The sequence below is a fragment of the Streptomyces sp. Pv4-95 genome, assembly GCF_045782725.1.
Taxonomy (GTDB): Bacteria; Actinomycetota; Actinomycetes; order Streptomycetales; family Streptomycetaceae; genus Streptomyces.
Genome location: NZ_CP127172.1, coordinates 396,282 through 508,990 on the forward strand (window position 1 = coordinate 396,282; position 112,709 = coordinate 508,990).

A 112,709-nucleotide genomic window follows, 5' to 3' on the forward strand; every position below is an offset into this window, starting at 1 on the left:
AGTAGCAGTCGTCGACCGCGTTCTCGGCGACCATCAGCCGTGTGGCGATCATCAGGTGGTCGATGGTGGGTGCGTCCGGGTGGCAGGCGACCATGTAGCGGCCGACGGAGAAGCCGTCGAACTGGTCTTCCCACTCCGGCGGATACGCGTGGACCTCGTCCACCGCCCATGCCTTGATTCTGCGGCTGACCTCCTCCACCCGCGCCGCGTCCGGCTTCGGGATCGGGTGGTAGTAGAGACCGGGGATCGGTGTGCCCTCGGCCGGCGTCGCGAGTTCCGGAGAGACGGGAAGCTCGTCGGGCCGGGCCAGGTGCAGGCCCGTCGTGCCCAGACCGCTGGGGCCACGCAGGATCCGCTCCAGCACAGGGTTCGACTGCCTCACCGCGGCAGCGCTCTCCCCCACATGCTCAGCGACCAGGTCCCCACCTGGTCCTTCGTCGGGCACGGCTGCGTCTGTGGGAACGGTCTCCACGGCAGGCGCGGGAGCGGGAACGGCGGAGGGCGGGCCCGGAAAGGAAGGCAGGGCGGGCCGGGCGGCGACGTCAGCTTCGACTCCTTCGGCGCGGGGGGTATGGGCCCCGCGGGCCGCAGTGGAAGGCAGACTCGACTGCAGAGGGGAAGACCCAGGATCGGGCATCCGTAACTCCTTGGTGAGGTGGGTGGGCTGTCTCAGGTCCATCGCGGGCTCACCCGGGATCCGGGAAGGTCCGGGCCCGTCGTGGCCGTCGGACGGGTTCTCCGGTCGTGCCTGCGGACGATTCGCACGTTCTCCAGCACGCCGAACGCATCGGGGACGAAGAGGGAAAAGGGCGGCGAATCGGCAACTGCCGACCGGACTGAACTGATCGCCTGCTGTCCGATGCCCATGAAGCGCTCCCCCAGGGCTGATTCGTGCTCCTCCGACGGGCCGCTCGCCGGTTCGCATGCGAGGACCGAGCTGGTGCGCTCCTTGCGCTGATGGGGTCCTGTTCACAGGGCAGGACCGGAATCCCGCGCCCTGCCGGGCGCCTGGCCGCCCGCCGTGGTCGATGTGGCTCCCGTCCGGCCCGCGGGCGTTGAACTCAGGCCCGGTGGCCGCAGCCGCCGCCCTGGGAAGGACGAGGAAGAGTTCTGCGCCGTGTCGGCGGCGGAACAGCTCGTCTGGCCGGTCTGCAACCGGCGGGGCGGCAGGGGGCCAAATCCGCTGTATGGCGCCGGCGTTGCGACGAAAGGCGCCATCCCGGTTGCTGCTCAGCTCGTGCAACCTTGGTCGCGGTAGCGAGGTTGCAGCCGACAGCGGTGCTCGAACCGGGCTGCCGAGGCGGCTCCAGCTGCGCCTGCGGGCTGGTCTCAGCGGTCATCGAGCGAGCTCTCCTTCGCGAGGGTGCTTGGTCGGCGTACACGGCGCCAACCGATGAAAGAGGGAGCAGAAACAGGGCGAATCTCCGGGAATCCATTCAGATAACGGGAACAGTAACGGTCGAAACGACCTGATCGCCCCATCCTCCATTGGAGTTACTTCGATGCAGTGATCTTGCTCTGCGCGGTGTTTATCCGAACAACCGATGGCATTCGGACACGCTGCTCACGAGTACGTTTGCCGCGCGGCTCGATCACCCATCCCGGCCCCACCTCCGGTACCACCAATACGAGTTGACGTCTCAGCAAACTCATCAAACACAGGCACCATGCGGCCCACCCGTACCTGCCGCAGGGCCCCCCACGCCGCTCGGCGGGGATCCACGCCGCTCGGCAGGCATCGCGTCACACACGCGACGAAGACGCACAGCCATCAGCTGAGGGCGTGGCTCGTCGCTCAACGACTGCCTTCCCGCAGCCTCAATTGAGCCCGCAGCCCGCCAGCCGGCCGGAACTCAGGTGCGGACTGTCGATGCTGTGGTGTGTGATCCGGGGTATGGCGATTGCGTTGAGTGAGCCGGGAGTCGACGGGCTGAGCGAAGCATGGGGCGTGCTGCGGGAGTGGCAGTACGAGGAGGCGCCGATGCAACTGCATCCGGGGGACCTGGGCTGGTTCTGGCGGTGGGGCGCGGGAGCAACCGCCGCGGCGGTCAGGACGTGGCGGCGGGACGGACGAATTCTCGCCGTCGGACTGCTGGACGGTCCCGGTCTGTTGCGGCTGACCATCGCGCCGGACGCTCAGCGGGAAGAGGAGCTGGCGCAGCGGTTGGTCGAGGACGTGACCGAGCCGGATCGCGGCGTGCTGCCCGTGGGGAAGGCGAACATCGAGGCCCCGTCGGGTGCCCTGGTCCGGGAGCTGCTCTCCGAGGACGGCTGGAAATCCGACGAGCCGTGGACGCCGCTGCGCCGCGATCTCACGGAACCGGTGAAGGACCCAGGCGTGCGGATCAAGGTGGTCGGGCCGGAACGGGCACACGCCTTTACCGCCGTACAACGGGCAGCCTTCGACGGTTCGAGATTCACGGACGAGCGCTGGCACGCGATGGCGGCCGGATCGCCCTTCGCCGACGCCCGTTGTCTGGTCGCTTACGACGACCAGGGCAACGCGGTGGCAGCGGTGACGGTGTGGTCGGCCGGCCCGGATAAGCCCGGGTTGCTCGAACCGATGGGCGTGCACCGGGAACACCGCCGTCACGGCTACGGCGAGGCGATCACCCTCGCCGCTGCGACCGCACTCCAGGAGCTGGGCTCGTCGAGCGCGATCGTCTGCACCCCGAGCTCCAACGTCGGCGCCGTCGCCACCTACAAGTCAGCCGGCTTCCAGCAACTCCCCGAGGTCCGGGACCTGTACCGGGGCGCCTAGGGCCTGCCGGAAAGGCCAGTGACGAACCGGCCTGCCCAGCAGGCTGTGCCCGGTGATCGGTACCCAAGTGTGGGTGGTGGACCACGCGGCGTTCCCTATGGCCGACGACGCTCTCGTCGTCGGCCATAGGGAACGCGGGGGGCGGCACCGAGGCACTGGCGCAGTGGCAGCAGTGCCTCCTCCAGCACCCGGTGGAGCACGGCGGCGGACGCTCCCGGTGAGCGTCTTCTGTGGCGCTCTGAGGATCAGCTCTTCCTGGTCGGCGGCTTGATCAGGTAGAGCCGGCGGGCCAGATCCAGCGCGGTCAGCAGCACATGGGCCCCGTTCCACTCGTAGTCACGGCGCTGCTGCCACACCTCGCCATTGCCGGTCGGGTCGGCGGCGCGTGCGCGAAGGATGACCCCGGATCGCTGGTTCCAGCTCAAGATCTCGTCCTCGTGGGTCCCCACGGTCCAGGCCGTCCTGCCCCGGATCGCCTGGGCGATCTGCGCAGGAATCGCCTGGAACCGCGCCCCTTCGGCCAGTGCCACGGCCAGCGTCTGGACTCCGGCCTCCAGCGTGTGGGTGCTCGTGTTCGGGTCGTGATGGTAGATGGCGAGCACCGCCTCCCGCAGGCGGCTCCGGCTGACGGTGGTGGCGGGGAGATTCCGGTAGTTGACGCCCCAGCCGAAGTGCTCCCTGCGGACGCGCGGAAACAGGTTGCCCGGGACCATGTCCCGCGTGCGGCCGTCCACCTGCTCGGTGAACGTGTAGAGGACGCGGCTGGTCGCTTCCCTGTTCTCCACGTAGAACCCGAGCAGATAGTTGTCGGACCGGCGGAAGACTCCGCGGACCATGCGGCCCAGGATGAACTCGTCCTCGGTGAACCGTCCGAGGTTGATCGTCTGCATGACCTCGGGGTCGGGGTTCTGGATCAGGTGGCCGGCGCCGGGCCGTCGGACGCTCTGCTCTCCCAGCATCGCGCTGCGGACGTTCGCGACCGTACGGGTGTAGAGGTCGGCGAAATCCTCGTCGTCCGTCACCGCCCTCGGCTGCGCCTGGGGCTGGGCTCGGGCGCTCTGGTCGTGTCCGGGACGGGCCGGTGCGCCGTAGGTGACCGCCTCTCCCGCGCCCAGCGTGCCCGCCAGCACCGAAACCACTACCGCCGCGCTGACCAACCGCCGCTTTACCGGCCTGCGTTCGGACCGTTCAACCCCTCGCGTCATCTCTGCTGCGTCTCCCACGTCAGGCCCAGAACTTGAACTCGGCCCGCAGCTGGCCCTTGGTGACTCGGCCCCCGTCGCTGTAGTAAAGGGCCTTGTACTCCGCGCCCTTCGTCAGGTTCGCATCGATCAGCGTCGAGCCGTACGCGCCGCAGTTGGCGTTGCCGCAGGCCCAGTCCCACGTGACGCGCTTGCCGTTGCTGTCCTGGATCTCGATCCAGTCCCAGCCGTTGTACGGGTCTCGTCCCGAGGGCGCCACCCAGGTGACACTGACCCCCTTGACGTGGGACTGGTACCAGTAGCCCCTGAACTGTGCCGGCGATACCTCACTGATCAGGTAGTCGGTGTTGATCTCGCCCGGCTTCGGGTCCTCGGGGCCGGCGCTCCGGGCCGTCGGCGGCTGCCAGTGCTCACGCGTCGAGTCGGCCGCCGGAGCGCCCTGCGCAGCGGCCTTCGTCGGCTCCCCCGCACCCGGCGACGCCGCGGAAGCCGTCCCCAGCGCCACCACGGACACACTCGCGAGCAACCCGGCCATGACCGCGGTCCGCCGCCTGGGCACCTTCGCCCAGGCGTATAAGGAAGAGACCTTTCCCTTGCCTCGCGTGCGTAACAACATGCGTGCTTCACCTCGCCGTTGATCGAAGATCGATGCACGGAGAACGCTAGGGAGCCGCCATCAACGTTCCATTGACGGCTGCTCAACGCGAGGCTTCACGGTTGGCAGGCATACGGCCGAGGAGCCTTGGGCGTGGCCCCTCGGGCTCCGCGACGACTGTGGCTGTCCGGCGGGGCACGGCCGAAGCCAGAGGCCGACCGGACGTATGACACGGATGTGTTCGAGGACCGGGGTCAGCTCTGAGGCATCGCTCCGCCGGCCTGGTGTGATGACGAACGCGGGCACCGCCGGCCGCCTTCACCGGCCGGCTCCGTCAGGCTCGGCTGCTCGACGTGGTGGGGTACATGGACGGCCTCAGGCGTGCAGGGTGGGTCGGTAGATGAGCTCTTGGATGTGGCCGTCGAGTGTCCGGCGCTCGATCAGTTCGAGGTCGAAGTCGGCCGCACCCCGGAAGATCGGGTCCAGCCCGGTCTGGCCGGTGATCACCGGGAAGAGCGTCACCTGGACGCGGTCGACCAGACCGGCGGCCATCAGCGCCCGGTTCATCGACAGGCTGCCGTGCGAGCGCAACGGCACCTCGGACTCCTCCTTGAGCCGAGCGACGGCATCGACGGCATCGCCGCTCACGACGTTCCCATCCGGCCAGTCGAGGGGCCCTTCCAACGTGGTCGACACCACCGTTGTCGGCAGGCTCCTCATCCGCGTGACCCAGGGATCACGCACCTCGGACTCCTCGGTGCTCTCCGCCAGCATCCGCGCGAACAGCCGATACGTATTGGCCCCGAAGACCATCCGCTGCTCCTCGTCGTACAGGGCGAGGCGGTGGTCGAGAAGCTCGGGACCTTGCTTGCCCCAGTAGCCGGTCCAGTTGTCGCCGGCGGCGCCGAAGCCGTCGAGGCTGGAAAAGACATCGAACGTGTATGTGGCGGTCATGATGCTCTCCTCGAATGCGATTGATCGCTTGTTGGGGATACAGACGGGCAACCACGGCGAAACTCATCGGTCTTGGATTCCTGGAATCCGGCCGCGCCGGATGCGACCCCCGGCGCAAGACGACGGCCAAGGAGGTGGGAAGTCATCGTGATCGGCGTGGCGGGCGTTCCAGCACGGCAAGCCCAAGAACGCGGGCGGCAGGCACCAGTCGCCTCTCTCGCGGACACACCCTCAGTAGCTGAGCCCGGCGATCCAGTTGCCTCGGCCTGAGCGGGTGAGGTCGAGGAGGTGCCAGACCGGGCTGTACAGGTCGATGCCTCGCTGGTCGATGTCGTCGGACATCCGCGGGTGCACCGAGTAGAAGTGGCGCACCGACCCGCTGTCGTCACGGGTGAAGACAGACACCGTCGAGTCCTGATTGCCCTCGGCGTCCTCGCTGCCCAGGTCGTACTTGAAAGTGCTGGAACCGGCGCTGAGCAGACGCAGATTCGTCCACTTACGGTTCCTGGCGTGCGCGCGCAGCGAGGGCAGGTCGGCCGCCGCGACGACCGCGAGGGCGGCGTTCTGCGCGATGTGGTGCGCCACGCCGTTGAGCCCATCCAGCCACATGGTGCACATGGGGCACGGATCGGTGTTCTGCTTGCCATACATGAAGTGGTAGACGATCAGGTCACGCCCAGGCCGGGTGAAGAGTTCGCTCAGGCGCACCGTCCCCGTCGGCGCATCACCGGCCTGCAGATCAGCAGGGCCCTCCTGGAGCACGTAGTCATCGACGACAGGGCCCATCGGCAACCGACGGCGCAGATCGGCGACGCGTTCGCGGCGGTGCATCAGGTCGATCTCGGCTTGCCGCAGCTCCTCGCGGGCGCTGACGTATTCGGCCGACTCCCCGGTGAGATTGGTCTGACGCATCGCTTCCCCGGCCTAGCTGCTGTGGGTGGCCACCATCTGCTCTGGTCGAGCACCATATGCCTGCGCACATGGCTCGTCGGGCAGCGAAACGGAGAGGGCCTGGCAGTGCACTCGTACGGATCACCAGGATTCACCGAACACGCTGTCATGCGCTGTCAGGTGGTGTCGCGGGGCGACCGTCGGGTGGCCTGCCGGCAGGCAGCGGGGCAGGACAACGACGGCAGCCCGGCCTGAACTCCCTCGCGGTCCTGCTCTCGGGCGCTGGTCGGGACGCCAGGTCTCGATTCAGGTCGGCCTTCGTCAGCCGCGGGGACTGCTGATCCGGTCGGGCTGGATCACATAGATCACTCGGACCTGGTCCCGGCCGCCGAACCACGGGTAGGGCCCGCCGAGATACTTCTGCGCGAGCGTCTCGATGTGGTCGACCGCTCCCTCCTTGGTCACGCGCACCACACGGCCGCGGATCTGGACGTAGGAGGCCGGCTCCGAGGGGTCGGCGACCGCGACGGCCACCCGCGGGTCGCGCGCGATGTTTCGGGTCTTTTGATGCGCCTCAACGCTGTTGATCAGGACGTGCTCGCCGTCGGTGTCGACCCATGTCTGGGTGAGCTGGGGCGAGCCGTCGGGCATCGTCGTCGCGATGTAGCAGGTGCTGGGGCGGCGCAGCAGCGCCACTAGGTCCTCGCCGAGGGATACGGGCACAGGGGTTCTCCAGGGGTGGTTCGGTGGGGTGCTCGTGCCACCGTAGCCACGGCAGGGAGCCCGCCCCTCCCCCACCCCGGACACGGATCCACCTGTTCAGCCATACAACCAATCGAACACGGTCGGCGGAGTCGATCCACCTCACCTGAGTCAGCCGTCCAGGAACCGCCCTGCCACCAGGTCAGCCAAGACGCCAACGCAGACTGCGGTTCACCTCTCGGGCCTGTTCACGCGGATCAGCGTCTGCTGCCCATTGGCGACGAGCTCCCGCTTGCCGTCACTCTGCACGCCGAACACCTCCAGTCGGCACACGGTCAGAGTGCGTCCGGGCTTCAGGACCGTCCCGACCGCTTCGATGTGGTCACCGGCGGCCGGCGCAAGGAGGTTGATCTTGTACTCGACGGTGAGGACTTCGCTGTCCTCGGGGAACAGCGTGTAGGCGGCATAGCCGCCGGCGCTGTCCGCGATGGCACTGGTGGCGCCGGCGTGGAAATAGCCGTGCTGCTGGGTCACTTCGGTACGGGCCGGGAGCACGATGTGCACTCGGCCCGACGCGATGTGGGTTATCCGTGCGCCAAGGTGGGCCATCAACCCTTGGCGGTCGAAGCTCGCCAGGATGCGCTGTTGCACCTCGGGGCTTGCCGGTTCCGGCTGCGCCTGGGCTTCCACATGCTCTCCTTCGTACGGGTGAGGCGTATTCGTCAGGCGGCCAGGCGCTCGACAAGCAAGAACCCGCCGATGACGATCATCATGGCACCGGAGACCCGCGTGACCGCCCGGGCCGCGGCCGGCCGGGTCTTGAGCACGGTGCGGGCGAGCACCCCGACCGCGAGATAGACAAACGCGCAGGCGGTCATGTGGAACGCGCCGAGCAGCCCCGTCTGCGCGGCGACCGGCCAGCCACTCTCGGGGTCGATGAACTGCGGGAACAGCGAGAAGTACAGCAGCAGCGCCTTGGGGTTCAGACCGCTTATCCCGGCGCCCTTGAGCATGATCCGCCCGCGCGAGGAGGACATGGCCTCCGTGGACGCGCCCAGGGTCGCCGGCCGGCGCAGGACCCCGCAGCCCAGCCACATGAGGTAGACGGCACCGGCTGCGGTCAGCGCGGTGAGCACGGTGGCAGAACTCGCCACGATCACCACCAGACCGGCCACGGCGAGCAGTGTGTATCCCGCGTATCCGGCTATCAGCCCGGCGACGGCCGGGACGACCGACCGATCCCGCAGACCTGCCGAGATCGCGTAGGCCCAGTCCGCGCCCGGGGTGAAGACCAGCAGCAGATCCACTGCCAGGAAAGCCGCCACCGTCGTCGTATTCATCGATCGATCCCTCTCACGTTCCTTGCTTCGAGAGGGAAGATTAGGTGCGATCTTCCCGAAAGTGTTTCTATCTTTTCTCCAAGATCGCGCCTCTTGGGGGAGAATCTTTCTCATGGATGCCCTGGACCGGAAGATTCTTACCGAGCTGCAGCTGGACGGCCGCCTGACGGTGACCGAACTGGCGGCGCGGGTGCAGCTGAGCGTCTCGCCCTGCCACCGCCGCCTGCGCGATCTCGAACGGGAGGGGGCGATCCGCGGATATCGGGCCGTCGTCGACCCGGCCGCGATCGGTCTGAACTTCGAAGCTCTCGTCTTCGCCACCCTGCGCTGGGAGGACCGTGACACCGTCACCACCTTCGAAGAAGCCGTGACGGCCATTCCGCACGTCATCCAGGCCCAGCGCCTCTTCGGCGAACCCGACTACCTCTTGCGCGTCGCCACCACCGACCTGACCGCATACCAGCAGCTCTACGACCAGCAGCTGGCCAAGCTGCCGGGTGTCCAGCGCCTGACCTCCACTCTCGTCATGAAGAGCGTCATCGACGAGCGACCGCTGCCCGAGTAGCAGGCACCCCTGCATGCGCTACGTGCTCGGGGTCGGTGTGGTCGCTTCGTACTACGGGGGCGGCCGGCGGGCGGGTAGACCTGGATCGTCAACTCCCGACGAAGTGGCCTGCGAGTCGACTGAGGTAGCCCCCAGGGCAGGAGAAACTCGTGCGAGTGACTCATGTCCGGGACCGGGCATGAGTCACTCGCACGTGAGTGCGCGGGGCCAACGGGTCCCACAAGGCATCGGGCAATGTCTGGACGTGCCTCTGCCTCAGAGGCCGAGGACGTCCTCCATCACTCGCATGAGGACGGGCTGATCCGGCTGATCGGGCGCGTTGCTCGCCCCACCAGGCTGGAACTGCCCGTCGCCCGGATTTCCGGGAGTCATCCAGCCGCCGTTCTCGTTGTGCCCGGCGCCAGCCTTCCGTTGGCTGCTGAGCGCGGATTCGTCCGCGTCGTGCTGGGCGGGAGGCATCGGTTCTGCGGCGGACGCGGCTCCCGCAGAGAGGACGAGGGATGCGGCGGCGAGGGCCAGGACACGTACTGTGCTCTTGATCATGGCCTGGTAACGATCCGACCATCACCGGGTTTCACCACACCCGCCTCGATCACTCCACCCGGCCTAAAGGGATATAACGACCCATCACCTCGAAGAGGTGACGGTGCTTACCGCAATCGTCGCAACGTTCGAGTGGGGTTTGCCAATCCAGCGTGGGGATAGGCGCACCTACCTAGTTGTGGCATCTTTGCTGGCACACGTCGGTGGGTCGTCCGTACTCAACCAGGTGGAGCCCGGTTGCCGCGGTTCGACCCGTCCGACCTCCACATGAACAGCTACCCGCGGACACCCCGAACTGGAGACCTGTGATGTCGGAAACTCTCCCTGACCAGACCAACCTCAAGTCGCAGTACGCCTCCCAGGTCGCCGGCGACCTGGAGAGGAACGTCAAGGAGCAGGAACGTATCGCCTCCGAGGTGGAATCCCTTCAGCGTCAGCTACTGAAGCTGGAGGAGGACCGCGTGCTATTGGTAAGCATCGAGCAGGCGCTTGCGGCAGAGGCGGACGCCCCGAAGGCCGACGCCGGGCAGGCGCCTGCCGCCACGCCCCGTTCAGCGAAGACGGCCCGGCTGCCCCGATCTCGAAAGCCGAAGGACGCCGAGGAATCTGCCGCCGGGAAGGGGAAGCAGACAAAGGCGAAGCAGACAAAGCAGAGCAAGGGCCCTGCGAAAACGGCGCGTAAGGCGGGCGCGCCCACACTCCGGGAACTCGTCGCCCGGCGACTCTCCGAGCAACACGAAGCCCGCTCCGCCGCTGAGGTCACCTCGGACCTCGCGCAGGCACATGCGGACCGGGAGTTCTCCGTCACGGTGGTGCGCAATACCCTCGAAGGGCTCGTGGCCAAGGGGCAGGCCCTGCGGACGAAGCAGCGTCGGTCCGTCTTCTATTCGGAGCCCTCGGCGGGATCGACCGGTAGTGAGCAGCCGCAGGAGTTGGCCAAGGCCGAGGTCTGAGAGCAACGGCTGCCCGGGGGTTGTCGATCGTCCGATGACGCCCCGGTGATGCGGGTCGGTCAGAGGGTCGTGGGCGTCCTGCCCACCTGGGCGACCGCGACGCCAAATGCCCTTGTCCGCGCGGGTGGTGGCGACCTTGCCCCGGCCTCCGCCGTCGGCCCTTGCCCCGACTGAGGTCGGGGCAAGGTCCGGTTTCGAGCGCGGGGTGCTACAGCACCCGGTCGGCGCGAGGAAGGGAGCGGACGGCGTAGGCGACGGCCCAGCACAGCGGCAGGGCCACTGCGGCGACGAGGGCGAATTTGGCGGCCGCCGGGGCGTGCAGCCAGCGGAAGGCGAACCCGAGCCCCACGAGCACAGCCGCGTGAGTGAGGTAGACGGCGAAGGCGTGACGGGAGAGGAACCCGGCGGCGGGTCCCTGCCGGTTGAGACGCTCGCGGAAGAGGACGGTGAGACCGAGGACCATACCGATGGCGAACGTCGACTCCCATGCGGCAGAGACCAACGACTGCCAGGTGCCGTGCCCGTCGAGCGTGCTCTCCTTGGCGGTGATGACGACGGGTAGGTACACGAGCGTCGCCGCGGTGGCGACGGCGAAGCCCGCCCGGCCCGCGACGCGCGAGAGGGATTGTGCCCAGCCACGACGGTGGGCGAGCACGCCGAGAACGAAGAAGCTCGCGTACTGCGGCATGAAGCTGGGGGTGGGCAGGCCGAGGAAGGGGACGTAGGTGCTGGTGGGTACGACGAAGCGCCACAGGTAGGTGGCGAGCCCAAGGGCGATGGTGAAGAGGATGATGGCCGGCGGCCGCGGGGGGCGCATCGCCCGTACCATCTCACGGCTTGTCTGCGCCAAGCGGTCGGGATGACGACGTGCACGGCTGCGGCGGACGAGGGTGTAGACGACCGCGAAGACGAGAAGGACCTCGACGAACCACATAGGTCCCGCATCCCAACTCAGCACGTAGTAGAGCCAGTAGGGAAGGGACTCGCCGCGCTCGGCGAAGGTGGCCCGCAGGTCGGCGTACCCGCTGAAGCCCGTGAGAGGGCGTATCAGCAGGAGGAAGGCAAGCAGGGGTATGCCGAGCCGCTTGAGGCGGTCGCGGACGAACGGCCGTGCGCCCTTGCGGTCGTAGGAGGCCGGCGTGAAGTAGCCGGCAATCATGAAGAAGAAGCCCATGAAGAACGCCTGGTTGAACATGACGAAGACGTCCAGGAGCAGACCGGAGCCGTCCTTGGCGGGCTCGGTGTAGTACCAGGCGGGTATGTTGCCGTAGGTGACGGCGGTGTGATGCAGCACCACGAGCGCCGTCAGCGCAATACGCAGATTGTCGATGTAGAGCAGCCGGGCGCGCTGCGGCTGCTCCGCGGCAGGCTCGGGCGCGGCCCTCACGGCCGTGCGATCCAGATCGTCTGTCATGAATGTTCTCCCCCGTTGGATGCAGTTCAGTGGTGGCCGGTGCGCTCCGCGCGTGTGGCGCGCTCGAAGATGCCGGCGAGTTCGCGGGCGTGGGACCCGAGTTCGTGTTCGGGGTGGGCGCTCCAGTACGCGAACATGTTGTCGATGCCGGCCTGGAGGCTGACGGCCATGACGCGCACGTCGAATGTGCGGAACTCGCCCTCTTCCTGACCCTTCAGGAAGACCATTTCCAACGCGGTGTAGAGCGGTTCGCTGGAGGCGACGCCGTAGCGCGGGGCTCCGTCAGCGGTGCGGAAGTGGCTGAAGATCTCGCCGAGAGCAGCCAGCTGGGTCCGGTGGCCGTGCATGTACTCGGCGACGGACTCGATGTAGACGCGCAGCCACACGGCCGCCCCGGCCTGCTCCTCCAGCCGGGCCCCGACGAAGACGCTGATCTCCTCGTAGACCTGCTCGACGACCTGCTCGATCAACTCGTCCTTGCCGGAGAAGTGGTACGAGATCACGCCCTTGCTGATCCCCGCCCGCTCGGCGATCTGCGCCATCGACGCCTTCGCGAACCCCCGTACCGCGATGGCGTCGATGGCAGCGTCGATGATCTGGGCACGCCGCGCCTTCTCGATGAACGAGCGCTCCGGCTCCGGCGATTCTTGCTTACCGCTACCGGCGCGGGACTGGCCGCCCGGACCATTTTTTGACCGCATGGCCAAAATATTAGCCGAGTGGACAACTGCTGTCCAAATCAACCGTGTTGAGCTGCTCCCGACACCACGACGGTCGGTGCCTTCAGCACATCGGCGCAGTCAGGGTTCTCGGGCAAGCACCAACGGACGCGCCCTGGGGGCTGGCCGGCGGAGCATGTGACTGGCTCGCAGGTGGGTCCGGCATGGGCTGGGAGGTTCGACGAGTGGCCAGTGGGCCCAGCTGAGGCGCACGAACTCTCCGGCCGTCGCCACCAGATGCGACAAGAGGGCCTGCATCCTCCACGGCACCGTCACCGTCGCAGCCATCCGACCCTGGCTCCCGCCGTGATGCGCCGGAGAAGCTCTAAGCACGGAGGTCTTTACGGAAGACGGTAGAGCTGTGTCGGACCGTCATGCCCACCCGTAGATAGAGGTCCAGCGCGCCTGTGTCCGAGTGCGTCCACAGGGTGCAGGAGCGGCGCCCCGCCTGGTGGAAGGCGCGAAAAGTGTGGCGCAGCAGCAGCCGGCCGATGCCTCGACCTCGCTGGTCATGGCGCACGGCGACCTGCTCGATGTAGCCCTCGCCGGTACCCGGCACATCCAACGCCAGGGCGGCCCCCACCAGCTGACCACCGGCAAAGGCCAGCGTCGACCGGTTCGAGGCGAACGAGGGTCGCTCGATCGTGTGTGTGGCCCACTCCTCGTACGCTTCTCGCCGCTCCTGCCACTCGTCGAAGGCGTCCTGGACGAGGACGTGCGCGGCAGGCCCGTCGCCGACGCGAAAGGGCCGCACCGTCACATCCGTCGGCGGCTCGGGCACCGTGGGCTCGACCGGCATGGCGAACTCCAGAAGCCAGGCCGTCACCATCGGCTGGTACCCGCGCGAGCGCAGCAGTGCGGCGGCAGCGGGGTCCGCGTCGGGCACGGTCTGCACGACGCTGTCGCCGTCGACCTGTCGCGCCCGTGCCTGTGCCCAGTCGAGTAGTGCCGCACCCAGGCCCCGGCCTCGATGCTCTGGATGCACGTCGACCTCGGAGCGCCGGTTCACCCAGGCCCGGGCGGCCAGACGCCCCGACCGGTCGAGGACAAGCACGGTGTCCGACTCCGGCACCAGGCCCGGCCGCTGGAAGTCCGCGGCGACGGCCCCGGCATCGCTCTGCACCCTCCCGTACGCCTCCCGTTCGCATCGCGTGACCAGAGCGTGGATCGCCGGGATGTCGTCGGTGCTCGCGGGCCGCGCACGATAGCCGGGAGGCAGTAACGGAACGATCGAGGGCATCAGCGGACCCTAGCCGCTCGCCGATCCCCCGGTCATCACGGCCACCATGATTCCGCTCTACCGACTGGGGCCCTACCTCTGCTCCGCTGCCCCGAGCGCGTCGAGCTGGCGGTCGTGGGCACGGCTCAGCAGCAGCACCGAAACAGTCGCCCCGATCAGCGCGCAGAACATGTCCCACTGCGTGTCCCACACGTCGGACTGGGTAGCCAGGAAGTCATCGGCCGCATGTCCACCGATCAACGCAGCCGCCCACTCGAACATCTCGAAGACCGCGCTGAAGGCCAGGCACGCACAGACGGTGAGCGGCGCCAGCCAGCGACTGCCGCGCAGCGGCGAGGTCCGGCTGAGCAACTCGCGCACCAGGACAGCTGGTACGAAACCTTGCACGAGGTGCCCGAACCTGTCGTAGGGATTGCGGTCGAGTCCGAGCCAGTCCCGCACCCAGTCGCCCAACGGAACCTGCGCATATGTGTAGTGGCCGCCCACTGCGAGCACCAGCGCATGCGCCGCGAGCAGACCGTACAGAAGGTTCGTGAGCGGGAATCGCCGTCGGCTCAGGAGGACCAGTGGCAGACCGACCAGCACCCACACGGTCTCCAGCAGCCACGTCGTCGGGTCGCGCGGGTTCCAGGCGGAGAGCGCCATGGCACCGACGACGGCCACGAGGAGTGCAGTCGGCAGCGAACGCCGCGGTGCGCGTTTCGCGGACTCCGAGTGGTGGGAGGGCGAGGTGAGGATGGGTTCGGGCATGGGGAGGGCTCCTTGGTCCAGATGGCGCCATGGTGCTGGAGCCCGGCGCCGGGGAGCAATGAGTACCCCTACTCATGTCGACCCCGCCCGTGTCTTGGTGGCGCTCACTGAAACGGTCGCTCGGCCGACGCCTCGCGCTACCTATTCCTGGAGCTGGCGGAGTTCGGCGAACAGACCACCGCCGCTGACGGCTCGGCTTCCACCGCCCGGCCGCTAGGACGAGGCCGTCTTGCATCCTCCGGCTACGGCCTCGCCGGGTTCCCGGCGAGCGTGCCCCAGTGCGTTTCGTTTGGATCTTTGGTTCCCGCCCGTCAACACGCCGTCCGCTCGGACTGTCAGTGCCCGTCGCTACGGTTCCCCTTATGACCGACACCACTTTTTGGACCTGCCCGCCCGACCGAGAAGTCCGTGGGTATGGCGATGACTACACCCTCAGCCTCCTCCTTCCCCCCTTCCCCTCAGGCACGGTGAACTTTTCTCCCCACGACCCGGAAGAGGCCCGCCGCTTCGCCGAAAACTTCGACACCGTCGACGAGATCCTCGAAGAGCTGCCCCCCGGCTCCGCATGCGACTCGCCGGCTCTGGAGACGCGGGCGGACCTGGACATCATCAAGGTGGGCTGTTGGGGCAACGTCATCTCCATAACCGACCCGGCCCTGGCCGACAGCATCGGCGATTCGCCGCTGCTCGGGGCATCCCACACACTCCGCGAGCGCTACCCCGACGCCAGGATCGTCGGATCGGCCAACGTCCACTGCGGAGGAGACCACACCGAAGACATCATCCAGCTTCCCGGCGGCTTGATGCTGCACGCCGAAGGCTGGTCTGGCGTGGAACCGTTGGAAGTCACCGGCGACCCTCGGGCCGTAGTACGCGCCCTCGACATCAGCTCTGAAACCCTCGCCGAGGAAGCGATCGACCTGGACGAGGAGTCCGATGAAATCGACTGGCAGGCCCTGGGCCGGCTTGCGCTCGGGCCGTGCGACCCATGGGGCCGCGCGGACCTCCGGATGTCCGTCTTCCGCGTCCGCCACACCAGCAACTCCACGTTCCGGATGGAAGAGTCCTGGTTCTTTTAGGCGGTAACGATCCAGAAGCTCGCTCCAGATCGCCACGTGTCCTGATCAATTCGCATTCCCTGCAGTCTGCATCGCAGGCGAGGTGATCTCTGGGGCCAGTCGGTTTCGTTTAGATCACCTGGCAGACCGGAGGAAGATGCCGGCGACGTGCAGTCCGGCCAGGTAGATGGCCGCTGTCTTCTGGTAGCGGGTGGCGATCCCGCGCCGACCTGAGGCCAGCTCCGCCACCGCGGCCCGGTCCTGGACTCCGGCGGCATCGGCGACGAGTCGTGCGGCCTCCAGATCTAGGAGGTCGAACGCGGAGGGAAGCGACCCTGACTCCCGCCCGCACGGCCTGGGCAGCACGTCGGACAGGGCCTAAGCGGCCGAGCCACGTGCATGGCGGTCCATGGCGAGCCAGACGCGGTCCCGGGTGACGGGGAGTTCGGTGAAGCGAATGCCGGTCGCGTCGCGTAGCGCGTTGACGAAGGCCGGGGCGACGGGGTTGAAGGGGCTCTCGCTCATCGACTTGGCACCGAGCGGGCCGATGGCGTCGGTGGTCTCCATGAAGTGGACCTCCGTACGCGGCACGTCCGCATACTGCGGAAGCCGGTAGCGGCGGAACGCCGCGGTGGTCACCTCGCCGCGCTCGTCGACGCGTACGGTCTCGAAGAGGGTCGCGCCCAGCGCCTGGGCGACGCCGCCCTCGACCTGGCCCTGGCACTGCATCGGGTTCATGACCTTGCCCGCGTCGGCCGCGTGCACGCTGCGCAGGATGCGGATCTCGCCGGTGCCGGGATCGACGGCGATCCGGAACCACTGGGCGTTGAAGGCCACCGAGCGCGGTGATCCGCCCCAGTGGCCGTCCGCTGCCAGCTCCTCCGCCGCGCCCTTGGCATGGGCGGCCTCGTACACCTCTTTCAGTGTCACCGCCCGGCCCGCACAGTCGAAGGCTTCGGCACCGAGCGTGCACAGGTGCCGTGCCACGCCGGTGTGCCGGGCCACGAAGGTCTGGAGCCGCTCGGCCAGGGCGCCGGCCGCCAGCAGAACCGCCTTGCCTGCGACGACCGTGCCGGCGGAGCCGAAGGCGCCGGTGTCGTGGCGTACGACATCCGTGTCGGACTGGCGGATCGCGATCCGGTCCTCCGTGGTGTTGAGGGCACCTGCGGTGATCTGCTTGTGGACGGTGGTCGTGCCGTTGCCGAACTCCGCTGTGCCGACGGCGATGTCGTACGTCCCGTCGGCGAGGAGGGAGACACGGGCGTCCGCGTAGTGGCCGCCGGGCGGGCCGGTGGCGATCATCGCCATGCCGGTGCCCTGGCCCACCAGCCAGCCCTCGGGCGCCAGTTCGGCGCTGCTGTCCTCCGCGATGGCCCGGCGCACCACGGACAGGCACTGGTCGAGACCGTAGGACGCGATGTGGAGGTCCTCCTCCTCACCGATGGGGCTCAGCATGTGTTCGCCGGGGCCGATGATGTTCTTTTCCCGGAAGACGAGGGGGTCCATGCCGAGGCGACGTGCCAGTTCGTCCATCACCGACTCGACCGCGAAGGTGACCTGACCGAGGCCGTAGCCGCGGAAGGCGCCCGCCGGCACACAGTTGGTGTACACGGAGTAGGCGTCGACCTTCTTGTGCGGGGCCCGGTAGACGGCCATCGACTCGCCCACGCTGTGGAACATGACGGCCGGGCCGTGATTGCCGTAGGCGCCGGTGTTGGACACGACACGGAAGTGGAAGGCCGTCAGGGTGCCGTCGGCGCGGGTGCCCATGCGGATGGTGATTTCGAACGGGTGCCGGGTCGTGGCCCCGTAGAACTGCTCGGCCCGCGTGTACTCCAGCTTCACCGGGCGGCGCAGCTTCAGGGCCGCCAACGCCACGATGTCCTCGGTCAGCATCTCCTGCTTGCCGCCGAAGCCGCCGCCCACCCGGCCCGCCACCACGCGGACCTCGTCCTCGGGGAGGTCGTACAGCGCGCACAGGGCGCGACGGGTCAGGAACGGGGTCTGGGTGGAGGAGCGGACGGTCAGGCGCTCCCCGGTGCCGTCCTCCTTCGGCTCGAAGTAGGCGACGCAGCCATGGGTTTCGAGGCTCGCGTGCTGGACGCGCTGGGTGCGGAAGGTCTCTTCGTGGACGATGTCGGCCTCGGCGAAGCCCTCCTCGACGCTGCCGATCTCGCCGTGCACCTCACCAGCCACGTTGTTCTCGGCGCGGGCGATCCGGGATTTCGGTCCCTTGTCTCCGTGCAGCGCGGGCGCGCCCGGCAGCATCGCGGCCTCGGGGTCGACGACATGGGGAAGTTCGTCGTACGTGACCTCGATGCGCCGGCAGCCTTCCTCGGCGGCCTGCTCGGTGTCGGCGACGACGGCGGCGACGCGCTGACCGACGTAGCGGACGGTGCTGTCGAGGACGCGGGTGTCGTCCGGGTCCTCGGTGGGGTGCTCATGGCGCGCGCTGGAGTAGAGGCGCTCCGGCGCGTCCTCGTGGGTGAGGACGGCGTGCACGCCCGGCACTCTGAGCGCGTCGGAGGTGTCGATGGAGACGATCCGCGCGTGCGGGTGCGGGGAGCGCAGCAGCTTCATGTGCAGAAGTCCCGGGACCTCGATGTCGAAGGTGTAGCGGGCGGTGCCGGTGACGACCTTCGGTCCGGCCGGGGCGCCGACGCTCGTGCCGACCGCCTTGCCTGCGCATGGCCGCTCGGTGTGCTGGACGCCGCGCACCGCGTCCTCGATGGCGCGGTAGCCCGTACAGCGGCAGATGTTGCCCTTGAAGGCACGCGGCAGGTCGTCGAGTTTGCCGTCGTCGTGCTCGGTACCCTGCTCGGCTTCGAGGGCCGCCGTCGTCATCAGGAATCCGGCAGTGCAGAAGCCGCACTGGAAGCCCTGGGCGTTGAGGAACTTCTGCTGGACAGGGTGGAGTTCACCCTCGGGGGAGGAAAGGCCCTCGACGGTGGTGACCTTGCGGCCCTCGGCGCGTACCGCCGGATACAGGCAGCTGTGCACGGGCTCCCCGTCCACGTGCACGGTGCAGGCCCCGCAGTCGCCGGCGTCGCAGCCCTTCTTCACCCCGAACCAGCCGCGCTCGCGCAGATAGGTGCGCAGACACTGGCCCGCGCGCGGCTCGGCCTCGAACGGCTGGTTGTTGACCTGGATCCGGTAGCTCATCGGGCATCCCCTCGGGTGAGTTCGCGGCGGATTTCCTCGGCGAGGCGGAAGCCCATGTGCCGCCGCCATTCGGGCAGTCCGTGGATGTCGTCGAACCAGTCGTCGTCATCGACCGCCGCCTCGATCGCGTCGCGCAATTCCGCCGCTCGCGGAGGCAGCGGGAACCACAGTCGGAAGGGGCGCACCGTCGACGCGGTGATGGTCAGGGCCATCGAGCCGTCCACCGGATCGAGGGCGCCGATGACGAGTGCTCCCGAGCGGCCGAGCCCGTAGAGCGATGCCTGGCGGAACGCCGTGCGGCAGCCCAGCGCTCGGCCCGGCAGGGTGACGGAGCGGAGCAACTCGCCCGGGCCGAGGTCCTTTCGGCCCGCGCCGGTGATGAAGTCCGTGACCTTGACGCGCCGCCGGGAGCCGTCCTGGGCCTGCAGAAGGCACTCCCCGTCGAGCGCCGCGGTCAGCGAGATCATGGGCCCGGCGGGCAGGCCGTTGCAGAGGTTCCCGCCGACCGTCGCCATGTTCCAGATCTTGAAGGATGCCAGGAACGCTCGGCAGCACTGCGCGAACAGCGGTGCCGCCTGGGCCTGGAGCGTCCGCCCGAAGCGGTAGAGCTGGGCGATGGTGCAGGTCGCCGCGATCTCCAATGACCCGTCGTCCCGGAGGTCCAGCGCGTCCCAGCCGGTGCGGCTCAGATCCACCAGGCGCCGCAGATGCGGCTGCGGTTCGGAGAACAGATACGTCCCCCCGCCCAGCCACGCGTCGCCCGGCTGCCAGGTCTCACGGCGACGCGCGTCAACCACGGTCACCACTGTGTTCAGGTCCATGTCTCCCCACGCCTTCCGGCCGCTGCTTCCACGCCAGTGAATCCCGCGGGGGGCAAGGAAAACGACTGGTGCGGCACACGGAAAACACCCACCACGGCCACCCTTGTACTGGGTGATCAACCAAGAGGATTCAGGGGAAAATTCTTGGCATTTGCGAGCCAGTTGCTCATGCCGGCCTTGTGAATGTGAGATGCGGGTCGGACCGGGCCGCGTGGCAACCGGCCGTCCGGAGGCCCTCGCCGCGCCGCGGAGGCCGACCGACACCGGCCCGGGTCACGAGCACCGGGCCGGACATGGCGACGATGCTCTCGGCGCGTTCCGGTTCGGTCACCGGCCGCGCCCTGGCGGGCCGAACCGCTCAGTTGCCGCGGCGCACCCGGGCCGCCTTGCGGGCCTCGGCGAGCTTACGGGCCTCGTTGGCCTTGCGGGACTTGCCGCCGGTTTCGCGGGACGCCTGCTTGCTGGTGCCCAGGCCACGGAAGGGGACGTTGGTGTTCTTGGCCCGGGGCGTGGCGGGGCCACCGTCGAGCGGGGTGCCGGACGGGGCCTTGGCCCCGGTGATCCGGCTCAGCTCCGCCTCACCCGAGCGCACCTTGGTGACCGTCGACTCGATACCGGCCTCGGTCATCAGCCGGCTCATGTCGCGGCGCTGGCCGGACAGGACCAGCGTGACGACGCTGCCGGACTCGCCGGCCCGGGCGGTGCGGCCCGCACGGTGCAAGTAGTCCTTGGGGTCGGTGGGCGGGTCGACGTTGACCACGAGATCGAGGTCGTCGACGTGCAATCCGCGAGCCGCGACGTTGGTCGCCACCAGGACGGTGATCTGGCCGTTCTTGAACTGCGCGAGGGTGCGCGTGCGCTGCGGCTGGGACTTGCCGCTGTGCAGGGCAGAGGCGTGCACGCCGCTGGCTCGCAGGTGCCGGGTGAGCTGGTCGACGGCGTGCTTGGTGTCCAGGAACAGCAGTACGCGGCCGTCGCGGGCGGCGATCTCCGTGGTGACGGCATACCGGTCGGCGGCATGGACGACCAGCACATGGTGGGCCATCGTCGTGACCGCGCCCGCGGACGGGTCGACCGAGTGGACGACGGGATCGTGGAGGTAGCGGCTGACCAGGTCGTCGACGTCGCGGTCCAAGGTGGCGGAGAACAGCATGCGCTGGCCGTCGGGGTGCACCTGGTCGAGCGCCTCGGTGACCTGCGGCAGGAAGCCCATGTCACACATCTGATCGGCCTCGTCGAGGACGGTGATCCGTACCCGCCCCAGGCGGCAGGCCCTGCGCTCGATGAGGTCGTTCAGACGACCGGGGGTGGCGACGACGACCTCGGCTCCGTCGCGCAGTGCGGCGGTCTGCCGGCCGATCGACGTGCCACCGACGACCGTGGCCATCCGCAGCCGGAGCGCGTCGGCATACGGCGCGAGCGCCTCGGTGACCTGTTGGGCCAGCTCCCGGGTGGGCACCAGGATCAGGGCGAGGGGCTGCTTGGCCTCCGCGCGGCGCCCGGCCGTCCGCGCGAGCAGCGGCAGGCCGAAGGCGAGCGTCTTGCCCGACCCTGTGCGCCCGCGCCCCAGGACGTCGCGTCCCGCGAGGGCGCTGGGCAGGGTGGCCGCCTGGATCGGGAAGGGCTCGCGGACACCGTGTTCGGTGAGGGTCCGCAACACCTCGGCCGGCAGTTCCAGGTCGGCGAAGGAGGCGACCGGGGGCGCCGTCGGGGTGACGGTCACCGGCCGGGCGGGGTCGCCGTACGAGGTGCCGGGGTCCGGGTGGTTCATGAAGAGCCTTCCGCATGGGGAACGTACCGAGGAAGGCCCGGCAGGAACGAGCAGCCGACGAACAAGGTGAGCCGGACGGGCGACCACTCAAACAGCTGATGCTAACACAAAGTGACAGTTCACCCCTGCGCCGGTGACGCGATGCAGACCGAGAGTCACTTCCGACGTGGTTGGACGAGCTCTCCAACAGGGCGTTGCCATTGCGGAACGGCAGCCGGAATCAATCCCTCGCGCCCTGGTCGGTCGCCGCGATCGACTCTCGCCCTCCGCTCCGAGTTGCGACGGCCCCCCAAGTGGCCCATCCAGTCGATGCAGGGCAGGCGGAGCAGCGGACAGGCGCCTTCCACCGCGGTCTTCGCTCCGTAGCTGCATCCCGCGCCCCATGTACGGCCCGCGGAAGCAGGGCATGAGCTTCCGGCGAGGCAGTCCCAACAGGCGCCGAACGTCGGGTCGGGGGGACACTGTCGACATGGCAGGGTTCTACACAGCCAGGGCTGAGGTTCTCGTCAACGGTGCGGTGGTCACGGCCACCGACGCCGTGCTGAGCGTCCAGGGCACCGCGGCAGAGCAGCACTGGGGCGGCGTTCTGCACGCCGATCCGGGCGACGATTTGCTCCCCATCCAGGATGCGGGCGAGCTTCTCATCCGACTGGCCAACGGAAACGAGGGCAAGTTCGACCTCTTGCCTTCGGCCGACCTGGGAACGGGCTTCCTCCCCATCTCGGGAGTGGGCGCGCCTCCGTTCTGAGTGTCCGTCCGGATCGGTTCGCGAGAAGAGAGCAGCGGCAGGCGATCGCCGCGTCGGGTCGGGCCGTCGCTCGCGGCATCGTCAGACCTGGAAGGTGCGCGGCCCGGGCCAAGGCCCGGATGGATGACGTTCAAAACATCTCCGGCATTTCCGGCCTGTCGGTACCGTCTATATGAAAAACCTTCGGTAGTTTCATTTGCCAGGCCTCCTGATTCCGGTATTCCTCCGGGCCGGAGTCGGAGGCCCGATCTCCTGTTCCTGGGCTCCATCTCCGGGGAGGCACCAGTGGTCGCATACAGGAGATGAGGGCCGCTCCACGCGAAGGGGGCGGCCCTCAAGCTTTAGCTTCCCCCGTGGTTTCCGATACGCCGCCGATACGGTCTGGCGCGGCGTCGCCCTACGCCGGGGGCCGACAGCGGGCCGTAGGGACTGCCCTGCACCGGACCTGGCCGCCCGCCGCGGAGTCCGGTGCCACCGCTGGAGTCAGCCGATCGGCTCGGGCATGGGAACCACCTCGTAGCCGAGCCGGATGACGTCCCCGGTGGCCGGATCGCCCAGCTCCACGCGCCAACCGTCGGCGAACTGGTCCACGTCACCTGCCATGGGGATGGTCCCGGAGATGAGGACCGTGCCGGGGACGAGGTCGCCGCGGGAGCGAAGCACCTCCGCCCAGTAGCCGGGAGTGAGCAGCTCGGCGAGTGTGCCGTGCTGGATCTCAGTCTCCTTGCCGCCGTGGTTGACCCAGGCCCGCAGGGTGAGCGCGTCGAGGCGCTGCTCGACGTCGGCCAGGCGCCATGCGCGCCGGGCCAGCACATCCGGGCCCGCGTTCTTGCTCCAGGCCACGCCGTGGACCTCCAGGTCGCGGTCGGTGTGGTCGCAGGCCGCCGTCAGGAGCAGTTCGCCGTCCGCCGCCACGACCAGGGCCCACTCGGCCTCGCCCGACGTGCGGGCGTGCTGCGCGGCCACGCGGTCCGTCTGCTGAGCCAGGTAGGGCGAGACGGGGTAGAGGGCCGGGATCACGGACGGCGCGGGCACACCCAGCTCGGCGAGCTCGGCGACATGCGCGGCGACGTCGTCCTGGCTGCGCCCGGCGTAGCCGGCGTTCAGCACCCGCTGGACATCGACATCGCGGGTGGTGCCATCAGGCAGTTCGAAGGTCAGCACGGCCACGGGGGCTCCTTCTGAGGGCGGTTTCGAAGCGATTACTTTCGGCGCAGGGCTTGCGCATACGACCTGTATACAAGAAGTATGCCGAAAGGTCGATGTCCACTCGATGCAAGGATTGGGACGTATGCGACACAGCCAGCAGGACGACATCGGGGCCCGCCCTGACCGCTCCGGCATGCGCCGGGCCTTCTTCGCCAGCCTCACCGGAACCGCGCTGGAGTGGTACGACTTCGCCGTCTACTCCGCAGCCGCTGCGCTGGTCTTCGGTGATCTCTTCTTCCCCTCGCAGGACCCGCTGACCGGCACCCTGCTGGCGTTCTCCACCTACGCCGTCGGTTACGTCTCACGCCCGCTCGGCGGGTTCGTCTTCGGCCGACTCGGCGATGTGATGGGACGCAAGAAGGTCCTCATCGCCACCCTGGTCCTCATCGGTGCGGCCACATTCCTCATCGGACTCCTGCCGGCCTACGGCACCGTGGGCATCGCCTCTTCGATCGCCCTGGTCGTGCTGCGCTTCGCCCAGGGCGTCGGGGTCGGCGGCGAGTGGGGCGGGGCGGTCCTGCTGTCGAGCGAGTTCGGCGACCCGCGCCGCCGCGGCTTCTACGCTTCGGCCGCCCAGGTCGGACCGCCTGCCGGAAACCTCCTTGCGAACGGCGTGCTGGCCGCGCTCGGGGTGCTGCTGACCGAGGACGAGTTCCTGTCCTGGGGCTGGCGGGTGGCGTTCCTGCTGTCCGGGGTGCTGGTCGGCTTCGGGCTGTGGATCCGGGTGAAGCTGGAGGAGACGCCGGTCTTCAAGGCCATGGAGGCCGAGCAGTCCCGGCCCCAGGCGCCGATCCGGGAGGTCTTCACCACGCAGCCGCGCGCCCTGATCGCCGCGATCCTGTGCCGGGTGGCCCCCGACGTGCTGTACGCGATGTTCACCGTCTTCGTGCTCACCTACGCCACCGACAAGCTGGGCATGTCGCGCGGCTCCGCGCTGACGGCCGTCCTCGTCGGCTCCACGCTCCAGATCTTCCTCATCCCGCTGGCCGGAGCCGTCTCCGACAGGATCAACCGGCGCCTGCTGTACGGCGGCTCGGCCCTGGCCGCGGGCGTGTGGCCCTTCATGTTCTTCCTGATGATCGACGGCGGCAGCTGGCTGCTGCGCGTGTTCGGCGTGATCGTGGGCCTGGCCATCCACTCCTTCATGTACGGCCCGCAGGCGGCCTTCGTCGCCGAGCAGTTCTCGCCCCAGCTGCGCTACACGGGCTCGTCGCTGGCGTACACGCTGGCCGGACTGCTCGGCGGCGCGATCGCTCCGCTCCTGTTCACCGCGCTCCTGAGCTCCTATGACAGCTGGGTGCCGCTGGCGCTCTACATCGCGGTCACGGCGGCGGTGACCATCGGCGGTCTCTGCCTGGGCAGGGACTCCGCCCAGGCAGAGAAGGAGGACGCCCTGCTCGCCGCCACCAGGCAGAACGAGCCCGCCGCTCATGCTCTGTAGTGCCGTCCACCTGAGAGACCGCGGCGAGGAAGGCCCGCCGCCGAAACTCCGACTCAGCTTCTTCGGAACCCGAACTTCGACGCAGAAAGGGCGTACCGCGTGCGTATCGCGCTGAGCCAGCTGTCCACCGGATCCGACCCCGAGAAGAACCTCCGTCTCATCGAGGACTGGACGTCACGCGCCGCGGAAGCCGGCGCCCGCGTCGTGGTGTTCCCCGAGGCTTCGATGGCCTGCTTCGGAACCCCCTTGGCCGATGTCGCCGAGCCCCTGGACGGCCCCTGGGCCGACGCGGTGCGGGACATCGCCAATGCGGCGGGCATCGTCGTTGTGGCGGGCATGTTCACCCCCTCCCCCGGCGGTCGCGTCACCAACACCCTGCTGGCGACGGGACCCGGCGTCGAGGCCGCGTACGACAAGATCCACCTCTACGACGCGTTCGGCTTCGCCGAGTCCGAGACGGTCGCCGCGGGGTCGCGAATCGTCACCATCGACGTTGACGGCGTACGCCTCGGCCTCGCCACCTGTTACGACGTCCGCTTCCCGGAGTTGTTCCGGGCCCATGCGGACGCGGGGGCGGTAGCCACCTTGCTGGCCGCCTCCTGGGGCGCCGGTCCGGGCAAACTCGATCAGTGGGAGCTGCTGGTGCGAGCCAGGGCCCTGGACGCGACGGTCTGGGTCGCGGCCGTCGACCAGGCCGACCCGGCCGCCGCGGGAGCCGAGGTCCGCGGCACCGCGCCCACCGGAATCGGGCACAGCAGGGTGGTGGGCCCGGACGGGACCGTGCGGCATCGTCTCGACGCGGAGCCGGGGCTTCTCGTGGCCGACCTGGACGTGGACGAAGTGGCGGCGGTCCGGGAGAAGATCTCGGTGCTCGCCAACCGCCGTTCGGAGCTGCCGAGATGAGCAAGCCGGAGCTGGAGTTCCACCTGCCCGCCGGGCCGTGGGCGGCGCCGGAGGGCGCCGCGCCCGGGGTGGTCGAGCGTGTACTGGCCGAGGACGCGGACGGAGAGCGGCGCACGGTCCTCCAGCGCTGGGATCCGGGCACCGACACCTCCGGACAGGGCATCGCACGGCACGACTTCTGGGAAGAGGTGTACATCCTCGAAGGCGCTCTGCACGACCTGACCCTCGACGAGACCTTTGTCCGGGGTGCCTATGCGTGCCGCCCACCGGGCATGCCGCACGGCCCGTGGACCGCGGCGGAGGGAGTCACCATGCTGGTGATCACTTATCCGGAGAACGCGCCGGGATGATTCACGACCCCGTACGGCCCCTGACGGGATGAATCATGAGGGGCGGGCCGCACCGGCCCGCCCCTACCCGGGCACGTTCCCGACGCTGCGCGGCCGGCACATCCGGGTGCCGATTGTTCGCGTTGCGCCACCGCAGATGCGCTTGCAACTCCCCACCGACCGAACTCCGATTCGGCCTCGGGCCTCCAAGATCCGTGGAGAAGACACATGAGCGATGTGGGTATCGGCACCGGCAAAGTGGTCGTGAACAGGGCGATGTCGCTGGACGGCTTCATCGCCGGTCCAGGCCACGCGATGGGCTGGATTGCCGAGTACCTGCCTGCGGACGCGTTTCCGGAGGTCATGGCGGCCACGGGCGCCATGCTCGTTGGCCGGGGCACGTACGAGGTCGCCAAGCGTATGGCCGACCAGGACACCGCCTACGACGGGGGAGCACAGTTCGTCCTCACTCACAGGACTCCCGACGAGCCGGACCCTGCCGTCACATTCCTCACCTGTGGACTTGAGGAAGCCGTTGCCACGGCACGCAGCGCCGCGGGCGGCAAGAACCTGGAGATCCTGGGTGCCGACGTGGCCGCCCAGTGCCTGCAGCGCGGGCTCGTCGACGAGATCCTGGTGTATGTCGTACCGGTGCTACTCGGCGACGGCGTCCGCTTCTCACCCCCAAGCCTCGCCAGGATCGACCTGGAACCTTTCAGCAACACCCAGTCGGGCGCCATCACGATGCTCCGCTTCCGGGTGCGAAAGTAGGCACTGTCCTCCAATTGCCGGTGCGGGGACCACGAACCGACGCCACGATCGCCATCGCCCGGCGGACTCGGGTCGATTCACCTCCGCCTCGCCGCACGATCCGGGAAGCCGCTGGCCTTCCCGGTCACCCGAACCGGCTCTGCCACCCGATGGCCTCACTCTCAACAGCGAGCCGGCCGCTATGAAGACCGAGGCCGACAACCCCGCCATCACCGGCGCCAACCGGCGTGTCACCAACCCGGTGAACGTAGGTGGTCTGCGCACTAGCCGGTGAGCAGCACCTTCAGCGTGGACCCCAGATGGTTGTCGATCGCCAGGCACGCGGCTGCCGCGTCACCGGCCGTCAGCGCGTCCAGAATCGCCTGATGCTCATGGAGCACCGCCTCCTGACGGCCTTGCTGGTTGTACAGCGCGACCACGCCGGCTCGGACCTGCCGGCTGCGCAGCCCCTCGTAATGCCGGTCGAGAAGCGCGTTGCCCACGGCCGACACCAGCGTCGAGTGGAAGAGGTGGTCCACCGCGATGAACTCTTTGGCCTGGTCGGGGCCGCTCAGTCCGACCTGGCGGTCCAGCAGCTCGGCAAGCTCTCGCACCGGGGCCCGCCCTGACGTCAGGACCTGTTCGGCCGCGAACCGTTCGACGATTCCGCGCAGCTCCATGAGCTCCGAAATCTCCCGGCCCGACAGTGGCGCCACCCGGGCACCGCGCTTGGGCACCAGCTCCACCAGGTCCTCCGCGGCCAGCAGCAGCAGTGCCTCCCGGATCGGGGTGCGTGAGACTCCGATCCGATCGGCGATGTCCTGCTCGGAGAGGAATTCCCCCTGCATCGCCGGGTCCGTCAGCACCGTCTCCTTGAGGTACCCGTACGCCTTCTCCCGACCGGACGCCACCACTACCCCCATCGCATACACCTTGTATACGGAAGTTACCACGAGGCGAGCGAACGCAGGAGTCCCTTGACGGCGGTTCGCGTCCGGTCCAGGTGCGGTGGGCGCAAGGAGGGCGAACCCGGCAGGTGAGGCCAGACCGATAGCCCGTGGGGCGCCACGCCTTGCCCTTCAAGTGACGCCACTGCGATGCCACGATGGCGCCATCACGGGCCACGCCCCCCGCCCGAACGGCGCCACACCACCCCTCCCCCACAAAGAAACCCCAGGCCAGAGGCGAGTGCGCCACAAAAACGCCATCATGGCTCGCCATGGCGCCATCGATGTGCCATTATGGCGTCATGGACCTCACGCCCTACGTCGACAACCTCCGACAAGAACTCGCAGTCGCGGCGGACGCCGGCGGTGACGAAGCCCGCGCCCTGGCCGAACGGCTCACCGCTCCCCTGGAGTCCGCCACCCGGCTCACCTTGCTCAACGCGCTCTCCGCAGCCATGGGCGAGGTCACCCGGGAACTGGCGCCCGGTTCGGTCGACGTCCGGCTGCGTGGGCTCGACCCCGAGTTCGTGGTGACGTCGCCGCCCGCACCCGAGCCGTTCCCGGAGACGCAGGCGCCGGCCAACGCCCCCGCCGCACCCGCGCCGCCACCGCCCGCGGACGCCGACGACGGCGCCATGGCGCGGATCAACTTCCGCCTCCCCGCCCACCTCAAGGGCCGCGCCGAGAACGCCGCGGCCGCGGAGGGCCTTTCGGTCAACGCCTGGCTGGTGCGGGCCGTGTCCACCGCCCTTGACGGCGGCGAGCACACAAGCTCGCCGGGCCGCAGCAGCAACTCGGGGAGCCGGGGCTTCACCGGCTGGGTCCGCTAGGGCGTGTCCGCAGGGTCCAGCTGTCCGCCCGTAGGGCGGGGTCCGGGGCGTCCGGTGCGTGCGATCGCAAGGCGGAGGGTCGCCCTCGTAGTGGGTCTACGTGGGCGATCCCGACAACGCAGCGAGCGCTCGTGCCAGGCGTCGCGGGCCAGGCGGGACTTTGCGGACACACCCTAGGACCACCGGCGCCGAACCACCCCCTTTCACCGGCGGATCGCCGATCCGGCCGACGTAACTCATCACCCGCCTCACCGGCGGGATCAACCACCCAAGCCATGAGGACGGGACAGCCATGCCTACTTTCGAGACCCCCGAGCCCATCGCCGCCACCTTCGAGTTGGAGGTCGGCACCGCCCGCATCACGGCGGGCAAGCGCACCGACACGGTCGTGGAGGTGCTCCCGCGCGACGGATCCGACGACAACGACGTACGCGCCGTGCAGCAGACCCAGGTCACCTGCGCAGGCGGGCGACTCACCGTCAAGACGCCCAAGAAGCGGTCCCTGTTCGGCAAACCCGGCGCCATCGAGGTGAGCGTCGAACTGCCCGCGGGATCGGATGTCCGGGGCACCTCGGCCATGGGCAGCTTCTTCTGCGAGGGCAGCCTCGGGAAGGTCACCCTCAAGACCTCGCTCGGCGACCTCCAGGTGGACGAGGCCGCGGGCGCCGACCTCAAGACCGATCACGGCGACATCCGCCTGGCCCACGCGACCGGGGACGTCGAGGTCATCGGCTCGGGCCGGGTCGAGATCGGCACGGTCGTCGGCGCGGCGACCGTCAAGAACGGCAACGGCTCGACCGACATCGGCGAGGTCACCGGCGGCCTGAAGACCAACGCGGCCAACGGCGACATCTCCGTGGGCATCGCGCACGGCAACGTCGGCGCCAAGTCCGCCAACGGCCGGATCGAGGTCGCCGTCGCCCACGCCGGCGTCGACGCGATGTCCTCCAACGGCCGTATCCACGTGGGCGATGTGACCCGCGGCCGTATCGATCTGCGCACCTCCGTCGGCGACCTCGAAGTGGGCATCCACGAGGGCACCGCGGCCTGGCTCGACGTGAACACCAAGTACGGCACGGTCCGCAACGCCCTCGGCTCCGCCGCCGGGCCCGCGGACTCCGACGAGACCGTCGAGGTGCACGCGCGAACCGCGGTCGGCGACATCATCATCCGCCGCGCCTGACACCGTGCGTCCCCAACCACCCACCCGCGAAAGGAAAGCGGCATGACTGTCACCCAGACGTCGGCGCCGACCGCCGCGAACGCATCGGCATCGGCGATCACCGCCACCGGGCTGCGTAAGTCCTACGGCGACAAGCTCGTGCTCGACGGCATCGACCTCAGCATCGCCGAAGGCACCGTCTTCGCCCTGCTCGGGCCGAACGGCGCAGGCAAGACCACCACGGTCGAGATCCTCTCCACGCTCATCGACGCCGACGCGGGCGATGCCTGGGTCGCGGGCAGCCATCTGACGCGGGACGCCGACGCGGTGCGCTCCGCGATCGGCGTCACCGGCCAGTTCTCGGCCGTCGACAATCTGCTGACCGCCGAGGAGAACCTGCTCCTCATGGCGGACCTGCACCACCTCGACCGTCGCGAAGGCAAGCGCCGGACCAAGGACCTCCTGCGCCGCTTCGACCTGTCCGAGGTGGCGGGCAAGACCGCCGTCACCTTCTCCGGCGGCATGCGGCGCAAGCTCGACCTGGCGATGACCCTGGTCGGAGACCCACGGATCATCTTCCTCGACGAGCCCACCACAGGACTCGACCCGCGCAGCCGGCGCACCATGTGGGAGATCATCCGCGGTCTGGTCGCCGACGACGGGGTGACCATCTTCCTGACCACCCAGTACCTCGAAGAGGCCGACCAACTCGCCGACCGCATCGCCGTGTTGGACCACGGCAGGCTGATCGCCGAGGGCACTGCCGACGAGCTGAAGCAGCGCATCCCCGGCGGCCACATCCGGGTCCGGTTCGCCGACGCCCAGGGCCTGGACACCGCCGCGGGGTTCTTCGGCATCGCCACGCGCGACGAGGACTCCCTCACCCTGCAGATCCCCAGCGACGGCTCCATCCCCAACCTGCGGGCCGTCCTCGACGCCCTGGAGTCCACCGTCGTCCGGGCCGAGTCGCTCACCGTGCACACCCCCGACCTCGATGACGTCTTCCTGACCCTCACCGGTCAGCCCCGCCCCGCCGACACCGTCGCATCGACCGAGGAGAACGCCTGATGGCCACCGTGTCCTACGCCGCCAGGGACTCCAGAACGATGCTGCGGCGCAATCTCAAGAAGGCGCTGCGCTACCCGTCCCTGACGGTCACCGTCGTCGCGATGCCCGTGGTGATGCTGCTGCTGTTCAACTACGTGTTCGGCAGCGCCCTGGGCACCGGCATCAGCGGGCTGCCCACCGGCAGCGGCGACTACATCGACTACCTGGCACCCGGCATCATCCTGATGGCCGCCACCTCCGGCGCCCTGACCACCGCGATCAGTGTGTGCGTCGACAAGACCGAGGGCATCGTCAACCGCTTCCGAACGATGCCGATCTCCCGGGCCTCGTTCCTGACCGGCCATGTCGTCGGCAGCGTGATCCAGACGATGACCAGCATCACGCTCGTCATCGGCATCGCCCTCCTGATGGGCTTCCGCCCCAATGCGACGCCCGTCGAGTGGATCGCCGCCGTCGGCCTGCTCACCCTGCTCACGCTCGCGCTCACCTGGCTCTCCGCGGGCATCGGTCTGATCGCCAAGAACGTGGAGACCGCCAGCAACATCCCGATGCCGCTGACGTTCCTGCCGTTCGTCGGCAGCGCCATCGTGCCGACGGATTCCATGCCCACCGGCCTGCGCTGGTTCGCCGAGTACCAGCCCTTCACCCCGATCATCGAGACCCTGCGCGGCCTGTGGCTCGGCACCGAGATCGGCTCCAGCGCGGTCATCGGCCTCGCCTGGTGTGTGGCGCTCTCCCTGGTCGGCTACGTGTGGGCCCGCCGCACCTTCAAGGCCGGCGTCAAGCGATAACCACCCCTCGTCTCACGCCACTTCATCGCAACACACCTGCTACACCTCGCCCCACGACCGCAGGAGGACCCGATGTTGCACGACCCGATGCCCGCCGGCGCCACCACCGACTCCGCAACCGCCGATGAGCCGCCCACCCTGCCCACCGACCGTCGCACCGGCTGCCCCTTCGACCCGCCCGCCGAACTCACCGCCTTGAGCGACAAGCCGCTGCGCCGCATGCGCTACGCCGACGGGCACCTGGGCTGGCTCGTCACCGGCCACGCCACCGCCCGCGCCCTCCTGGCCGACCCTCGCATCAGCTCACGCTACGAACTCCTGCATCTGCCGATGCCGATGGAGGGTGTGCCCGGCGAGTTGCTACCGGCGCCGGTCGGCGACATCATCGGCCTCGACGCCCCCGAGCACACCCGCTACCGACGCCTGCTCACCGGGAAGTTCACCGTCCGCCGTATGCGTCAACTCTCCGAGCGCGTCGAGCAGTTCACCACCGAGTGCCTGGACGCCATGGAGCAGGCCGGGCCCACGGTCGATCTGGTGGAGGCGTTCGCGCAGCCCGTCCCCGCGCTCATGATCTGCGAACTGCTGGGCGTGCCGTACGCCGACCGGAAACGCTTCCAGAGCCAGGTGGTGACCCTCTTCGACCAGACGGCGGACGTCGAGGCGAAGGGTGGGGCCTACGCGGGGCTGCTCCAGTACGTGGGCGAACTCGTCCTCGCCAAGCGTGCCGAGCCCACCGACGATCTGCTCAGCGATCTGACCACGTCCGACCTCACCGACGAGGAGCTCGCCGGAATCGGCGGGCTGCTGCTCGCCGCCGGGCTCGACACCACCGCGAACATGCTGGCCCTCGGCACCTTCGCCCTGCTCAGCAACCCCGACCAGCTGGACGCTCTGCGTGCCGACCCGGAGCTCGCCGGGCAGACCGTGGAAGAGCTGCTGCGCTACCTCAGCGTGGCCGACCCGCTGCTGCGGTCGGCACTGGAGGACATCGAGGTCGAAGGCCAACTCATCAGGGCGGGCGAGACGGTGACCATTTCCGTGCAGGCCACCAACCGCGACCCGCACAGGTTCCCCGACCCCGGCCGGCTCGACATCCGCCGCAAGGCCACCGGTCACATGGCCTTCGGCCACGGTGCCCACCAGTGCCTGGGCCAGCAGCTCGCCCGCGTCGAGATGACCGTCGCGTTCCCGGCGCTCTTCGCCCGCTTCCCCACCCTGCGCCTCGCGGTGCCGCCGCAGGAGGTGCCACTGCGCGACCGCACCAATATCTACGGCGTGGTCAGCCTGCCCGTCACCTGGGACAAGGAGTAGCGCCATGAGCGACCCACGAGAGCCACTGCGGATCGGCGTCGACCGTGACCGCTGCGCCGGCGCCGGCATGTGCGCCCTGACGGCACCCGAGGTCTTCGACCAGGACGACGAGCAAGGTCTGGTGGTGCTCCTGCACCCCACACCGGCCCCCGAGCACCGGACCGCCGCCAGGATGGCCGCCGGCCTCTGCCCGGCCGGAGCGATTGCCCTCAACTCCCCGGATTCCACGGACTCGTAGCGACCGTGGCACTTCCTGGGCGAGAACCCCGCACCGCGCGCCGGTGGGGGGCTCTCGCACGTACGGAACCGTCCCTCACGCAGCCGTAGACCTCAATTACCTCACGATCACGACCTGCCCGCGCACCGGACTGCTTGTCACAGCGGACTTCGCGGCAGCCCCTGGGTCCCTGGTGTCGAGGCGTGACCGATGAGCATCAGAGTTGGTCGAGGCGGGCCTTGAACAGGCAGAATTCACTTCCTTCGGGTCGGCCAGGACGTGCCCCGGGCTTGCCGGTGGGCCGTCCCCTGCTGAGTCCTTTCTGACGGGCCGGTGGCCTTCAGCCGTCCGAGAGCTTGAGGTTCGGTACGCGCCAGGCGGCGATCACGACCGCGACCAGGGTGACGGCCGCGCCGGCGAGGAAGACGACCTGCATGGCGCTCACATAGCCCTCCAGGAAGGGCCGCGCGAGACGGGCATCGAGGGAGTGGAGGAACGCGGAGTCCTCCAGGTTCACGGTGTCGCCCGGGCCCAGCACCCCCCTCAACGCCGCCGCGTTGTGGGGCTGTTCTGCGAGGTCACGCAGCTGCGGTTGCTGGAACAGGGTGGCCAGGCGATCGCTGATGCGCGAGCCGGCGAGGGAGAAGAGGAGGGAGAGGAACGCGGCGGCGCCGACGGTCCCGCCGTTGGATCGGAAGAAGTTCACCGAGGCGGTGGCGGCGCCCATGTCGCGGCCGGGAATCTCCGACTGGGCCAGCGTGGTCATGGTCTGCATCGACGCGCCGAGCCCCGCGCCCATGAAGAGCATGCCGATGGAGACGTGCCACAGGGGGCTGTCGGCGCGCAGAGTGGCGTACGCCAGCATGGCGAGAGTGATGCAGACGACGCCGGTCACCAGATGGACCTTGAAGGTCCCGGTACGGGATATGAGGCGGCCGACGACCAACGTGACCGCGACGTTCGCCGCCATGGTGGGCAGCATGGCGAGTCCCGCGGTCATGGGACTCATCCCCTGTACGAGTTGGAGGTAGAGCGGCAGCGTCGTCATGGTGCCGAACATGCCGATGCCGACGATGAAGTGCAGCACTGTGCCGAGCCGGAACGAGCGGGTGCGGAACAGGCGGAGCGGAAGCAGCGCGGCCTCCTCCATCCGGCGCTCGATCAGGAGGAAGGCGATGAGTCCGACAGCGCCGACGGCGTACAGGGTCAGCGCGGGCGGCGAGGACCAGCCCCAGCTGCGGCCCTGTTCGGCGACGGTCAGCAGCGGTACGACGCCAATGGCGAGCGCGGCGGCACCGCCGTAGTCGAGGCGGCGCCGCACGGGCTGGTGCGGGACTCGGCGCAGCACCCGCATGATGACGGTGAGGGCAACGGCCGCCATGGGCACGTTGACCAGGAAGATCCATCGCCAGCCGTCGGTGCCCAGGAGCGTGTCGTGGCCCGCGAACACCCCGCCGATCACCGGGCCCACGATGCTGGAGCCGGCGAATACGGCCATGAACCAGCCCTGGTAGCGACCGCGTTCACGGGGTGAGGTGATGTCGGCGATGATCGTCATGGCCAGTGACATCAGACCGCCGCCGCCCAGCCCCTGCACTGCCCGGAAGGCGGCCAGCTGGTGGATGGATCCGGCGAAGCCGCACAGCAGCGAACCCGCCGCGAAGAGGACGATCGCGACGAGGTAGATGATGCGGCGCCCGAAGATGTCGGACAGCTTGCCGTACAGCGGTGTGGCAATCGTGCCGGTGACCAGGTACGCGGTGGTCACCCATGCCTGCGCGGTCAGGCCGTGCAGGTCGTCGGCGATGGTGCGGAGCGCCGAGGAGACCACTGTCTGGTCGAGCGCCCCGAGGAACATGCCGAGCATCAGACCGGACAGCACCACGGTGATCTGCCGGTGCGTGAGCCGGACCGCGCGGCCGGAGTCGGCGGGTGGGGTGTCCGCGGGCTCGCGTGCGAGCGCGTCGGATGACGTCACGTGAGGTCCTTGGGTTTCTGGGGCGGGAGCGCCGGCTCGTCCGGGCCTGTGGAACGAGTGGCGACAGCGCTTACCACCACTGCCTGATCGCGGTGTCGGGTGCGTCTTGGGCGACGCGGAGCCGGCCGGCCGAAGAAACTGAGGTCCGGCCCCGCGCCCTCCCCCGGGGCCGGACGCGATGACGTCCGGCCCGGGGATCGGAGGGCGTCGGTCAGCCCACCAGCTTCTCCAGATCGGTGACGGCGCTCTCGACCTCGGGCAGCGCAAGCATCGCCAGCCGCGCCCGGCGCAGCCGCGCCTGAACGGCGCTATCGGCGAGCACGTCGCGGCACACTGCGGCGATGCCCTCAGGGGAACGGTCGGTGATCTCCCGGCCGAGGCCCAGCGCCTGGGTCCGGCGGGCGTTCAGGAACTGGTCGCCGAACTGCGGCAGCACGGCCGTCGGGGTGGCGGTACGCAGCGACTCGCGCACACTGTTGAAGCCCCCGTGGGTGAGGAAGACGTCGACGGCTTCCAGCAGGATGGGCTGTGGCAGCCGGTCCGTGAGGTGGACGTGCGGGGGCAGGGCGCTGTCGTCGACCGGCAAACCGGCGGTCGCGACGAGGACGGTGCACTCGTCGAGCGCGGCCGCCGCCTCGATGATCGTCTTCAGTGTCTCGGTCGGATCGGGAGCGTGGGCGGGCATCTTGGCCGGCGGGCCGCCGTCCCCCATCCGCTTGTGCATCTCGGGCAGCGCGGTGCCCATCGCCGCGAAGACCAGGGGCCGATCGGTCGGCAGCTCGGCCACCCACTGCGGCAGGACGGAGGAGCGGTCCACGTTGACCGTCTGCCGGTAAGCCAGCGAGCCGGGCAGGTAGTGGGCGTAGGAGTAGGCCGGGGGGACGTAGTCGATGCGTCCGTGAGCGGCGATGGCAAGGGGGTCGTCGACGGTGGGCAGGGAGAGTTCCGCGCGCAGCTTGTTGAGGCCCTCAAGGGTGTGACCGGGGTCGACGGTGTTGCTGGCGCCGGACGGGGTCGGCAGCTGGGGAATGCCGAGCTTCTCGGCCATCAGCACGGTGGCGAGGTCCATTCCGTCCCGCAGTACGAGGCCGGGCCGGAAGTCCTCGGCCACGGGGAGGAGGATATCCAGCAGCTTCCTGGCGATCGGGCCGGATATGGTCTCGGCCAGCAGACGCATCATCAGGTCCTGACGCTGCTCGTGGTCGAGATCCGTGCGCTCGATGATCTCGACCATGGCGGTCCCGAAGGTGCTGGGCGTGAAGTCCGGCAAGCAGCGGAGGACGCGGACGTCGTCGTGCTGGAACACGGCTGCCAGGCTCGGAGTGGTCGCGACAAGGACATCATGGCCGGCGGAGGCCAGCGCCCGGAGGACAGGAAGTTGAGCGCGCCCGTGAGAGGGGCTGCCGAGGGTGGTGCACAGAACCCGCATGAAGGGGCCTTTCTCTTCGGTCTGGTAGCAGGAGGTGTCGCGGCGCAGGGGTACGGCGGGTCAGCCGGCCATGCTGAGTGTCCGGCCGATGCCCTGCCAGGCCAGTCCGGCGGCCGCGAGCCGGCCGGGGTCGAGGAGGTTTCGGAAGTCGTAGACGACGGGGCTGTGCAGCCGGCGGGCGATGGCGCTCCAGTCCAGGTCGTGGAACTGGGGCCACTCGGTCAGGACGACGCATCCGGCCGCCCCCGCAGCGGCATCGGCCGGGTCGTCGACGAGCGTGAGCAGGTCACTGAGATCCGGCCGGGTCTCACTGAGCGCCGGGTCATAGGCGAACAACTCGGCGCCTCTTTCGCGCAGTTGACGGGCTATGGCCAGGGCCGGGGAGTCGCGCAGGTCGGAGGTGCCCGCCTTGAAGGCGAGCCCCAGCAGGGCGAGGCGCACGCCGCGCAGCGAACCGTCCGGACCGGCGCAGCCGGCAGCGACCCGCTCGACGAGGTGCCGCTGGTGCTCGATGTTGGTCTCGATGGTGGCCCGCAGCAGCGGGAATTCCACGCCCGCCTGATCGCAGACGGTCAACAGCGCGTGGGTGTCCTTGGGCAGGCAGGAGCCGCCCCAGCCGGGCCCTGGCTGGAGGAACGCGCTGCCGATGCGGGGGTCGTGGCCGATGCCGAGAGTGACGGCTTCGATGTCGGCGTCGAAGCGCTCGCACAAGGTGGCCAGGTTGTTGGCGAAGGACAGCTTCATGGCCAGGAAGAAGTTCGCCGCGTACTTGGCGAGTTCGGCGCTGGCGGTGTCGGTGAGGACCACCGGCGAGTCGAGCGCCGCGTAGAGCGCGGCGACACGCTGTGCGGCGTCCGGGTCGTCCGCCCCGACCACGATGCGGTCGGGGTGCAGGAAGTCGTGAACGGCGCGGCCTTCGCGCAGGAACTCGGGGTTGCTGACGACCGTCGTGTCCGGACGGCCGAGCAGCTCCGCGACACGCTCGGCGGTGCCGACGGGCACCGTGGACTTGTTGACCACCGCGCAGCCGCGCGGCAGGACGGCGTGGATCTCGGCGGCGACGGACTCCACGGCGGCCAGGTCCGCCGCGCCTCCGGCTCCCATGGGCGTCGGCAGGCACAGGAAGACGGTGTCCGCGTCCGCGACCGCTCTCGCGGTGTCCTGGACGAAACGCAGCCTTCCCGATTCCAGCCCTTCCGCGACGAGTTCGGGCAGCCCGGGTTCCAGGATGTCGACCTGGGCCAGCCGGAGCCGGCCGACCTTGTGCGGGTCGGAGTCCGCACAGACGACGTGGTGGCCGAGGGACGCCAGACAGGCGCCGGTGGTCAGTCCGACATAGCCGGTTCCGATGACGGCGATGCGTCGTGCGGGCACTGGAGATCACCATTCCTGCGGTGGGGGTGGTGCGAGGGCCGGCGGGCGTCGGTCCCCGATGCTGTGGCGTCGTGACGCAGAGCCGCCCCGGCGTCGACGGATTCGGCCCGACATGGTCGTCAGGACCGAGATTCACCCGGGCGACCATTCGAACGGCCGCCCGCTTCAACGAACATAAGGCACCGGTCCGAGAGTCGGTCAACGATCGATGACAACGAGCGATGACTTCCGGACAGCGTCCACACGCAGGACCATGAGCCGTTGGACCACAACCGAGCAGAGGTACGACAGGTGAACGCGTCAACAGAACAGGAAGAGACCGCCATGCAACCCCCACGAGCCCGCGAATCCAGCGCGGCCGGCACACGATCCGCCCTCCTGGAGGCGGCGGCTGTGCGGTTCGGCAGGTACGGGTACGACGGCGCCAGTGTTCGGGACATCGCCCGGGACGCGGGCGTGGACGCCGCGCTCGTCTACCGCTACTTCGGTTCCAAGGACGCCTTGTTCCGGCTGGTGTCCACCAACATCGCGCTGTTCGACCCGCTGTTGGAGATCCCTCTGGAGGACGTTCCCGCCTGGATCTGCAACTTCGTCACCCACAGCCCCAAGGACGACGACGTTCCGCACCCCGTGCTGTCCGTACTGCGGTCGTCGAGCCGCGGGGAGGCGGTCGACCGCTTCCGCGACGAGGTCACCGAGGTGTTCACCGAACGCTTCGCGGCACGCCTGAAGGGGCCCGACGCGCAGGTGCGGGCGGAGTTGCTGGCCGCATGGCTGCTCGGGACCAGCCTGCTGTGCAAAGCGTTCCGCACTCCCGCGCTCGATGCCGCTTCCGAGGACACACTGCGCGAGCATCTGCACGCGGGCATCACTCCCCTGCTCGGCGTCACCCCTTCCGCCGACGGAAGGGAGAACTGCTGCGGCACCCCGCCCTGCGGGACCGGCTGACGTCGCCGGCACGCCCGGCGTGCCGGACGGCCCGGCCTTCGGGGACTGACTCAAAAGCGATGGGTACGGGGAGCCGGGTCACGGTGGCTCACGTGAGTCAGACCCCGGTTCCGGGTGCGGCCGGGCCTCGCGTAGGCGGGAGATGCGGCCCGTGCCCATCATCCGCAGGCGGTGGGCTTCTCGATGAGGTTCGCGAAGTTCGCTGCCGCGTCGTCTCGGTTCGTCTCCACTGCGGAGAATCTCATGATCATTGAGGGTGCGATCCGGGCTCTTCGGAGCTTTACTCACAGCATGACCGACACGAATGGAATGCTGGCCGGCAAGGCCGTAATGATCACGGGTGCGTCGAGCGGGATCGGCGCGGCGGCTGCCCGCCTGTTCGCCGCCGAGGGGGCGGCGGTCCTGCTGATGGCCCGCCGCGCGGACGCACTGGAGCAACTCGCCCGGGAAATCGCGGACTCGGGCGGCCGGGCGGCCATCAGTGCGGGGGATGTATCGGTAGCCGAGGACGTGCAGCGTGCCGTGGACGCGACACGTGAGCATTTCGGCGCTCTGGACGCGGCGTTCAACAACGCCGGCTTCGTCGGAGAAGACATGTCGCCGATGCATGAGCTCGACCAGGCCCTCTTCGACCGCACGATGGACGTCAACGTACGCGGCACCTGGAACTGTCTGCGCTCCCAGATCCCCGTCATGCTCGAAGCGGGCGGCGGCGCGGTCGTCAACACGTCCAGCACCGCTGCCATGGTGGCCACCGGAGCCCCCGTGCCCTACGTCGCCGCGAAGCACGCGGTGCTCGGTATGACCAGAGCGGCCGCGGCCGAGTACGCCGCGCACAACATCCGCATCAATACGCTCGTCGTCGGCACCACGCGCACCGACATGATCAATAACGTGGTCGAGGCGCGGCCCGAGTTGGAGGAGTTCTTCGTGAGTCGCCAAATGCAGAAGCGCATGGCCGACCCTGTCGAAATCGCCCAGGCCGCCCTGTGGCTGTGCAGCGACCGCGCCTCGTTCACCACAGGAACGGCACTGGCCGTGGACGGCGGACTGACCTCCAACTGACAGCGGCCACCCGGAGATCCGAGGCGGCGGGGGAAGGAGCGGGCTCCGGCTCGCCCCTTCCACCCAACTCCGGCTCAGGCCATGGCCCGTGTCCCGACGAAGGGCCGGCGACCGGCGGGCCGTCAGCGTTCGTACGTGCGGCGGTAGATCGCATCCGTGTGGCCGCGAACGTCCCGGTATACCTCCTCCATACGCCGGTAGAGCGAATGGTTCTCCTGGTTCGGCAGGAAGGTCTTGCCGGGGCGGACCATCGATTCCAGGGCCTGGTCGAAGTCGGGGTACACGCCGAGTCCTACCGCGGCGCAGATCGCCGCGCCCAGCCCGGCCGCGCTGGTGGCTTCCGCGCGTCGGGTCGGGATGCCGTGGACGTCGGCGTGGATCTGCATCATGAGGTCGGAATGGGATCCCCCGCCCGAGACGATCACTTCGCCGTACTCGATGCCGAGTTCGCCGGCCATGCGGGTGGCGGAGTCATGGATGGTCATGGCGAGCGCTTCGAGGATCGAGCGGTAGATGTGGAAGCGCCCCTGGCGTCCGTCGAAGCCGAGGATGGTGCCCTTGCGGAACGGGGCTTCGGTGGGGGCGAGCCAGTCGAGGACTGTCATGAGGCCGTCGGAGCCCGGCGGGACCTTCGCCGCCTCGGTGTTGAAGTATTCCTCCACCGAGAGGCCCGCTTCCCGGGCGTGGACGACGGCCTCCTCGCCCAGCAGATCGCGGTACCAGCTGACCGTCCACATGCCGCGGCGCACGCCGTGCGACTCGTAGAGGTATGCGTGGGGTGTGGACGCGTAGTTGGACCAGAAGTCGGTGGCGTGCTTGATGTTGCGCGGGCCGGTGGCCATGCCCGCGACGTAGGTGCCCAGTGACACGAGCAGGGTTTCGGGGGTGCGCAGGCCGCAACCGAGCGCTTCGACCGCCTTGTCGTTGGCGGTGGCGACGACGGGGACACCGGCCGGGATGCCGGTGTGAGCGGCGGCGGCCTCGGTGACCTGACCCAGGGGCTCTCCGGGCAGTACGAGATCGAAGAGCATGCGCCGCGGAATTCCGGACTTGGCCGGCTCGGAGTCGTCGTCGGTCCACTGCCAGGTGTCGGAGTCCAGGGGCCACAACCCCGCGTAATTGGCTGCCGTGTCACGGCAGTTGCCGGTCAGCCGGTGGCTGATGTAGCCGGATGAGGTGGTCACGTACGCGGCGTCGGGGTCGGTGTGGACGTACGGCATGGACACCCGCTCGTCCATCCAGCTCATGACGGGCTGGGCGAGGGTGCCGTCCGACTTCAGCACCGCTCGGCAGAACCGGATGGTGCACAGGCCCACGCCCATGATGTCCGCCGTGTCCCCGCCGAACGCCTCCATCGCTTGCCGGCTTGCCCGGCCGATCGACGTCCACAGGTCGTCCTCCGGGTGTTCCACGACCCCGGGGCGCGGGGTGGCGTAGGGGCGCAAGGCGGCGCGTCCCTCGCTGACGGCATGGCCGTGTTCGTCGAAGACGGTCACCTTGGAGGACTGGGAGCCGTTGTCGATGCCGATGAAGTAGCGGGGACGGGTGCTGGTCATGCCCACTCCGGGGTGCGGGGCCCGGACGGCGGCGTCCGGGACGGTGGTGGAGGGAGGATAGGGGCGCGGGCGGGGCCCCGGCTGCGAGTCTCAACCGGGGCCGTGCCGACGGGTGGTGGCGAGCGCCGCGGCTCGGATTCAGGCGTCGATCGGGAAGATCGTGCCCTTGTTCATGATCCCGTTGGGGTCGAAGGTCTCCTTGAGCTTGGCGAGGATCGGGTAGGCGCTGCCGTGTTCCTGCGTCGTCCAGGGAGCGCGGTACTTGCCGATGCCGTGGTGGTGGACCATGGAACCGCCGACCTTGAGCGCTTCCTCGACGATGATCGCGTTCAGCGGGACGTGGTACTTGTTGATCTCGTCCCGCGGGTCACAGTTGATCTTGTAGTCGTAGACGAAGTACAGGTTGGTGCCCGTCTGATAGCTGTGCGAGGAGTGGGCGCCGAGCATCACCAGGTCGTCGGCCGCGGGGAACTCCGTACGGATGCGGCGGATGACGTTCTCGTACAGCTCGACCGTGCGCGACCAGTCGACCGAGACCTCGGTGGTGTAGCCGAGTTCGGCCTGTTCGAGCATGACCTGCTTCTCTGCCTCGATCTTGTCGACGCCCCAGTTGAGGTTGTCGAACCAGTTCTCGATGAGCTTCGGGTCGACCTTGTCATGCGGGTACCGGCCGACGACGCACTCGATCTCCTCGCTGGTGGCGCGCACGATGCCCTGCGGGCCCTCGGCGACGAAGACCACGACGACCTTGCCGTCGTAGAAGTGCGCGAAGTGCTGGCGGGCGTCCTCGGGCGAGTAGACGCGTACGACGGAGGGCTTGAAGCCGTTGGTGACGACCTCACGGATGACCTTGATGCCGGTCTCGATGTCGTCGACGAGGAATCCGTGGAACTCGTTGTTCTCCGGCTGGTACTTGAAGACCTTGACGGTGACCTCGGTGATGTAGCACAGGGCGCCCTCGTTGCCGATGACGATGTGCCGGATGTCCGGGCCGGCCGCACGGCGCGGCACGTTCTTGATACGCGTGACGGTGCCGTCGGGGAAGACCGCTTCCAGACCGACGACCATGTCCTCGATCGCGCCGTAGAGCGTGGAGAACTGGCCGATGGAACGGGTGGAGACCAGGCCGCCGTACTGGGCCAGCGGCTTGGACTGGGGCGAGTGGCCGGTGGTCAGACCCTGTTCGCGCAGTGCGTCCTCAAGGACCTGGAGCGGGACGCCGCACTGGACGGTGGCCTGCATGTTCTCGGCGTCGATCGTGATGATCTCGTCGAGGCCGGACCCGTCCAGGACGAGGGTGTCCTCGACGGCCGTCTCCAGGCCGCCCTCGGTGCCGGTCCGGCCGGTGCGGGCGACGACGTTGATCTTGTGCTCGTTGGCGAAGGCCAGGACCTTCGCGATCTCCTCGGTGGAGCGGGCGTTGACGATCGCGGCCGGGAGCGGGCCGTCGAAGATGTCGTGCACGGACTGGTACTTCTTGAACCGGTCGACGCTGGCGTGCTTGAGCTGCTCCGCGTCCGTCACCACCCGCTCGGCGGGGACCACGTCCGTCAGACGGGCGACGATGTCTTCGCGGGTGAGCTTGGAGAGCGACTGGGCCATCGGGATCTACCTCGTGGAGTTCTGGGGGGGCGTAACTGGATGGATGTGCAGGCGTACGGTGGCGGGCTCAGCGGACCAGGTAGCCCCCGTCGACGGGGAGCACGTGGCCGTTGACGTAGTCCGATGCGCGGGAGGCGAGAAAGACGGTGGCCCCCATCAGGTCGGCCACGTCGCCCCAGCGGCCGGCCGGGATGTGGTCCAGCACGCGCTGATTGGTCTGCGGATCGGCCCGCGTCGCCTCGGTGATCTTCGTGGCGAAGTAGCCCGGGGCGATCGCGTTGACCTGGATGTTGTGCTGGGCGAGCTCATCGCAGTACGCCTTGGTGAAGCCCGCGATGCCGTGCTTGGTGGCCGCGTAGGCGGGCGACCACTGGCCACCCAGGAACGAGAACATCGACGCGACGTTGATGATCTTGCCGGAGCGCTGCGGAATCATGAACCGGATCGCCTCGTGGCTCAGCTCGAAGGGGGCCGTGAGGTTCACGCTGACCATCGGATCCCACTCGGCGCGGCCGAACTGCTCCACCTCGGCCAGCTTCGAGATGCCCGCCGAGTTCACCACGATGTCGACCGAGCCGAACGCTTCGGCGCAGCCCTCGACGATCTGTCGCGGCACACCCGGCCGGGTCAGGTCGGCCGCCAGGAACTCCATACGGCGCCCCTCGGCCTCGATCAGCTTCTGTGTGGTGCCGTCGTCGGCGGTGGCCGACGGGACGAAGACGTTCGCGCCCGCCTTGGCGAGTGCCAGCGAGAACGCCTGGCCGAGGCCGGTGTTGCCGCCGGTGACGATGGCGTTCTTGCCGTCGAGGGAGAAGAAGTCGCGGTTGAACTCGGTGATGTCCATGCGGAGTTCGCTCTTTCTGGATGTGCTGCGAGGTGGGCCGGGCGGGGCGTTGCGGACGGGAGGCGCGGTGCGTCAGGAGCCCGTCGGCACCGGCTCGGGTGACGGGGTCTCGGTGTGCGTGCGGGCGGCCCGCTCCCGCCGCCGTGTGCGGTCGGTCAGGGTGGTGAGGAGCAGGCCGAACAGCGCCATGGCGAGGAGGAAGGCGAACAGCGTGGTGTAGCCGCCGCCGTGCTCGGGCACCACAGGCGTGGCCGACGGGTCGCCGATCCACCAGGCGCACAGAGCCGGCAGGAAGGCGTCGGGCAGGTACGCGAGCCCGGAGGCGAGACCGATCACGCCGCCCCGCTCGTTCTCGGGCACCTCGACCTCGCCGACCTGTGCCCAGTACACGCCGCGGCTGGCGAACACGCACAGGCACAGTGCGAACATCAACGCCAGTGCCACCCACTTGAAGGCGGAACTGCGCGGCAGGACGAGGAAGACCAGGGCGACGACCGCGCTGCCGGCGAACATCCAGCGCAGGAAGCGGGGCGAGGACTTGGTGACCTTGTCGACGACCATGCCGCCGGCCGGTCCGGCCACGAACTGGAAGACGTAGGTGCGTACGACGCCGATGACTCCGATGAGCGCGGCCGCCATCCCGTACCGGTTCTCCAGCAGTGGGGAGAAGTAGCCGAGGGTCGTGTAGAAGCAGTACATCAGCATGACCGTGCCGCCGATCAGCCACGTGTACTTGTTCTTCGCGGCGAGCCACAGCTGCCTGAGGGTGACGGTGCTCGACCCGAGGGCGGCCAGGCGCTCCTCGTCGCCCTTCACGAACAGCCACACCAGCGCCGCGAAGACGAAGCAGAGGAGGCCGTAGATCCTGATCAGCCACAGCACACCCGCCGCCTCGGCCACGGAGGCGGCGACGATGGCCGTTCCGGCGAAGCCGATGATTGTTGAGGTGACACCACGCACGCCCTCCAGGAAACCGAACAAGCGGCCCTGCTCCGAGGAATCACCCAGCATTCCGATGGCTTTCACCAGAGCGGCCCAGTAAAGGCCCATTCCCATGACGGCCATCAGCAGATGCGCGGCCAGGGTTCCCCAGTACCCGGGGACGGTACCCAGGTACAGGTCCGCGACTCCCGTACCGGCCAGCGCAACCACAATCAGCGCCTTGGGCGAGAATTTGTCGGCGAACCAGCCGCCGAAGAAATACATCACCATCGCGACGATGCCGAAGACCGACACGATGTTTCCGTAGTCCTGCGCCGAAAGGTCGAGAGCCCGTGCGGTCGGCCCGAGGAAAACAAACCGGATGTAGGCGACCTGAAAGATGATTCCGCCGGTCATCGACAGGATCAAAAAGCTGACCCACCTCTGTGACCTGGTCATCGGACGACCGGCTCACCGGTAGGAGCGATCTGTGGGTTCGATGTCACGCTAACCACCTCGTCGTGGAAAAGCCGGGCAGGAGGACGTGCCCGAAAAAAGGCACAAAAAAAGAACAGTAATCCTCCGAGGGGAGGAGTTACTGTTCTCTGGTCTCTAGTAACTGCCCCGGAGCGCACGGAAAATCTCCGCTGCTCCGGAAGCCGATATTCGTTTGTCGCGGCCCTTCTCCAAGGCTGCCCCGCAAAAGTAAATGGGCCGTGTCGCCGATGTCAACCCCCGGCGCCGCGCGTCACATCTTCCATACTTCCCTGTTGGACGAGGCGATGGCGGCGGCGCCCGCCTTCAGCGCCGCGAACACATCGTCCCGGTCGCAGACGAGGCCGCCCGCGATGAGCGGCACGTCGATGTCGGCCACGACCCAGGAGATGACCCGCGGCATACAGCCGGGCAGGATCTCCACGCAGTCCGCGTTCGACTTCCGTACCTGCGCCGCGAGGTTGTGGTACGAGAGCGAGTCGATGAGGAAGAAGCGGTGCACCGCGAAGAGGCCGAGTTCCCGGGCCGCACGGACCATGAACGCCTTCGAGCTGAGGATGCCGTCGGCGGCCGTCTTCTCCTTGACGTACCGCACGACGACCTCCTTGCCGGCGAAGCCCTCGATGAGGTCCACGTTCACGAGGACGATCCGGCCGTCGTCCTTCAACCGCTGCACGATCGAGGGCAGGTCGAGCACCGACCCGTGGAGCAGGAAGACGATCTTGCACTCCGAGCGCAGGACGGCTTCGAGGCCCTCCTCGTCCTTCACACTGGCGACGACCGGGTGCTCCTCCAGGAGCGAGGGCAGTGACGTGGTGTCCATGGTGGTCTCCGGGAGTGCGATGAGGCGGAACGCCCCCAGCCTAAGGTCGTGGGCCCGGCCCTGCTCCCCTGCCCGGAGGCCCTGCCGGGCTCGCCCGGGTCACGGCATCCTGATGCCGGCGCCCGGTCCGAGCGGCAGGTCGAAGGCGTAGGAGATGCCGAGGACGACCGGCCACGCCCCGATGAAGGGCAGTGCGTAGATCGCGAGCCGGGACATCGAGGCGCCGTGGCGGCGGTGCAGCTGGAGCGGCTCGGCTGACGGTCGGCAGCGAGCCGTTTTTGAGCGAGCGGCCGGGCGGAGGGCTGCCGGCCACCGGCCATCACTGCCGGCTTCGGTGCACCCGGGCAAGAAGCAGGACGGTGTCGTCGGCCGGGGAGCTCGGCACGAGGCGTTCGAGGATCTGGTCCGCCGCGGCCTCCAACGAGTCCGGGACGCGGGCCAGTTCCGTACGGAGCGCCTGGAGGCCGACGTCGATGTCGCGGTCGCGTGTCTCGATGAGGCCGTCGGTGTACAGCACGAGGGTGGCGCCGTCGGGCAGTTGGGCGTCGATGGTCCGGAACGGCGAGCCGCCGACGCCGAGCGGTACCCCCAGCACCTCGTCGATGACGTCGGTCCGGCCGTCCGGCTGGAGGACGAGAGGCGGCGGGTGCCCGGCGCCGGCCATCCTGGCCCGTCCGCTGGCGGGGTCATAGCTGATGTAGAGGCAGGTGGCGAGTTCGATGCCCGCCTCCTGGGCGCACAGGTCGAGTTCGGCGACCAGCTCGTCCGGTGCGTGGTGGTGCCGAGCCAGCGCCTTGGCGGTGATCCGCAGTCTGCCCATCGACGCGGCGGCCGAGACACCGTGCCCCATGACGTCGCCGACGATCAGGCCGACCTGATCGTCCGGCAGGGCGATCACGTCGTACCAGTCACCGCCGACATCCGTGACCCGGCCGCCCGGCAGGTAGCGGTGCGCGACACGCAGATGCGGGCTGGCCCCCAGCGAGCTGGGCAGCAGCGCCCGCTGGAGGGTGAGTGCGATATCCCTCTCGCGGCTGTAGAGACGCGCGTTGTCCAGGCACAGCGCCGCACGCGAGGCGAGTTCGCCGGCCAGGGAGAGGTCCGGCTCGGTGAACGTCGCCCGTGCCGCGGACCGGCCGAACATGGCGATCCCCTGGACCGTCCCCCGCGCGATGAGCGGGGCGAGAAGAAGACAGGCCAGACCGCTGTCGGTCATCAGCCGGGCCCGGTGTTCGTCCAGCATGGTGCGGGCGATGAAATCCTCGTTCACCGGGACGACGGTCGGGCGGCCGGTCCGCAGCATCTGGTGGACGGCCGAGCCCGGTGGATAGTGCACGACGTCCATGCCGCTCACCAGTTCCGTCGCGGGTGCGGGCAGGACGGTCCCGGAGGCGATCCGGCGGGTCATCACCGGCAGCGCCGGGTCGAACGCCTCCCGCTCGTCGAGCCAGTCCACGAGCTCCACGACGGCTCCGTCCGCGAAGTCCGGAACGGTGGCATCGACCAGCTCCTGCGCCGTGGTCACCACGTCCAGGGTGGTGCCGATCCGGGCGGAGGCCCGGTCCAGCAGGGCCAGCCGCTGACGGGTGGCGGTCGCCTCCACGATCGCCTGCTCCCGGTCGGTCACGTCCACCAGCAGCCCGCCCACTCCCTGGCGGGTGCCGACCGCCTGGGTGAGCGGAAAGAAGCTCACGGACAGCACCAGATCCCGGTCCGGGTGGCCGAGAGTGCGCATCCCCACCCGCGCTCCCACCACGGTCCGGCCCTCGGCGACGACGGTGCGCAGCATGCGCTCGTATTCGCCGCCCTCCGAGGTGATCATGATCTCGGTCAGGCGGCGGCCGATGTGCTCCGCGATGGGGAGCCCGTTCATGTCAGCGAGGGCCTGGTTGAGGTGGAGGTAGCGCAGATTCTCGTCGAGCATGACGAGGCCGATGGGGCAGCGCTCGAAGAGTGCGTCGAGGAAGACGAGGTTGGTCTTCACCCTGTCCAGCTCGTCGCCGCGGCTCGACAGCGCCATGACCACCGAACGGCCTTCGACGCCGGTCACCGGGAAGACCCGGAATCCGCAGTCGAAGTCCGTCCCGTCCTGGTGCCGGGCGAGCAGGCGGCCGCGCCAGTACCCCAGGGCCCGTCCGCGTGCGGCCATACGGGAGCAGGTGTCGGGCTCGTCGGCGGAGGGCTCGGCGAAGAGCACGCCACCGGGCTTCGCCAGCACGTCCTGGGCCCGGTGGCCGAAGAGGTCCTGGGCGCCCGGGCCCCAGTAGCAGATCCGGTCCTCGTCATCGATGCCGAAGACGGCTACCGCCACATGTTCCAGCAGCGAGCCCGGCTCCGACCGGAGCGAGGCACCGGCATGAGCGTCGCTCGGTCGATCTGCTGGCACCGATCCTCCGCACGCACCGCATCGTGGCCGGTCCGCCCTCCGGACGGCAGAGCGGTTCTCTTCATTCTGCGCTTGTCCGGCATCCGGGGACACTTCGGCGGGCGGCACGGGCTCCTGCGCCGGGAGGGCGGCACCGCGGGCCACCGCCACGCGCCACCCGAATGGCCCACGCGGCCGTAGATGTCCGCCGCCGCTGCGATGCACTGCCGACCGGCAGTGCACCCTCGGCGTCCGCACCGGTTGAGGACATCTGCCTGCCCGGCCCTCGGCACGCCCGGCCCCAGTGCGAGGATCATGGCGTGGAGTTCCCGTACGGCCAGGATCCTGGCGCACCCATCCGGTCCGGCATCCCCGAGCACGGACGTATTCCCAAGTACTACGCGGCCAAGGTCGAAATCGCCGCGCTGCTGGAGGAGTTGGGCGAGGGCGAGGTGCTGCCCACCGAGCGCGACCTGGCGCTCCGCTTCGAGATCTCCCGCGAGACCCTGCGTCAGGCACTGCGTGAACTGATCCTGGAGGGTCGGCTGCGGCGGCTGGGGCGCGGCACCGTCGTCGCGGGTCCCAAGTTGGAGCAGCCGCTGTCCCTCGCGAGCTACACCGAGGGAGTGCGCGGTCAGGGGCGCAGGCCCAGCCGGCACCTGGTCGGCCTCGACCGTTTCCCGTGCCCCCCGGCGCTCGCCGGCGATCTGGGGCTGGCGTCGGGCGACCCCGTGTGGCACCTGGAGCGGGTGTTGCTCGCCGACGACGAGCGGGTCGCCCTGGAGAGCACCTATGTCGCGGTCGGCCGGGTCCCGGACCTGGACACCGATTTCGCTCCCGACTCGTCCTTCTACGCCTATCTCCGCGAGCGGCTGGGCATCGGCTTCGGCGACGCCGACGAACGGCTGGAGACCGTCCTCGCCACGCCGCGCGAGGCGCTGCTGATCGGCACCCCTGCCGCGCTGCCGATGCTGCTGATCCACCGACTGTCGCGGGACACCAGGGGCCGGCCCCTGGAGCGGGTCCGCTCGCTCTATCGGGGGGACCGGTTCTCCTTCACGACCCACCTCGGGACGCCGGCCGCCGACTGAGGGGCAGGTCCGGACTGCCGCAGGTCGGGGTTCGGACGGCTGGGCAGCGTTCGCACGCGGGGCAGGGGCCGGACAGCCGGGGTGCGTCCGACGGCCGGGATGCGTCCGGACCGGCCCGGTGGAGGGGCGCGCCCACCTACGCCGCTCCCCCGCCGCACAAGACCCGCTGGACGGGGCCCGTCGGCCATGACCCCGCAGAAACCGGCGGCAAGCCGACGAATCCACAGGCGGCACTCCCTCGGAAGGTCACGGAATGATAACGGGTCTAGGCCAAGCTTGCGGGCCTGTTCACCGTCGCGTCGTGGGGCAGCCCCCTGCGGGTCACCCACCGCCGCGACCGTCTGGGGCATGCGAGTCATAGTTGTCGGAGCCGGCGTGCTGGGAACCCTGCACGCCTGGCATGCAGTGGAGCGGGGCCACGAGGTCCTGCATATCGAGCGGGAGGCCGAGGCCCGCGGCGCCTCGGTCCGTAACTTCGGACAGATCTGGGTCAGCGGCCGGGCGGGCGGTGAGGAACTGGCCACCGCGCTGCGCGCCCGCGAGCTGTGGGAACACATCGGCGCCCGCGTCCCCGGAATCGGCTTCCGGGCGATCGGCTCCCTCACGGTCGTCAGGAACGAGATCGAGCGGGCGGTCGCCGAGGCCGCCACCCGCCTCCCCGACGCCGGTGCCCGCGGCTACCAGCTACTGGACGCCGACGCCACCCGCGCCCTCAACCCCGCCCTGCGCGGCGAGTTCGCCGGCGCCCTGTGGTGCGAGCGGGATGCCGCGGTCGAACCCCGCGTGGCCCAACTCGCCCTCAAGAACGCCCTGTTGGAGTCGGGTCGGTACACCTACCTCGGCGACCGGGAGGTCCGCGACGTGGTCGGCGAACGCGCCGTACGCGACGACTGCGGCGAGACCCACCACGGTGATGCCGTCATCCTGTGCACCGGCGCCTGGCTGGGCGGCCTGGTCCGGGAACTGATCCCCGACCTGCCGGTGCGCCGCGTACGGCTGCAGATGATGCAGACCGACCCGCTCGGCGAGCCCCTGACCACTTCCGTCGCCGACGCCGACAGCTTCCGCTACTACCCGGCGTACCGCAGTGACGCCCTGGACGCGCTCAACGCCGGGCAGGCGCAGGCGCCGACCGCCGCCGAGCACAAGATGCAGCTGCTGATGGTCCAGCGCGCCGACGGTGGCCTGACCATCGGCGACACCCACGAATACGAGACGCCCTTCGCCTTCGACACCGTCGAGGAGCCCTACGAGCACCTGACCGGCGTCGTCGAGTCGATCCTGGGCCGCACCCTGCCCCGCGTCCGCCACCGCTGGGCCGGGGTCTACGCGCAGTGCACCGACACCGGCCGGGTCGTGCACCGCCAACAGGTCCGTGACGGCGTGTGGCTGGTCACCGGGCCCGGCGGGCGCGGTATGACCTGCTCACCCGCGATCGCCGAAACCACCGCGAACGAACTGGGCTGGTGAGGAAATTGAGGCACACCCACCACGGCCAGGATCCGCACAACGCCGCGGACCCGCATGCCGTCGAACTGATCGTCCTCGACATGGCCGGCACCACGGTCGCCGACGACGGCCTGGTCGAGCGGGCCTTCGAGGCCGCCGCCCGCAGCCTGGGCGTCGTACCGGGCAGCCCCGACCACGCAGAGAAGCTCGGGTACGTACGGGCCACCATGGGCGAGTCCAAGATCTCCGTCTTCCGTCACCTCTTCGGCGACGAGGCGGCCGCCCAGCGCGCCAACTCGGCTTTCGAGACGGCCTACGGCGAGCTGGTCGACGGCGGCAGTATCGCGCCCGTCCCCGGCGCCCGCGAGGCGATCGAGGCGCTGCAGGCAGCCGGCCGCACCGTCGTCCTGTCGACCGGCTTCGCCCGGGTCACCCAGGACGCCATCCTCGACGCCCTCGGCTGGCAGGGCCTCGTCCCGCTCACCCTGTGCCCTGCCGACGCGGGCGGTCGCGGCCGCCCCTACCCCGACATGGTCCTCACCGCGCTGCTGCGCACCCACGCCACCGATTCGGTCCTGCGGATCGCGGTCGCCGGAGACACCTCCTACGACATGCTCTCCGGCCGGCGGGCCGGTGCCTCGGTCGTCGCCGGCGTACTCACCGGCGCGCATGACACCGCACAGTTGGAGGCCGCCGGCGCCACGCATGTGCTCACGTCGGTCGCCGAACTGCCCCCGCTGCTGGGAGTGATGTGAGATGACCGCTCCCGCACCCGCCCAGGCCCTCACCTCGTCCGCAGGCTCCCCCGCATCCGGCATCCGCTTCGACCAGGTGTCCGTGGCCTACGGCAAGCACGGTGAGCACACCGTGCTCGACTCCTTCGATCTGACCGTCGAACCCGGCGAAGTGATGGCCTTGCTCGGCCCGTCCGGCTCCGGCAAGACGACCGCGCTGCGGGCGGTCGCCGGGTTCGTCCGGCCCGTCTCCGGACGGGTGCTGATCGGTGGCCGGGACGTGACCGCACTGCCGCCCTACAAGCGCGGCATCGGCATGGTCGTCCAGCAGTACGCGCTGTTCCCGCACATGAAGGTCGCCGAGAACGTCGCCTTCGGCCTCAAGGCGCAGAAGACGCCACGCGCCGAGATCCCCGGCCGGGTCGCCGAGGCGCTGGAGATGACGGGCATGGCCGCCTTCGCCGGTCGGCACCCGCGGGAGCTGTCCGGCGGACAGCAGCAGCGGGTCGCCATCGCGCGGGCGCTCGCCATCCGGCCCGGCGTGCTCCTGCTGGACGAACCGCTCTCCGCGCTCGACGCCCAGCTGCGCTCCGGCATGCTCACCGAACTCGCCCGGCTGCACCGCGAGTTGCCCGACGTGTCCATCCTCTACGTGACCCACGACCAGGTCGAGGCACTCACCCTGGCCGACCGGATCGCGGTGCTGGACAAGGCCCGGCTGCGCGACTGCGGCACCCCGCAACAGCTCTACCGGCGGCCGCGCACCGAGTTCACCGCCTCCTTCGTCGGCACCGCCAACCTGCTGCCGGTGACCGTGCGCGGCGACGGGAGCGTCGACTTCGCCGGCCGGCGACTGAGCGCGCCGACCGGCCTCGGCATCGCCGAGGGGGCCACCGCGACCCTCTGCCTACGCCCGCACCTCGTCGGCCTCGGTGCGAGCCCGCAGGAGGGCGCCAACACGCTGCACGGCACGATCACCGAGGTCCAGTGGCGCGGCTCCACGCATCGCCTGTACGTGGCGGTCGACGGCCACCGGATCATGGCCGACCTGCGGGAACTGCGTGAGACACCGGCACTGGGCGACGCGGTCACGCTGCACTTCGCGCCCGAGGACGCGGTGCTCGTCCCGGCGGGGCTCACCGATGCCCCGGGACCCGCCACGGCCCCGGCCGGAAGCGAGGGCGGTGTCCGCGATGCCTAGGACGGACACGGTGCCGCCGAAGGCCGAGGCGACCGCACCGGCGGCCACAGGACCGGTGGACGGCACGGGCCCGTACACAGGGCCCGCTACGACCCTGCGGACACCGCGAGGCCCCCGGTCCAGGGCCGGCCTCTGGGCGCTCCCGCCCGTCGCAGCGCTCGGCCTGGTCTTCCTCTACCCCCTGGCCCTGGTGGTCCAGCAGTCCTTCACGCCTGACGACGGGGGCCACTCCGCCGCCCCGTACACCGAGATCTTCGCCGAGGCGTCCTTCCGCGACGCCCTGACGAACACCGTGCTGATCGCCGTCGGCGCCACCCTCGGAGCACTGGCCCTCGGGCTGGTGCTGTCCCTGGTGATCGCCTTCGTGCCGTTCCCCGGCGGCAAGGCCCTCAGCCGCTTCATCGACATCTTCCTCGCCTTCCCCTCCTTCCTGATCACGCTCGCGCTGCTGTTCCTCTACGGCACCGTGGGCATGGCCAACGGCCTCTGGACGGACGTGTCCGGCGCCGCCCACGGGCCGCTCGATTTCCTCCACACCCCCTGGGGTGTCCTGCTGGCCGAGGTCACCTACTTCACCCCGTTCGTGATGCGGCCGTTGCTCGCCGCCTTCTCCCAAGTGGAGAGCGGGCAGCTGGAGGCCGCCGCCTCGCTCGGTGCCCGGCCCTTGCGGATCGTCCGGACGGTGATCCTTCCGGAGGCGCTGCCCTCCCTCGCGGCGGGCGGCGCACTGGTCCTGGTGCTGTGCCTCAACGAGTTCGGCATCGTGCTCTTCACCGGCGCCAAGGACGTCGTCACCCTCCCGATGCTCGTCTACACCAAGGCAATTCTCGACGGCGACTACACCGGAGCCTGCGTCGTCGCCGTCGTCAACATCGCGCTGTCCGTCACGCTCTACGCCCTCTACCGGACCGTGATGTCCCGTACCGGCGGCGGCGCCGGCCCGCGTCCAGGAGGTGCACCCCACCGTGCTGGTGCATAGCAAGCCCGCCCGCCGGGCCGTCCACGTCCTGTTCTTCCTGCTCTTCGTCCCGGTCTTCGCGCTGCCCCTGCTGGTGGTCGTCGCCGCGTCCTTCGCGAGCAGCTGGAGCGGCGCGCTGCCCTCCGGCCCGACGCTGACCCACTATCAGGACATCGCGCAGGGCGATGCCCTGGACGCCCTGCTCACCAGCGTCCTGACCGCGCTGGTGGCCGGCGTCGCCGCACTCGCCGTCGGCACGTGGGCTGCGCTGGCGGCCGAAAAGCTCAGCCGCCGCGCCCGCCGGATCGTCGACGGCCTCTTCCTGTTGCCCGTCGCCGTCCCCTCGGTGGTCGTGGGCCTCGCCCTGCTGGTGGCCTTCTCCCAGCCCCCGTTCCTGCTCAACGGCACTCCCCGGATCGTGCTCATCGCGCACACCGTCCTGGTCACCGCCTTCGCCCACCAGTCCGTGTCGGCCGCGCTCGCCCGCCTCGACCCGGCGTACGAGCAGAGCGCGGCCGGCCTCGGCGCCCGCCCCTCCTACGTCCTGTGGCGGGTCAAGCTCCCCCTGCTGCTGCCGTCCCTCACCGCTGCCGCGGGCCTGTGCTTCGCCCTGTCCATGGGCGAGCTGAGCGCCACGATGATGCTCTACCCCCCGGACTGGATGCCGCTGCCGGTCCAGATCTTCGCCGCCACCGACCGCGGCTCCCTCTTCGCGGGCGCCGCCCTGGCGGTGGTCCTGATGACCACCACGCTCGCCGTCCTCCTTGGCGTCTCCCGCATCCGCACCAAGGCCGCCTACCGCTAGCGGGTGTCCAGCACAGCGCCACCGCCCCCTCCCCCAACGCCCGTGCATTTCTGAGGAGTTACCCGCCATGCCCAGCCCCCGTCTCTTCCGCAAGCCGCTCGCCACCGGCTGCGGCGCCCTCGCCCTCGCCGTCCCGCTCACCGCCTGCGGAGGCACCGGCGCCGACCCGAACGCCAAGGAGATCACCGTCTACAGCGCCGACGGCCTCAAGAGCGAACAGGGCGACGGCTTCTACGACAAGGTCTTCCGGGACTTCGAGAAGAAGACCGGTATCAAGGTCAACTACGTCGAGTCCGGGTCCGGCGCGGCCGTCCAGCGCCTGGCCCGCGAGCGGGCCAACACCCAGGCGGACGTGATCGTCACCCTCCCGCCGTTCATCCAGCAGGCCGACGGCAAGGGCCTGCTGGACACCTACCGCCCCCAGGGCTCCGACCGGGTCGCCGCCGCGGACAAGGACCCGGGCGGCAAGTGGACGTCGGTCGTGAACAACTACTTCTGCTTCATCCACAACAAGAAGGAACTGGGCAAGGCCCCCGCAACCTGGCAGGACCTGCTGGACCCCAAGTTCAAGAACAAGCTCCAGTACTCCACCCCAGGGGTCGCCGGCGACGGCACCGCCGTCATCATCAAGGCCCTGCACGATTTCGGCGGCCAGGGCCCCGCCATGAACTTCCTCAAGAAGCTCCAGGCCAACAACGTCGGCCCGTCCTCCTCCACCGGCCAGCTCGCCCCCAAGACCGACAAGGGCGAGCTGCTGGTCGCCAATGGCGATGTCCAGATGAACTACGCCAACATGAAGTCGATGCCCGACCAGGGCATCTTCTTCCCCGCCGCCCGCCCCGGCAGCAAGCCCTCCACCTTCGCCCTGCCGTACGCCGCGGGCCTGGTCAAGAACGCCCCGCACCGCGCCAACGCCGAGAAGTTCCTCGACCACCTCCTCTCGACGGAGGTACAGAAGCAGGTCTCCTCGGTCGGCGGCGGCTTCCCCGCCCGCAAGGACGTCAAGGCCACCGACCCCCACGCCACCGAACTCGCCGCCCTCATGAAGGGCGTCGAGATCTTCCAGCCCGACTGGACCGACATCGAGAAGAACCTGGACTCCTACGTAGCGGCCTGGAAGACAGCCACGGGAAGCTGAGGGTGGAGTTTCCCGCCCCCGCGTAGGGCCGTGCTGCCGGCTTTGCCTGTCGCGTACCTAACCGACTTCCGGTTCGGCATACGCGAAGTCGTACACGGCCCAGTCGGTGACCAGGGTGTACCCGATGCGTCGATAGAGAGCGTTACTGGTGGCGTTGGCCGCGTCCGCGAACAGCACGACCTCCTTGGCGCCCGCGGCCAGCGCCGCCCGGCTCACCTCGACACTCACGGCGCCCGCGTAACCGCGACCACGCAGATGAGCCGGGGTGTGGACGGGGTCTACCTGGACCATGCCGGCAACCATCGGGTTCACGCCCGCCATGGAGACGGGCGTTCCATCCGCGATCTCCCAGAACGTATAGCGCTTGTCGGCGAAGCGTGTGCCGGCCCAGGAGTCGGCGTCGTCCATGGAGACGGCTTCCCCGACGTCCGCGGCGAACTCACGGCACCACTGCATGAGTTGCTCACGATCCTGCTCGCCCACGAGGCGTCCTCGGCCCGCCGGGAACGGATCCGGTGGAGTGAGGGTGCCCAGGCGGTACAGGCAGAGCCGGACGCCGGGTGTCGGCGTTGCTCCTGTGTGCCGCTGCCATGCCTCGGCGAAAGCCGTGGCAGTGCCGTGATCCGCGCTGACGTAGGGAAGGCGGTGCCCGAGGGCGGCCAGATGGACGGCTAGCGCGTCCGCCTGCTCGGGGGTGAGGGGGGTGAGGCCCAGGCCGCGGGACGGGAGGCGGTGGAAGGTGGCGTGGACCTCGCCCGCTCGCTCCAGTCGGCCGAAGACGGGGGCTCGGGCTCCGTATGCGGCGGCCCCTCGTGTTCGCAGTCGCTCGGCCACTGTCAGGGGCATGATGTGCGGGGCCGGTCGCGCGCGCAAAAAGTCCCCGGCTCGGGCGAGAAAGTCGTCGACGTCTTCGGTGAGGTGCCAGTCGTCCGGGCGCATGCCTGATGGTCCCTGACGGACTCGGCTCCGGGGAAGGCAAACAGCCGGAGCCGCGTCATCGTCATGCCGCGGGCAGGCTGCCCATCACTTCTGCTCACGCAGAAAGCTCCCCGTCGCGCCTCCCGCTCATCCGCGCACCCGCCGACTTACCCGACCCGCAACCGCAAAACGGAAATTCCCTACCAGAAGGCTAAGGTCGCCAGGTGAGCCAAACCGAGGAACACGCGGAGGGCGCGGGCCCGTTCACCACCCGGCTGACCTGGCGCCTTCTGGATGGAGGCACTGCGGTCTGGGAGTCACGCCCGGCACGCAAGCGCGGCCTGCTGACCGTGCGGGCCCCGGGCGGGCCGGCACCCCTTTCCCGAAGAGCAGACAGCGTGTCGGTCAGCCGTCTGCGCAGCCTGAATGCCATTACAGCGGGTGCGTTCACAGTCGGCGGCGCCCTTTTCGCGCTCGGGGCCGGGGCGGCCCAGTTCGGCCCGGGCGACACGTCGAGCGCCTGGGTCTACTTCGCCGGCGGCCTGTTCTTCAACGCCGGCGGCTACGCCTCACTGCTCCAGGCGATCAACACCCCCCACCGGGACAGCGGGACCGGTGCGCTGACGACAGGGAGGTGGCGATGGTGGAGCTACGAGCCCGCGCGGATCGACTGGCTCAGCACCTGCCTGCTGTTCGTCGGAACGCTGGTATTCGGCATCAACCTGCTGGATTCCCTGTTGCAGGGGCTCTCGACCCAGCAGGTGAACAGGCTGATCTGGGCCCCTGACATGGTCGGATGCATCCTGTTCCTGATCTCGGGGCACCTCGCGCTGGTCGAGGTCTGCCACGGCCGGCCACGCCTTCGCCCCCGGGACCTGGGATGGTGGATCGTCGCGATCAACCAGCTCGGATCCGTCCTCTTCCTGGTTTCGGCACTGGCCGCCTTCACGCGTCCCACGACCGGCAGCATGGTGAACGTCGGCGTCGCCAACTGGGGAACGCTCGCGGGAGCACTGTGCTTCTCCGCCGGAGGCGGCCTCCAGTTCTTCGAGCGCCCCTGACCCTCCAGGACGCATACCGCGGCTGGGGCGAACTCCGCTGGAAGAAAAGGGGCAGCTCGGGCCGCCACTCGGGCCTCCATAGTTGCCTCACGGAAATTGTTTCCCGTGGAAGAGGTTTCGAGGGTGGCCCTTGGGTATGCGGCCGTGTGACGGCATGACGGGGAACGAGAGAGGAGCAGCCATGGCGACGGCAGCGACGCAGGACCACATAACGGTGCCCCGCTCGGATACGGGCACCGCTCCTGAGTCCGCTCAGCCTTCCTTGCCTCTGGTGGAGGATGCGCAACGCGTGGCCCCGCTGGACGCACGCCGCCTGTCGAAGCTGTTCTTCGACCGGTTGTCGGTTCTGGAGGAGGGCACGCCGGAGTACCAGTACGCGCGCAACACCCTCATCGAGATGAACCTGTCGCTGGTGCGCTATGTCGCGCGCCGCTTCCGCAGCCGCGGGCAGGAGATGGAAGACGTCGTGCAGGTCGGCACGATCGGTCTGATCAAGGCCATCGACCGCTTCGACGTATCGTTGGAGAACGAGTTCACCACCTTCTCGATCCCCTACATCACCGGTGAGATCAAGCGGTTCTTCCGCGACACGACCTGGTCCGTGCACGTCCCGCGCCGGCTGCAGGAGCTGCGCGTCGACCTCGCGCGGGCCCGCGAAGTGCTGGAGGGGCGGGGCATCGCCGAGCCGTCCGTTGCCGACCTCGCCGCCCACCTGGAGCTGGGGGAGGACGAGATCGTCGAGGGGCTGGTCGCCTGCAACGGCTACGACGCCGACTCCATCGACCGGCCCATCGAAGCCACCGGCGGCGGCAAGCAGCAGACCGGTCTCGTCGCCGACCTGATCGGCAACGAGGACCCCGCGCTCGCCCTGGCCGAAGACCTCCAGGCCCTCAAGCCGCACCTGGCCCAGCTCGACGAGCGTGAACGCACCCTCATCGAACTCCGCTTCGGCGCGGAGCTGACACAGACCGAGATCGGCAAGGAAATGGGCATCTCCCAGATGCACGTCTCCCGCCTCCTCACCCGCGCCTGCGCCACACTCCGCGAAGGACTCCTGGCCGAAGGCTGACCGACCACAGCATTCGCGGCATTCCGCTTGAAGCTTGCCTGCTCCCGATCCGGGGGCAGGCAAGCTTGCGCGACCCAGGAGGCGTCCGGGCGTCGGCCCACACCACACGTCGGCGACCGAGGGTTGCGGGCACCGAGCCGAAGGCGGCACCAGGCAGCACGCGTTGCCCCAGAGGCGCAGAAGACGTGTTCGCCGACTTCCCCGCCTCACCAAACGCGTCTGCACGCGAAGGGCACGGGCAGGTCCTGCGACCTGACGGCACTCGGTGCAGAGTGGGGATATGGGCTTCCGACGGCGCCTTGCGGATCTGTGGCAGCCATGGCATTCGGGTCAGGCACTGTTGGCGATACCGCTCGGGCTGATCGCTGCGATCACCGTCGTCGACGTGCTGGCCCCGGGTGACATTCATCTGGGGCCCCTGCTGATCGTCGCCCCCGCCATCACTCCCTGGTTCGCCGGCCCCTGGCTGACGGGACTGGTCGGCGTGCTCGCCGTGGCGGCGCAGGCGATCATCGCGGTCCTGCGTGACCAGGACGAACTGTTCTCGACCAACCACCAGGTGCAGATCGCGGCGCTCACGGTGCTCTCGCTCGTCATCGTGGTCTTCAGCCGCCAGCGCGAGCGCCGCAATCGTCAGCTGGACCGCGTGCGGTCGGTGTCCGAGGCCACGCAACGCGTGGTCATCCCTCCACTTCCCCATCGAATGGGTCCGCTGCGGATCGCCTCGGCATATCGGGCCGCCGATGACGAAGCGATGATCGGCGGGGACCTGTACGCGGCGGCCCGGACCGGGAACGGCGCACGGCTCCTCATCGGGGACGTCCGCGGCAAGGGCATGACCGCCATCAGTGACGCCTCCGTGATCATGGGTTCCTTCCGGGAGGCCGCCCACCGGTCCGACACGCTCGCGGAACTGGTCGTCACCCTTGAGGAGAGCATCCGCCGGCATCTGACCGAGCACGCCCCGCACTCCGAGGCGGACGCGTTGTACGAGCAATTCGTCACCGCGCTGGTGCTCGACATCCACGACGAAGATCCGGTGGCGCAGATGATCAATTGCGGGCACCCTCCGCCCCTGCTGCTGCACAAGCATCGCGTGACCGGCCTGCACCCGCGCCAGGCTGAGCCCCCGCTGGGCATGTACGACCTGCCGAGGACCGGCCTCGCCCTCGACCCGTTCCCTTTCGGGGACGATGACACGCTGCTGCTCTACACCGACGGGATCATCGAGGCCCGCTCCCCCGACGGCGCCTTCTACCCGCTCGCCGAGCGCGTCGCCCAATGGACCGACAGCGGCCCTGAAGCACTGCTGCACCACATCCGCGCCGACCTCATAGCCCACGTCGGCGGGCAGCTGAACGATGACGCGGCCGCGGTCGCGATTCAGCGTTCGCCCAAACTCGCCCCCGGCCACCAGCTCAAGAAGATGGCCCACGTCGGCTCGTCCGATCACGCCGACCGAGCGGCCGCAGAACGGTGACCCGCGGGTCAGGTCGACGGGCCGGGCGGCAGGTGGACGGTCATGATCAGGTGGCATGTCCCGGTTCCGGTACCGCGGTAGGTGTGGGCGGCGTCGCCATCGAAGGTCGCGGTCTGTCCGGCCTCGACGGAGTGCTCGGTGCCGTCGACGATCAGGGTCATCTCCCCGACGGTGACGCTGACGGTTTCGATGACGCCGGCCTGGTGGGGGTGGCTGGGGTATTCCTCACCGGGTTCCAGCTTCCAGCGCCAGACCTCGGTGGCGGCCGGGCCCGATGTCGTCAGCATGAGCCGCGCCTCGCTGCCGTGCGGCCCCGTCCACAGGGGCGTGATGGCGTCGGCGGACACCACGCGGACGCGCTCCTCGGGGCGCCCCTCCATCAGAGCGGAGACCGAGAGGCCGAGGGTGTCGGCCAGCCGGACCAAGGTGGCGAAGTTCGGGTTGCCCGTCGCCCTCTCCAGCGCGACCAGGGAGCCCTTGCTGACGCCGGCACGTCGGCCGAGTTCGTCCAGGGACAGACCGGCGCGGGTGCGGGCGGCCCTGACGTTGTGCGCGAGCATCCGCAGAGCTGCCTCGGTCTCGGCCATCCGTCAACCCTCCTCGTGGAGTAAATCCGTCCAACGCACCGCCGGATCGTCGATGGACGCCCCTCAGTCGGTTGGTTGTACGGTTTGGTCGTTCCATTGAAAGAGTAAGGGATGTAGGTACCGTGATCGCTCTGCTGTTGGCCCTGGGCAGCTCCCTCGCCTACGGATGCGCCGACTTCCTCGGCGGCCTCGGCTCCCGCAAGGCCCACGTCCTGCGCACCGTGATGATCGCCGCCCCGGCCTCCCTGGCGGTCGAGCTGCTGCTGTGGCCGTTCCTCGGCGCCTCCTTCAGCGCCCAGACCGTCGCCTGGGGCGCTGCCTCCGGTGTCTCGTCGGCCGCCGCCTTCGCCATGCTGTACAAGACGCTGGCCATGGGCCCGATGAATGTGCTTTCCCCGGTGACCGCGCTGGTCTCCGCCGTGCTGCCGGTCGGTGTGGGCCTGGTGCAGGGTGAGCACCTGGGCCTGGCCGGGCTGGTCGGCCTGCCGCTCGCGCTGGTGGCGGTCGTACTCGTCAGCGCCGGACAGGGCACCGGCGCGACCCGCCCCTCGCGCACCGCTCTGCTGCTGGCCTTCGGGGCAGGCGCCGCCATCGCCCTCCAGCTGGTCTTCCTGCATCAGGCGCCGTCCGACAGTGGCGTGGGCCCGCTGATCGTCGGCCGCGCGGTCTCCTCCGCCGTCACCCTGGCCGCGGCCGGACTCATGTACCGCAAGCTGGGCTCGGAGCGGCCCGCCTACGCGATGTCGGCCACCGCCGGTGTGCTGGACTCGGTGGCGAACCTGCTGTTCCTGCTCGCCTCCCGCAACGGCGACCTCGCCGTCGTCGCGGTGATCACCGCCCTCTATCCGGCCGGCACCGTCCTGCTCGCCCGCACCGTCCTCGCCGAACGCATCCACCGCGGCCAGCTCGTCGGCCTGGGCACCGCCGCCATCGCCGTCAGCCTCCTCGCCCTCACCTGACCCCCGCACCTCGGGCCCCCGGTGTACGACAGGAGGCCGGCCTCCCTCGTAGGCTGACCTCGATCGTGACGGAGAGGAGGCTGAGGTGGCCGAGACGATGGTGGCCGAGGTGATGGCCGAGCTGGCCGCGCTCGAAGACCCGAAGGCACGCGCGGTGAACGAGAAGCACGGCGACGATCACGGCGTGAACCTCGGCAAGCTGCGCGCGCTCGCGAAGCGGCTGAAGACGCAGCAGGAACTCGCGCGGCAACTCTGGGAGACGGATGACACCGCGGCCAAGCTGCTGGCGATCCTGATCTGCCGCCCGAAGGCGTTCGAGCGGGACGAGTTGGACACCATGTTGCGCGCGGCGCGCACGCCCAAGGTGCACGACTGGCTCGTGAACTACGTGGCGAAGAAGAACCCCCACGCCGAAGAGCTGCGCCTGGCCTGGTCCGAGGATGCCGATCCGGTGATCGCCAGTGCGGGCTGGGCGCTGACCACCGAACGCGTGGCGAAGAAGCCCGAGGGCCTCGACCTCGCGGGGCTGCTCGACGTCATCGAGACGGAGATGAAGGACGCCCCGGATCGCCTGCAGTGGGCGATGAACCACTGCCTGGCGCAGATCGGGATCGAGCACGCCGAGCATCGCGCCCGCGCAATCGACATCGGGGCGCGCCTGGAGGTGCTCAAGGACTACCCGACTCCCCCGGGCTGCACCTCTCCGTTCGCACCGACGTGGATCACCGAGATGGTGCGCCGTCAGCAGGACAAGACGATGGCTTGATCAGGGTGGCCGGCACCAAGGGAGCCGTCGGGCCCGCAGGATGCCGCCACAAGTCGTTGTCCCGGTCACGGGGGCAGTCGAGCGACTGAACCACGAGGCTTCCCGAAGACGATTCGGATCAGTTCGCGGAGACCTGCTCGGGTTCGGTAGGGACGGACGGCTCGGGGGCCACGTTCGCACCCCCCAGGGACTGGGCGGTGCCTTGTCCCTCGGCTCCGGCCTGGAGCCGCGGGGGGATTGCTTGAGGCTGCGGAGCCCTTGGCCAGGGTGTGGTGAGTACGGCGAGGCAGCCGACTACGAGAGCGATGCCGCCCCAACCCAGCGGGGGTAGACGTTCCCCTACAACCAGCACGGCCAACACGGCTGCGACGGCGGGTTCCAGCAGGGAGAGGGTGGTCGCCGTGCTCGCGGGGACGTGCGCCAGACCCCAGCCGAACAGGACGTAGCCGATGAACATGGGCACCAGGGCCATGTAGGCGCCGACGGCCGCGTTCGGCCAGGAGGCCAGGAGCGGGGCACCGGTGGCCAGCAGCACAGGCACAAGCAGCACACCGCCCAGCCCGAAGACACTCCCCATCGCCGCGCCGGAGGAGACACCACGGCTGATCAGCCGGTGTGCCGCCCAGGAATAGAGGGCGTACGTGAGCCCGGCCACCAGTCCAAGCCCCACGCCCAGCACGGTCATCCGCACGGACCCGGCGCCAGAACCGGACTGCGCCTCGGCCGCCTCGGCCACACATAGCAGTACCGTCCCCGACAGCCCGAGAGCGGCTCCGAGCATCCATCGGCGCGTGAGGCGGCGTCCGTCCACGACGCGCTCGATCAGGGCCGAGGCGAGCGGCGCCGAGCCGATCGAGACCACCGTCCCGGCGGCGACGCCGGCCAGGTGCATGGAGCTGTAGAACGCCAGAGGATAGAGCCCCACCGCCACCGCTCCGAGCAGCACCACACCGCGCTGCGCACGCAGCCCGGACGCTTCCCGTGCGATACGAGCCGCGGCCATCAGCGCCTGAAGCAGCCCGCCCAGGCCCATGGCGACGGCCCCGATCGCGAGGGGACCCACCGAGGGGGCGAAGGTGGCGGCGGTGCCTGTGGTGCCCCACAGCACCGACGCCAGGAGCACGCACAGCGACCCCACGCGCACCGATCCGTCCGCGCTTCCGGCGGGCCGCATCACAGCCTGTCCACCAGGTCGGCCGCCATCGTCCGCGCATGCTCCAGACGCGTGGGCGCGCCTTCCAGTCCGGCGCGCGCCATCGCGCCTTCCAACAGGAACGCCAGCTGCTCCCCCGCCGCGCGCGCCTCCTCGGGCCGCCCGGGCAGCAGTTCCTCAAGGTGCCCGGAGAGCAGCGACTCGACTTCCTCCTTGTGCCGGCGCACCACGGCCCGGCCCTCGTCCCCGGCGGGCAGCTCGGCGGCCGCGTTCAGCAGACCACAGCCCCGGAAGCCGTGCTCATAGGCGGACGCCGCGTGATCGACGTATGCGTCAAAGACGGCAAGCACTCCGCCGCGCCCGTCCTGGGCCTCTTCCAGCCGCCGCCGGTACAGGCCCATCCACTCCTCATGGCGCGCATCGAGGTAGGCCCGCACGAGGTCCGCCTTCGAGGAGAAGTTGTTGTACAGGCTCATCTTCGCGACGCCGGCCTCGGCGGTGATCGTGTCGATCCCCGTCGCCGACACGCCCTCCGCGTAGAAGCGGCGCGACGCGGCGAGGAGCAGCCGCTCACGCGCACTCCCCCGCCGCCTCGCGGGCCGCTCCGCCGCCTTGCCGGTATCGCTCACCACGCACCCTTCCGTATTAGGTAGGTCAGTCTACCTAGCAGGAGCGATGTGCTCAACCGCCGGACGGCGTTGTATCTCCCCGGCGCTTTGGGAGGCGCCCTCAGGGCCGGCCATGCCTTCGCCCCGGGCACCGGCGGCGAGACCCGACCGAGGGACCCGCACGTCGCCATCGCCGCGCCGGCCACGCCCGGCCGCAAGGTCGGCTGCGCCCCGCATCCGGCGGCGTGGAGCCGGCTCGCTTCCCGCCGTCCGAACTCACGCCACCTGAAGGCGGTGCAGGAGGTCGGAGACGCCTTCCACGTTCCTGTGCTTGGTGAAGTGGCGTGCCAGCCCGCGCACTTGAGTGACGCAGCGTTCGGCTCCGATGCGGGAGGCGATGTCGAGCGACTGCCCCGCGAGGTGGGCGGCGTACTCGACATCGTCGGCGTTCAATGCGGCCTTGGCCTGTGAAGCGAGGAATACCCCTCGGGTCTTGTCGCGGGTGGGCGGCAGCAGGGCGATACCGGCGGCGATGCGCGTTTGCGCCCTTCGGGTGTCACCGAGGTCCAGGAGGGCCTGGCCGGAGTCGACCTCCAGGTCCGCTCGGCTCATCCAGGCGCACCACGCGGGGGCGGTGGTGCCTTCGGCCTCGTCGAGGGCGTGTTCGGCGTCCGTGAGGCCGGCCAGGGTCGCGTCACGGTCACCGAGGGCAGCGTAGGCGCGGGAGCGGCGCAGGTGCAGAAGCGCGCGGGCGGTGGGGTGTTGAGTGCCGGACAGGGCCAGGCCGAGGTGGTCGACGGCGGCCTTGGGCCGCCCGGTCCACAGGCTCTGGTAGCCGAAGTCCGACAGGACACCCGCGCCGAATTCCTTGTCCCCGGCAGCGGTCGCCGCGTGGAGGGCGCCGGTCCACATCTTCCCGGCCGCGTAGTGACGCCCCTGGTCGAATCGGTACCAGCCGCAGGTGGTGGCCAGGGAAGCGGCGAGGAGGTGAAGGCGCCGGCCGAGGGGCGCGGTGTAGGAGGCGCTGGTGAGGAGATCGGTGACTGTGGCGAGTTGGGCGTCCATGAGCCGGATGGCGTGCTGCCGCCTTTCGGTGGGCAGCGCGTTGAGCTGATTGCTGGTGCCCTCCAACCAGTCCAACAGCTCCGCGTCAACGCGTTTGCGACGGTCGAGGGCGGAGGCAAGGTGTCCGGGTTCGATCGTGGCCCACTGGGATGCGAGGCCGGCCATCGAGGCAGTGCTGAGCGACATGAAGGAGCGACGGTCCATGGTGGCCTTCTGGGCATCGTGTAGTGCTCGGAGCGTGTATGCGGGGCCGAGCGGGAGCGGTTCCTCCATGCCCGGTAGCCAGTCGGGCCAGGGGTAAAGGCTGAGGTGACCGGCCGGGACGCCGAGCACGCGGGCGATGAGGAGTTGACTGTCGCGGTCGGGCGACTTGACGTAGTGCTCCCAACGGCTGACCGCCGCCTTGTCCGCGCCGCAGCGCAGACCTTCGCGGCGCGCGGCGTCGTGCATGCCCCGGATCAGCTGCGCCTGGGACTTACCGGCCAGGTGCCTGGCGTAGGCGAGGGGGTGCGCAATGAGGTCGTTCACGGCCCCCATCCCATCATCGGCAGTGACATCGAGACTACCGTGCGTGAGATCGGGACAACGGCGGGACAACCTCCACCGCCTGTTCTGCGCAACGCCGTTCGGGCTGTACTCAGCGCATCGCAGTCACCGTCAGCGGTGTGGAGGGAGCGGTCATGAAGAGACAAGCAGCGGTGATCGGACTGGGGAACCAGGCGCTTGACGACCATCTGCCGGGCCTGGCCGGCTGTCAGTTCGCGACGCTGGCCGCGGTGTGCGACATGGATCCGGCGGTCGCCGAGAAGCAGGCCGATGCGCTGGGCGTACCGGGCTACACCGACGTGCACACGATGCTGCGTCAGGAACGGCCCGACTTCGCGATCGTCGCGGTCCCGCACCACGCCGGCCGAGAAGTCGTCGAGGCATGTGCGGCATCCCTCGTCCACGTCATGAAGGAAAAGCCGCTGGCCACCACCCCGGAAGAGGCCCGCGAGCTGGCCAAGACCTGCCAGTCGCTGGGCGTGGAGCTGATGGTGACCGTTCAGCGCCGCTTCAACCCCGTCTACCTGGCCGCACTCCAACTGCTGGAGCAGATAGGCGATCCGTTCCTCGTGGAGGGCCGCTACACCTTCCACTGCACCGACCCGGCCGCCGGCTGGCGTGGCCAGACCGCCCTGGCCGGAGGCGGAGCGCTCATGGACATGGGCTACCACCTCATCGACCTCCTCATCTGGTACCTGGGCCTTCCGGACCGTCTCCTGGCCGCGACCTCGACAGCCGCCGCGCCAGGTGCCGTCTACGACGCCGAGGACACCGCACTGGTGCATCTGTCCTACGACTCCGGGCTGTACGGGTCCCTGCTCATCTCCCGCTCGGCCGGGCCGAAGACCGAGCGGCTGGCCGTGACCGGGCCCCGGGGCTCGGTGGTCGTCGAGCGGGGCAAGGTCTCCCGCCTCGCTCCCAGCGGGGAGGTTCTGGAGACCCTGACCCGGCAGCCGGCATGGCCCGCGGCGGCCGCAACCCAGATCGACACGTTCTGCCGCGTGCTCGACAAGACGCGGCCCAACCCCTCCGGTGTGGCCGACCACCTCCCGCACGCCGCGTTCCTCGCCGCCGCCTACGCCTCGCGCACCAGTGGCCACCCCGTTGCCCCGAAGGAGTACCTGTGAGCCCTGCAACGTCACCCCTCGCCGCGCTCGGTGGCGACCCCGTCATCACCGAGCCGCACGGCCACTTCAGCTGGCCGCCGATCGAAGCGGCCGACCGTGCGGCAGTGGATCTCCAGCTGGCGACGGCGGTGTCCATTCCCGACCGCTCCGGCATCGTCGCCGAACTGGAGGACAACCTCGCCGCGTGGCTCGGGGTACGGCACGTGCTGACTGCCTGCACCGGCACCGCCGCTCTGCACTCGATGTACGCCGCGGCCGGCATCGGCCCCGGCGACGAGGTGCTCGTGCCCGCCTACACCTTCCACGCCACCGCCACCCCCCTCTTCCACCTCGGGGCCCGCCCGCGTCTCGTCGACGTCGATGCAGAAGGCCGCCTGGACCTGGCAGCCGCAGCGGACCGGGTGACCTCCCGCACGCGCGCGGTCGTCGCCGTCCACTTGTGGGGCATCCCGGAGGATCACCACGCCTTGGCTTCCTTCGCCCACCGGCATGATCTGCTGCTCCTGGAGGACGGTGCGCACGCTCACGGCGCTTCTTGGGCCGGGCGACTGGTCGGCACATACGGCGCAGCCGCCGCCTTCAGCCTCAACGGGCCCAAGACACTCTCCGCGGGCGAAGGCGGCTTCGTCGCCACCGACGACACAGAGCTGTACTACCGCCTCCTGATGCACAGCCAGTACAACAAGCGCTGCCGCAGCGAGATCCCTGCCCACCACCCCCTGGCTCCCTACGCCGTCACCGGCACCGGCCTGAAGTTGCGCATCCACCCGCTCGCCGCGGCTCTGGCCAACGCCCAATTGCCGCGCCTGGACTCCTACCTGACGGGCCGGGCCGAGATCGCGGCGCACCTCCGCGGAGCGCTGAGCCATGTGCCCGGCATCCACGTCCCGACGCTCGACGACCGGGCCCGGCCCTCCTGGTACGCCTTGCCGCTTCGCTACGTCGCAGAGGCCCTGAACGGCCTGCCGCTGCACCGGTTCCTGGCCGCGGTGCACGCCGAGGGCGCATGCGAGGTCGACGTGCCCGGCTCCACCCGATCCATGGCGGATCATCCACTGTTTCAGCGGCCTGGGGACCTCCTGCCGGGATACGCTGAATCCGACGGCGTCGCCGCAGAGGACTACCCTGCCGCCCGCCTGGTCCACGGCACCACGCTCAAACTCCCGGTCTGGCACCGCGAACAGGATCTCCCGCTCGCGAACGCCTACACCGCGGCCCTCACCAAAGTCGCCCTCAACCACAAGGACCTGCTGTGACCCTTCCCCTCGGAGCGGATCTGCTCGACGAGCTCATCGCCGCCGCCGACCAGGACAGCATCACCAAGCACGTCGTCGGCGCTGCCATCCAGGATCACGACGGCCGGGTACTGCTCCTGCACCGCGCCGCCGGCGACTTCATGGGCGGCCTGTGGGAGCTGCCCTCCGGCGGCGTGGACCCCGGGGAGGACCTGCTTGTCGCACTCCACCGCGAGGTGAAGGAGGAGACCGGCCTGCAGTTGGTCACCGTCGACAGCTATCTCGGCCATTTCGACTACACCTCCGGCTCCGGCAAACGCGCCCGCCAGTTCACCTTCGCCGCCACAGCGGATGTCGACATGACCGTGCAGCTCTCCCCCGACGAACACGACGCCTACCTGTGGGCCGACGAGACAGAGCAGGATCAGGTCTCGGAGGCCGTCAAGGCCGTCCTGGAGACGTGGAAGACCCACGCCGGCCGCCGGTAACCGGACCCACACACACGCGCGAGTGATGCTTCGGATCCGTCGTAGGTGGTGAGAGGCCCCGGTGATCGCGCCATCGACAATCGGGGGCAGGGCCCGCAGTTGACCGATCCGAAGCCCACGGAAACCGCGTGCCCGATCGCAACGTGCTACGTCTCGATGGCTGCGAGACTCCTCCAGGGCTGCCGGCAGCCCTGGACACGTCGACGTCGGCCTGCGAGGAAGGGCACACCGATGGCAACCACCACACCTGATCCCCAGCCGACGGCGGCGCAGGACCGTATCGCCTCGACCGTCACCTCCCTTCAAGCCGACCTGGCGCGCACCGACGCGAAGGCGAGCCTGCTGCTGGCTCTGTCCGGAGCCGCACTTGTGGCACTGGCGTCGTCGGCATCGGACCTCCACCCGACCGTTCCGGCTGCCGTGGCCGCATCCCTCGCTGCCGCGGCGCTGCTGGCCTCGACACTGATCCTCTTGTTCGCGATACGTCCTCACCTCGGAGGCGAGGGCTGGACGAGCTGGTCGCGGCTCAGCACCGACCAATTGCGCGATCAACTGGCCGCCGGTTACCAGGTGGAGCACCTGAAGTTCATGGCCACACTCGCCGTGCGGAAGTTCCGTCGTATCCGGGCTGCGGTGGACTGCATGCTGGCCGGACTCGGTCTGCTGGCCGTCGCTGTCGTCCTCGCCGCAGCGGCCTGATCTTGGTGTCTTGTCCCTGTCCGTGACACACGCGCCCGCGTCCGCCGCCAGGCAGACGTCCGCTGGAGCGGACGCCGCCTCAACGCCGTGACCTGCGCCGCACCTTCAGCTGAGGATCTCGGCCGGCTTGGTCATCGGCCCTCCTGCGTCACCGGTGTTGAGCGTTCCCACCGGCTCGAACAACAGGATCGCGGTCTCCTCGTCTGCCACGGGGCAGTGTTCGGCTCCACGGGGCACCACGAACAACTCGCCGGACTCCAGCACCACATCACGCTCCCTGAGCTGAATGGTGAGTCGCCCACTGAGGACCAGGAACAATTCGTCGGTGTCCTCATGGGTGTGCCAGACGAACTCCCCGTTCAATTTGGCCAGCTTGACCTCGTAGTCATTGAGAACAGCCACCTTCTTCTGCGACCACAATTCGCTGAACTGCGAGAGCTTCTCTGCGAGGTTGACCGGAGCAGCTGACGTGGACATACGGAATCCTTTCTCCAGGCCAGACACCGAAGGCGATCACCTCAGTCCCTTCGGCCGGTGCCACGAGCCTGCCGCACCCCAACTCCGCGAGTCTTGTACGTTCCTGGCATGGCCTCCGACCGCCCCCGAACCTCCATCAACGCCTGGAGGCCACCGGTCACCGGGATCGCCGAGGTCTTCCACGCGCACTTCACCGACCACGCCTACCCGGCCCATACCCACGACACGTGGGACCTGATGATCCTCGACGACGGCTCGGTGGACTTCGCCCTCGATCGCCGACGCCATGAGGCGACGGGAAACACCGGCGTCCTCCTGCTACCTCCGGGCGTCCCCCATGACGGCCGGACCGTCACAGCGTCCGGATTCCGCAAACGCAATCTCTACCTGAACGACTCCGTACTCCCCCAGCACTTGGCCGGCCGTGCGGTGGACACTCCGGTCCTCAGCGATGGGCTGTTGCGCTGCCGGATCGACCAGCTGCACACCGTCCTCGCCCAGGCCGAAGACCGGTTCGAAGCGGAGTCCCGCCTCTCGTTCATCCGGGAGCGGCTCCACGTCCACCTCGCGGCACTCCGGCCCCGCGCACCGGGGCGTGAGGCAAACCGGCTCGCCGCTGAGCTGCGGCAACTACTGGACTCACGTATCCACCCGGGCCTTTCCCTGCACGAGGCCGCGGCCACCCTGCATGCCCACCCCACCCACCTGATCCGCTGCTTCAAGCAGACCTACGGCCTTCCGCCGCACGCCTACCTCACCGGCAAGCGCATCGACGAGGCACGTCGCCTTCTCCTTGACGGCGACCGGGCCGCCAAGGTCGCCACGGCCGTGGGATTTCACGACCAGGCCCACCTGAACCGGCACTTCACGCGCCACGTGGGCACCACACCTGCGCGCTACCAACGCACTCGCGCCTGAGCAGTGAGCCGCGGGCGAACCGGGCCCGCACTCAGAGGCCGGGGCCGTAGGACACTACGAGCGCGCATGTCGAAAGTACGAGCAGGCCGAGGCAGTTGATCCAGAACTCGGACGTCAGGAAGCGTGCTCGGATGTGCGCGACGGACGCTGCGAGGAAGTAGCAGATGACGCCGGTGTTCGCCGCCACGCCGATGCCCGCCACATAGATGCCGGTGATCAGACCTGCGGCGGCAAGGAGCTTGATCACGATCAGCGTCCACCACCAGTCCTCGGGGAACTTGACCCCGTTCAGACAGGCGCGGATGAAGGCCGGTGGGCGGATGGACATCGCGGCATCCACAACGAGAATGCCCGCGAGGACTGCCTGCGGCCACCACGGGTCCGGGGTAACGGTCATTGCTGCTCACTTTCTTGGCTCTCGGTGATGAATTCCACGACGGCGACAAGGTCTTCGACGGTCCCGCTCGGGTCGGCGCCACCGGCCCCGGCGCCGACGAAGAGAGTGCCGAGGTAGGCGAGATGGATCGCGGCCGCGCCACGACCGGCGGCTTCCGGTGCGAAACCACCGCCGGCCAGGACGTCGCTGATCTCGCGCCGCAGGACCGCAGCGAGCTCGTTGAAGACACCCGCCTGGTGTTTGCCGGTCACGAGGGCCGCTGCGTAGTGGCGGGCAAGCTCGGGGTCACTGAAGAAAAGAGCGACGAACGGCTCGAAGAGGGCCAGGATCTCGTCGACAAGACGGTTGGAGGAAGCAGCAGGCGGGCGCGGGCCGTCCCGCTCCGCTCGGGCCCTGTGCAGAGTGGCGATGCGGCGATCGAACAGCTCGACCAGAATTGCCGCCTTGTCGCCGACCGCCATCACGGTTCCGACGCTGACACCGGCGCCGGCAGCGATCTCCCGGATGGTGGTGGCCTCGAACCCGCCGGAAGCGAACAGGCGCTCCGCCGCAGTCAGGACCCTCTCGCGGGTAGCTTCCCGCTGCTCGCTGCGCGAGGTCATACGGCCCGCAGATGAACACGTTCACTGAACATGTTCATGAACCTACTGCGGTTGACTGATCGACGTCAATTGCCGATCCGCACGCACCAACAGACGACCCATTACCTGGGCGAAGGCGAACGGGCCGCTGTCCGGCCCGGCGGCGGGGCTGAAGGCCGGGACGACGCCTTGTTCCGAGCGATCCCCACCACCGCGAACTCGCCCATCAGTGTTGCCGTTTCTTTTGTCCCGGCGCCCCTGAGCACCCTGCTCAGGACGCCCGACTCCCGACTCCAGGTCGCGGGTAGCGGAGACCTCGCGGGTCGGGGTGGGAGCGCTCGTGGTCGGCGGTCGGTCAGGAGGCGTCGTGGGTGCAGAAAGGCCGTCCGGAGGGGTCGAGCAGGACGGTCCATTGCGCACCGCCGGGCTGGTGGGCGGGCTTGGTCGCGCCGAGTGCCGGCAGCCGCTCCTCGGCCGTCGCACGGTCGGGAAAGACAAAATCCAGGTGGAAGGGCAGCTCGTCGGCGGGCCAGTCGGGTGCGGTGAACGATGTGGAGGTGTAGAAGACGTACATCGCGCGGCCCACGGTGAAGCCGCAGGCGGACTCCCGCCCTGTGCGTCGGGGTAGACATGGCGGACCTCGGCGCCCAGAGCAGCGGCGTAAGAGTCCGCCAACGCCCGGCCGTCGGGTGCCCACATCGCATGGCGCAGGACGCGTCCGGCCACAGGCGCACCGTGTCCGCCGCCCGTCCGGCCTAGCGCGTCGCCCGAGTCCCTCACCGGACCACCTTGATTCCGAACGTCCCGGCCTCCACCGCCGGCCCTGGCATCCTCATGCCGTTCGGCATCAACCGGTCGCCGAACACCCCGCCTCACGCCCCCTGCCGAGCGCAGACGAGTGCAAGCAGCGCCTGGAACCGCCTCGCAATCGTGGCCGAGTGCGCCCGTCACCTCTGCCGGCCCGTACATCCATCCGGCCCGGAGACCGCTGTGGGCCTGCTCCCGGTGTCGGCGCGTCCGCCGCGGCCTGCCGCGCCGAGCGCTCCCCCAACGCCCGCAGGTCCGCCGCGTCCGAATGCGGCGGACCTGCTGACCGAGGACGGTCCATGGAGGAGCCGGTTCAGCTGTCAGGGCGCCGGTGCGGCGGCACGATGCCGAGGTGGCCCTTCCCCTTCATCGCCAAGCCGCTGCCCGTACCTGGACTGCCGCTGTCGTCACCGCCATACCGACCGCAGCGCCCGTACCTCCAGACGCTCGATGCGGGCCGCACCGCCGTCGGCGAAAGCCCGGAGGGCGGTGTCATCGCTGCCGGGGAAGATCTGGTCGGTGAGGCAGACCCGGCCGCCCTGGGCGAAGACCTCGACCGACGAGGCGTCCACGAGGATGTGCAACCGGATCCTGCCGCCCTCCGGCAGGCTGAGCGGGGCGCGGTGGACGCCGGGAAAGTCGTCGTGGAAGGCGATGACGCCGGAGGCCGTGCGGTCCATGTACAGCTCACCGCTGTCCGTGTCGTAGCCGACGCGGGTGCGGTGGCCGTTCCCGACGCGGACCTCCAAGCCGAAGCGCCGAGCACCGCCCGCTGCGCTGAGCTCGGCCTCGACTTCGTAGCAGAGACCCGTGTCGCGGACCAGGGTCGGCGTGCTGCCCGCCGCCACGTCCTTGCCGTCCAACCGTGCCAGTGGACGGCCCCGCAGGGCCGCCAGCTCGGCGACCGGCCGCTGTACGAGTGCCGCTCCGCCATCCTCGCCCGGGGCACTGGTCAGAGCGAGTTCGCGAGGGAAGCTCATGGCGCTGCGCCAGGGATCGGTGGGAATGCGCTCGCCGTACTGCCAGTTGTTCATCCAGGCGACGAGGACGCGGCGGCCACCGGGGACGTCGTTGTAGGTGACGCCGGCGTAGAAGTCGGCGCCGTGGTCGAGCCAGCGGGCGTCCGGGCCTCCGATGTCGGCGGTGAAGGTGGTGCCGTCGAAGTCGCCGAGGAAGTACTGACCCGCCGACCCCCCTGCGGGGCCACCGGGGTTGAGGTTGACGATCAGAACCCAGCGGGTGCCGCCTCCGTCCACCGGGAGCTCGAACAAGTCAGGGCACTCCCATATCCCGCCGGTCGCGCCGGCCGGGCCGAAGTCGCTCAGGTGCGTCCATTCCTTGAGGTCGGGAGAGGCGTACAGCTGGACCTTGTACGCGGCGGAAAGGGCGAGGACCATCACCCAGCGGCTCGTGGGGGCGTGCCAGAAGACCTTCGGGTCACGGAAGTTGGCCGACCCGATGTCCAGAACAGGATTGCCCTCGTACTTCGTCCAGCTGCCGCCGCCGTCCGTACTGAAGGCCAGGGACTGGCGCTGGCCGCTGCCGTCCTTGAGATGGCTGGTGTAGATGGCGACGAGCGGAGGGTTGTCGGCCGTGCCCAGGCCACTGGTGTTGTCGCGGTCGAAGACGGCGCTGCCGGAGAAGATCATCTCGGTGTCGTCGTGCAGGAGGGCCACATCCAGCTCGCGCCAGTGCGTCAGATCCTTGCTCACCGCGTGACCCCAGGACATGTTGCCCCAGGTGTTGCCGTCCGGGTTGTACTGGAAGAAGAGGTGGTAGGTGCCGTTGTGGTACAGCAGCCCGTTGGGGTCGTTCATCCAGTTGCGGGCCGGCGAGAAGTGCGCTCGGGGGCGGTAGAGCTCGTCGTACCCAGCGGCGGTCGCGGCGGCCGAAGTGGCGGCCGCGGTCGGTACGTTCGAGGTGGCGTGCGCCGAACCGGCGCCCCACGTACCCAGCGCGCCCGCGCCGATCAGGCCGCAGGAGGTGGTGAGGACGCGGCGGCGGCTGACGGCCGAGCGGTCCTGTGTCGGGCCCGGGGCGGGGGTCGGGACGGAGGCGTTGCGGTCGATGTGCGGGCTGTCGTCGGACAAGGCGGCTCTCCTCCGGAGCGGTGCGGCGCGCGAAAGGCGCACTGCACTGGTGACAGAGTGCTGGCAAGTGACAGCGCCTGTCGCATCAACGGTCCCCGACAGACCGGACAACGGGACAAGGCGCTCTTGAACTGCGGCCGCTGCCGACGAACGCGGCCGCATCACACGGAGGGTGCCCGCGGGGTGGGCGAGCACAACTCCGAGGGACTGTAAGTGACCGTGAGCGGGGTGTCCAGAGAAGACGAGTTGCGCCCGAGTCAAGTCACTTGGTGTCGTGAGTCGTTGGAGGAATGACTCACGGGGTGCCCGGGTGGACACCGGCTGGTCAGCCCGGCAGCACAGCCCCGTGTCCACAGCCGCACGACTCCCCGTGCACGAGGGTCGGCTCCAGCAGGACGGTCTGGCGTGCCCCATCCGGATCGGCCACGCGCTCGACGAGCAGCCGCACCGCTGTCGCACCGATCTGCTCCAGAGGCTGCGCGATGGCCGTGAGGGCGGGCTCGATGAGGTCGGCCCATGCGAAGTGGTCGAACGCGCACAGCGCCAGGTCCCGTGGCACCTTCCGCCCCATCCGGCGCAGGCCGCGCAGGACTCCGATGGTCATGTGGTTGTTGCCGACCACCAGGGCCGTCGGGGGTCGCTCGATCGCGAGCAGCTGCTCGACGGCCTGCTGGGCGACATGCGCCTGGCCGTTGCCGGAGGCGACCAGATCGTCCGTCGCCTCCAGGCCCCGCCGCTCCATGCCACGCCGCCATCCCCGTACGCGCTCGGACGTGGTGCGTACGCCGCGGCGCCCGGCGATCATGCCGATACGGGTGTGTCCGCAGTCCGCGAGGTGGTCGACCAGACGGGCGGTCGCCTCGACGTTGGCGGTGCCGACCTGGTCGAAGGCGGGGCTGGCGCAGCGGTCGAGGAGGACGGTGGGCAGGCGGGCGTCCTTGAGGTAGCGCAGCGCCGCGCCGCGCGCGCCGGTGGCCGTGGCGAGCAACAGGCCGTCGACGCGGCGCTGGTGCAGGTTCTGGACGATGCGGAGTTCTTCGGCAGGGTCGTCGTGGGTGTCGGCCATCAGCAGGGTGTAGCCGGCGGCGCGGGCGGTCGCGTCAATGCTGGAGAGCAGCTCGGCGAAGTGGAGGTTGGCGACCGTGGAGACGGCCAGGCCCAGGGTCTGGGTGCTGGAGGTCGCCAGGGAACGGGCGATGGAATTGCCGGCGTAGCCGGTGGCACGGATGGCTTCGAGGACCTCGGTGCGGGTCTCCTCCTTCACGAAGCGCGTGCCGTTGATGACGTGGGACACCGTCGAGACGGAAACCCCGGCCCGAAGTGCGACGTCGGCCATGGTTGCCATGCGCTGCCTCTCCTCACTGTGCCGCCCGTCCCGGGATGGTACGTGACCGCCAATCCGTACAAGCGCTTGCGCAACCGCTTGCGCAATCCCGCGCGACGGGCCACCATGCGTGGCTGAAGGTCGCTCCCCGACCGGGTTCCAACGCGCCACATGCCGCGGAAACCCGCAGCGACCGCTGAGGCAGAACAGCCGCGCCGCCACCCGGCCGGGCTGTGATGCCGCCGATCCACGCACGGCAAGAACGCCGACGTACAGCACGGCGCCCGTACCGGACCAGCGCCGGAGAAGCACGCTGCGGGCCGTCGGCCTGCCCGCCGCCGCGCGAGCCGACGCGTCGCGGCGGCGGGTGCCCCTCAGGCACGCGCTGCCGGGTGGCCCTCGGCTCACGCCTGGTGGCCCTCAGGGCGCTCAGCAGGCCGGGCGCCGATGAACGCACTGCCCCCGTACCGGGCCGGCATCTCCTCGCCGCATCACAGAAAGAGCCGCCATGCCGCACATGCCCCCTGCCTCCGAACGCCACGCCCCACCCGAGAAGCCATCGCCTGCCGCGGCTCGTCGCGCCGTTCTCGGCGCCTCGGCCGTCGCCGCCCTCGGCGGCTTCCTCTTCGGCTACGACAGCGGGATCATCTCCTCCGCCCTGCTCTTCATCACGCCCGAATTCGACCTCTCCTCCGGAATGCAGCAGGTCACCGTGGCCTCGTTGCTGCTCGGCGCGATCGTCGGCGTCCTGGTCAGCGGCGCCGTCACCGATGCGATCGGGCGCCGCGGGGCGCTGCTCGGCTCCGCCGTCATCTTCACCGTCGGTGCCACGGGATCGGCCGCCGCGCCCGACGTCGCCACCCTGATCGGTGCCCGGTTCGTCCTCGGCATGGCGATCGGCGCCTCCTCGCTCGCCGTCCCCGCCTACATCGCGGAGATCGCCCCGAAGCACAGCCGCGGACGGCTCGTCTCGCTCCAGCAGCTCATGATCACCGTCGGCATCTTCGTCTCGTACCTCGTCGGCTACGCCTTCGACGGCTCACAGGGCTGGCGCTGGATGCTCGGCCTGGGGTGCGTACCCGCCCTCGCCATGCTCGCCGGGGTCTACCGCCTCTCCGAGAGCCCGCGCTGGCTCCTCAACCGCGGCCGACGTGACGAGGCCCGTGCCGTCCTGCTGCGCACCCGCACCCCGGAGGACGCCGACGAGGAGCTGCGCGAGATCGAGTCACTCACCGCGCAGGAGTCCCGCACCCGCTACCGCGACCTGCTGCGCCCGGCCATGCGCCCCGCGATCCTGCTCGGCGTGGTCGTCGCGGCCACCAACCAGCTCGTCGGCGTCAACGCGGTCATCTACTACGCCCCGACCATGCTCCAGCAGGCCGGCTTCGGCAGCTCGGCCGCGATCCTCTCCTCGATCGGCATCGGCCTGGTGAACATGGTGCTCACCGGGATCGCGCTGCTGCTCGTCGACCGCGTCGGACGCCGTCCGTTGCTGCTCGGTGGAACGGCCGTCGTCGTCCTCGCCCTCGTCCTGCTCGGCGCGCTCTACCTGGGCAACAGCGGGAAGCCCGCCTCCGGCGCGATGCTGGTGGCAGGTCTGTGCCTCTACATCGGCGCCTTCGCGCCCAGCCTGGGGCTGGCCATCTGGCTCGTCAACAGCGAGATCTTCCCGACCGCGGTACGCGGCAAGGCCTCCTCGTTCGGCAACGTCACCCACTGGGGCCTGGACTTCGTCATCTCCCTGACCGTCCTCACCACCATCAGCGCCCTCACCCCCACCGGCCTTTTCTGGATCTACGCCGGCTTCGGCGTCCTGGGCCTCCTCTACCTGCACCGCAAGCTCCCGGAGACCAAGGGGCGCAGCCTGGAGGACATCGCGGGCGAGCTGCGGAACGGTAAGCAGGCTACTTCCGGAACCGACGAATTCGCCGTGGCTGACGCGCCGGCCGAAGCGCCGACGGGACGCGTGCGCTGACCGACGCCGTGTCCTGGCGAACTCAGAGACCCGCGCCGCGATTTCATATGACGCAACCCTGCCGCCAGCGCGGCCACGGAGGGGGCGGCGGGGGCTCCCCGTGGCCGCGAGGAGCAGGAACGCCGGACGTCAACTACCCCGTAATGATGGGGGCACCGGATATCCGGTGTGCGCACGAAGGTGCACCGACCGGCCCTCCAAGCGGCGCGCCAGGGCGCGTGGTCAATGGAGTCCGCCCTCCGCCCATTCCGTAACGGTGAATTCATCGCCCACCGCGAGCTTCCCGGTCCGGACGACGGAGAATTTCGAGCCGAAAGCCACACCGCCCTCAGGCACCCGTCGATAGGAGGCGAATGTCCGCAGTGGTTCAGGTCCGGCCTTGGCGCCGGTCTCCTGATCGACCATGGTCACGGCGCAGCGGATGGCGAGCTTGGCGAACCCCAGCTCCACGTCTCCCACCTCCGCCCGACGCACCCGGTCCTCGGTGAGCGGCTCGCGCCACCCGTCGAGCACGATGTTCGGCCGAAAACGGCTCATGGGCATCGGTGGCTTTCCCGCTGCCGCAAGCCGCTCGTTGAGGTCATTGAAGGTGGCCAGGGAAAGGACATGCAACGGACTGCTGTCGGCATAGCCCGAGGTTCCTGGGATGAGGCCCTCGACCACTCGGTTGTGCTCCGGCGGTACGCGCACCAGCCGGCAGTCCGTACCGAGTGCCTCGGACAGCCAGCCGGCTGCTGCGTCCCCTTGGTCGATGCCGAGGAACGGTGCGCCGAAAAGGTCTACGTCCCTCCGGGGCGAGGTGGTGTCCACCTCGATACGCACCGGCTCAACTGCGCTCTTCCGCAAGATGAGTTGAGCGCCGTCGGAGCTGACCTCGGGCCGGATCACCGCCAGCAGAGGATCCTTGCGCTGGGTGCGGTACACCCCGCGTTCGTCGACCACCATGAAACTTCGGTCGTGCGGGAGGCCGGCCGGAGTGAGGTCGGCCTCCGCCAGCGGGACCCCGGCACACCCTTTGACGGGGTACGTCATCAGCTCGGAAACTATGGGCATGTTCCACACCTTATGAGCGCGAGCGGTGAGACACGGTCGCTTCGGCCACTGGACGAACCATGCTGCAATCGGCGTTCGCGCAAATAAGACGTGGCACGCGCAACAGGCCGCCAGAAGGCGTCGTATGCAGGATTGGGAAGATGACGCCGGATATTCCGCCGCTGTTGGGCGCTCTTGGCTGACTCCGGTATTCGTCGTCGCTGACTGATTCCCCTGAGCGGTGATCGGCGGCCCTCGCCCCGCGGCGAGCTCCCCGCGCTCCCGGCCGGGGGTGTTCCTGGACCCCTGGGACGAGCTCGGCCCGCAGCGTCCGGGCGGTTGGGGCAGCGTCCGTGTTGCTCCGGGCGGACGGATAGCCTGGGCCCGTCAGTGAAGATCACAGAAGGGTGGAGCACATGACGGACATCGTGGAGACGGCGGCACGGAAGGTCTTCGAGCGCTATGACGTCGACGGGGACGGCCTGGTCACCGCGGACGAATACCGAAAGGTCGTGGCGGAGCTGGAGGGCTCGGAGATCACCCAGTCTCAGGCACAGGAGCTGATCGACTCGCTCGACACCAACGGCGACCGCCAGATGTCCTTCGAGGAGTTCTGGGCGGCCATGAATGGCTGACTCAGCCGGGTCCGGCACATGAACCTGCCGGACCCGGTCCGTCATCTCATCGGCTCCGGAGCATGGCCGTTGCGCGCATCTTGGCAAATATCGTTGCCGAAGATCCGGCCGGGTGAGATGGAAGGTCGGCATGAATGCCGCTGTACTGGAACAGTTGCTGGACGACACCTTCGATCACGCTGTCGTGCACCACGGGTACACCGACTACATGCGCGACTACGAGGTCATCATCTACGCGTGACCCTCGTACCGGCATCAACCCTCCTGCCTGCGGTATCTCTTCCGGTACTGGCGTGGCCAGGTGTGAGACAACGGTGCCGGCGGAGACCTGGCGGGTCTCCTTTCACGACCGGCTGACCGGCTGAACGGCTGACCGGCTGACCGACCCCGAAACGAAGTCGCCCTCGACGGATACGTCTCGGGCGTGAAGTGGCACTGCCCGTACCCCGGAGCCAAGCTTCCGGCCGGTTCGGACACGACCTTCCGCTGGATGCAGACTGAGCCCCATCCCTACGGATCAACGCGGCCACCGGCTTCGCCGGGGCAGCCTAGGCGGCAGTCCGCCAGCCTTCGACCGCGAGGCATACAAGCAGCGCAACACGGTCAAGCGATGCATCAACCGCCTCAAGCAGTGGCGAGGCATCGCCATCCGCTAAGAGAAGACCGCGCCCATCTACCTGGCCGGACTCCACATCTCAGGCATGTTCCTCTGGTCCGCTTCCCCCGGTCCGCACGATGACCCAAACGAAGTGGCCTAGCCGTGGAAGGCCGTAGTCGACTCCAGTGGAGCGCGTTCGGTCTTGACTCGATTGACCGGCGCGGTCTCGTCGGCATAGCCGAAGGAGATGCCGACGAGCAACTTGCCTCCGGTGACACCGAGTTCGGTGCGGACGGAGTCGGCGTAGAAGCTCAACAGCCCCTGCGGGCAGCTGTCCACGCCGTACGCGGTCATCGCCAGGAGCAGCGTCTGCATGTAGGCGCCGACATCCGCGGCCAGCCGCGCCTCTCCGTCACCGTGGACGAAGAGGAACGCCGCGTGTGGCGCGCCGTAGAAGCGCAGGCTTTCCGTGTCGTAGGCCGCACGTGCCGTGTGATTGTCGGGGCCGATGCCCAGCACCCCGTACAGTTCGGCGCCGAACGCCGCCCGACGTGTCTGGTGCACCTGCGCGTACATCCCCTCGGAATACGGGAAGTCCACCGAGGTGTGTCTGCCGGCGCGGGCCGTCAGCAAGGCATCGGCCAGGCGCTGACGTGCCGCGCCGCTCACCACCTCCACCTGCCACGGTTGTGCGTTGGAGTTGGACGGCGCGGTGCCGGCCAGCGAGAAGATCGTGCGCATGGTGTCCTCGGGTACACGTTCCGGACGGAACGCGCGGGTCGCGTGCCGGCCACGTATCAGCTTCTCCGCGCAGCCGCTCAGCTCAGTGGGAACGAACCTGCTCATGGGACTCCTTGGTGACGGAGAGATCATGTAAACGGCATCGTTTACATACGAAGGTCACCTTAGCGCGACATGGAGAATGAAGTAAACGAGTGCGTATACTTTCTTCATGGATGCAACAGTGAGTGCGGCGGCAACGGCTTCCCAGCGGCGGGGGCGTGGCGGGCGGGAGCGCATTCTGGCTGCCGCCGCCCGGCTGTTCGCGACCCAGGGCATCACCGCGACCGGCATGGAACAGGTCGCGGAGGAAGCGCCGGTGTCCAAGCGGACGCTCTACGCGCACTTTCGCACCAAGAACGATCTGGTCATCGCCCATTTGCAGGGACTCGCACTGTCGGGGGCCACCTTGGAAGGCGTGCTGACCCGCGAGGACATCCCTCCGCGTGACCGGATCCTTCAGTTGTTCGACCAGCCGGTGGCGGACGCGGTTCCGGTGCGCGGATGCCCGTTCATTGATGCTGCCGCGGAGTTCCCCGACCCGGAGAGCGCCGTGCACTCCTACGCCCGGGAGCAGAAGCTGCGCATGGTGCAACTGATCGTTGCCTTGGTGGCGGAGCTGGGCTACCGCGACCCCCTCTCGCTTGCCGAGCAACTGGCCACCCTCGCGGACGGGGCGGCCAGCCGCGCCATGGTGCTGGACGAGGCGGACTACGGCCGGCACGCGCGGGCGGCGGCGGAAGTCCTCCTCGATCAGGCTCTGCCGAGAAAGAGCTGACGAGGAAGCCGTCGGGGCAGGCGTGGTCGACGGGCCGGTGGCGCGTTGGTGATCCAAACGAAACGGCCTAGGAACAGCACCTACCCATTCGGTTGGACATCGCCGCATTCGGTACCAAAAGGAGCCATGGAAGCGTAGGCATATGGAGCTGCGCCGTGCCGACGAAAGGCGATCCATGCCCCAGCACCCCGTCTGCCCGAACGCTCCGTGCGGGCGCCCGTACCTGTGGAAGGACACGACGACCACACGGCATGGGGACGACGAATGGCTGTGGTGGTGTGGCTCCTGCCATGAGAAGTGGAAACCGACCAGCTCGCAGATCGAGGAGTTCCGCTACGGGCCAACGTCAGGACAGGCAGGACAGGCAGGACGGGCAGGACATGCCGGTTCCGTCCGGATCGACCCCCGGCTGCCTCACTCAGCGGCCCTTCCCGCGCAACATCTGAGGTAGGCAGTAGACGGCCGGCGAGCGTCGGGCCGTCTGAACTTCGTTGAACTCGCTGATGTCATACGGGACTTCGAGCCCCTGGGCACCGTGGTTCGGCCGCTCCTCACTACCACTACCGGCCATCACCGCATCCTCCGCGACCAGGAGATACCCGGCACTCCCTACGAACCCTCCGGCGTCGGACTGCGCTCTGTGCAGGGCGGCGGGCCGATGAGGGAAGTGGAGGGGCTTGCCGCAGGTCGGGGGCCCGGGAGGTGTGGGATGGAGCCGTAACGGCGCGTCCTGCTCGCGTACCGTTCGACGGCGTCCCACAGGTCGCGGCGGTCGATGTCCGGCCAGCGGGTGTCGATGACCATGAGTTCGGCGTAGACGGCCTGCCAGGGCAGGAAGTTCGAGGTCCGCAGGTCGCCACCGGTGCGCACCAGCAGGTCGACGTCGGGAAGCTCAGGCACGTGCAGATAGCGGCTGAAGGCGTGCTCGGACAGGTCGCCGGGGTTGATGCTCCCCGCGGCCGCTGCCTGGGCGAGTTTCGACGCGGCGGCGGTGATCTCGGCGCGCCCTCCGTAGTTGACGCATGCCATCAGGGTCAGCGCGGAGCGGTCGCAGGTCGCCCGCTCGGCCTCGATGAGGGTTTCGATGACGTCTGCGGGCAGGCCGTTGGGCAGTCCGGCCCATCGCACACGCACGTCCAGGGGCCGGTCCCCTTCGTACAGTTGGCGCAGGGTGACGGGGATCTCGTGCATCAGGGCGTGCAGTTCGTCTGCGGGGCGTTTCCAGTTCTCGGTGGAGAACGCGTACACCGTCAGATGGCTGAGGCCGATCTCCAGTGCGCCATGAACGACGTCGATCAGCGCCTTGGCACCTGCCCGGTGGCCTTCGGGGCGGGGCAGTCCTCGGTCGGTGGCCCATCGGCCGTTGCCGTCCATGATGACCGCGACATGACGGGGCATCGCCTCGGCGGACAGCCGCGGGGGGCGCGCGCCGGAGGGGTGGGGGTTCGGTACTGCGGCAGGCCGTCGCTGTGCACTGATCGCGCGCACCGTCCGGGCCGGACTGTCTGCTCTGTCCGGGGTAGAGCCTCCGGCCACCGCAGCGGACGCCGGCGAGGGCTGCAGGGGGAAGGGGAACAGGGTCCACACGAGGGCCGCCTTGGCACGGGCGGGGGCGACCAGTTGCTGGCGCCTGAGCCAGGGCAGGGCGGGCCTGCGCACGGTGCGCGGCATCGACGCCCACGGTCGCCCCTACCACGCACTGCGGCCCGAACTGTTCCTGTGGGTGCACGCCACCTACCTCGACGGCGTCCTCACACTCCGGGATCTGTCCGGGAGTTCACCGGCGGCTGACGAACGAGAACAGTTGTACCGTCAGTGGTGCCGTATCGGCCGGTGTCTGGGCCTGCGCGAAGACGATCTCCCGCCCGACATCGATGCCTTCACCGCCTACTTCCGCAGCACCCTGACCACCCTCGAACGCACCACGCCCGTGCGGGATCTCCTCGGTCCCTTGCCCCTGACCCCGCCACGGCGAGTCGCCGATCTGCCGCTCGCTGGGGCCTGTTGGCGGGTCCTGGAGCGATTGCTGGTTCCGCACCTGGCAAGCGTGACCGTAGCCCTGCTGCCGCCGGAAGCGGTCACGGCCATGGGCCTGCCTCCGGCCCACCGCGTGTACCGCGGTCTGGCCCGCGGCGCCGCCCGCGTGCTGAACCGTCTCCCCCACCGGCTACGGGCCATGCCGCCGCTGCCTCTCTGATGCCTCCGGGCGGCTCTTGCGGCAGGGCTGACGTACCTCCAAAGACCCGACGCGATGGGCACATCCGAGCACTGCTTCGCACCTGTTCCATACGACGGGACGGACACGTCCGTGCCCCGTTCGCCGGCCTGTTCAGTCGAGGACCGCGATGGCTTCGATCTCGACCAGATGGCCGGGGACGTCCAGTGCCGCTACACCCAACAGCGTGGCTGGAGGGACCGGAGCGGCCCCCAGCTTCGCGGCCGCCCGGGAGATCCCGTCCAGGAGCAGAGGCATCTTGTCGGGCGTCCAGTCGACGACGTGGACAGTCAGCTTCGCCACGTCGTCGAACGAACCGCCTGCCGCGGCCAGGGCGGTGCCGATGTTGAGGTAACACTGCTCGACCTGCGCGGCGAGGTCGCCTTCGCCGACCGTGGTCCCCTGGGCGTCCCAGGCGACCTGTCCGGCGATGAAGACCAGTTTCGACCCGGAGGCGATCGACACCTGCCGGTAGACGTCGATCTCGGGCAATCCGCTGGGGTTCAACAGGGTGATGGCCATGCTGCCTGTCTCCTCGTCATGAGAGCCGTACGTGGTCTCTTGTGGTTACTCGGGAACCGTAGGAGAGTGACCGCTGACATGGAAGAACGCACTTTTCGGTGACTGGGGAACCTCATGGTGACCAAGCAGTTCAACGGCTCGCCCAAGGACGAGGCGGATCTGACGCGTGCGGACTCGCTGGCGCGCGAGATCTTCTCGGACATCGCCAACAAGTGGGCGCTCCTGATCATCGAAGCCGTGGGGGAAAGAACCCTGCGCTTCACGGAGTTGCGCAACGAGATCGACGGCATCAGCCACAAGATGCTCACCCAGAACCTGCGCATGCTGGAGCGCAACGGCCTGGTAGATCGGTGCGTGCACCCGACCGTGCCACCGCGGGTCGAGTACACCCTCACCGAGCCGGGGCGAGCCCTGCGAGCGACAGTTGACGGAATGTGCGACTGGACCCACCAGTACCTCGGCCATATCGAGACCGCCCGCGTCCGCTTCGACGCCTGACGGCAGGAGCGCTCGTATTACGGGAAATCGCCAGAGCCCGCTGCGGTTACGTCTGTCTGGGCGCCATCACTGATCTCCTCATCCGGCTACTCACCTGACCGGCATCGGACCTCCCCGAACGGCCAGTCCGATGCCGGCCGGGCCGTCACGGCCTCGTGCAGTGGACCGTCCAGCTCACGGCGGTCCGCACGCGCGCACGAGCGGGCACCCCGTCGTTGTGCTGCGGCCCAAGTACCCAAAGGCCGGCGCCGAAGTCCGACAATCGCCCCGAACCCGAGCAGCCCCCTGCCGCCAGACGGCGAACGAATGTCCCTTTGGCGCATGAGCCGATGGTTACCCTCCAACAGGAGCGCGCCTGTACTCACTTGTCGACGTGGTGTTGGAGTACGTCGCAGGTGTATTGGAATTCCTCCATGAGGCGGGTGGCCTCGATGACGAGGACTCCGTACGGGCGGGCCGGATCGGCCAGTGGCAGGCCGTCCCGATCGGCCTGTTCACTCACGCGGCGACGGCACTCCTGTGCCTGGTCCGCCAGTCGGCACAACTGCGGGGCCTGCTCGTTCAGCTTGTCCTCGTCCAGGGCGGCGAACACCCGGGTGATCTCGGCGATGGACTCCACGAAATCTGCATAGCACTTCAGGAACGACCGGTAGTCGTGGTGCTTCTCGTCCTCGTTCCTGCTGCATTGATCCAAACTGCGCGTGAGGGAGGCCACCTGATACAGCGTCCGCTCCAATGCTTCCAGTACCGCGCCGTAGCCCTGGAAACTGGTGCGGCCGCGGTGTCGGCGCAGGAGGCGTCGTGGGTTGTAGTGGATGCTTTCCCGGGCCGTACGCAGGCCGGTCCGTGCCTGGGTGATCAGTTCTCCGGTCTGGTCCGCCCGCTCCCGCCAGTGGCCGGTGCTGTCCTCGTCGATTTCACCTTCGCGTAGCGCCGGATGCATGTCGCTGACCAGGTCGCACAGCGCGTGGGCGAGGGAGCGGATGCCGTGTTCGGCGCCGCGCAGCCTGAGTGGTGGGAAAAAGGTGACGTTCACCAGGACACCGACACTGCATCCGATGAGGACCAGCAGGATGATCTGTCCCAGCTGGGTGATCTTGTCGAGGTCGGAGGTGGCGGAGATATACGTGGAGAACGCGAAGAACGCCGCGGTGGCCACCTGGGAGCCCTGCGAGCCAAGGGCCGGCCATCGTCCGATGGTGAGCGCGACCAAGGCCACCAGAGCGAAGGTCAGCAGGTCAGGGCCGCCCAGGAACCCGAGTGCGGCCTGCACGGCCACGCCCACGGCAACGGCTCCCACGTAGCGCGAGGCCTGCAGCAGCGACTGATAGACCGTCACTTGCATGATCAGCACCGCGGAGAACGGCGCGAACGCCGGCGACTGAGCATTGAGGACGTTGTAGGAGAGCACCCAGGCGAGCATCGCGGCGACAGTGCTCTTCCCGATCAGCAACACCGTGTGGCGCTCATGCCCCTCGGATCCCCATGCCCGCCGCCACCACTGAGCAGTCCGGGCTGGCCACGCCTGCTGAGCCGAATCCACCCTCGGCTCACTTGCTGCACCGCTCACATCACTCTCCCACCTGTCGAAAACCGCGCCCCACGGAGGCTCCTGGTTCGGCGCTCGCCGACCACTGCGCGCAAAGCACGGGTCCAGCAGACACCGACGCGATGGCATACGAACGCAGGCACGCAAGTGCCCGTCCCGGAAACACCGCCATCGACAGGGTGCCTACGTGCGGGTGGGTCCCAGCGATTCTTCTGGGACCCACCCGCGAGGTACGTGTGCGAACTCAATCCTTGAGCGCGTCCTTGGCCTTTTCCTTGGCTTCGCGGAGGTCTCCCTTGGATTCCTTCGCCGATCCTTCAGCGGCGGCACTCTCGTTTCCGACCGCGCGCCCTGCTTCCTTCTCGACCTTACCGGCCGCCTGCTCGGTCTTGGCCTTGGCCTTTTCGCTGGAGCTCATGATGCGGTCCTTCCGTAGGTGGCATCACGCAGGTGCCCCCCATTTCCCCCGCAAAACCGATGGCGATCCGGACGGAGGGTGCGGGAGTGGGCCGGAGTGCGCTGCGGCACGGGTGATCTCCCTCCGGGGACAGTGCAAGCGGCGTCGTCCACCTCAGCGACCGTGCGGGGCAGGTGCCGCGACCTCCGGCAATGCCACAACCTGGGCACGCGCAGCCATGGAGACTGGGATCCGTCTCACGCCGACGTCACCTTCAACCAGAAAAGAGTAAATTCGATGAATCCTCAGAACGAATAATCAATGAATTAGCGCAAGGACTCCTACCGTTAGACGAAGGCGTCAAATGGTTCGCCTCACTGGAGGAGGACGATAGAAGAGAAGTACTGCACGAAATATGCCGGTACGCTCTGCAAGCCCACATCACCACAGAGGACGGTCGGGAAGGCGTGGCCCGATCCGGCGTGAAACCCACAATGACCCCCGCGGTATTGATCGTCCGCGAGCCAATTCTCGAACGGATGTCAAAACTCATCAACCTTCCGGCTGCCGAGCATACGAAGGCATTTCGCGTGCTCATCTCCACATTCTCGGTGGCGGACACGCGCCGCAGGGAAAATGAGTGCCGGGGAGCCTGCAGTCACGAATGGCATCATCTGGAGTAGGTGGCGTGGCGCGGGGGCGGTCGCGGCGCAGGGCCGGGAGGGTCCGTCGCCCGCTGCTCCACGGTTCGACCCCGGGCGACGGGAAGCGAAAGTTCCAAGAGTGCGCACAACCCGTCACACGGTGTATCGGCCAAGGGGGCTCCTGCGCAGAGCGCGCGATGGCGCAGATGGCTCCGTAAGCTCGTAGGGGAGGGTGCCTTGGGCCGTGCTGCGACGGTCTCGGAGGTGACAGCAATGCGCGCCTCGTTGATACAGCTGTCGGTGAACTCCTCGGATTCCGCCGAGGACCGCCGTGACAGGGCAGCGTCCCTGGTCCGCGGCCGGGCGGGCGACGATCTGGTGGTGCTTCCGGAACTCTGGACGGCCGGCGCTTGGGCCTACGACCGCTGGGAGCACGACGCCGAAGGGCTCGACGGTCCGACTGCCGAGGTCATGTCAGCCGCCGCCCGTGAGGCCGGGGTGTGGCTCCACGCCGGATCGATCGTCGAACGGGACACGAACGGGACGCTGTACAACTCAGCCCTGCTCTTCGACCGGGCCGGCGTGCTGCGAGGTCACTATCGCAAGATCCACCGATACGGCTTCGACACCGGCGAGGCGACATTGATGGGCGGAGGGCGCGACATCGTCACCGTGTCCACCGACTTCGGCGTGATCGGCCTTGCCATCTGCTACGACCTCCGCTTCCCCGAACTCTTCCGGGGCCTGCTCGACGCGGGCGCGGAGCTGATCGTGGTACCCGCCGCATGGCCCGCGGCCCGTTTGGGCCATTGGCAGCTCCTCACGCGCACGAGAGCCCTGGAGGAGCAGGTCTTCCTCCTTGCCTGTGATGCGGTGGGCACCCACGGCGGTATGCAGCAGGCCGGACACAGCACGGTCGTCGATGCTTGGGGAACAGTCCTGGGCGAGGCCGGCACTGCGGAGGAGGTGGTGACGGCGGACCTCGATGTCGCCCACGTTGCCCGGATCCGTTCCGAGCTTCCGGTTCTGCGTGACCGTGTCCTCGGCATCGAAGCTCCCATGGGGCGACACAGCAATTAGGTCCGTCGGGTTGGGCCCGTGGCTGCTTAATCGCGCAGGGAGCGTAGGGAGCGTTCGTCGTCGCCCAGGTGCGGAACAGCGTGAGGGCTTCGGTCAGGTGCCGTCCAACCAGTCGAGGACATGCTCGGAGTCGCTCATCGCAGGAGAGGCTCGGCAAGCGAGGACCAGCGCCAGGACGAGGTTGGCTCAGCCAACGGTCAGGGGAACAACGTCCGTGTCGGCGACACAGTTCGGCGGCCGGTCGGGCCGCACTGGCCGTTGTGCAGCGGCTGCTCCGGCTTCAGCGCGGTGAAGCCCTCTTTGTCGACGGCTTCCATATCGCCTGCGACGAGGTCGGCACGACGGCACCTTGCCCAGCTGCTGCCGGCCGCGCTAACGGCTGCGCCTTCGTGCAGTAGGGCCGTTGCTGCCAAGGCCGTCCAACCTCTCGGCTCTGCTGGGGCTTCTTGGCATCATCTCGGCATGGCCCCAGCTCTTCCCCGCACCGTCCGAGCCGTCGACACCGACCAGCTCCTCGACCTGGAACAGGAGGCCGCCGCCTATGGCTTCAGCCAGCGACTCCCGGTCGACTGGCTCCAAGAACACCTCGCCACGGAGGCGACGCACCACCTGTTCCCCACGCTCGTGCACCGGCTCAGCCACCGTCCCGAAGTGTCGCCGCAGTGGAGGTGCCAACTGCTGCTGACCGTCAGGACCGGAGAACAGATATTGGGTCTGCTCGACGTCCTGCCGGACACCTTCGACAGGCTTCCGGAGACCTTGGACGATGCCTCCAAGAAGGACATCGTCAATCGCATCGAGCGAGCCGTAAGCCAGCGCGAGTGGGCAGAACGGGTGCTGACCACTGATCCGCCTCCTCGGTGACCGCCCCGGTGTCGGGGAGACCCTTGAGTACGGCGAGCGCTCGCGCCAGGGTCTCCCCCGTGACCGCCATGCGGACACGTGCGAGACGTTCAAGTTCAAGATCCTGCATTCTCGAAGCGTAAGCAGACCCACGGCTCGTAACCCCCACAGTGGAAATTTCAACCACTGAAGCGGCGGTGACCACTGGCTCCGGGCCCGCCGAGAAATCGCTTGTCGAAGTGTCGTCCCGCAATCGTGGATGGCATGCGACGGCCGCCGGGGCTGATGTCCCGGCGGCCGTCGGCGTCTGTGGAACTCAGTCTGATTTCATCTGGCGGTAGCGGACCCACGTCACGACCGTCAGACACGCAGTGGTCCACATGACGACGCTTGCAGTGGCCACGGAGTCGACGTATTGCTCGTATCCGTCTGCGCGCAACTGGAGCGCGAGGAGGCCCAGAACCGTCCCGAGCCCCGCGAGCGCGGTGGACAGCGTGGCGAAGGGAGGCTGTGTCATTCCATCTCCTTTGAATCGAGCCGGCGATGATCGTCAAGCCTAAGGGCGACCTCGTAACGCTGTGATTAGTTTTGACCAAGGGCCCAGAGCGCGTACATGAGTTGAACGCCTGTCAGCCCGGAGATTGCCATGGCACGGGGCAAGCTCCCCCAGAGGAGCCCCTACTTCGCTCGTCTCACAACTCGCCTGATCCGTACGGCCGTTGCCATGTCAGGGGGCGAGCACCTCTGTGTTCTGGCAGGCGACCAGGCGCCATTGCCCGCCCTCCTTGGCCATCACGTAGAGCGGGGTGCCCGCGTTCCCGATCGGTTGACCTTCCAGGGTCGAGTACTGCGCGTGCGCCTTGACCGCGGCGACGTCGGGGCGGATGAACAGTACGTGCACCACCTCGTACGTGGCCGTCGAGTCCTTCATGGCACCCGGCAGCACCTGGTGAGTGAAGGCGGAGATCTCATCGCGACCGGTGAGGCGCTTGCCATGACCCGTCGTCCAGATCGCGTCCGCTCGAAACAGGCTGACGAACTCCTCGGGCAACTCGTTCTGCTGGGAATGCTCAAGCCTGGCGATCACCTGCTTGATCTCTTCGATCTCGGCTTCCTGCGTCTGCGGGTCGAGAAATGTTGTCTCCATGCCGTTCATCATGGAACCTCAACCTGACTTGAGATCAAGTGGTCAAGTCCCTACACGTACCCGGGGGCGAGCGAAGGGTGACGGGCGGCATCCGCCGAGGCAGGGAGGGGCATGGTGACGTGCCTGGTGACGCGCCTGCTGCCGCGATTGCCGGGGTGTTGAGGCGGTGCCGGGGGCATAAGGCCGGGCTGCAGGGTCATGCCTCCGTGGAGGAGACCGACGACAGCCGGACCTGGACTGCGATGTCGGCCAAGAAGCTCTGCCTCCTGCTGATGGCCGTCACATCCACAGCACGCCGTCGTTCTCGTGCTCACGCACGCGGAACGCAATCATCTGGCGCAGCAGGTCGCCCGGCACCGGCTTGCCGTAGGGGAGCTTGACCGAGCCCTTGCCGGTGGCGAAGCCGGCGAGTTCGGAGTCGAACGCCTCGCGGGTGCTGGGCGTGAACACGACGTTCGCGTGCTTCGCGTGGCCGCTGAGCATGAAGAGGATTGTCCCGGACGGGTGCACCCACGCGGGGTTGCCCCACTTGATGGCCTCGCTCGCTTCGGGGACCGTCCCTTGGGCCAGCGCGTGCACCTGCTCGAGCAGCTCGCGGCTCTGCCCGGCGAAGCTGCCGATGTACTCATCGATCGTCTGCGGCTTGCCCATAGCTGAAGTGTGGCACGGTCCACCCCCGGCCGCCGCGGCCGGAGAAGGCGTTTTTCAGCTCGCCGACCTGGCGATGCCGGAGGTGGAGACCGTCGGTCATCAGGTCGTGGTCTCCTGAGGAGCGATGGTGGGGGCGGCGACTTGGTGGGTTCTGACCACGTGTACCGGCAGCACCCGCTCGGCGTACAGCAGGATCGCCGCGCCGGTCAGAACCATCAGTGCCAGAACGGTCCAGAGCTGCCATTGCCCTGCGTCGAGCAGGAAACCCAGTAGCAGAGGCGCCGTGGTGCGGCAGACCGACCAGGACAGCTGGTAGATCGACAGGTATCTTCCGCGCAGGTGATGGGGCGCGGCCTGGACCGACAGGCCCTGCGAGGGTGCCGAGTGGACGAGCTCGCCTGCGGTGTAGAGGACCGCGATCGCCAGGACGGCGACGGTGGCGTCGGCGCCGCTGATGAGGTGGGGAAGGGCCGCGAAGGCGGCGAAGGAGAGCGCGAAGATGACGGCGCCCAGCGCGGCCGCGCGGGTGCGCCTGCCCCGCCCGGTCAGGCGGGCGGTCGGGACACCGAGCGCGGCGACCAGGGCGGTGTTGACCGCGAATACGGTCCCGGCCAGGGCATCGGGCATGCCGATGTCGCGGGTGAGAAAGACCGGCAAGGCGATGGCCTGGGTGGTGTACCCGAAGGCGATCAGGAAATTGGCAGCTGTGATGAGCAGGTAAGGCCGGTCGGCAAACACCTGCCGGTACCCGTCCCGTGTCTCCTCCGGCCGCCTGTCGCCGCCGTGGACCGGCGAGATCCTGGCCACGAGCGCCGCGGCGATGGCGAAGACCGTGGCCAAGACCACCGAGGCGCCGATGAAGCCGGCGCTGCCGTTCACTGCGAGCAGTCCGGCCGCCGCCAGGCTGCCGCAGCCCATGCCGGCGTTGCGCAGGCTGCGGTCCCACGCCAGCAGCCGGTCACGCTCGGCGCCTTCGGCGATCTCGCCGATGAGAGTGTGCTGGCTGGGCGAGGTGGCCCACATCCCCACCGCTACCACCAGGGCGATCGCCAGGAACGCGGGGTAGGAGTCAGCGAACGGGTAGGCAGCGAAACCGGCCGCTCGCAGCACGAGCGCGACGATGAGCACCCGCCGGCCACCGAACCGGTCGATGAGGACGCCCGTGACGGGCATGAACGCCAGCGCGCAGAGCCCGGCGACGGTCAGGCCCGCGCCGATCGACGTCAGCGACAGGCTGGTGAGCGAGTGGATGAACAGCATCGTCAGTGGCACGTATATGCCGTCGCCGATCGAGCTGACGAGGCTTGCCGCGATGAGGCGGCGTCGGGTGCGAACGCCGGGTTCAGCGGAAGTCGAGCGCACCGCGTCCCCGCTTCAGCTCGGCGAACGCTCCCAGACCGGCCAAGGCCCGAGTGGCCCGGAACAGCCGGATCGCCTCCTCGCCCTTCGGTATGGAGGTGAGGACGGGGCCGAAGAAGCCGGCGCCGTCCACGGTGATGACGGGCGTCCCGGCCTCTTCGCCGACCGCCTCCTGTCCGGCCTGGTTGCCGGCGCGCAGGGTCGCGTCGAATTCGGCGGTGTGAGCGGCCTCGGCCAGTGACGCGGGCAGCCCCAGCTCGTCGAGAGACTCGGTGATAACCACGTCGTAGTCCTTGTTGCGCTCCCTGTGGACGCGGCTGCCGAGTGCCGTGTAGAGGTCGCGCAGGACCGCATTTCCGTGGAGAGCTTCGGCGGCCGCGCACACCCGGGCCGGGCCCCAGGCCCGGTCATTGAAATCGCGGTACCAGGGCTCGAGTTCGCGGTGCTCGTTGAGCACGGACAGGCTCATGATCCGGAAGTGCAGGTCGATCGGCTGAAGCCGCTCGACTTCGAGGAGCCACCGGGAGGTGATCCAGGCGAAGGGGCAGGCGGGGTCGAAGTGACAGTCCACCGCCGCCACGGAGGCTTGCGAAGCAATATCTTCCATGGAAGGTAAATTATCATCCGCGGAAGATATAATGGAAGTCATGCAGCCCGACTCCATCGCCGCCATCGTCGACCAGTGGAAGCGCGAGAGGCCCGATCTCGATGCGACACCGATGCTCGTCATCGGCCGGCTCTTCCGACTGACCGACGCACTGGACCAACGGCTACGCCCGCCCTTCGCCACCGCAGAGTTGGGAAGCGGCGACTTCGACGTCCTGGCGGCGCTCCGGCGCTCCGGGGCACCCCATGCCCTGTCCGCGGGCGAGCTCAGCCGCACCGTCCTCGTCACCACCGGCGCGATCACCAAGCGGGTCGACCGGCTCGAAGCACGTGGCCTGGTCAGCAGATCCGTAGCCGAGACCGATTCGCGCGGACGTCTCATCACCCTCACGACCGAGGGCGTCGAGCTGACCGACGCGCTCATCGCCGTCCACCTGGACAACCAGCGTCGGCTTCTCGCCGGGCTCAGCGGGGAGGAGCAAACTCAGCTTGCCGGCCTGCTCGAACGACTCGCCTCGGCACTGGCCGCAGGTGATCGATGATCCGCACGGCCGCTACGACACCAAGCCTCCGACTCACGTGGAGACCTGGCCTCCTGACCGGATGGCATACCTGCGCAGCCGGCCCGGTGGTGGCGGGCGAGAGCGTGGGAGACGCGACTTCTCTCGCCGCCTGAGGCGATGTGTATGTTCTGCCTGTGCGCTATGACGAACAGCAGTTGATCACTGGCCGGTACCGCCTGGAGGAAAGGCTCGGCCGCGGGGGGATGGGAACCGTCTGGCGAGCGTGGGACGGGCTGCTGCAGCGGATGGTCGCAATCAAGGAAGTGCACCTGCCGGGAGACGGCACCGAGCATGCGGACTTGTCGGCACGGGTCCTGAGAGAAGCACGTGCAGTCGCCCGTGTGTCCCACCCGCACGTGATCGAGATCTTTGATCTCGTCGAGCACGACGGGCTGTTGTGGATCGTCATGGAGTACGTCGACGGACCGTCCCTCGCCGACCACCTCGCCGCGTCCGGGAAGATGCCGCCGCAACAGGTCGCCAGGATCGGTCTGCAGGTGGCCGGCGCGCTCGACGCCGTGCACGCCGCCGGAGCGCTGCATCGGGACGTGAAGCCCGCCAACATCCTGCTACGCCCGGACGGCAGCGCCGTGCTCACGGATTTCGGCATTGCGGCCTTGCGAGAAGGGAGCGTGCACACCGCGGCGGGCGGGGTGCTCGGTTCGGCGGAGTACATGGCACCCGAGCGTCTTCACAGCCGCCCCGCCGGCCCGCCCAGTGACCTCTTCAGCCTGGGTGGCACGCTGTGTGCCCTGCTGAGCGGGGTGTCACCCTTTGCCCGTCCGACTGCCGTGGCCACCATGCACGCGGTCGCCTTCGAACCCCCCTCGCTCGCACTGCCGGCAGGGTCTTTGTGCGACGTGCTGACGGGTCTGCTGGAGAAGGACCCGGAGGATCGGCCCACCATCGACACGGTGCTGCGGGGGCTCGATGCCGTCGCCACCGGCGGCCCCTTGTCGCCGACTCTGCGCCAGCCGCGAAGTGAACTCCGTCGACGGCGTCGGGGGTTCCCCCGCTGGGCCTTCGTCGGCCTCGTCGTGTGCGTCGTTGCCGCGGGCGGCATTGCGGCCTACCAGGTCAGTACGTCCTCCGATGGGCGGACGGGCTCGACTCAGGTGCAGGTGGATGCCGTCATGGCCACACCGGACGGGGACGGGGAGTACTGGCTCTTCTCGGGCGGCCGGTACACCAAGGTGCAGGTGGCGGGCGGCCAAGGGCGCCGAATATCAGGGCCTGCTGAACTGGCGGGCTGGAAGCGGAGTTTCGGGGGGCTGCCGCGCTTCACCCACCGTATCGACGCCGTGATGCAGACTCCCGACAACAAGAACCGGTACTGGGCCTTCTCCGGCGATCAGTACATCCTCATCGAGATCGCCGATGGGGGTGGGGCGAGAGGGCGGCTGTCCGACCCCAAGCCGCTGACGTCGTGGGCGAGCTTCGCGGACTTGCCGGGGTTCTCGCACCGCATAGACGCCGTCATGCAGAGTCCGGACAACCCCCATCACTACTGGGTCTTTTCCGGCAACCGCTACATCCTGATCGACGTGTCCGACGGGAGCCACACGGACACCCTGGTGACGGGCCCCCGCCCTCTGAAGGAGTGGAAGAAGAGCTTCGGCGACCTTCCGCGTTTCTCCCAGGGCATCGACGCGGCCCTGCAGGATCCGGACGATCCGCATCGGTACTGGGTGTTCTCCGGCGGTCAGTACGTCGTCATCGACGTCGCCGAGGGACGGCAGGCCCGTGGAAGGATCAACGGACCGAAGCGGCTTGACGAGTGGATGGCCGCGAGCTGAAGGAGCACCGTCGGGGCCGCGCGGACGGCGCGAGTCGGTCTTTTGGTCGCCGACTCGCGTGGGCAGAGAGGGCGCTTCTCGCGCAGGCAGGCAGTGTCTCTTTATCGGGAACGCCGTGAGGGCTGGGCGGGGCTTGTGGTGGCCCGGCAGCGAGTCCGTCGGGCCACCTCCGGTCAGTCGGTGCACTTTTCGAGGCGGGTGCCGTGGCGAAGGGTGATCGACATCAGGTCGCTCGGGGCGTTCAACTCCAGGCGGTGCCAGCGACCGCGGGGGACGATCACGGCTGTGCCGGCCTTCAACTGCACCACGTCCTCGGTGCCGCCGGGCATGGCGGGACGGAAGTAGAGGCGGACGCCGCCGCTCAGGCAACACACGGCCTCTTCGGCCTCCGGGTGCATCTCCCAATGGTCGGCGTGTACCTCGGCGTCGGTCTCCACGTGGAACGTGGCGATCTGCCATGTGCCGGAGTCGCTGCTCGTCATCTGCCGTTCAGCGGCTCGGACATGACCGTCAGCGCGCAACTGCAGTGCGGAGACGAAAAGGTCGATGGGTGAGGTCGTCATGATGGCGTTCCTTCCAGTTGGTTCTTTGTCGGGGCGGCGACGGGTTGCGGGGCGGGTACGGCGGCACGGTGGGGCAATACGCAGATCGCGACGACCGCAGCGAGGACGAAGAGGCCGGCGGCGACGGCAAGACCCAGGGCGTAGCCGTCGTTGAGCGCGGCAACGTCCGTGCTCGTGCCGGTGCGGAGGGCGGCGACCGTGGCCAGGACGGCCAGGCCGACGCAGCCGCCGAGTTGGCGGGAACTGTTGAAAAGGCCCGAAGCCATGCCGGCCTCGCGGGCGGCGACGCCGGTGGTCCCGGCGGCGACGACCGGGGCGATGACCAGTCCGACGCCGACACCGGTGATGATGCAGGGGCCGAGCACGTCGGTGAGGAAGGCACCGCCGGGGCTGATGAAGGCGAACCACGCCAGGCCCCCGGCTGCCAGTAGAGCGCCTGGCACCAGGGCAGCTCGGGGGGTGCGTGCCGAGGTGACGCGGGTCGCGATGACGGTGCCCACCACCAGGCTCATGGAGAAGGGCAGGAACGCGAGGCCAGTCGCTGCGGCGCCCATGCCCAGGACCTGCTGCATGTACAGGGACACGAAGTAGAACGCCGCGAACTGCCCGGCCGCGGCCAGGAACACCAGCACGTTGGCACCGGCCACCCAGCGGCTTCGCAGCAGACCAAGGCGCAGCAGCGGCGCGGGCGCCCTGGATTCGGCGAAGGCGAAGGCAGTCAGGAGCACCGCCCCGGCGGCGAGGGTCGCCACGGTGGGCAAGGATCCCCACCCTTCGGCGTCGGTGCGGACGACGCCGAACGCGAGCAGCCCGACGCCGCCGGTCGCCAGGACGGCGCCGAGAACGTCCAGCTTCTCTCGCCGGCCGGGCTGCGCTCCGGCGCACACGCTTGGTGGCACCAGTGCAAGAGCCGCCGCCACGATGGGCAGGTTGATCAGCATCACCCAGCGCCAGCCCGCGTACTCGGTCAGCAGGCCACCTGCCAGCACCCCCAGCGCTCCCCCTGCGGCGTTCACCGCGCTCCACACCCCGAGCGCCCGGACACGCCGGGGGCCCTCAGGAAAGGTGGTGGTGAGCATCCCCAGCGCGGCTGGGGCGGCCGCGGCAGCACCCACCCCTTGACCAGCACGGGCCGCGATCAGCTGCCAGGGCACCTGGGCCAGCCCGCCTGCCAGCGAGCACACCCCGAAGGCGGCCAGGCCCACCACGAACATCCGACGGTGACCGTAGAGGTCACAGGCCCGGCCGCCCAGTAGCAGCAGGCCACCGAAGGTGAGCGCGTAGACGTGCACGATCCACGAGAGGTCGAGCGGCGCGAATCCCAGCGCGGTGCGGACCGCGGGCAGTGCGACGTTGACCACCGACATGTCCAGGGCGAAGACGAACTGGGCGACGGCCGCCGCGGCCAGCACCACTCCGGGTCTCCCCCGCGCGTTGGTGTTTTTATACATGTATAGAAATTAACCCCAGAGGGCCGCCGTTGTCGACACCTGGGGAATGATGGGGGCATGCCGCAACCGTCCGCACCGCGCAAATCCCCCGGCCGACCTCCCCGCATCTCCCGCGAGGAGGTCATCGGGACGGCCCGTCGGATCGTGACCGAAGAAGGCGTGGGCAGGCTGACCATGCGGCGGCTGGCGACAGAGATCGGCAGTACGCCAATGGCGCTCTACCACCACGTCCGCAACAAGGAAGAACTGCTCGTCCTGCTGCTCGACGACTACGCCGCGCAGACCCTGCACCGCCCCGAACTCCCCACCGACCCTCGCGAGCGGGTCGTCGTCGCCGCCGCCGCGATCCACGAGGCGCTCGCCGCCTGCCCCTGGATCGTGGAGGTGCTGACCGCGGACGACCTGATGTCCACCTCCGCGCTGTGGTTTGTCGAGCAGATCGTCGACGGCCTGGCCGAATGCGGGTTGTCCCCCGAGCGGGCCGTACACGGGTACCGCGCGATCTGGTACTACACCGCCGGCGAGATCGTGATCCGGGCGACAGCGGCCCGGCGGCGCGCGGACGACGACCGGGCGACCTACCGGGAGCAGGTCTTCGACGACATCGACCCGGACGAACTTCCCCGGTTGGCGCAGGTCGCGGACCGCTGGGCCCCGCTGACCGGCGAGGACACTTACCTTGACGGGCTCCGCGCGCTGGTAGGCGGCCTCCTCGCCATGAACTGACGGCCCACCAGCACTGAAGAGACACCATCGTCGGCCGTCCGCGTCAGCCCCGTCGTACCGCCAGGCCGTGCTCAACTTGCGTCTGGCCCCGACCACTTGGACAGCAGCTGAGCGGATCCTCTGCTGCTACCCACCACCCACGCCCGCCACGTGGCCGTTCGGCCGCAGCAACCCGCCGGGCACGTCCAGTTCCTCACTGACATCGACGACATGGACGACGACCCGATCCGCCCAGCTCGCCCCCGAGGGCCTGTACGGACCTGCCGCCGACTGGAGCACCGGTGGCCGGCGGGACCCCGCCTCCTGCCGCCCGCCCATGACTCGTGCGGGTGAATCGTGGGCCCAGGGGCGACATCTGCCCTTGTCCTGGATAGGAACGGTGTCGGTTCCCGAAACGGCATTCCGCTGCCGGCCCATCAGGAGGCGACCGTGCCCGTAGACCCGACCGACCCCGCCACCTTCGAGGACGAAGCCGACGTCGATGAGTACGGCGTAGGCGCCGCCGACGACGCCGACATGGCCGAACAGGCGAGAGTGGTGGACCTGGACGAGGACGAGTACCGCTGAGCTTGGCCGAGCGCGGAAAATCCAGAAGCTCAGCTCCGTGCCGTCCGTGTCGGTGACTTCCGCCAGGGAGGCCGCCGGTGCGGGGCCGAGGGCCTGCAGCGGTTCTACTGCAGGCCCTCGGCCGCTTGCTTCCGCAGTAGGCGGGCCGGCGACCTGGCTTCGAAGAGGCGGGCGGGCGGCGTAAGCGGGCGGGCGGCAGGGGGACGGATTCCCCTGGGCTGATTGCGGCTGCACAACGGGCGGGCGAACGCCCTTTTATCTGCACCAGGGCCTCGATGGCGCCTCTCACTGGATCCGCGCCGCATGACCACGCAATTATCGGTGCGCGGCGCCGACGGTTCTCCGATTCCCCCCGCCCGGGCACGGCCCTGGTCGGCCGCATTCGCCGGCACAGAGAAGCTGCGAGAATTTATTGCTTTCCGGATTTCTTTTCGGTACGCCCCCGACGAGGGCTACCATTCACCGATTCTTAACTTGCGGAGATAACGGGCATCGGATGGCATTTGCCCGTGGCGATTCACCCCGCCCGCGGAAGGCCATCCGGAATGCTTGATACCGCTACTCATGTGACGCATCCGATTCCGGTTGACACTCCGTGCCATTTGGTCAGCTTTGCGCTGTTTAAGCGAAAGGAATCGGCCATCCCCGCCTGCGCACCCTTCCGCTCGGACGCCTCTTGAAGGAGCGCCGGAAGCGCTCGTTCAGGCCGATGAGGCCAGTTCCCACCGTCGCTCGGGTGCCCGCACGAGGGCCTGGCCAACAAGGGCATGCATCGACCCTGCGTAATGATCCGGCCAAAGGTTTTCGACCTCCTCGGAGAATAGGACGCCCCGGGTACGCTCGATCCGCCCATGGAAACTTATCGGCCTCATGTCGACCAGACAATTAAATCCGGGCTGCCGCGTGGAGGTAATTGCCCTGGCGAATGGCAGACCATCTTTCACCCGAGGCTCCTGCCGGCCGTGACACCGGGACCGCAGGCGCGTACACCGCTGCCGGCAACCCCGTAACAAAGGGAGAGATTGATGACCACCCCCCATTATGATGCGACGACTTCTGAAGAGAGGTTTCAGGAGTTCCCGCTGACCGAGATCCAGTACGCCTACTGGGTCGGCCGAGGGCCCAACTTCGTTCTGGGCAACGTGGCCCCGCACGCCTACTTCGAACTGGAAGGGCGCCGGCTGGACCTCGACCGGCTCACCAGTGCCTGGTGCCGGCTCATAGCACGCCACGACATGCTCCGTGCCGTCGTGGCGGAGGACGGCCGGCAACGCGTCCTGGAGAGGGTCCCGGACTTCCGGATTCGATGTACCGATGTGCGCTCGCTGCCCGCGGACGAAGCGGAGCGCACCCTCGAAGGCATCCGGGACGAGATGTCACATCACGTCTACACCGCGGCGGACTGGCCGCTGTTCGACATCCGGCTCACCCGTCTCGCCGAGTACGACCGCGTCCACATCAGCCTCGACCTGCTGATGGTCGACCTTGCCAGCATCACTCTGCTCTTCAGCGAGTGGAGTGCCCTGTACCTCGATCCCGAGCACCAGCTCTTACCGGTCGACGTGACCTTCCGCGACTACGCGCTGGCGCTGGAACGGGGAAGCCAGGACCCGCGCCACCAGAAGGCATTGGAGTACTGGACCAGCCGGGCACAGACTCTGGCTCCTCCGCCGGACCTCCCGCTCGCCAAGTCCCCGGTGAGTGTGCACAAGCCCCGCTTCTCGCACCGTGAGTTCCACCTCCCCGAGGAGGACTGGCAGCGCCTTCAGGAGCGCTGTGAGGACCGCGGGCTGACGCCGACCGCTGTGCTCGCGACAGTTTTCTCGGAAGTGCTGGCGGCCTGGAGCGGGACCCGGCGCTTCACCCTCAACCTCACGCTGTTCAACCGGCTGCCGCTGCTGCTGACCGAGAACGAAACCGGTCACCGCAGCCTGCACCCCCACCTGCGACGGGTGGTCGGCGACTTCACCTCGATCTGTCTGCTGGAGATGGACGCCAGCGGTGGCAGACCCCTCGAAGAGCGCGTCAACACCACGCAGCTGCAGCTCCAGCGCGATCTGCGCCACCGCCATGTCAGCGCCCTTCAGACCTTGCGCGAACGCCGCCGCCTCGGACTGCAGGACGGGTTCGAGACGATGCCCGTGGTGTTCACCAGCGGGCTGGGCACCGCCGCCGACGTCTCGCAGGCCATGGACAGCTTCGGTGACATCTCCTACCGCATCAGCCAGACCCCACAGGTATGGCTCGACCACCAGGTGGTCGACATCACCGGGTCGCTCAACCTGACGTGGGACTGCGTGGAGGAGCTCTTCCCCGAAGGGCTCCTGGACGACATGTTCGCCACGTACTGCGGCATGGTCGAGCGGCTGGCCTCCGACGATTCGATGTGGGAGAAGGAGCTGCGCGTCACGCTGCCGACCCGGCAGCTGACCGGCCGTGAGCAGGCCAACGACACCGCCGGCCCGGCACCCGCCGGGCTGCTCCACGAACCGCTGCTGGACATGGCCGCCCGCCACCCGGACCGTCCCGCCGTGCTCAGCGACGCCGGCACCCTGACTTATGGCGAGCTGGCCGAACAGGCGCACACCATCGCCGGGCGCCTCACCGAGCACGCCGACGACAGCGAACTGCGGGACCGGCTGGTGGGCATCACCCTGCACAAGGGGCCCGCCCAGGTCGCCGCCGCGTACGGCACGATGATGGCCGGCGCTGCCTACCTCCCCGTCAGCGCCACGCTTCCGCTGCAGCGCCGCGCGCGCATCCTGGAGGACGGCAAGGCCCTGGCCGTCGTCACGGACCAGGCGCTGGAGCAGGGGCTGGACTGGCCGCAGGGCGTGCCGCGCATCCCCGCCGACCGAAATCGGGATCATGCCGGGTCCGCCGGCTCGGACCAGCACCCGTCCGGGCCGGCACGTCCGGAGGATCTGGCATACGTCATCTACACCTCCGGGTCGACCGGGGCGCCCAAGGGCGTGATGATCGAGCACCGGGCCGCGCTCAACACCGTCATCGACATCAACGAGCGGTTCGGTGTCGGCCCCGGGGACTTCGTGTTCGGCCTGGCGGACCTCAGCTTCGACCTTTCCGTCTACGACCTGTTCGGCACCTTCGCGGCAGGCGCCACGCTGGTGTTGCCCGACCAGGACCTGCGGTCCGACCCCGCTCACTGGGCGAAGGTCATGGCCACCTACGGCACGACCGTCTGGAACTCGGTTCCGGCGCAGATGCAGATGCTGGTCGAGCACCTCGAAATGGGGGGTGACATCCCCGAGGGCCTGCGGCTGGTGATGCTGAGCGGCGACTGGGTCCCGGTCGATCTGCCCGACCGCATCCGCGCGTTGTGGCCCGATGCCGAGGTCGTCAGCCTGGGCGGCGCCACCGAGGTATCGATCTGGTCCATTCACCACCGGGTCGGTGACAGCGAACAGGGCGCCAAGAGCGTGCCGTACGGGGTGCCGCTGCGCAACCAGACCTTCCACGTCCTGGATGCCCACCTCGACCCCTGCCCGGTGTGGACCGCGGGTGAACTCCACATCGGCGGCGTGGGCCTGGCCCGCGGGTACTGGGCGGACGAGGAGCGGACGGCAGCGAGCTTCATCCGGCACCCGGTCACCGGTGAACGTCTTTACCGGACCGGCGACTTCGGCCGCTATCTGCCGGACGGCACGATCGAGTTCCTGGGGCGCCAGGACGGCCAGGTCAAGATCAACGGGCATCGGGTAGAGCTGGGCGAGATCGAATCGACGCTCGCCCGCCACCCCGGCGTCGACAGCGCCGTGGTCGTCAAGGCGCCGGACGACGGTGGTGCGTCCCGCCTGCTCGGGTACGTCGTGCCGTCGGACGACGACAGCTCGCTGTTCGTGACCGAGCAGGCGGACCAGGAGGTCAGCCGGGGCCAGTGGCAGGCGCTGCGCGACACCGCCGGATTGCCGGCCCCCGGGCCGGAGCCCGAGGCGCTGCGGACCGCCTGGGACGTGCTCAACGATGTCCACGCCTTCGCGACCGCCACCGCCTTCCGCTCCTTCGGGCTGCCGCACTCCCCCGGTGCGCCGTTCGACCCCACGGAGCTGCGCGGTGCCGGTATCGCCCCGCGCTACGAGCGCTGGCTCGCGCGCGCGGTGGGCTCCCTGGAGCAGGCCGGCTATCTGCGCCGGGGCCCGTCGGGTCTTGAGGTGGCGCGCGAACTGCCCACCGCCGTTCCGCCGGAACTGGCACAGCGGGCCCGGGTCGTGCTCAAGGACGTCCTGGACATTCCCGAGGACGTCAGCGACTGGATGCTCTCCCTCGCCGGCGATCTGGCCGGCGTGCTGACCCAGAGCATCCACTCCGCCGAGCTGTACGCCTCCGACCGCACCCCGGGCATCTACGAGAAGCTGTTCGGCCCGACGTACGCGACCGCGACCGCCGCCGTACGGAACATGGTGGCGAGCCGACCCGCCGACCGGCCCCTGAACGTGCTGGAGGTCGGTTCCGGCTACGGCTCGCTGACGCGGCATCTGCTGCCTCTGCTGCCGCCCGACCGCACCGAATACGTCTTCACGGACATCTCCCGCTACTTCACCGACCGGGCGCAGTCCGCTTTCGAGGACTTCCCGTTCGTGCGCTACGAGCTGTTCGACCTCGACCAGCCGGCCGAGACCCAGGGCTTCGAGAACCAATCCGCCGACCTGGTCATCGCGGCGAGTGTGCTGCACGACATGCGCCAGGTCCGGCGCACGCTGCGCGGACTGCGCTCCGTGATGGCACCGGGAGGCGTGCTCCTGCTGGTCGAGCAGACCACGTTCCATCCTTGGTTCGACCTCGTCATGGGCCTTCAGCAGGGCTTCGACAACTTCGAGGACACGGATCTGCGGACCGGGCACTGTTTGCTGGACCGCAGCCAGTGGCAGCGGGAGCTGGCGGTTGCCGGGTTCACCGACACGGCGGTGATCACCACCTCCGGCGGGCCGGGCTCGGTGGGCTTCGACGTGATCGTCGCCCAGGGCCCCGACATCGGCCGCCGGTTCGCCCCCGAGGAGCTGCGCGCCTTCGCCGCCGAGCATCTGGCCAAGTACATGGTGCCGGCCCAGCTTCTCGCGCTGAACGAGCTTCCGCTCAGCAGCACCGGGAAGGTGGACCGCAAGGCCCTGATCAAGGCGGGGGCGCGCAGTTCGATGCGCAACCGGCCGGCCCGACCACCGCGTACCGACCGGCAGTTCAAGCTGGTCGAGATCTGGCGGGAGGTCCTGGGGCTGAAGAGTGTGGACATGGCCGACGACTTCCTGGAAGCGGGCGGCGACTCGCTGCTCGCGGCGCGCCTGGCGGCCAATCTGCAGTCCGCGTTCGACGTCACCGTGCCGGTCGGGACGATTCTGCAGCACACCACGGTGGAGGCGCTCGATACGTATCTGGAGCAACTGCTCGGCCCGTCCGAGCTGATGCCGGAGGAGAAGTGATGACGTCCGCAGGAGAAGTGATGACCGAGAACCCCCCGTTGACCCATGAGCGGATCGTGCGCTGGTTCGTCGATTTCCTGGCGGAGACCCTCGACACCTCACCGGAGTCGATCGACCCGACGGCGCCGCTGGACCAGCTGGGCGCCGACTCGGCGACCGTCCTGGTGATCTGCGCCAGACTCCGTGAGGACCTGGGTGCACGGGTGCGCCCCAAGGACGTCCTCCAGCACTTCACGGCCGACGGGGTGGCCCGGTATCTGGCCGGGTCCGTTCCGGCGAAGGGATGAGGCGATCATGCAAACTGCTGCACTGCCCCGCTGGCTGGTGAGCGGGGCACCGCGGTCGCCCGCCCCCAAGCTCTACTGCTTCGCGCACGGCGGCGGTTCGGCCACGGAGTACCTCCGGTGGGCCCGGAACCTGCCCGGTGCCGAATTGCACGCCGTACAGCTGCCGGGCCGCGGAACGCGCCTCAACGAACCGGTGTTCACGTCGATGGACACGCTCGTCGAGGGCGTACTGGCCAACGTGCCGTTCGGCACGGCCCCCTATGCCTTCTTCGGGCACAGTCTCGGTTCGCTCATCGCGTACGAGATCACCCGGGCGCTGCGCACCGCGGACCGCCCGCTGCCCGCACGGCTCGTGGTCTCCGGCTATCCGGCGCCCCATATGCCGTACGCCTCACAGGAGTTGCACACGCTGCCGGACGACGAGCTGATCGAGGCGGTCTCACGGATCCACGGCGGCATTCCCGAGGAGGTGCTGGCCTCTGAGGAACTGCGGGAACTGACGGCCACCGCGCTGCGCGCGGACTACCGGATCCTGGAGACCTACTCCTGGCGCGCAGACGAGCCGTTGTCGCTGCCGATCACGGTGTTCGGCGGTCTCGCGGACCATGTCACCGCCGAACAGCTCCAGGCATGGCAGGAGCTCACGACGGGCGAGGTCACCGTTCGGCAGTTCCCCGGTGACCACTTCTATCTGCGTGAGCAGCCCGCCCCCGTCCTGCGCTCGCTCGCCGGCGCGCTCCGGACGGTCCCCACGCAGGAGAGGAGGGCACCGTGCTGACCTTCGCCGCCGCTTCCCTGGTCCTGGTCATGATCCCCGGCCCGGACCAGGCCCTGATCACCCGCAACGCCCTCGCGGGTGGCCGGACCGCCGGGCTGCTCACGATGGTAGGTGGAGCGCTCGGGCTGAGCGTTCACGTGGCGGCGGCGGTGCTGGGCGTCTCCGCCCTGCTGGTTGCCTCGGCGACGGCGTTCACCGTCCTGAAGGTCGTGGGCGCCGGGTATCTGGTGTGGATGGGCATCGCGACATTCCTGAGCGCGCGGCGCACCATGGCACAGAAGGCGGAGGACGGTGGCCAGGAGGCTGCGAAGCTGGACACGAAGTATCTGCGGCACGGCTTCCTGTCCAACTCGCTCAATCCCAAGGTCGCCCTGTTCTTCGTGACCTTCCTGCCGCAGTTCCTGCCTGCGGGCCACAACATCTTCCCCAGAGCGCTGTTGCTGTCACTGGCGTTCGCGGTGATCTACCTGTTGTGGTTCAGCCTGTACGTGATCACGGTCGACCAGTTCGGCAAGGTGCTGCGGCGGCCGCGGGTGCGAGCCCGGATCGAGCAGGCCACCGGGATCCTGCTCATCGGCTTCGCGGCGCGGCTGGCCTTCCAGTCGCCCTGACCCGGCAAGGCGGGTCGCCCGGCATGTGGAGAGGCCGCAGACCGTAGCGGTTGCCGCGCCGGGCGCGGAGGGTCTCCAGGGCCGATCCCTGGAGACCCTCTGCCATCTCGCTCGGTTTCGCAGCGGTCAGGAAGCGCTGTCGGGGCGTTCCAAGATCTGCTTGGTCAAACGCAGTTCGCGCTCGACCGACTCGGGCAGCGTGCGTTTCAGGACCGGGTCGAGCATCCAGCTCAGACACGGATGGAAGCCGAGGTCGATCATGCGGGTGACGCAGGTCCCGTCGCTCACCGGCTCGCAGGTGAAGTGTGCGGCGAATTGGGCCATCCGGTGGTTGAACCTGTTGAGCGGCGGGGGCGCCAGCCGGATGTCGATCCGCTCCCCCGGGGTGAGCCGCATCTGAGCAACCGCCTTCGGCTGCGGAAGGGGCACACCGGGCAGCTTGGGCCGGAACGTGAACTCGGTCGAGTTGCCCTCCCTGCGCACGCAGGAGATCGCACTGAGCTTGTCGTCCACTTCGACGTACCGCTCGATGTCCATGACGAAGTCGAGGAAGGCTTCCGGTGTACAGCCGATGGTCAGTCGTTCTTCGACCCTGGTCATTGCTTCTCCCCACTGTCTCGACGCCGGCAGGGCGGGGCCTCACCCCAAGACGCCCGTCGGCGATCTCTCCTCATGGCGTCGGCTCTGCGCGGCATCGCGTACGTCTGTCAGGAACCGTTGAACGGCGCCGACTTCAGCCTCGGTGAAGTCGCCCAGCAGGTTCAAGGTCTGCGTGATCAGAGGGCCGAAGTGCCCCTGTCCCAGGGCAATGGCTTGCTCACCGGCCTTCAGACACACTCGGCGACGGTCGTGGACGTCCGGTAGACGCTCCAGGTGACCGGCGGCGGGGACACCTCGGCCACCTGGTGCGCCAACGCCCCGGAGCGGGCCCGCACTCACCGCGTGCCTGCCGTCGGCCTGCTCAGCGACACGGGCCGCAGCGTCCCGGCCCATGCCCAGAGGCGACCGATGGACAGCGTCGAAGATCTCAACCGACGGCTCGACGCGCTGCTGGATGCCTTGGGCATCGCGCGGGCGGCCCCTCGTCTGAACAGACGTCCGGTACCGCGCTCGAACTCCTGGGCCGGGGTCAGGCCAGCTCTTCCTTGAAGCCCTGGCGCCACGAGGGGTAGCGCAGCTCCCAGCCGAGTTCGCGCTTGGCCTTGGCGTTGGAGAAGCCGCGTCCCTCGGTCATCATCGTCACCACCAACTCCCCGGCCAGCAGTCGGGCCAGCCATGCGGGGGCCCGCATCGGCGGCTTGGCGCCCGCGCACGCGGCGAGGTGAGGCAGCCACTCGGCGGCCGGGGCGGGCTCGTCGTCGACGACGTTGAACACGCCCTTCGCCCGCTGCTCCACGGCCAGGACCGTGGCGCTCGCCGCGTCGTCGAGATGCACCCAGGACATGTAGCCGGCGCCGCCCCCGACGAGCGGGAACTGCCGCTTGCGTACGAGCTCGACCTGGTCGTCGGTTGCGCCCGGCCCGTAGAGGCTGCCGTAGCGCAAGGCCGCGCCGCCGGCCTCGACGACCGCCTTCTCCAGGTGGGCGATCGCCTCCGCCGCCGTACGGAACTTCCCCGTCTCCTCGGGCAGCGGGTCCTCCTCGGTCTTCACCCACCCGCCTTCACGGATGCCGTTCCAGATGCCGGCGCTCTGCGCGACGACATGAGGGACACCGGTCGCCTCCGCGGCGGCCAGGAGGTGGTCCGTCCCCTCGGAGCGCAGCTTGTTGGTGCCGGCGAAGAAGCGATCGAAGTGCCTCATATCGGGCTTGCCCGCGTGCGCCGTGGAAATCGCGGTCATCTCGTTCACCACCGCGTCCGGCCTGGCGGCCGCCACCGCTTCACCGACCGACGCCGCATCCAGCCCGTCCATCACGACGCCCTCTGCGCCCAGCTTCTCCAGCAAGCCCAGCTTGGCCGCGCTCGTCGTCGTAGCCGTCACCTGGTGGCCACGGGCCACGAGCTGCGGCACCAGCCGCCGCCCCAGGACCCCGGTCCCGCCTGCCACGAAAACCCGCATGACCCTCACCTTCCTGATTCCAGAATCTCTCTCTGCCACCTGAGACGCGACAGCACGGCCGTTTGTGACATGGGCGGGGAGACCATCGGAACGTGATGGGGAGGTGCCCCACGGTGACATCTGTCGGGAGGGGCCAGCCGGGCTCGCCTCCCTCCTGGCTCGCTGCTCCTTGCTGGCTCGCCGCCACCCCATCGCGTGAGGCGTGCGGGCAGCGTGATGTAGCGGTCCATTCGCCGGCGGGATGGGCGTTGACGCGCGGCTGTACAACCTTCCGTGGCGTCGGGCGGTCTCTCCCCCGCTGTTACATCGCCTCCGGGAGAAACATGCGCCGTTCCTTCGCCACCGTCGCCACCGTCATCGCTGCCGCCTGCCTCGCACTCGCGGCCTGCACCGCGGAGTCATCCGGCTCTGCACAGTCACCGCAGCGCGCCTCCTCGCCAACGCCCGCCACCGCCACACCCGACACGGAAGCCCCCCTCGGCCCCGAGGAGAAATTCACTCTCGGCAGCGGCAGCGGCAAGGGCAGCAGCAACGGCAATCGCCGTACGAGCGCACCCGTTCCGCACCTCACCGGTCAGCGCCTCCCGGCTGCCCGCGACGAGGCGCGAGCCGCCGGCTTCCGGTCGATCCGCACGTACGACATGCACGGCGAGGGCCGCACTCCATCGTCCGACCGGGGCTGGAAGGTCTGTACACAGACACCGGGAGAGTTCGGGCGGATCGGTACCGACACCACGATCCTGCTCGGTGTCGCCAAGAACGACGAAGGCTGCTACGGCGACAGTTAGAGCGTCGTCCACGTCTCCAGCCCCCGCGACCCTGCGGCGGCGCCACCATCCGGTCAGGGAGTGACGAGGACCTTGAGGGCCTCTCGCCGGTCCATGGCGCGATAGCCCTCCGGGGTCTGCTCCAGAGTGACGGTGCGGTCGAAGACGCGGCCTGGCTCCACCGTGCCGTCCACGACAGAGGGCAGCAGTTCCTCGATGTAGGCGCGCACGGGTGCCGGACCGCCGGTGAGGGTGACATTCGGGCCGAAGAGGCTGCCGAAGCCCACGGGGGCGTCCTCGTACTGGGGGACGCCCACGCGGCTTATGACGCCTCCGGGGCGCACGGCGCCCACGGCCATCTCGTAGGCGGGCATGTGGCCGACGGCTTCCAGTACGGCACGTGTGCCGTGGCCGCCGGTGAGGTCGCGGACCTTGGCGGTGCCCTCCTCGCCGCGTTCGGCGATGACGTCGGTGGCGCCGAAGAAGCGGCCGAGGTCGGTGCGATCCTTGTGCCGGCCCATGAGGACGATGCGTTCCGCGCCGAGTTGCTTGGCGGACAGGACGGCGAGCAGCCCGACGGCGCCATCGCCGATGACGGTGACGGAATCGCCCGGCGTGATGCGCGCTTGGTGGGCGGCGTGATAGTCGGTGCCGTAGACATCGGCGAGGGTGAGCAGGGAGGGCAGCAGCTTCTCGTCGACGTCGTGGGGGATCTTGACCAGGGTGCCCTGGGCCTGAGGAACGCGGACGGCCTCGGCCTGGGCGCCACCCACTCCCACTCCGGCGGCGAAGAAGCCGCCGTTGGGGCAGGAGGTGTGCAGGCCCTCTCGGCAGAACGCGCAGGTGTTGTCGGCGAAGGCGAAGGGTGCCACCACCAGGTCGCCGCGCTGGAGGCCGGAGACCTCGGAGCCCAGTTCCTCGACGGTGCCGAGGAACTCGTGGCCCATGGGCACGGGCCCGTCGGCGGCCGTCAGGGAGTGGTACGGGTGCAGGTCGCTGCCGCATACGCAGGACCGGAGGACCGGAGGACGCGCACGATCGCGTCGGTGGGCTGCTCGATGACCGGGTCGGCCGCGTCCTGGACGCGCACGTCGCCGGCTTCGTACATGAAGGTGGCCCGCATGGAGACAACTCGCATTCTGGGTAAGGGGGGTCTGGTGGTTCGGCCGCCGTGCCGGGTGGGCACGGTGGCTCGTGCCGGGCAGGGCGGGCGGCCGGTCTCAAGGCACGATGAGAATGATCTTTCCCTGGGCCTGGTGAGAGCGAAGCCGTTCGGCGGCCTTGTCGGCGGCGTCGAAGGACAGGGCGGTGTCGATCAGGGGCCGTACGCGGCCGTCGGCGACCGCCGGCAGCAACTCTCGTCCGGCCGTGGCGATGACCGCGCCGAGTTCCGCGGCCCGGGTGAAGCCGAAGGAGACTCCCCGGACGCGCAGATGGCGGTAGGCCAGGGCGTCCAGGTCGATGGTGGAGGAAGTCCGGTCCAAGCGGCCGATGTTGACCACGGCGCCGTCGGTGCGGGTGGCGGGCAGGCAGGCCGCGAAGGTCCGGCCGCCGACGTGGTCCAAGGCCACATCCACGCCCTCCCCACCCGTGGTGTCCAGGACCGTCCCGGTCAGCTCCTGCTCGCCGGTCACCACGACGGTGTCTGCTCCGGCCCTCTTGAGCAGGTCGTGCTTGGCTGCGCTGCGGGTGGTGGCGACGATCCGGCTCGCGCCGAGGGCGCGGGCGATCTGTACGCCGAGCAGACCGATGCCGGAGGTGGCACCGGTGATCAGCACCGACTGCCCGGCCCGGAAACCGGCCAGGGTGAGGGCGCCGTGTTCGGTGAGCAGCCCGGTGGGCAGCGCGCATGCCTCCTCGTGGCCCAGTTCGTCGGGTACGGGCAGGACATGCCGATGATCGGCCAGGACGTACTGGGCGAAGCTGCCCGGCGTCGTGCCCATTACCCGGCTGCCGACGGCGAATCCATCCACGCCGTCGCCGACGGCCGTGACCTCCCCGGCGAACTCGAAGCCGGCTTGGTACTCCTCGCCCGTGCCGCCGGATGTGCGGTCGGCGGCGGCAAGCATCGAGGCGTCCGCGTTGTTGAGCGCCACCGCGCGGGTGCGTACCACGACCTGCCCGGAGCCGGCTTCGGGTACAGGAGTCCGGCGCGGAGTCCATTCGGGGCCTGTCCCACCGAATAGGGCGGTCATCGTGGCAGGCATGAAGCGAATCCCTTCGCGTGCGAGGTCAGTGGCTGCGGGGTCAGTGGCTGCGGGTGCGGGGGCTGCGGTACTGCTCGTCGGTGACGTGCTCCAGCCAGGTGGTCTCGATCCGGTCGTCATCGGGGGCGGTGCCGTCCCACAGTGCGAGGTGCTGCATGAAGCGGTCCTCGGTGGAGCCGTGCCAGTGCTCCTCGCCGGGCGGGCAGGTCACCGTCTCGCCGGGGTGTGTCTCGAAGACGGCGCCGTCGCGGGTGCCGATCAGGGCGATGCCGGCGACGACGTGCAGGGTCTGGCCGACGGCGTGGTGATGCCAGGCGGTGCGGGCGCCCGGAGCGAAGCGCACCATGTTGGCCCGGAGGCGGGAGGGTTCCTGTCCGGCGTATATGACGTCGAACCAGACGTCACCGTTGAACCACTCCGCCGGGCCCTTGCCGGTGGGCCGAGGCATGCTGAATTCCATCTCGCGCTGTTCCTCTCGTCTTCGACGTTGGCCACATTCGAAGTCGGCGTGGCGCCCGGGCCACGCACATGTGCCCCGGGCTGAGGCCGGCCCGACTCAGGCGCTGGTCATGCTGGTGATGTGCTTGAAGCCGGCCCAGGGCATGGCGTTGGGGCGGCCTGCGTAGAAGGCCGGATGCGTCAGCGTCTCGGCCGGCTCGTCGCGTTCGGCCCGTTCTCCAGGGCCAGGCGCAGGTGAATGGTGAGCCGCACCGTCTTCGGCGCCACGTCAGCCAGCGCCTTTTGCGCGGGAGACTCCTTGTCCGTCACGGCCGCTCTTCCCTTTCACGCCGTTTCACTTACGCCGGTGTTTCACCGACCGCATTCCGTCCTTCATGTTCTGATCCCAGGTTTGCATCGAGGTGCCGAGCCGCAAAGAGGAGAGTTTCTTCCTGGGAGGGAGACATCCTGGGAGAGTTCTCTCCCCCTCACACGAAAGGCGCTCGCTGTCACACTGGGAGCATGATCCGACACCGCACCTCAATGAGCTGGGCGAGTTCCTCAAGGCCCGCAGGGCCGAGCTGAGCCCGCGCGCCATGGGTCTGCCCGACACCGCGGGGCCGCGCCGGGTGGCCGGGCTGCGCAGGGAGGAGGTCGCCCGCCTCGCGGCGATTTCCACGGACTACTACACCCGGCTGGAGCAGGGCCGGATGCCCGCCTCGGCGCCTGCTCTCGAGGCGATCGCCCAGGCGCTGCACCTGGACGACGATCAGCGCCGCTACCTTTTCGGCCTGGCGGGAAAGGAGACCGCCAAGCCCCGCCGCCGCGCCCTGCAGAAGGTTCAGCCCCAGCTGCGCAGGGTCCTGGACGA

General features: G+C 69.0%; 110 protein-coding genes and 2 pseudogenes (2 of these 112 cut by a window edge). 53 read left to right on the forward strand and 59 right to left on the reverse strand.

Features of this window, described 5'->3' with window-relative positions:
• Positions 1-637, reverse strand: the 5' end (the start) of a protein-coding gene (locus QOM21_RS01875; RefSeq protein WP_407547729.1) for a family 2 encapsulin nanocompartment cargo protein terpene cyclase. Its footprint begins 722 nt before the window's first position; only the first 637 of its 1,359 coding nucleotides appear in the window; it begins with the start codon at positions 635-637; its stop codon lies beyond the left edge, outside the window.
• A 1,257-nt stretch (positions 638-1,894) separates the two neighbouring features.
• Here QOM21_RS01875 and QOM21_RS01880 point away from each other — a divergent pair.
• Positions 1,895-2,761 carry a GNAT family N-acetyltransferase gene (locus QOM21_RS01880; protein WP_407547730.1) on the forward strand — a complete coding sequence of 289 codons (867 nt, stop codon included), beginning with the start codon at positions 1,895-1,897 and terminating at the stop codon, positions 2,759-2,761.
• Between the two features lie 245 nt (positions 2,762-3,006).
• On the opposite strand, the gene QOM21_RS01885 is transcribed toward QOM21_RS01880, so the two are convergent.
• From QOM21_RS01885 to QOM21_RS01915, 7 genes are all read right to left on the reverse strand, one after another.
• Positions 3,007-3,966, reverse strand: a complete 960-nt coding sequence (locus QOM21_RS01885; protein WP_407547731.1) for a ribosome-inactivating family protein — start codon at positions 3,964-3,966, stop codon at positions 3,007-3,009.
• 19 nt (positions 3,967-3,985) lie between these two features.
• Entirely contained in the window at positions 3,986-4,498 is a 513-nt protein-coding gene (locus QOM21_RS01890; RefSeq protein ID WP_407547732.1) for a hypothetical protein, read from the reverse strand.
• 435 nt (positions 4,499-4,933) lie between these two features.
• Positions 4,934-5,512, reverse strand: a complete 579-nt coding sequence (locus QOM21_RS01895; protein WP_407547733.1) for a dihydrofolate reductase family protein — start codon at positions 5,510-5,512, stop codon at positions 4,934-4,936.
• 231 nt (positions 5,513-5,743) lie between these two features.
• Positions 5,744-6,424 (reverse strand): DUF899 family protein, encoded by a 681-nt coding sequence (locus tag QOM21_RS01900; RefSeq protein ID WP_407547734.1) that lies wholly within the window; start codon positions 6,422-6,424, stop codon positions 5,744-5,746.
• Between the two features lie 300 nt (positions 6,425-6,724).
• Positions 6,725-7,126: a PPOX class F420-dependent oxidoreductase gene (locus tag QOM21_RS01905; RefSeq protein WP_407547735.1), complete on the reverse strand. Its 402-nt coding sequence runs from the start codon at positions 7,124-7,126 to the stop codon at positions 6,725-6,727.
• Between the two features lie 210 nt (positions 7,127-7,336).
• Positions 7,337-7,795: a PaaI family thioesterase gene (locus QOM21_RS01910; protein WP_407547736.1), complete on the reverse strand. Its 459-nt coding sequence runs from the start codon at positions 7,793-7,795 to the stop codon at positions 7,337-7,339.
• Positions 7,796-7,827: 32 nt separating this feature from the next.
• Positions 7,828-8,445, reverse strand: a complete 618-nt coding sequence (locus QOM21_RS01915; RefSeq protein ID WP_407547737.1) for a LysE family translocator — start codon at positions 8,443-8,445, stop codon at positions 7,828-7,830.
• A gap of 112 nt (positions 8,446-8,557) precedes the next feature.
• Here QOM21_RS01915 and QOM21_RS01920 point away from each other — a divergent pair, with 112 nt between their 5' ends.
• Entirely contained in the window at positions 8,558-9,010 is a 453-nt protein-coding gene (locus QOM21_RS01920; protein ID WP_407547738.1) for an Lrp/AsnC family transcriptional regulator, read from the forward strand.
• A gap of 255 nt (positions 9,011-9,265) precedes the next feature.
• On the opposite strand, the gene QOM21_RS01925 is transcribed toward QOM21_RS01920, so the two are convergent.
• On the reverse strand, positions 9,266-9,553 hold the full coding sequence (locus QOM21_RS01925; protein WP_407547739.1) for a hypothetical protein: 288 nt from the start codon (positions 9,551-9,553) through the stop codon (positions 9,266-9,268).
• 308 nt (positions 9,554-9,861) lie between these two features.
• Between QOM21_RS01925 and QOM21_RS01930 the strand changes: the two genes are divergently transcribed.
• Positions 9,862-10,506 (forward strand): hypothetical protein, encoded by a 645-nt coding sequence (locus tag QOM21_RS01930; protein WP_407547740.1) that lies wholly within the window; start codon positions 9,862-9,864, stop codon positions 10,504-10,506.
• Positions 10,507-10,714: 208 nt separating this feature from the next.
• On the opposite strand, the gene QOM21_RS01935 is transcribed toward QOM21_RS01930, so the two are convergent.
• The 4 genes from QOM21_RS01935 to QOM21_RS01950 form a co-directional block, all read right to left on the reverse strand.
• On the reverse strand, positions 10,715-11,920 hold the full coding sequence (locus QOM21_RS01935) for an acyltransferase family protein (protein WP_407547741.1): 1,206 nt from the start codon (positions 11,918-11,920) through the stop codon (positions 10,715-10,717).
• Between the two features lie 26 nt (positions 11,921-11,946).
• Entirely contained in the window at positions 11,947-12,621 is a 675-nt protein-coding gene (locus tag QOM21_RS01940) for a TetR/AcrR family transcriptional regulator (RefSeq protein WP_407547742.1), read from the reverse strand.
• 343 nt (positions 12,622-12,964) lie between these two features.
• Positions 12,965-13,879 (reverse strand): GNAT family N-acetyltransferase, encoded by a 915-nt coding sequence (locus tag QOM21_RS01945; RefSeq protein WP_407547743.1) that lies wholly within the window; start codon positions 13,877-13,879, stop codon positions 12,965-12,967.
• Positions 13,880-13,951: 72 nt separating this feature from the next.
• Positions 13,952-14,629, reverse strand: coding sequence for a DUF2238 domain-containing protein (locus QOM21_RS01950; RefSeq protein ID WP_407547744.1), 678 nt, complete (start codon positions 14,627-14,629; stop codon positions 13,952-13,954).
• Positions 14,630-14,991: 362 nt separating this feature from the next.
• Between QOM21_RS01950 and QOM21_RS01955 the strand changes: the two genes are divergently transcribed.
• Positions 14,992-15,708, forward strand: coding sequence for a DUF6333 family protein (locus QOM21_RS01955; protein WP_407547745.1), 717 nt, complete (start codon positions 14,992-14,994; stop codon positions 15,706-15,708).
• A gap of 114 nt (positions 15,709-15,822) precedes the next feature.
• On the opposite strand, the gene QOM21_RS01960 is transcribed toward QOM21_RS01955, so the two are convergent.
• The 4 genes from QOM21_RS01960 to QOM21_RS01975 form a co-directional block, all read right to left on the reverse strand.
• Entirely contained in the window at positions 15,823-16,053 is a 231-nt protein-coding gene (locus QOM21_RS01960; RefSeq protein ID WP_407547746.1) for a hypothetical protein, read from the reverse strand.
• A 12-nt stretch (positions 16,054-16,065) separates the two neighbouring features.
• Positions 16,066-18,849 (reverse strand): molybdopterin-dependent oxidoreductase, encoded by a 2,784-nt coding sequence (locus QOM21_RS01965; protein WP_407547747.1) that lies wholly within the window; start codon positions 18,847-18,849, stop codon positions 16,066-16,068.
• Positions 18,846-19,670 carry an FAD binding domain-containing protein gene (locus tag QOM21_RS01970; RefSeq protein WP_407547748.1) on the reverse strand — a complete coding sequence of 275 codons (825 nt, stop codon included), beginning with the start codon at positions 19,668-19,670 and terminating at the stop codon, positions 18,846-18,848. The genes QOM21_RS01965 and QOM21_RS01970 overlap by 4 nt, the downstream gene beginning before the upstream one ends.
• Positions 19,671-20,028: 358 nt before the next feature.
• Positions 20,029-21,441: a DEAD/DEAH box helicase gene (locus QOM21_RS01975; protein ID WP_407547749.1), complete on the reverse strand. Its 1,413-nt coding sequence runs from the start codon at positions 21,439-21,441 to the stop codon at positions 20,029-20,031.
• A gap of 469 nt (positions 21,442-21,910) precedes the next feature.
• Between QOM21_RS01975 and QOM21_RS01980 the strand changes: the two genes are divergently transcribed.
• A complete protein-coding gene (locus QOM21_RS01980; protein ID WP_407547750.1) occupies positions 21,911-22,189 on the forward strand; it encodes a hypothetical protein in 279 nt (92 codons plus the stop codon).
• A 483-nt stretch (positions 22,190-22,672) separates the two neighbouring features.
• On the opposite strand, the gene QOM21_RS01985 is transcribed toward QOM21_RS01980, so the two are convergent.
• Complete coding sequence (locus QOM21_RS01985; RefSeq protein WP_407547751.1) at positions 22,673-23,359, reverse strand: DUF2848 domain-containing protein; 687 nt, start codon at positions 23,357-23,359, stop codon at positions 22,673-22,675.
• Between the two features lie 121 nt (positions 23,360-23,480).
• Between QOM21_RS01985 and QOM21_RS01990 the strand changes: the two genes are divergently transcribed.
• The 4 genes from QOM21_RS01990 to QOM21_RS02005 all read left to right on the forward strand — a co-directional run bounded on the left by QOM21_RS01990 (position 23,481) and on the right by QOM21_RS02005 (position 26,842).
• Positions 23,481-24,839, forward strand: a complete 1,359-nt coding sequence (locus tag QOM21_RS01990; RefSeq protein WP_407547752.1) for an MFS transporter — start codon at positions 23,481-23,483, stop codon at positions 24,837-24,839.
• Positions 24,840-24,938: 99 nt separating this feature from the next.
• On the forward strand, positions 24,939-25,742 hold the full coding sequence (locus QOM21_RS01995; protein WP_407547753.1) for a carbon-nitrogen hydrolase family protein: 804 nt from the start codon (positions 24,939-24,941) through the stop codon (positions 25,740-25,742).
• Entirely contained in the window at positions 25,739-26,092 is a 354-nt protein-coding gene (locus tag QOM21_RS02000) for a cupin domain-containing protein (protein WP_407547754.1), read from the forward strand. The genes QOM21_RS01995 and QOM21_RS02000 overlap by 4 nt, the downstream gene beginning before the upstream one ends.
• A 207-nt stretch (positions 26,093-26,299) precedes the next feature.
• Complete coding sequence (locus QOM21_RS02005) at positions 26,300-26,842, forward strand: dihydrofolate reductase family protein (protein ID WP_407547755.1); 543 nt, start codon at positions 26,300-26,302, stop codon at positions 26,840-26,842.
• Between the two features lie 263 nt (positions 26,843-27,105).
• Here the strand turns inward: QOM21_RS02005 and QOM21_RS02010 are convergent, their stop codons facing one another.
• Entirely contained in the window at positions 27,106-27,732 is a 627-nt protein-coding gene (locus tag QOM21_RS02010) for a GntR family transcriptional regulator (RefSeq protein WP_407555557.1), read from the reverse strand.
• Between the two features lie 338 nt (positions 27,733-28,070).
• Between QOM21_RS02010 and QOM21_RS02015 the strand changes: the two genes are divergently transcribed.
• The 6 genes from QOM21_RS02015 to QOM21_RS02040 all read left to right on the forward strand — a co-directional run bounded on the left by QOM21_RS02015 (position 28,071) and on the right by QOM21_RS02040 (position 33,171).
• Positions 28,071-28,598 carry a hypothetical protein gene (locus tag QOM21_RS02015; RefSeq protein WP_407547756.1) on the forward strand — a complete coding sequence of 176 codons (528 nt, stop codon included), beginning with the start codon at positions 28,071-28,073 and terminating at the stop codon, positions 28,596-28,598.
• A 292-nt stretch (positions 28,599-28,890) separates the two neighbouring features.
• Positions 28,891-29,781, forward strand: coding sequence for a DUF4097 family beta strand repeat-containing protein (locus QOM21_RS02020; protein ID WP_407547757.1), 891 nt, complete (start codon positions 28,891-28,893; stop codon positions 29,779-29,781).
• A 42-nt stretch (positions 29,782-29,823) separates the two neighbouring features.
• Positions 29,824-30,828, forward strand: a complete 1,005-nt coding sequence (locus tag QOM21_RS02025; RefSeq protein WP_407547758.1) for an ATP-binding cassette domain-containing protein — start codon at positions 29,824-29,826, stop codon at positions 30,826-30,828.
• The gene (locus QOM21_RS02030; protein ID WP_407547759.1) at positions 30,828-31,619 is read left to right on the forward strand and encodes an ABC transporter permease; all 792 of its coding nucleotides are present in this window, start codon (positions 30,828-30,830) and stop codon (positions 31,617-31,619) included. Before QOM21_RS02025 ends, QOM21_RS02030 begins: the two co-directional genes overlap by 1 nt.
• A gap of 72 nt (positions 31,620-31,691) precedes the next feature.
• On the forward strand, positions 31,692-32,933 hold the full coding sequence (locus tag QOM21_RS02035) for a cytochrome P450 (RefSeq protein ID WP_407547760.1): 1,242 nt from the start codon (positions 31,692-31,694) through the stop codon (positions 32,931-32,933).
• Positions 32,934-32,937: 4 nt separating this feature from the next.
• A complete protein-coding gene (locus QOM21_RS02040; RefSeq protein ID WP_407547761.1) occupies positions 32,938-33,171 on the forward strand; it encodes a ferredoxin in 234 nt (77 codons plus the stop codon).
• 319 nt (positions 33,172-33,490) lie between these two features.
• Here the strand turns inward: QOM21_RS02040 and QOM21_RS02045 are convergent, their stop codons facing one another.
• The 3 genes from QOM21_RS02045 to QOM21_RS02055 form a co-directional block, all read right to left on the reverse strand.
• Positions 33,491-35,128, reverse strand: coding sequence for an MDR family MFS transporter (locus QOM21_RS02045; RefSeq protein WP_407547762.1), 1,638 nt, complete (start codon positions 35,126-35,128; stop codon positions 33,491-33,493).
• Positions 35,129-35,339: 211 nt separating this feature from the next.
• Positions 35,340-36,557 carry a glycosyltransferase gene (locus QOM21_RS02050; protein WP_407547763.1) on the reverse strand — a complete coding sequence of 406 codons (1,218 nt, stop codon included), beginning with the start codon at positions 36,555-36,557 and terminating at the stop codon, positions 35,340-35,342.
• A gap of 60 nt (positions 36,558-36,617) precedes the next feature.
• Entirely contained in the window at positions 36,618-37,931 is a 1,314-nt protein-coding gene (locus QOM21_RS02055) for a UDP-glucose dehydrogenase family protein (RefSeq protein ID WP_407547764.1), read from the reverse strand.
• A 324-nt stretch (positions 37,932-38,255) separates the two neighbouring features.
• Between QOM21_RS02055 and QOM21_RS02060 the strand changes: the two genes are divergently transcribed.
• The gene (locus QOM21_RS02060) at positions 38,256-38,879 is read left to right on the forward strand and encodes a TetR/AcrR family transcriptional regulator (RefSeq protein ID WP_407547765.1); all 624 of its coding nucleotides are present in this window, start codon (positions 38,256-38,258) and stop codon (positions 38,877-38,879) included.
• 291 nt (positions 38,880-39,170) lie between these two features.
• Complete coding sequence (locus QOM21_RS02065) at positions 39,171-39,944, forward strand: SDR family NAD(P)-dependent oxidoreductase (protein WP_407555558.1); 774 nt, start codon at positions 39,171-39,173, stop codon at positions 39,942-39,944.
• Between the two features lie 122 nt (positions 39,945-40,066).
• On the opposite strand, the gene QOM21_RS02070 is transcribed toward QOM21_RS02065, so the two are convergent.
• From QOM21_RS02070 to QOM21_RS02095, 6 genes are all read right to left on the reverse strand, one after another.
• Positions 40,067-41,500, reverse strand: coding sequence for an FGGY-family carbohydrate kinase (locus QOM21_RS02070; RefSeq protein ID WP_407547766.1), 1,434 nt, complete (start codon positions 41,498-41,500; stop codon positions 40,067-40,069).
• A 138-nt stretch (positions 41,501-41,638) separates the two neighbouring features.
• The gene (locus QOM21_RS02075; RefSeq protein WP_407547767.1) at positions 41,639-43,102 is read right to left on the reverse strand and encodes an FAD-binding oxidoreductase; all 1,464 of its coding nucleotides are present in this window, start codon (positions 43,100-43,102) and stop codon (positions 41,639-41,641) included.
• A 67-nt stretch (positions 43,103-43,169) separates the two neighbouring features.
• Positions 43,170-43,946 (reverse strand): SDR family NAD(P)-dependent oxidoreductase, encoded by a 777-nt coding sequence (locus QOM21_RS02080; RefSeq protein WP_407547768.1) that lies wholly within the window; start codon positions 43,944-43,946, stop codon positions 43,170-43,172.
• 72 nt (positions 43,947-44,018) lie between these two features.
• Positions 44,019-45,284, reverse strand: coding sequence for a nitrate/nitrite transporter (locus QOM21_RS02085; protein WP_407547769.1), 1,266 nt, complete (start codon positions 45,282-45,284; stop codon positions 44,019-44,021).
• 331 nt (positions 45,285-45,615) lie between these two features.
• Positions 45,616-46,185: a glycerol-3-phosphate responsive antiterminator gene (locus QOM21_RS02090; protein WP_407547770.1), complete on the reverse strand. Its 570-nt coding sequence runs from the start codon at positions 46,183-46,185 to the stop codon at positions 45,616-45,618.
• Positions 46,186-46,504: 319 nt separating this feature from the next.
• Positions 46,505-48,571 (reverse strand): SpoIIE family protein phosphatase, encoded by a 2,067-nt coding sequence (locus tag QOM21_RS02095; RefSeq protein WP_407547771.1) that lies wholly within the window; start codon positions 48,569-48,571, stop codon positions 46,505-46,507.
• 299 nt (positions 48,572-48,870) lie between these two features.
• On the opposite strand from QOM21_RS02095, the gene QOM21_RS02100 reads away from it, so the two are divergent.
• From QOM21_RS02100 to QOM21_RS02130, 7 genes are all read left to right on the forward strand, one after another.
• A complete protein-coding gene (locus QOM21_RS02100) occupies positions 48,871-49,641 on the forward strand; it encodes a GntR family transcriptional regulator (protein WP_407547772.1) in 771 nt (256 codons plus the stop codon).
• Positions 49,642-49,989: 348 nt separating this feature from the next.
• Entirely contained in the window at positions 49,990-51,111 is a 1,122-nt protein-coding gene (locus QOM21_RS02105; protein WP_407547773.1) for a TIGR03364 family FAD-dependent oxidoreductase, read from the forward strand.
• A gap of 5 nt (positions 51,112-51,116) precedes the next feature.
• The gene (locus QOM21_RS02110) at positions 51,117-51,845 is read left to right on the forward strand and encodes a phosphonatase-like hydrolase (protein WP_407555559.1); all 729 of its coding nucleotides are present in this window, start codon (positions 51,117-51,119) and stop codon (positions 51,843-51,845) included.
• Position 51,846: 1 nt separating this feature from the next.
• A complete protein-coding gene (locus tag QOM21_RS02115; RefSeq protein ID WP_407547774.1) occupies positions 51,847-53,025 on the forward strand; it encodes an ABC transporter ATP-binding protein in 1,179 nt (392 codons plus the stop codon).
• Positions 53,018-54,004: a 2-aminoethylphosphonate ABC transporter permease subunit gene (locus QOM21_RS02120; protein WP_407547775.1), complete on the forward strand. Its 987-nt coding sequence runs from the start codon at positions 53,018-53,020 to the stop codon at positions 54,002-54,004. Before QOM21_RS02115 ends, QOM21_RS02120 begins: the two co-directional genes overlap by 8 nt.
• The gene (locus QOM21_RS02125) at positions 53,991-54,788 is read left to right on the forward strand and encodes an ABC transporter permease (protein WP_407547776.1); all 798 of its coding nucleotides are present in this window, start codon (positions 53,991-53,993) and stop codon (positions 54,786-54,788) included. Before QOM21_RS02120 ends, QOM21_RS02125 begins: the two co-directional genes overlap by 14 nt.
• Positions 54,789-54,855: 67 nt before the next feature.
• On the forward strand, positions 54,856-55,926 hold the full coding sequence (locus tag QOM21_RS02130) for a 2-aminoethylphosphonate ABC transporter substrate-binding protein (protein ID WP_407547777.1): 1,071 nt from the start codon (positions 54,856-54,858) through the stop codon (positions 55,924-55,926).
• A gap of 57 nt (positions 55,927-55,983) precedes the next feature.
• Here QOM21_RS02130 and QOM21_RS02135 read toward each other — a convergent pair whose 3' ends face one another.
• Positions 55,984-56,865 (reverse strand): GNAT family N-acetyltransferase, encoded by an 882-nt coding sequence (locus QOM21_RS02135; protein WP_407547778.1) that lies wholly within the window; start codon positions 56,863-56,865, stop codon positions 55,984-55,986.
• 203 nt (positions 56,866-57,068) lie between these two features.
• On the opposite strand from QOM21_RS02135, the gene QOM21_RS02140 reads away from it, so the two are divergent.
• From QOM21_RS02140 to QOM21_RS02150, 3 genes are all read left to right on the forward strand, one after another.
• Positions 57,069-57,905 carry a hypothetical protein gene (locus tag QOM21_RS02140; protein ID WP_407547779.1) on the forward strand — a complete coding sequence of 279 codons (837 nt, stop codon included), beginning with the start codon at positions 57,069-57,071 and terminating at the stop codon, positions 57,903-57,905.
• 154 nt (positions 57,906-58,059) lie between these two features.
• The gene (locus QOM21_RS02145) at positions 58,060-58,974 is read left to right on the forward strand and encodes a SigB/SigF/SigG family RNA polymerase sigma factor (protein ID WP_407547780.1); all 915 of its coding nucleotides are present in this window, start codon (positions 58,060-58,062) and stop codon (positions 58,972-58,974) included.
• 280 nt (positions 58,975-59,254) lie between these two features.
• Positions 59,255-60,454, forward strand: coding sequence for a PP2C family protein-serine/threonine phosphatase (locus tag QOM21_RS02150; RefSeq protein ID WP_407547781.1), 1,200 nt, complete (start codon positions 59,255-59,257; stop codon positions 60,452-60,454).
• Between the two features lie 8 nt (positions 60,455-60,462).
• On the opposite strand, the gene QOM21_RS02155 is transcribed toward QOM21_RS02150, so the two are convergent.
• Positions 60,463-61,041 (reverse strand): helix-turn-helix domain-containing protein, encoded by a 579-nt coding sequence (locus QOM21_RS02155; RefSeq protein ID WP_407547782.1) that lies wholly within the window; start codon positions 61,039-61,041, stop codon positions 60,463-60,465.
• Between the two features lie 122 nt (positions 61,042-61,163).
• Here QOM21_RS02155 and QOM21_RS02160 point away from each other — a divergent pair, with 122 nt between their 5' ends.
• Entirely contained in the window at positions 61,164-62,000 is an 837-nt protein-coding gene (locus tag QOM21_RS02160; protein ID WP_407547783.1) for an EamA family transporter, read from the forward strand.
• 97 nt (positions 62,001-62,097) lie between these two features.
• Positions 62,098-62,766: a DNA alkylation repair protein gene (locus QOM21_RS02165; protein ID WP_407555560.1), complete on the forward strand. Its 669-nt coding sequence runs from the start codon at positions 62,098-62,100 to the stop codon at positions 62,764-62,766.
• A 118-nt stretch (positions 62,767-62,884) separates the two neighbouring features.
• On the opposite strand, the gene QOM21_RS02170 is transcribed toward QOM21_RS02165, so the two are convergent.
• From QOM21_RS02170 to QOM21_RS02180, 3 genes are all read right to left on the reverse strand, one after another.
• Entirely contained in the window at positions 62,885-63,940 is a 1,056-nt protein-coding gene (locus tag QOM21_RS02170) for a DMT family transporter (RefSeq protein ID WP_407547784.1), read from the reverse strand.
• Positions 63,940-64,548, reverse strand: a complete 609-nt coding sequence (locus QOM21_RS02175) for a TetR/AcrR family transcriptional regulator (protein ID WP_407547785.1) — start codon at positions 64,546-64,548, stop codon at positions 63,940-63,942. Before QOM21_RS02175 ends, QOM21_RS02170 begins: the two co-directional genes overlap by 1 nt.
• A 255-nt stretch (positions 64,549-64,803) precedes the next feature.
• Positions 64,804-66,120 carry an XRE family transcriptional regulator gene (locus QOM21_RS02180; protein ID WP_407547786.1) on the reverse strand — a complete coding sequence of 439 codons (1,317 nt, stop codon included), beginning with the start codon at positions 66,118-66,120 and terminating at the stop codon, positions 64,804-64,806.
• Positions 66,121-66,272: 152 nt separating this feature from the next.
• On the opposite strand from QOM21_RS02180, the gene QOM21_RS02185 reads away from it, so the two are divergent.
• The 4 genes from QOM21_RS02185 to QOM21_RS02200 all read left to right on the forward strand — a co-directional run bounded on the left by QOM21_RS02185 (position 66,273) and on the right by QOM21_RS02200 (position 69,687).
• Positions 66,273-67,265 (forward strand): Gfo/Idh/MocA family protein, encoded by a 993-nt coding sequence (locus QOM21_RS02185; protein ID WP_407547787.1) that lies wholly within the window; start codon positions 66,273-66,275, stop codon positions 67,263-67,265.
• Entirely contained in the window at positions 67,262-68,521 is a 1,260-nt protein-coding gene (locus QOM21_RS02190) for a DegT/DnrJ/EryC1/StrS family aminotransferase (protein ID WP_407547788.1), read from the forward strand. Before QOM21_RS02185 ends, QOM21_RS02190 begins: the two co-directional genes overlap by 4 nt.
• Positions 68,518-68,988 (forward strand): NUDIX hydrolase, encoded by a 471-nt coding sequence (locus QOM21_RS02195; protein ID WP_407547789.1) that lies wholly within the window; start codon positions 68,518-68,520, stop codon positions 68,986-68,988. The genes QOM21_RS02190 and QOM21_RS02195 overlap by 4 nt, the downstream gene beginning before the upstream one ends.
• 231 nt (positions 68,989-69,219) lie before the next feature.
• On the forward strand, positions 69,220-69,687 hold the full coding sequence (locus QOM21_RS02200) for a Pycsar system effector family protein (protein WP_407547790.1): 468 nt from the start codon (positions 69,220-69,222) through the stop codon (positions 69,685-69,687).
• A gap of 105 nt (positions 69,688-69,792) precedes the next feature.
• Here QOM21_RS02200 and QOM21_RS02205 read toward each other — a convergent pair whose 3' ends face one another.
• A complete protein-coding gene (locus QOM21_RS02205) occupies positions 69,793-70,164 on the reverse strand; it encodes a cupin domain-containing protein (RefSeq protein WP_407547791.1) in 372 nt (123 codons plus the stop codon).
• A 108-nt stretch (positions 70,165-70,272) separates the two neighbouring features.
• Between QOM21_RS02205 and QOM21_RS02210 the strand changes: the two genes are divergently transcribed.
• Positions 70,273-71,082, forward strand: a complete 810-nt coding sequence (locus QOM21_RS02210; RefSeq protein ID WP_407547792.1) for an AraC family transcriptional regulator — start codon at positions 70,273-70,275, stop codon at positions 71,080-71,082.
• Positions 71,083-71,113: 31 nt separating this feature from the next.
• Here the strand turns inward: QOM21_RS02210 and QOM21_RS02215 are convergent, their stop codons facing one another.
• From QOM21_RS02215 to QOM21_RS02235, 5 genes are all read right to left on the reverse strand, one after another.
• Positions 71,114-71,479, reverse strand: coding sequence for a DoxX family protein (locus tag QOM21_RS02215; protein WP_407547793.1), 366 nt, complete (start codon positions 71,477-71,479; stop codon positions 71,114-71,116).
• The gene (locus tag QOM21_RS02220) at positions 71,476-72,081 is read right to left on the reverse strand and encodes a TetR/AcrR family transcriptional regulator (RefSeq protein ID WP_407547794.1); all 606 of its coding nucleotides are present in this window, start codon (positions 72,079-72,081) and stop codon (positions 71,476-71,478) included. The genes QOM21_RS02215 and QOM21_RS02220 overlap by 4 nt, the downstream gene beginning before the upstream one ends.
• A 334-nt stretch (positions 72,082-72,415) precedes the next feature.
• Positions 72,416-72,634, reverse strand: coding sequence for a VOC family protein (locus tag QOM21_RS02225; RefSeq protein ID WP_407547795.1), 219 nt, complete (start codon positions 72,632-72,634; stop codon positions 72,416-72,418).
• Positions 72,635-73,274: 640 nt separating this feature from the next.
• A complete protein-coding gene (locus QOM21_RS02230; RefSeq protein ID WP_407547796.1) occupies positions 73,275-74,957 on the reverse strand; it encodes a glycoside hydrolase family 32 protein in 1,683 nt (560 codons plus the stop codon).
• 325 nt (positions 74,958-75,282) lie between these two features.
• On the reverse strand, positions 75,283-76,302 hold the full coding sequence (locus QOM21_RS02235) for a LacI family DNA-binding transcriptional regulator (protein ID WP_407547797.1): 1,020 nt from the start codon (positions 76,300-76,302) through the stop codon (positions 75,283-75,285).
• A 487-nt stretch (positions 76,303-76,789) separates the two neighbouring features.
• Between QOM21_RS02235 and QOM21_RS02240 the strand changes: the two genes are divergently transcribed.
• Positions 76,790-78,256 carry a sugar porter family MFS transporter gene (locus tag QOM21_RS02240; RefSeq protein WP_407547798.1) on the forward strand — a complete coding sequence of 489 codons (1,467 nt, stop codon included), beginning with the start codon at positions 76,790-76,792 and terminating at the stop codon, positions 78,254-78,256.
• A gap of 222 nt (positions 78,257-78,478) precedes the next feature.
• Here the strand turns inward: QOM21_RS02240 and QOM21_RS02245 are convergent, their stop codons facing one another.
• Complete coding sequence (locus QOM21_RS02245; protein ID WP_407547799.1) at positions 78,479-79,309, reverse strand: MOSC domain-containing protein; 831 nt, start codon at positions 79,307-79,309, stop codon at positions 78,479-78,481.
• 395 nt (positions 79,310-79,704) lie between these two features.
• Between QOM21_RS02245 and QOM21_RS02250 the strand changes: the two genes are divergently transcribed.
• Positions 79,705-79,923, forward strand: a complete 219-nt coding sequence (locus QOM21_RS02250) for an EF-hand domain-containing protein (protein WP_407547800.1) — start codon at positions 79,705-79,707, stop codon at positions 79,921-79,923.
• A 515-nt stretch (positions 79,924-80,438) separates the two neighbouring features.
• Positions 80,439-80,576: pseudogene (locus QOM21_RS02255) on the forward strand (IS5/IS1182 family transposase); the annotation flags it as partial.
• 101 nt (positions 80,577-80,677) lie between these two features.
• Here the strand turns inward: QOM21_RS02255 and QOM21_RS02260 are convergent.
• Positions 80,678-81,367, reverse strand: a complete 690-nt coding sequence (locus QOM21_RS02260; protein ID WP_407547801.1) for a nitroreductase — start codon at positions 81,365-81,367, stop codon at positions 80,678-80,680.
• A gap of 106 nt (positions 81,368-81,473) precedes the next feature.
• Between QOM21_RS02260 and QOM21_RS02265 the strand changes: the two genes are divergently transcribed.
• The gene (locus QOM21_RS02265; protein WP_407547802.1) at positions 81,474-82,079 is read left to right on the forward strand and encodes a TetR/AcrR family transcriptional regulator; all 606 of its coding nucleotides are present in this window, start codon (positions 81,474-81,476) and stop codon (positions 82,077-82,079) included.
• Between the two features lie 609 nt (positions 82,080-82,688).
• On the opposite strand, the gene uppS is transcribed toward QOM21_RS02265, so the two are convergent.
• Positions 82,689-83,477, reverse strand: a complete 789-nt coding sequence (uppS, locus tag QOM21_RS02270; RefSeq protein WP_407547803.1) for a polyprenyl diphosphate synthase — start codon at positions 83,475-83,477, stop codon at positions 82,689-82,691.
• 199 nt (positions 83,478-83,676) lie between these two features.
• Here uppS and QOM21_RS02275 point away from each other — a divergent pair, with 199 nt between their 5' ends.
• Positions 83,677-84,276, forward strand: a complete 600-nt coding sequence (locus QOM21_RS02275; protein WP_407547804.1) for an oxygenase MpaB family protein — start codon at positions 83,677-83,679, stop codon at positions 84,274-84,276.
• Between the two features lie 132 nt (positions 84,277-84,408).
• Here QOM21_RS02275 and QOM21_RS02280 read toward each other — a convergent pair whose 3' ends face one another.
• Complete coding sequence (locus QOM21_RS02280; RefSeq protein WP_407547805.1) at positions 84,409-84,816, reverse strand: RidA family protein; 408 nt, start codon at positions 84,814-84,816, stop codon at positions 84,409-84,411.
• Between the two features lie 114 nt (positions 84,817-84,930).
• Between QOM21_RS02280 and QOM21_RS02285 the strand changes: the two genes are divergently transcribed.
• Complete coding sequence (locus QOM21_RS02285; RefSeq protein WP_407547806.1) at positions 84,931-85,314, forward strand: winged helix-turn-helix transcriptional regulator; 384 nt, start codon at positions 84,931-84,933, stop codon at positions 85,312-85,314.
• Positions 85,315-85,675: 361 nt separating this feature from the next.
• On the opposite strand, the gene QOM21_RS02290 is transcribed toward QOM21_RS02285, so the two are convergent.
• Together QOM21_RS02290 and QOM21_RS02295 are read right to left on the reverse strand one after the other, a co-directional pair.
• Positions 85,676-86,770 carry an FUSC family protein gene (locus tag QOM21_RS02290; protein WP_407547807.1) on the reverse strand — a complete coding sequence of 365 codons (1,095 nt, stop codon included), beginning with the start codon at positions 86,768-86,770 and terminating at the stop codon, positions 85,676-85,678.
• A 337-nt stretch (positions 86,771-87,107) separates the two neighbouring features.
• Positions 87,108-87,281 (reverse strand): CsbD family protein, encoded by a 174-nt coding sequence (locus tag QOM21_RS02295; protein WP_407547808.1) that lies wholly within the window; start codon positions 87,279-87,281, stop codon positions 87,108-87,110.
• A 191-nt stretch (positions 87,282-87,472) separates the two neighbouring features.
• Here QOM21_RS02295 and QOM21_RS02300 point away from each other — a divergent pair, with 191 nt between their 5' ends.
• From QOM21_RS02300 to QOM21_RS02310, 3 genes are all read left to right on the forward strand, one after another.
• Positions 87,473-87,943 (forward strand): DUF5958 family protein, encoded by a 471-nt coding sequence (locus QOM21_RS02300; RefSeq protein WP_407547809.1) that lies wholly within the window; start codon positions 87,473-87,475, stop codon positions 87,941-87,943.
• Between the two features lie 234 nt (positions 87,944-88,177).
• A complete protein-coding gene (locus QOM21_RS02305) occupies positions 88,178-88,984 on the forward strand; it encodes a carbon-nitrogen family hydrolase (protein ID WP_407547810.1) in 807 nt (268 codons plus the stop codon).
• Positions 88,985-89,446: 462 nt separating this feature from the next.
• Positions 89,447-89,848: a hypothetical protein gene (locus QOM21_RS02310; RefSeq protein ID WP_407547811.1), complete on the forward strand. Its 402-nt coding sequence runs from the start codon at positions 89,447-89,449 to the stop codon at positions 89,846-89,848.
• A gap of 295 nt (positions 89,849-90,143) precedes the next feature.
• Here QOM21_RS02310 and QOM21_RS02315 read toward each other — a convergent pair whose 3' ends face one another.
• The 5 genes from QOM21_RS02315 to QOM21_RS02335 all read right to left on the reverse strand — a co-directional run bounded on the left by QOM21_RS02315 (position 90,144) and on the right by QOM21_RS02335 (position 93,591).
• Positions 90,144-90,344 carry an SCO3870 family protein gene (locus QOM21_RS02315; protein ID WP_407547812.1) on the reverse strand — a complete coding sequence of 67 codons (201 nt, stop codon included), beginning with the start codon at positions 90,342-90,344 and terminating at the stop codon, positions 90,144-90,146.
• Between the two features lie 210 nt (positions 90,345-90,554).
• Positions 90,555-90,986 (reverse strand): SgcJ/EcaC family oxidoreductase, encoded by a 432-nt coding sequence (locus tag QOM21_RS02320; protein ID WP_407547813.1) that lies wholly within the window; start codon positions 90,984-90,986, stop codon positions 90,555-90,557.
• 267 nt (positions 90,987-91,253) lie between these two features.
• Entirely contained in the window at positions 91,254-91,625 is a 372-nt protein-coding gene (locus QOM21_RS02325) for an iron chaperone (RefSeq protein ID WP_407547814.1), read from the reverse strand.
• Positions 91,626-91,724: 99 nt separating this feature from the next.
• Positions 91,725-92,987, reverse strand: coding sequence for an MFS transporter (locus QOM21_RS02330; protein ID WP_407547815.1), 1,263 nt, complete (start codon positions 92,985-92,987; stop codon positions 91,725-91,727).
• Positions 92,968-93,591 (reverse strand): disulfide bond formation protein DsbA, encoded by a 624-nt coding sequence (locus tag QOM21_RS02335; RefSeq protein ID WP_407555561.1) that lies wholly within the window; start codon positions 93,589-93,591, stop codon positions 92,968-92,970. Before QOM21_RS02335 ends, QOM21_RS02330 begins: the two co-directional genes overlap by 20 nt.
• A gap of 40 nt (positions 93,592-93,631) precedes the next feature.
• Here QOM21_RS02335 and QOM21_RS02340 point away from each other — a divergent pair, with 40 nt between their 5' ends.
• Together QOM21_RS02340 and QOM21_RS02345 are read left to right on the forward strand one after the other, a co-directional pair.
• Positions 93,632-94,132 (forward strand): MarR family winged helix-turn-helix transcriptional regulator, encoded by a 501-nt coding sequence (locus tag QOM21_RS02340; RefSeq protein WP_407547816.1) that lies wholly within the window; start codon positions 93,632-93,634, stop codon positions 94,130-94,132.
• Positions 94,133-94,287: 155 nt separating this feature from the next.
• Positions 94,288-95,949: a protein kinase domain-containing protein gene (locus QOM21_RS02345; RefSeq protein ID WP_407547817.1), complete on the forward strand. Its 1,662-nt coding sequence runs from the start codon at positions 94,288-94,290 to the stop codon at positions 95,947-95,949.
• 173 nt (positions 95,950-96,122) lie between these two features.
• Here QOM21_RS02345 and QOM21_RS02350 read toward each other — a convergent pair whose 3' ends face one another.
• A complete protein-coding gene (locus QOM21_RS02350; protein ID WP_407547818.1) occupies positions 96,123-96,512 on the reverse strand; it encodes a cupin domain-containing protein in 390 nt (129 codons plus the stop codon).
• Complete coding sequence (locus QOM21_RS02355) at positions 96,509-97,963, reverse strand: MFS transporter (protein WP_407547819.1); 1,455 nt, start codon at positions 97,961-97,963, stop codon at positions 96,509-96,511. Before QOM21_RS02355 ends, QOM21_RS02350 begins: the two co-directional genes overlap by 4 nt.
• Before the next feature lie 57 nt (positions 97,964-98,020).
• Between QOM21_RS02355 and QOM21_RS02360 the strand changes: the two genes are divergently transcribed.
• The 6 genes from QOM21_RS02360 to QOM21_RS02385 all read left to right on the forward strand — a co-directional run bounded on the left by QOM21_RS02360 (position 98,021) and on the right by QOM21_RS02385 (position 106,367).
• Entirely contained in the window at positions 98,021-98,689 is a 669-nt protein-coding gene (locus QOM21_RS02360) for a TetR/AcrR family transcriptional regulator (protein ID WP_407547820.1), read from the forward strand.
• Between the two features lie 429 nt (positions 98,690-99,118).
• Entirely contained in the window at positions 99,119-99,256 is a 138-nt protein-coding gene (locus QOM21_RS02365; RefSeq protein WP_407547821.1) for a hypothetical protein, read from the forward strand.
• Between the two features lie 1,025 nt (positions 99,257-100,281).
• Positions 100,282-104,691, forward strand: a complete 4,410-nt coding sequence (locus QOM21_RS02370; protein WP_407547822.1) for an amino acid adenylation domain-containing protein — start codon at positions 100,282-100,284, stop codon at positions 104,689-104,691.
• 20 nt (positions 104,692-104,711) lie between these two features.
• Positions 104,712-104,978, forward strand: coding sequence for an acyl carrier protein (locus QOM21_RS02375; protein ID WP_393893783.1), 267 nt, complete (start codon positions 104,712-104,714; stop codon positions 104,976-104,978).
• 7 nt (positions 104,979-104,985) lie between these two features.
• Positions 104,986-105,756 carry a thioesterase II family protein gene (locus tag QOM21_RS02380; protein ID WP_407547823.1) on the forward strand — a complete coding sequence of 257 codons (771 nt, stop codon included), beginning with the start codon at positions 104,986-104,988 and terminating at the stop codon, positions 105,754-105,756.
• Positions 105,750-106,367 carry a LysE family translocator gene (locus QOM21_RS02385; protein WP_407547824.1) on the forward strand — a complete coding sequence of 206 codons (618 nt, stop codon included), beginning with the start codon at positions 105,750-105,752 and terminating at the stop codon, positions 106,365-106,367. The genes QOM21_RS02380 and QOM21_RS02385 overlap by 7 nt, the downstream gene beginning before the upstream one ends.
• A gap of 126 nt (positions 106,368-106,493) precedes the next feature.
• Here QOM21_RS02385 and QOM21_RS02390 read toward each other — a convergent pair whose 3' ends face one another.
• The 3 genes from QOM21_RS02390 to QOM21_RS02400 form a co-directional block, all read right to left on the reverse strand.
• Complete coding sequence (locus QOM21_RS02390) at positions 106,494-106,967, reverse strand: hypothetical protein (protein ID WP_407547825.1); 474 nt, start codon at positions 106,965-106,967, stop codon at positions 106,494-106,496.
• Between the two features lie 39 nt (positions 106,968-107,006).
• Positions 107,007-107,204: a hypothetical protein gene (locus QOM21_RS02395; protein WP_407547826.1), complete on the reverse strand. Its 198-nt coding sequence runs from the start codon at positions 107,202-107,204 to the stop codon at positions 107,007-107,009.
• A 292-nt stretch (positions 107,205-107,496) separates the two neighbouring features.
• On the reverse strand, positions 107,497-108,426 hold the full coding sequence (locus tag QOM21_RS02400; protein WP_407547827.1) for an NAD-dependent epimerase/dehydratase family protein: 930 nt from the start codon (positions 108,424-108,426) through the stop codon (positions 107,497-107,499).
• Between the two features lie 323 nt (positions 108,427-108,749).
• Between QOM21_RS02400 and QOM21_RS02405 the strand changes: the two genes are divergently transcribed.
• Positions 108,750-109,214 (forward strand): hypothetical protein, encoded by a 465-nt coding sequence (locus QOM21_RS02405; protein WP_407547828.1) that lies wholly within the window; start codon positions 108,750-108,752, stop codon positions 109,212-109,214.
• A gap of 53 nt (positions 109,215-109,267) precedes the next feature.
• On the opposite strand, the pseudogene QOM21_RS02410 reads toward QOM21_RS02405, so the two are convergent.
• The 4 genes and pseudogenes from QOM21_RS02410 to QOM21_RS02425 all read right to left on the reverse strand — a co-directional run bounded on the left by QOM21_RS02410 (position 109,268) and on the right by QOM21_RS02425 (position 112,168).
• Positions 109,268-110,316: pseudogene (locus QOM21_RS02410) on the reverse strand (alcohol dehydrogenase catalytic domain-containing protein).
• Positions 110,317-110,413: 97 nt separating this feature from the next.
• Positions 110,414-111,400: a zinc-binding alcohol dehydrogenase family protein gene (locus QOM21_RS02415; RefSeq protein WP_407547829.1), complete on the reverse strand. Its 987-nt coding sequence runs from the start codon at positions 111,398-111,400 to the stop codon at positions 110,414-110,416.
• A gap of 40 nt (positions 111,401-111,440) precedes the next feature.
• Positions 111,441-111,860, reverse strand: a complete 420-nt coding sequence (locus QOM21_RS02420; protein ID WP_407547830.1) for a cupin domain-containing protein — start codon at positions 111,858-111,860, stop codon at positions 111,441-111,443.
• Positions 111,861-112,039: 179 nt separating this feature from the next.
• Positions 112,040-112,168 (reverse strand): hypothetical protein, encoded by a 129-nt coding sequence (locus tag QOM21_RS02425; protein WP_407547831.1) that lies wholly within the window; start codon positions 112,166-112,168, stop codon positions 112,040-112,042.
• 176 nt (positions 112,169-112,344) lie between these two features.
• Between QOM21_RS02425 and QOM21_RS02430 the strand changes: the two genes are divergently transcribed.
• Positions 112,345-112,709, forward strand: the beginning of a protein-coding gene (locus tag QOM21_RS02430; protein ID WP_407555562.1) for a helix-turn-helix domain-containing protein. The gene runs 517 nt beyond the window's last position; 365 of the gene's 882 nt are visible here — the first part of the coding sequence; its start codon is at positions 112,345-112,347; its stop codon lies beyond the right edge, outside the window.

Coding starts and splice junctions, on each gene's coding strand:
- QOM21_RS02320 (WP_407547813.1), bottom strand. CDS start 90,986: ATGATGAACGGCATGGAGACAACATTTCTCGACCCGCAGACGCAGGAA.
- QOM21_RS02115 (WP_407547774.1), top strand. CDS start 51,847: ATGACCGCTCCCGCACCCGCCCAGGCCCTCACCTCGTCCGCAGGCTCC.
- QOM21_RS02405 (WP_407547828.1), top strand. CDS start 108,750: ATGCGCCGTTCCTTCGCCACCGTCGCCACCGTCATCGCTGCCGCCTGC.
- QOM21_RS01940 (WP_407547742.1), bottom strand. CDS start 12,621: ATGCGGTCAAAAAATGGTCCGGGCGGCCAGTCCCGCGCCGGTAGCGGT.
- QOM21_RS01900 (WP_407547734.1), bottom strand. CDS start 6,424: ATGCGTCAGACCAATCTCACCGGGGAGTCGGCCGAATACGTCAGCGCC.
- QOM21_RS02065 (WP_407555558.1), top strand. CDS start 39,171: ATGACCGACACGAATGGAATGCTGGCCGGCAAGGCCGTAATGATCACG.
- QOM21_RS02030 (WP_407547759.1), top strand. CDS start 30,828: ATGGCCACCGTGTCCTACGCCGCCAGGGACTCCAGAACGATGCTGCGG.
- QOM21_RS02205 (WP_407547791.1), bottom strand. CDS start 70,164: ATGTCCACGTCAGCTGCTCCGGTCAACCTCGCAGAGAAGCTCTCGCAG.
- QOM21_RS02150 (WP_407547781.1), top strand. CDS start 59,255: ATGGGCTTCCGACGGCGCCTTGCGGATCTGTGGCAGCCATGGCATTCG.
- QOM21_RS02260 (WP_407547801.1), bottom strand. CDS start 81,367: ATGAGCAGGTTCGTTCCCACTGAGCTGAGCGGCTGCGCGGAGAAGCTG.
- QOM21_RS02235 (WP_407547797.1), bottom strand. CDS start 76,302: ATGGCAACCATGGCCGACGTCGCACTTCGGGCCGGGGTTTCCGTCTCG.
- QOM21_RS01925 (WP_407547739.1), bottom strand. CDS start 9,553: ATGATCAAGAGCACAGTACGTGTCCTGGCCCTCGCCGCCGCATCCCTC.
- QOM21_RS02105 (WP_407547773.1), top strand. CDS start 49,990: ATGCGAGTCATAGTTGTCGGAGCCGGCGTGCTGGGAACCCTGCACGCC.
- QOM21_RS02250 (WP_407547800.1), top strand. CDS start 79,705: ATGACGGACATCGTGGAGACGGCGGCACGGAAGGTCTTCGAGCGCTAT.
- QOM21_RS02305 (WP_407547810.1), top strand. CDS start 88,178: ATGCGCGCCTCGTTGATACAGCTGTCGGTGAACTCCTCGGATTCCGCC.
- QOM21_RS02315 (WP_407547812.1), bottom strand. CDS start 90,344: ATGACACAGCCTCCCTTCGCCACGCTGTCCACCGCGCTCGCGGGGCTC.
- QOM21_RS02075 (WP_407547767.1), bottom strand. CDS start 43,102: ATGGCCCAGTCGCTCTCCAAGCTCACCCGCGAAGACATCGTCGCCCGT.
- QOM21_RS02020 (WP_407547757.1), top strand. CDS start 28,891: ATGCCTACTTTCGAGACCCCCGAGCCCATCGCCGCCACCTTCGAGTTG.
- QOM21_RS02390 (WP_407547825.1), bottom strand. CDS start 106,967: ATGACCAGGGTCGAAGAACGACTGACCATCGGCTGTACACCGGAAGCC.
- QOM21_RS02370 (WP_407547822.1), top strand. CDS start 100,282: ATGACCACCCCCCATTATGATGCGACGACTTCTGAAGAGAGGTTTCAG.
- QOM21_RS02300 (WP_407547809.1), top strand. CDS start 87,473: ATGCCACAACCTGGGCACGCGCAGCCATGGAGACTGGGATCCGTCTCA.
- QOM21_RS02035 (WP_407547760.1), top strand. CDS start 31,692: ATGTTGCACGACCCGATGCCCGCCGGCGCCACCACCGACTCCGCAACC.
- QOM21_RS02335 (WP_407555561.1), bottom strand. CDS start 93,591: ATGGAAGATATTGCTTCGCAAGCCTCCGTGGCGGCGGTGGACTGTCAC.
- QOM21_RS02400 (WP_407547827.1), bottom strand. CDS start 108,426: ATGCGGGTTTTCGTGGCAGGCGGGACCGGGGTCCTGGGGCGGCGGCTG.
- QOM21_RS02215 (WP_407547793.1), bottom strand. CDS start 71,479: ATGACCGTTACCCCGGACCCGTGGTGGCCGCAGGCAGTCCTCGCGGGC.
- uppS (WP_407547803.1), bottom strand. CDS start 83,477: ATGCCCCGTCATGTCGCGGTCATCATGGACGGCAACGGCCGATGGGCC.
- QOM21_RS02380 (WP_407547823.1), top strand. CDS start 104,986: ATGCAAACTGCTGCACTGCCCCGCTGGCTGGTGAGCGGGGCACCGCGG.
- QOM21_RS02040 (WP_407547761.1), top strand. CDS start 32,938: ATGAGCGACCCACGAGAGCCACTGCGGATCGGCGTCGACCGTGACCGC.
- QOM21_RS02420 (WP_407547830.1), bottom strand. CDS start 111,860: ATGGAATTCAGCATGCCTCGGCCCACCGGCAAGGGCCCGGCGGAGTGG.
- QOM21_RS02285 (WP_407547806.1), top strand. CDS start 84,931: ATGGTGACCAAGCAGTTCAACGGCTCGCCCAAGGACGAGGCGGATCTG.
- QOM21_RS02005 (WP_407547755.1), top strand. CDS start 26,300: ATGAGCGATGTGGGTATCGGCACCGGCAAAGTGGTCGTGAACAGGGCG.
- QOM21_RS02295 (WP_407547808.1), bottom strand. CDS start 87,281: ATGAGCTCCAGCGAAAAGGCCAAGGCCAAGACCGAGCAGGCGGCCGGT.
- QOM21_RS02185 (WP_407547787.1), top strand. CDS start 66,273: ATGAAGAGACAAGCAGCGGTGATCGGACTGGGGAACCAGGCGCTTGAC.
- QOM21_RS02375 (WP_393893783.1), top strand. CDS start 104,712: ATGACCGAGAACCCCCCGTTGACCCATGAGCGGATCGTGCGCTGGTTC.
- QOM21_RS01885 (WP_407547731.1), bottom strand. CDS start 3,966: ATGACGCGAGGGGTTGAACGGTCCGAACGCAGGCCGGTAAAGCGGCGG.
- QOM21_RS02080 (WP_407547768.1), bottom strand. CDS start 43,946: ATGGACATCACCGAGTTCAACCGCGACTTCTTCTCCCTCGACGGCAAG.
- QOM21_RS02025 (WP_407547758.1), top strand. CDS start 29,824: ATGACTGTCACCCAGACGTCGGCGCCGACCGCCGCGAACGCATCGGCA.
- QOM21_RS01930 (WP_407547740.1), top strand. CDS start 9,862: ATGTCGGAAACTCTCCCTGACCAGACCAACCTCAAGTCGCAGTACGCC.
- QOM21_RS01975 (WP_407547749.1), bottom strand. CDS start 21,441: ATGAACCACCCGGACCCCGGCACCTCGTACGGCGACCCCGCCCGGCCG.
- QOM21_RS01965 (WP_407547747.1), bottom strand. CDS start 18,849: ATGAGCTACCGGATCCAGGTCAACAACCAGCCGTTCGAGGCCGAGCCG.
- QOM21_RS02170 (WP_407547784.1), bottom strand. CDS start 63,940: ATGCGGCCCGCCGGAAGCGCGGACGGATCGGTGCGCGTGGGGTCGCTG.
- QOM21_RS02280 (WP_407547805.1), bottom strand. CDS start 84,816: ATGGCCATCACCCTGTTGAACCCCAGCGGATTGCCCGAGATCGACGTC.
- QOM21_RS01990 (WP_407547752.1), top strand. CDS start 23,481: ATGCGACACAGCCAGCAGGACGACATCGGGGCCCGCCCTGACCGCTCC.
- QOM21_RS02240 (WP_407547798.1), top strand. CDS start 76,790: ATGCCGCACATGCCCCCTGCCTCCGAACGCCACGCCCCACCCGAGAAG.
- QOM21_RS01920 (WP_407547738.1), top strand. CDS start 8,558: ATGGATGCCCTGGACCGGAAGATTCTTACCGAGCTGCAGCTGGACGGC.
- QOM21_RS02210 (WP_407547792.1), top strand. CDS start 70,273: ATGGCCTCCGACCGCCCCCGAACCTCCATCAACGCCTGGAGGCCACCG.
- QOM21_RS01980 (WP_407547750.1), top strand. CDS start 21,911: ATGGCAGGGTTCTACACAGCCAGGGCTGAGGTTCTCGTCAACGGTGCG.
- QOM21_RS01880 (WP_407547730.1), top strand. CDS start 1,895: ATGGCGATTGCGTTGAGTGAGCCGGGAGTCGACGGGCTGAGCGAAGCA.
- QOM21_RS02360 (WP_407547820.1), top strand. CDS start 98,021: ATGCCGCAACCGTCCGCACCGCGCAAATCCCCCGGCCGACCTCCCCGC.
- QOM21_RS01895 (WP_407547733.1), bottom strand. CDS start 5,512: ATGACCGCCACATACACGTTCGATGTCTTTTCCAGCCTCGACGGCTTC.
- QOM21_RS02145 (WP_407547780.1), top strand. CDS start 58,060: ATGACGGGGAACGAGAGAGGAGCAGCCATGGCGACGGCAGCGACGCAG.
- QOM21_RS01950 (WP_407547744.1), bottom strand. CDS start 14,629: ATGCCCGAACCCATCCTCACCTCGCCCTCCCACCACTCGGAGTCCGCG.
- QOM21_RS02220 (WP_407547794.1), bottom strand. CDS start 72,081: ATGACCTCGCGCAGCGAGCAGCGGGAAGCTACCCGCGAGAGGGTCCTG.
- QOM21_RS02090 (WP_407547770.1), bottom strand. CDS start 46,185: ATGGACACCACGTCACTGCCCTCGCTCCTGGAGGAGCACCCGGTCGTC.
- QOM21_RS02325 (WP_407547814.1), bottom strand. CDS start 91,625: ATGGGCAAGCCGCAGACGATCGATGAGTACATCGGCAGCTTCGCCGGG.
- QOM21_RS01970 (WP_407547748.1), bottom strand. CDS start 19,670: ATGGACCTGAACACAGTGGTGACCGTGGTTGACGCGCGTCGCCGTGAG.
- QOM21_RS02015 (WP_407547756.1), top strand. CDS start 28,071: ATGGACCTCACGCCCTACGTCGACAACCTCCGACAAGAACTCGCAGTC.
- QOM21_RS01890 (WP_407547732.1), bottom strand. CDS start 4,498: ATGGCCGGGTTGCTCGCGAGTGTGTCCGTGGTGGCGCTGGGGACGGCT.
- QOM21_RS01935 (WP_407547741.1), bottom strand. CDS start 11,920: ATGACAGACGATCTGGATCGCACGGCCGTGAGGGCCGCGCCCGAGCCT.
- QOM21_RS02350 (WP_407547818.1), bottom strand. CDS start 96,512: ATGACGACCTCACCCATCGACCTTTTCGTCTCCGCACTGCAGTTGCGC.
- QOM21_RS02000 (WP_407547754.1), top strand. CDS start 25,739: ATGAGCAAGCCGGAGCTGGAGTTCCACCTGCCCGCCGGGCCGTGGGCG.
- QOM21_RS01915 (WP_407547737.1), bottom strand. CDS start 8,445: ATGAATACGACGACGGTGGCGGCTTTCCTGGCAGTGGATCTGCTGCTG.
- QOM21_RS02225 (WP_407547795.1), bottom strand. CDS start 72,634: ATGTACGTCTTCTACACCTCCACATCGTTCACCGCACCCGACTGGCCC.
- QOM21_RS02340 (WP_407547816.1), top strand. CDS start 93,632: ATGCAGCCCGACTCCATCGCCGCCATCGTCGACCAGTGGAAGCGCGAG.
- QOM21_RS01955 (WP_407547745.1), top strand. CDS start 14,992: ATGACCGACACCACTTTTTGGACCTGCCCGCCCGACCGAGAAGTCCGT.
- QOM21_RS02070 (WP_407547766.1), bottom strand. CDS start 41,500: ATGACCAGCACCCGTCCCCGCTACTTCATCGGCATCGACAACGGCTCC.
- QOM21_RS02310 (WP_407547811.1), top strand. CDS start 89,447: ATGGCCCCAGCTCTTCCCCGCACCGTCCGAGCCGTCGACACCGACCAG.
- QOM21_RS02200 (WP_407547790.1), top strand. CDS start 69,220: ATGGCAACCACCACACCTGATCCCCAGCCGACGGCGGCGCAGGACCGT.
- QOM21_RS02085 (WP_407547769.1), bottom strand. CDS start 45,284: ATGACCGGCGGAATCATCTTTCAGGTCGCCTACATCCGGTTTGTTTTC.
- QOM21_RS02165 (WP_407555560.1), top strand. CDS start 62,098: ATGGTGGCCGAGGTGATGGCCGAGCTGGCCGCGCTCGAAGACCCGAAG.
- QOM21_RS02050 (WP_407547763.1), bottom strand. CDS start 36,557: ATGCGGGTTCTGTGCACCACCCTCGGCAGCCCCTCTCACGGGCGCGCT.
- QOM21_RS02155 (WP_407547782.1), bottom strand. CDS start 61,041: ATGGCCGAGACCGAGGCAGCTCTGCGGATGCTCGCGCACAACGTCAGG.
- QOM21_RS02130 (WP_407547777.1), top strand. CDS start 54,856: ATGCCCAGCCCCCGTCTCTTCCGCAAGCCGCTCGCCACCGGCTGCGGC.
- QOM21_RS01945 (WP_407547743.1), bottom strand. CDS start 13,879: ATGCCCTCGATCGTTCCGTTACTGCCTCCCGGCTATCGTGCGCGGCCC.
- QOM21_RS02265 (WP_407547802.1), top strand. CDS start 81,474: ATGGATGCAACAGTGAGTGCGGCGGCAACGGCTTCCCAGCGGCGGGGG.
- QOM21_RS02355 (WP_407547819.1), bottom strand. CDS start 97,963: ATGTATAAAAACACCAACGCGCGGGGGAGACCCGGAGTGGTGCTGGCC.
- QOM21_RS02245 (WP_407547799.1), bottom strand. CDS start 79,309: ATGCCCATAGTTTCCGAGCTGATGACGTACCCCGTCAAAGGGTGTGCC.
- QOM21_RS02060 (WP_407547765.1), top strand. CDS start 38,256: ATGCAACCCCCACGAGCCCGCGAATCCAGCGCGGCCGGCACACGATCC.
- QOM21_RS02120 (WP_407547775.1), top strand. CDS start 53,018: ATGCCTAGGACGGACACGGTGCCGCCGAAGGCCGAGGCGACCGCACCG.
- QOM21_RS02415 (WP_407547829.1), bottom strand. CDS start 111,400: ATGCCTGCCACGATGACCGCCCTATTCGGTGGGACAGGCCCCGAATGG.
- QOM21_RS02135 (WP_407547778.1), bottom strand. CDS start 56,865: ATGCGCCCGGACGACTGGCACCTCACCGAAGACGTCGACGACTTTCTC.